Here is a 110307-nt window from a genome sequence, read left to right on the forward strand (position 1 = left end):
GCCCCAACGCGCGGCCGGGCCGGGCGGACGGTGACTGGGCACGAAGATCGGCAGACCTCCGTGATCACCGCCCCAGTGGTCCATGAGCTCTGCCGTGCGCCGCCCCACGAGCACGGCACCGGCCGCAGTCCATTCGTCCTGGAACTGGACGGCCACCGCTGCCAGGCCGCCCGACTCACCATCGGCGTCGGCCCACTTGTGCAGCCGCTCGCCGTCGTCTCCGCCGAGGAAGTCGTCGGGGTCGGCGATGTACCCGTCCAGTGACACCGACATGTCGAGCACTGATGTGGACACTCTGGCCTCCTGCGATCTCGATCCGGACTGTTGTCGATGTGCTGTAGACCCGGTCCGGCGGCACTACTCATCGGTCAGGCCGGCAACGGCCCGGCTCAGCCCCGATGAGCACACCCTCGATCCCGTCACCACTGTGGACGTCCGCCCGACGCTGCCCTAAGGTGCACGGCAAGCGCTTTCTAGCATGACCATGCCAGCCCACCTCGACATCCTTTGTCCGGCGGAAGGGAAGCGTCTCGTGCCCCACAGCGCCTCACACGAACCCGGCTCCTCGCCTCAGTGGTCCCGCAAGGCGTTCCTCCGGGGGCTGGCGGCCGTCGGGGTGGCCCCGCTGCTCCCCGTCGCGCTTCCCACGAAGGCCCACGCCGCCGGGCCCGGCCTACCTCTGGTGCAGGACGGCAGCGCAGCCTCCGTGTTCGTGGACCCGGCCGACGACCCCGCCGTCGTCCGCGCCGCCGGCGACCTGCAGGCCGACGTCGAACGAGTCAGCTCCGTACGGCCGTTACTCCTGCACGCGCTCCCCGACCGGGCCACCGCCCTGGTCCTGGTCGGCACCCTCGGCGCCAGCCCGGTCATCGACCGGCTCGTCGCGCAGGGGCGACTCGACGTCTCGCGGGTGCAGGGGCGCTGGGAGGCCTCGGTCACCCAGGTGGTGGACCGGCCGGTGCCAGGCGTCGACCGGGCACTGGTGATCGCGGGCAGCGACCGGCGGGGAACGGTCTACGGCATCTACGACACCTCGGAGCGCATCGGGGTGTCGCCCTGGCACTGGTGGGCCGACGTACCCGTCGAGCACCACGACGCCGTGACCGTGCCCGCGGGGCCGTTCAAGCGGTACGAGCCCTCCGTCCGCTACCGGGGCGTCTTCCTCAACGACGAGCAGAATCTGACCACTTGGTCGCACCGCACCCAGGAGCCGGACAAGAACATCGGCCCGGAGACCTACAAGCGCATCTTCGAGCTGCTGCTCCGCCTGAAGGCCAACTACCTCTGGCCGGCCATGCATCCGTACTCCGACTTCTTCAACAAGTACCGCGAGAACCCCGAACTGGCCGACCGCTACGGCATCGTCGTCGGCTCCAGCCACCCCGAGGCCCTGCTGCGCAACGGCGTGCACGAGTGGGACCCCTGGGCACAGGAGCACCGCAACGCCGACGGCAGCCTGCCCGTCTACGACTACACGGTGAACCCCATCGTCATCTCCGACTACTGGAGAGCCCGGGCCCGCGAGAACGCCGCGTACGAGAGCAGTTGGACGCTCGGCATGCGCGGGCTGCACGACAGCGCGCTGGAGACGAAGAACGCCACCACGATCCCGGAGAAGGTCGTGGTGATGAACAACATCATCGCCGACCAGCGCCGGATCCTCGCCGAAGAGGTCGGCGCCGTCGTCGAACCGCAGATCTTCATCCCGTACAAGGAGGTCCTGGACCTGTACAACGCGGGCGTGCAGGTCCCCGACGACGTCACGCTGATCTGGCCCGACGACAACCACGGCAACATGCGCCAGCTGCCGAACGACGACGAGCGCGCCCGCTCCGGCGGCAACGGGATCTACTACCACCTCTCCTACTGGGGCCGACCGAGGAGTTATCTGTGGCTGGACACCACCCAACTGGCCAAGGTCTGGCAGGAGTTGCGGCGGGTGTACGAGCACGGCGTCGACCGGATGTGGATCTTCAACGTCGGTGACCTCAAGTCGATGGAGAACGGGCTGTCCTTCTGTATGGACATGGCCTGGGCCGTGGACCGGTGGAGCGCCGACGACGCCGAGAGCGGCTTCATGGCCGAGTGGGCCGGGCGGCAGTTCGGGCAGCGCCACGGCCGGGAGATCGCCGCGATCCGCAGCGAGTACTACCGTCTCGCGGCGGAACGGCGCCCGGAGTTCATCGACCGCGACATCTTCTCCGTGATCCATCACGGGGACGAGGCGGGGCGCCGGATGGGTGCCTACGACCGGTTGTTGCAGCGAACGCAGGCCGTTGGGGCCCAGCTTCCCGACGCCTACCGGGATGCCTTCTACGAGCTGGTCGAATACCCGGTGCACGGCGCGTACTTGATGAACCTGAAGTACTACTGGGCGGACCGCAACGCGCTCGCGCTCCGCCAGGGCCGCGGCGCCGGAACCAACCGCTTCGCGGATCTCGCCGAGTCCGCCCACGCCGACGAGCAGGCACTCACCGCGCGGTACAACACCCAGGTGGCGGGCGGGAAATGGGACGGGTACATCAATCCCTATCCCTCCCAGATACCGAAGGCTCCCGGCCGCCCGAGCGTCACCAGGGTCACGCGGCAGGACACCTCCGGGCTGGGCGTGGCCGCCGAAGGGAACGAGACCGGAGCGGAACGGCCGCTGATCTTCTCCTCCTGCACGCGCGATCGCCGTTTCTTCGATGTCTTCAACACCGGTTTCCTGGCGGTGACTTGGGCTGCACAAGCCAGTCATCCGTGGGTGCGGCTGAGTTCGCCGGGCGGGTCGATCACCGAGCAGGTCCGTGTGTGGGTCGAGGTCGACTGGGAGCGCGTGCCCGAGGGGACGTACGACGCCACCGTTGTCGTCAGCGGTGCCGATCGGCGGGTCGAGGTGCCGTTGCGGGTGGTCAACGACGGGGAGCGGGCGAGTCGGCGGGCCCGTGGGTTCGTCGAGGCGGGCGGGTATGTCTCGATCGACGCCCGGCACGCCGACCGGCGGGTGGCGCGCGGCGGGGCGCGCTGGCGGACCGTGCGCGGGCTCGGTCGTCGTGGCGGAGCCATGGACGCCGTGCCCTCGACCGCGGCGCCGATCACCGAGGAAATCGCCGTCACTGCACCGGAGTTGAGCTATCGGGTGCGCTTCACCAGCACCGGCACCTTTCCCGTCACCGTCTTCCGGCTGCCCTCGCTCGACGAACGCGGGCGTCGTCGGCTGGCCGTCGCGCTGGACGATCAGTCGGTCACCGTCCTGACGGGGCAGGCCGTCGCCACCGGCAACCGCGGAGACACCTGGGCCCGCAACGTGGAGGAGGGGATCGAGAAGCTGACCGCCACGGTGACCGTCTCGACGCCCGGCGAGCATGTCCTGCGGCTGTTCATGGTCGACCCGGCGATCGCCGTCGACCAGATCGTCATCGACACCGGTGGCCTGCCTGCCACGTATCTTGCGCCGCCGGAGAGCTACCACCCGGTGTTCAACCCGGACCCCGCCCCCGCGGCGGTCCTGGACTCACCCGCCCGCTAGCCGAGTTCCGGCCAGATCGATCTTCTGTCAGCTTGCTGACCGGAAGTTGTCAGGTTCGTGGGCTTGCATGGCGACGGTTCCCTTCACCCGGTCTTGAAGGTCCCCCACCTTGAGACCCCCCACCGTGAAGGTCCCCCCACCATGAAGGAGTGACATGATCCACGCCCCTGCCGGCGTCACGGACGCGACGATTCCCGAGTTCCCGATGCCCCGGGCGGCCGGATGTCCGTTCGCCCCGCCCCCGGAGCTGATGCGGCTGCACGCCGAACAGCCCGTCTCCCAGGTGCGGTTGTGGGACGGCAGCACGCCCTGGATCGTCACCCGCTACGACGACCAGCGGGCGCTGTACGGCGACAAACGGCTCAGCGTCGACCCGAGGCGCACCGGCTTCCCCCACTTCAGTGCCGCCTTCCAGCAGGCCTACTCCCAGATGCCGCCGTCCTTCCTCAACATGGACGACCCCGACCACGCCCGCATTCGCCGGATGGTCACCGCGCCGTTCACCATCAAGCGCATCGAGGCCATGCGTCCGGCGGTCCAGCGGATGACCGACGAGTTCATCGACGCCATGCTGGCCGGTCCGAACCAGGCCGACCTGGTGGAGGCCCTCGCACTGCCGCTGCCGTCGCTGGTGATCTGCGAACTGCTCGGAGTCCCTTATGAGGACCATGAGTTCTTCCAGAGCAAGAGCAAGGTGGGCGTCCGCCGGGACGCCTCGCTCGAGGAGTCGCACGCCGCCTCGGGCGCCCTCCTCGCGTACCTGGACGAGCAACTCCAGGCCAAACTCGCCGACCCGGCCGACGACATGCTCTCCGACCTGGCCGCCCGGATGCAGGCCGGCGACCTCACCCGCCGAGAGGCCGCGATGCTGGGCCTGTTGCTGCTCGGCGCCGGGCACGAGACGACCGCCAACATGATCGCCCTGGGCGTGCTCGCCCTCATGGAACACCCCGACCAGCTCGCCGTCGTCCGCGACACCGACGACCCGCAGGTCCTCGCGGGCGCGGTGGAGGAGATGCTGCGCTTCCTCACCGTCGTCCACAACGGCCAGCGTCGCGTCGCGCTGGACGACATCGAAATCGGCGGCCGCCTCATCCGCGCCGGGGAGGGCGTCATCATCCCGGGCGCCACCGGCAACTGGGAGCCCGACCGCTTCCCCGACCCCGACCGCCTCGACCTCCGGCGCGACGCCCGCCGCCACATGGCCTTCGGCTTCGGCATCCACCAGTGCCTGGGCCAGCCGCTCGCCCGCCTCGAACTCCAGGTCGTCTACGGCACGTTGTTCCGCCGCGTCCCCACCCTGCGCCGGGCCACCGAGCTGGAGAAGATCCCGTTCAAGGACGACGGCGTCGTCTACGGCGTCTACGAGCTGCCGGTGACCTGGGAGTCGCACCCTCTTGAGAAAATCAATTCTCAGGCCTTGATGACTTAAGAAAATCAAGTTACAAATGAATGGAGGGTGCTTCGACGAGAGCTGGGGAGCCGAGGGTGGACTGGCAGGAGCTGACGGACCTGACGCAAGGACAGCCGTTCGTGGTCGAGCGGGTCCTCACCGGCAGCGGCATCGCGATCGAGGGGCAGTTCGAGCCGCCGCAGCTGGCTCAACTCGGCGTCGACGACCAGGTGTTCGTGGCGGCGTTCGTGCGGTCGCACGGTTCGATCAAGGAGATGGAGCGGATCTTCGGGGTGAGCTACCCGACGGTCAAGTCCCGGCTGAACCGGATCGCCGAGCAACTCGACTTCGTCGAGACCGACCCGGAACCCACCGGCGCCGCGGACGTCGTCGACCGGCTGCGGCGGGGGGAGATCAGCGCCCAGGAGGCGCTGGCCGAGCTGGAGGAGTCCGGATGATCCCGTACCTGGTGACAGTGCACTATCGACGCCCCGACGGGCGACGACGCCGGCTGTACATCCCGGTCCTGCTGATGCTGCTGCTCCTGTCACCACTGGTACTGCTCGCCGTGCTGGGCGGAGTCGTCGCATGCCTCGTCACCGGCGTGAGCCCCGTGGGCGCGCTGCGCGGTGCCGGGCAGCTGCTGTGGGCGCTGCCCGGCACCCGGTTCGAGCTCGAGTACGACCGTACGGCGGTAATGGTCAGCGTCAGATGAGTCAGAGCAGCGAGGAGGAGCAATGAACGAGCAGCGCCGCCAGATCCTGGAGATGCTGGCCGAAGGCAAGATCACCACGGACGAGGCCGAGCGGCTGATCGACGCCCTCGGACGAGAACGGCCCGGGTCGCCGCCAGGGGTCTCGTCCCGCTCCAAAACCCGGCCCAAGTACCTGCGCGTGGCGGTGAGTTGGGCGGACGACTCCGGCGGGGACGGGCCGGGACGGGTCAACGTCCGGGTCCCGTTGCAGCTGCTGCGCGCCGGGGTCCGTCTCACGAGCCTGATCCCTCCGCAGGCGCTCGCCAAGGTCAACGCGGAGCTGAACAAGTCAGGCGTACCGATCGACCTCGCCGAGCTCAAGCCGCAGCACGTCGAGGAGCTCGTCGAACAGCTCGACGAGCTCAACATCGACGTCGACGCCCCCGACGCCAAGGTGCTGGTCTTCTGCGAGTGACACCGCAGGACTCCCGGCCCCCCACCGGGTCATGTGCCGTGCCCGGACCGCCACTTGCAGTCCGGGCACGGCCACTGCGGATCCAGATGGGGCTCAACTCGCGGTGCAGGAACTGCCGTTGAGGGTGAACCCGGTCGGGGCCGTGTTCGTGCTGCCCTTGCCGGCGATGAAGCCGACGGTGACCGAACCGCCGGCCGGGATGGTGGAGGTGTACGCGGCAGGAGCCACGCTCACCGCGCCGCCGGACTGGGTGGCCGTACCGCCCCACATGTTGGAGACGGTCTGGCCGTCGGCGAAGGTGAAGGCGAGCTCCCAGCCGTTGATCGCGGCGGTTCCGGGATTGCCGATCTTGATCTCACCCTGGAAACCCCCGGGCCACTCCCCCACGACGCGATAGCCCACCGAGCACGGGGTGCTCGCCGCCTTGTCGGTGGTGACGTTCACCGTGGCCGAGCGGGCGGAGCGGTTGCCGGCCGCGTCATGGGCATAGACCGCGAAGGTGTACGCCGTCTCGGCGGTCAGGCCGGAGACGGTCGCCGTGTTGGTGGTGGAGGTGGCGACCCTGGTCTCGTCGCTGCCGCTGACGCGGACGATGTCGTAGCCGGTGACCCCGACGTTGTCGGTCGCGGCGGTCCAGCCGAGGGTGGCGGAGGTGGCCGTGACCGCCGAGGCGCTGGGGGTGCCGGGCGCGGTAGGGGCCTGGGTGTCGCCCGAGGCGCCGCCGCTGAAGACGGTGGCTTCCTTCGCCGTCTGAGCGATGCCGTTGGCGCCGTTGAAGACGCGCTGACCCCATGAACTGAGCTGCTCGGGATCGAAGTTGAGCGCCAGGTCGAGGATCGGGTCGGTGTTGCCGCTCCAGGACCAGGCCAGATAACCGAGTTTCAGCTGCTGGGCCACCATCATCATGGTGTCCTCGTCCGGGTCGCCGTACTGGTCGGCGGGGCCTCCGAACTCACCGATGAGGATGGGCAGTTCGGCGTTGACGAAGGCGTTCAGATAGTCGGTGATCTCCTGGGCGGTGTCGAAGACGCTGTACATGTGGATCGAGAAGATCAGGTTGCCGGTGGAGTCGGCGTCGTACACGGACTGGGCGTTGGCCCGCATGACGCCCTGCCAGTCCTGGCCCCAGTTGGGTGCGTCCACCATGATCGTGTGCTCGAGCCCGGCGGCGCGCAGCTTCTCGATCGCGGCGATGGTGGGGGCGGTCCAGCCGTCCGGATTGGTGTTGCCCCAGGGCTCGTTGCCGATGTTGATGACGATGTAGTTCTCTTCGCCGACGAGCACGCTCTTCAGACCGATCCAGTAGTCGGCCGCCTCGTCGAGCGTGCCGGCCGCGCTCTCCTCGCCGTAACCGGTGGTGTCGTGCACCTCCAGTACGCAGATGAGCCGGTTGGCCTTGCACTGGGCGATCACACTGGCCACGTCCGAGGCGCTGTTGGCGCTCCAGCGGTGGCCGTCGGCGAGGACGACGCGGACGGTGTTGGCGCCCAGCGCCTTGATGTCGGCCAGCGACTGCTGCGTCCTGCCCTGGTACCAGGTGTGGGCGTGGTTGACGCCGCGCATGACGAAGTCGTTGCCGTTGCCCTCCAGTAGACGGCCGTTGCTGATGTGCAGCCCGGTGGCGAGAGTGTCGGGCGACTGGGCGGCCTGGGCGACGGTCGGGCACAGGACGCCGTAGACGACGAGGCCGAGCAGACTCGCCAGGCCGGTCAGGAGCTTGGATAAGGAGCTCTTTCGTGTCGTGCTTCTTGTTCTTCTCACTGCGACTCCAGGGAGAGTGAGCGCCAAGAAACTCAGGCATGGGAAGCGAGCAAAGGTGTGGGAGCGCTCCCATAGAACCCACTCTGCCAAGTACACGTCAAGCCATCGGGCATGCTCCGGTCCGGATCGCGCGCTCCGGCCGGGCTCGCGTGCTCCGGTTCGGTCAGCGTCCGCCCGCCCGGTCCAGCACCTCCTCGGCCTGCCTGGCCAGGGCGGCGACGAGGCCGGCCGCGGCCGGCAGGTCGGTGATGAGGTCAATGGCCTCGCTCGCCCATACCGGCAACGGCGGTATGTGGCCACGTGCCACGTCCGCCCAATACGCCTGCTGGGCCTCCGGGGTGGCGGCGAGTTCCGCCTCCCGGCCCCGCCACTGCTCGAGATACGGATGGCCGAGCGTGCGCGCCGTGTACCTGGACGGCCAGTCGGACCCGCGGGCGATGTCGAGGGCGCTGTTGCGTTCCGTGTCCTGCCCGCGTCCCTCGACGATCGCCTTGGCGATCGAAGGGTCGACCAGGGCCTCGGCGGTGGCCTGGAAGCGGGTGCCGACGAGCGCCCCGGCCGCTCCCAGCACCAGGGCGGCGGCCACGCCCCTGCCGTCGGCGACCCCTCCGGCCGCCAGCACCGGCACCGGCGCCACCAGGTCCACCACGACGGGTACGAACGGCAGCGTGGACCGCCCGTGCCGGGCCCCGTGGCCGCCGCTCTCGGTGCCCTGCGCCACGATGACGTCGGCTCCGAGGTCGACCGCCTGTCGGGCTTCCTCCAGATCGGTGACCTGGATGATCAGCGCCGCGCCCGCCGCGCGGACCCGTGCCGCGAACGGGCTCGGATCGCCGAAGGACAGCATCACCGCCTTGGGCCCGTACTCCAGTGCCGTCTCGACCGCGCCGATGTCCGCCGCCCAGCTCAAGAACCCGACGCCCCAAGGCAGTTCGGCCTCCGCCACGATCGGCACCTCACGGGCGAGCCACTCCCGGTCCCCGCCCCCGGCCCCCAGGAACCCGAGTCCGCCGCCGCGTGAGACGGCCGCCGCGAGCGCACCGCCGGCCGAACCGCCCATCGGTGCGAGCGCGATCGGGTGCCGTACTCCGAACATCTCCGTGAACGCGGTAGACAACGCCATGACGGCCATCATCACATCGCGGTACCGTCCGCGGGTTGCTGCCCCTATGCAGTCAACGCCTCGACACGGCGCAGCACTTCGCGGCACCCCCGGGGCGGACGTCCGGCCGGTGGCGGCCATGGCGTCCTTGAGCGGGCAGTGCGGGCCTGCCCAGCGGATGGAACCCGTGGCCGTAGCGAACGAGTCGGCGCAGGACGGGAGCGTGCGCGCGCCGGCCGCCGAACCACAGGCTCGGGCCTTCGAGACGGTGGGCCTTGGGCTCGAAGTAGACGTCCTGTCGGTCCCGCTTGACGAAGGGGATGCCGGGGACGTCTACTTCGTGCGCCTCCCTGCTCCCGCTGACCGTGGGGTGCACCAGCAGCCGGCCCTCCCTGAGGAGGTTGAGGTTGCCCAACTCCCTTGCCATCAGCGGCGGATGACGCAGCGGGGCGGGGAGGGCCGCGGCGGCCGGCCGCAGGTACTCGGTGACGGAGACTATCGAGGCGAGCAGGAGCGAGTCACTTCCGCTCCAGCGCGGCCAGTCGCAGCTCAAGCTGGTCGAGCCGATGCCGTAGCAGGGTGACCTGGGCTTCCAGGCTGACTTCCCGTTCCGCACGGCGCTGAATGCGTGGTGACGCGGACGCGCGCTCGATCACCGCGTCCAGCTGGACCAGGCGCTGCGGTCCGTTCGGGCCGTCCACCAGGCGGGACTGGATCTCGCCATTGCGGTACCAGGCGCGCAGGGCCGAGCGAGAAACGCCGGTCTCTGCTTCCGCCTTGGCCAGCGTGACCCAGGGCGTCTCGTCCAGCTGCTCGAAGAGCTCCAGTTCGTTCTGCCAGCGCGCGAGCCGGTCGTCCCAGTTCGACGGTGTCTCCATCACACCCTCCCTTCATCATGGTGACCCTGTCAATAACAGAGTATTGACAGGGTTGAGAGCATGGAAGCATGCCATTCGATCGGTTCACGGTGGAAGCCCGCAAGGTGGTCGTCACGGCTCAGGAGGAGGCGAGGCTGCTCAAGCACAGCCACATCGGCACGGAGCACATCCTGTTGGGACTGCTCGACGCGCCGGACAGCACGGCGGCGAGGGTTCTGCACCAGCTCGGATACGACAAGGAGGCGGCGCAGGCCGATATCGCCGCGGTGGCCAAGCCCGGCACGGCCGAGCTGAGGGGCCATATCCCGTTCGCGCCGGGTGCGAAGAAGACGCTGGACCTCGCCCTGCGCGAGGCGCAGCAGCTGCGCCACACCTCCATCGGCACGGAACACATCCTGCTCGCCCTGGTCGCCGGGGAAGGTGAGGGCGTCGGCGCGAAGGTGCTTGCCGAGCGGATCAAGCCGGTCAGCAGGATCCGTGCCGCGGTGCTGGCGTCCCTGGAGGGACCGCAGGACGTCGCGGCGAGCCCGTGGCCGGCCGGCACACCTGCCACCGAGGACACCGTGGCCGCCGCGAGCGCGCTGGCCGGTGGCGCACCGGTCGGCAGCCATCATCTGCTCGAGGCGATGCTGCGGGCGGAGAACAGCATGGCGGCCAGGGTGCTGCGCGAACTCGGGATCGATCCGGACGCGGTCGCCGCCAAGATCGACGAACTGGATCCGGAGACGACGACGGACGCGAACCCGGAGGAGGCCGCAGCACGCAAGATGGAGATCCGGGTGGTCGACGACGAGGTGCACGTGATCCTGCGGGACTCGACAACGGTCACCGCCGCCAAGAAGGTCACCGAACTGTCCGACGGCCCGATCCAGGGCGTCGGGCCGGTCGCCGGAATGTTCGTCCCTCTCTGGCGGTCGGCCAACCAGCTGCTGGTGCAGATCCAGCACGTGCTGGAACCGGAACCCGAAGAAGAGGACGGATCCGCCGCGAGCAGCGTGACCAAGGTCGTGCGCACGGCGCTCGCGCCCCGGCTGCGCCGGTGAGCCGGCTGATCAGCGGGCCGGAAACGGTCGGTGGGGCAGGTACGGACGGTGGTGTGGCGAGCGAGGATGCGCCGGCGCCGTTCTCGCCGACCACCCGGGCGTGGTGCACAGACGCGTTGGCCGCGCCCATGGAGGCGCAGCACGGCGCCTGGCAGGTCGTCGCCGTAGGCCGGCACGCGCCGGTGGCCGCCATCACCGTCGGCATACGCCCCGGCCGCACTCCCGCCACCGAGCGCAGGGCATTGCTACCCACCCGGCCGGACCTCCTGGTCGGTGCACGCGGTGGCCGGCGCCAGGCGCGGTGCGCATCCGGCCCTGTCCGCACCGGCGATGGCCCGCGCGCTCCACGGGCCGATCTCCCGCGAGCAGTCAATACGGCGAATCGGAGGCACCCATGACCATCACCATCGTCGGAGCCGGACTGGGTGGCCTGGCCCTTGCCCGTGTGCTGCACGTGAACGGCATCGACGCCGTCGTGTACGAACGGGAAGCGTCGCGCGGCGCGCGCGGTCAGGGCGGGATGCTCGATCTGCACTCCGGGACCGGGCAGCGGGCGATGCGCGAGGCCGGTCTGATCGACCAGTTCCACGCGATTGCCCGTCGTGAAGGCCAGGACCTGCGGCTCCTCGAGCCGGACGGCACCCTGCTGCTGCAGGAGGACACGCCCGACGACGCCCCGCTCGAGCGACCCGAGGTCGACCGTGCCGATCTGCGCAACCTGCTGCTGGACTCTCTCCCTGGACACACGGTGCGCTGGGGGCACGCCTTCGAATCCGCCGACCGTGGCCTCCTGCACTTCGCCGACGGCAGCAGCGCGCCGTATGACCTGCTGGTCGGCGCAGACGGCGCGGACTCCCGGGTCCGCGCGCTGCTCACCGACGCCCGACCGGCACCCACCGGCCAGAACGTCGTCGAACTCGGTATTCCTGACATCGACCGCACCCACCCCGACCTCGCGGCGATGATCGGGCGCGGCAACTACTGGGTGCTCGGCAACGGTCAGTCCCTGTCGGCGCAGCGCAACGGCGACGGCCGCGTACGCATCTACCTCAGCTTCTACAACACCGCCCTGGGCTGGTTCGCGACCAGTGGGATCCCGTTCGGCGACCCAACCGCCGCCCGGGGGCGGCTGATCGACCTGTTCACCGGCTGGGACGCACGGTTCACCGCACTGATCGCGGCCTGCGACGACACGGTCCTTCCACGGTCGATCACCACTCTCCCGGTCGGCCTGACCTGGCCGTCGACGCCGGACATCACGCTGCTCGGCGATGCCGCGCACCTGATGCCGCCGGTGGGGCAGGGCGCCAACATGGCACTGCTCGACGGCGCACTGCTCGGCCTCGCGCTGGCCGCACATCCGGACGATTTCCCCACCGCCGTCAGAGAATACGAGCGCGAGATGTTCGAACGCACCAGCGGCGCCGGCCGGCAGTCCGCGCACGTCCAGGAAATCCTGACGTCGCCGGACGCCGGCCAGAAAATGCTCGCATTCTTCCGACCAGACTGAATGCAACCGCATACGGCCAGGCAACCGGCCGATCAGATCTCGCCCGCGTCGGGGTGGAGCACGACGGGTGCGCCGACCATGACCGCGTCGAAGCCGGCGCCCTCGCCCTCGCGGGTCGACCGTACGGCCGTGGGCGGATCGGCGTGGCGGCCGGTGAAGGTCCAGTCCGCGCTGAGGACGAGCAGCGTCCCGGACCGCCCGCTGCCCGCTCTCAACCTTCACGAGATCACGGACGCGGAGGTGGCCCTGACGGTCTTCGCCGGACGCATCGTCCACGAGCGCCCGCTCGCCTCGTACAATTTGAGCCCGAACGGTCGAAGAGAGTGAAAGAGCGAGGGAGCGCCCGTGCCCGGCCAGCGATCCATCACCGAAGCCGAGAAGCTCGCCGCGGCGAAACTCGGCGGCTTCCCGATCCGCCGGGACCAGATGGCGGCCGTGGCCAACATCTACCGGGCCGCCTCCGCGGTGCGCCAGCACGTGGAGAACTCGGTGCTGCGCGGGTCCGATCTGACCTGGACGGCGTTCGTCGTGCTGTGGGTCGTGTGGGTGTGGGGCGAGTCGGAGACCCGGCACGTGGCCGAGGAGGCGGGCATCTCCAAGGGGACGCTCACCGGCGTGTCGCGCACCCTGGAGTCACGCGGACTCATCCGGCGGGCCGGTCACCCCTCGGACGGCAGGCTGGTCCTGCTCAGCCTGACCGACGAGGGCGAGCAGCTGATGCAGCGCCTGTTCCCGGCGTTCAACGAGGAAGAGGCCTTCGTCACGGGCCAGTTGACGGACGACGAGTGCCGCACCCTGGCGGAGGGTCTGCGCCGCGTGGTCCTCCAGGTGGAGGAGCATGGCGAGGAACGCCGCCAGTCCCTGCTCAACGGGGCCGAGCCGGCACCTCGGCGGAGTGGGCGACGGGCCAAGGGCTGAGTCTCGGTGCCTTCCGTACTTGTTGTCGGTTACGACCCGCATGCCATACCCGGCGTCGACGGTCAGGCCCTCCTCGCGGCGCTCGACATGGAGCTGGCCCGGTTCGGTGAGCACGGCATCGCCGCGGCCATGGCACTGGTCGTGTTCGACGGGACGGCCGAGTCCACCCTCGTCGCATCCTTGACCGAGCGACCGTGGGACGTCGTGGTCGTCGGCGGCGGCATCCGCAAAGCAGAGCAACTGCTCCCGCTCTTCGAGCAGATCGTCAACTTGATCCGCCGCCATGCGCCCCAGGCCGCCATCGCGTTCAACACCAGTGGCGGGGACAGCGTGGAGGCGGCTCAGCGCTGGCTCTGACCATCATTTGATCTCAAACGGTATGCTCGAGGGGCCCCGCCGAACCCGCCGACCGCCGAGGAGCCCCGCCGTGCGCGCACTCGTCATCCAGCACGACCACCTGACCGAGCCCGGGCTGGTCGGCGCCCGGCTCGTGGAGCGCGGTTACGGCCTCAGCACCGTGACCGTCGTGCCCGAGCAGCGTCACCACGCGCCGGACGTGGTCTTCGACTTTCCCGATGCCGCCGAGTGGGATCTCGTCGTCTCGCTCGGTGCGCCCTGGTCGGTGTACGACGACGCGGCCCTCGGCAGCTGGATCGGCGGAGAGCTCGCGCTGCTCCGCAAGGCCCACCACCTCGGTATACCCGTGCTCGGCGTCTGCTTCGGCGCCCAGGCACTGACCACCGCCCTCGGCGGCTCGGTCGAGGCGTCGCCGCGTCCCGAGATCGGGTGGACCGAGATCGACACGTACGACGCCTCGCTCGTGGGCCGGGGCCCCTGGATGCAGTGGCATTACGACCGCTGCGTACTGCCGCCGGGCGCCGAGGAGTTGGCGCGGAACGAGGTGGGCGTGCAGGCGTTCCGGGTCGGGCGGAGCCTCGGGGTGCAGTTCCATCCGGAGATCACCATGTGGATGCTGCGGGGGTGGCTGGCGAACGGCGGTGAGCAGCAGGCACTGCGACACGGCGTCGACCCCGGCCAACTCCTCGTACGAAGCGGCGACTTGGAGGCGACCGCCCGGGTCAACGCCCGCCACCTGGTCGACGGGTTCCTCGATCGGGTGGCGGGCGCTGCGGACTGACGCTCGCACGCAACTGCGGGAACGCCTCAACCGCCGGCCGAGCTGTAGACGGCCACGTAGTCCACGAGCATCGGGACGCCGGATCGAGTGGACGAGCTCGGAGTGGCATGTCCGGCGAGCGGGTCAGGGAAGGCGCCGCCCATCGCCAGGTTGAGCAGGATGAAGTGGGCGTGGCCGGTCGCGGCGTTCCAGGTGGACGCGTCCGTCTGGGAGGCGTTGACCGAGTGGTACTGCACGCCGTCGACGTACCAGCGCAGTTCCTGCGGGGAGACGCTGCGGTCCCACTCGAAGGCGTAGGTGTGGAAGTTGCCCGTGCAGGCGGTGTCCGGGCAGGCCCGGTTGGCGCCCAGGCCGTTGGTCTCGTTGCAGGGGCCGCCGGGGTTGGTGCCGCAATGGAGGGTGCCGAAGACCTTGTTGGCGCCGTTGGCGTTCTCCATGATGTCGAACTCGCCGATGCCGGGCCAGTTCTGGTAGTTGCCGCGGAAGGGCGCGCCCAGGGTCCAGAAGGCGGGCCAGTAGCCGTCGGCCGCGTCGCCGGTGACGTCGGGGACCTGGATGCGGCTCTCGATGCGCAGCTTGCCTCCGGCCGGTGGTTCGAAGTCGCTGCGCCGGGTCTCGATCCGGGCGGACGTCCAGTTGCCTGCCGCGTCCTTGATCGGGGTGATCTTCAGGTGCCCGGCGCCGTCCTGCTGAAGGTTGGCCGGGTCCGAGGTGTAGGTCTGCACCTCGCCGGTGCCCCAGTGCGCGGCGCCGCCCGGGTAACCGGTCCCGGTGTCGGTGATCCAGTTGTCACTGGAGGGCAGGGTGCCCGCCGCGGCGGAGAAGTCGTCGCTCCAAACCGGGCTCCAGCCACTGGGAGTTGGCGGAACGTCGGCACTGGCGAGGCCGTACAGGCCGCCGCCGAGCAGGGCCAGTCCGCTCAGTGCGCCGATGGCCGCCTTGAGCGGCCAGTGCGTCTTCCTTGCATGCTTGTGGGGCAACACGGGGACCTCCACGAGGTGGGGGGAACAGGAGGTGGCGGCCGGAACGGAAAACCGCGTCCGTCACTGTGGTGTGCACCTTGTGGGGCGTCAACAGTTTCGACTGAGAGCGCTCTCAACTACACATATGTGCCCGGCTCGTGAAGAGATCACCGAACGCCGGGAGTTGGGACGCGGGCCACTCCCCCCGCCCCGTCCGACACTCCGTCATCTCCCCTACGCACGCACCACCTTGACCGCCCCTGCCCGCGCCAGCAGAATGTGCCGCGTTGAGAGCGCTCTCAGACTGTGCCAAGCCGCGTCACTGACCCCGAGGAGATCACTCATGGCCGGTAGCGTCACCCGTCGGACGCTCATCGGGGCCGGTACCGCCGCAGCCGCCCTGACCGTCTTCGGCAGCGGTGCGGCCCGCGCAGCCGGCTCCTCAACTCCCGCCGCCGGAGCGGGAGATGCCCCTACGCGCGGCTACGCCTTCCTCGACGCGGCCATGGACGGCTACCCGGATCACGGCAGCATCCGCCTGGCCCAGAGCTACAGCGATCAGGCAGGCCTCTTCAGCACGGCGTTCACCTACGACAACGCTCTGGCGATCCTGGCCCATCTCGCCCACCCCGGCGCCGACTCGCGGGCCAGAGCCGTGGCACTCGGTGACGCGCTGCTGTACGCGCAGGGCCATGACCCGCAGTACACGGACGGCCGGCTTCGGCAGGCGTACAACGTGGGGCCGTACGTCTTCTACGACGGCTCGGCGCAGCCGGACGGCTTCGTGCATGCGGACGGCACGGTGAACGTCGGTACCCAATTCGGCTTCACCGGTACCGCAGTCGGGGACATGGCGTGGGCGGGTATCGCGCTGGCCGCGCTGGCCGCCCGTACAAAGGCGCGCCGATTCCTCGCAGGTGCCGTACGGATCGGTGAATGGGTGGAGGCGCACGCGCGGACCGATGAGCCGCTCGGTGGCTACAAGTTCGGGGTCGACGGTGCCGACAAGAAGCTGCCGTTCACCTCCACCGAGCACAACATCGACCTGACGTGTCTGTTCGGGCGCCTGGCGCGGCTGACCGGGGACGGCGTCTGGCTGGAGCGGCGCGCTCGGGCCGAGACGTTCCTCGGCAGGATGTGGGACGAGTCCGGAGGGTTCTTCTACACCGGCACCAACGACGGCGTCACCGTCAACACCTCCCCGATCCCCGAGGACACCCAGACCTGGAGCTACCTTTCGCTCCACGACCGCCGGCGGGCCCGGTCGGTGGACTGGGCGGCGGAGAACCTCGCTGTGCTGGACAGCGCCGAGCGGCCCAACAGCACGGTTCCCGCCGGACAGTCGTACGAAGGCGTCACCTTCAGCTCGGCCTCCCTCGTGGCGGACGAGGACTCGCCGATCGCGCCCTCGCAGCCCAGGCCCGACCGCAACGGCGTGTGGTTCGAGGGCACCGCCCACCTCGCCCTGGCCCTGCGCGATCGCGGCGCACCCGGCGACGAACGGCGCGCCGCTCGCCTCATCGCCTCCCTCGAGCGGGCCCAGGACCGACTCGGCGCGGGCCAGACCGTGGGGAGCAGGGCCCTTCCGGAGCGGTCGGGTGTGGTGTCGGCGAGCAGTCCGCTGGACACCGGGTTCGGCTTCGGCTACTACCCGTACCGGCACACGGGCGCGACGGCGTGGTACCTGCTGGCGGCGGCGCGGGCCAATCCGCTGCGCGGCAACTGAGGCACGCCCCGGCCTCGCCAAGTTCCTTTCGAGGAGCGGAAGTTCAGCCCTTGACGGCCGAGCTGGCGACGCCCTGCACGAACCAGCGCTGGAAGAACGCGAAGACGATCAGAACGGGCAGGACCAGCAGGACGCCGAAGGCGAGGACCTGGCCCCAGTCCACGGGCTGCTGGCCCTGGAAGACGCTCATCTCCAGGGGCAGCGGGCGCACCGAGGGATCGGAGACCATCAGGACCGGCCACAGGAAGGCGCCCCACTGGATGAGGAAGGTCAGGATCGCGACCGAGGCGAACACCGGCTTCGACATCGGGACGATGATGGCGAAGAAGGTGCGCCAGGGTCCGGCGCCGTCGATCCGGGCCGCCTCCTCGATGCTGGGCGGGATCGCGCGGAAGAACGTCGCGAACTGGTAGATGGAGAAGGCGTTCGCGATGAACGGGACGGCCTGGATGTAGATGGTGTTGCGCTGCTCGTTGAACAGGTAGAACAGCGGGACGGCCACCGCTTCGAATGGCACCAGCATCAGCAGCAGTACGAGGGTGAAGACGGCGCCCTGGCCACGCCACCGCAGCCGGGAAAGGCCGTACGCAGCCATGGAGTTGACGATCAGTCCGCCGAGGACCACGACGGTGGACACCAGCAGCGAGACGCCCATGAAGCGCAAGAAGTAGCCGGTGGCGTCGGAGTTGAAGTTGTCCAGAACGGCTTCGTAGTTGTCGAAGGAGAGGTGGGTGGGCAGGAAGCCGGTCAGACCGCTGAGCACCTGGTCGGAGGGCTTGAAGCTGCCGAGGACCAGGTAGAGCACGGGCAGCACGAAGATGAAGGCCAGGACGCTCAGGACGGCGTAGTCGAGGAAGCTGCGCAGGGGTGTGCGGGTCATGGTCAGTCCTCGTTGCCGGCGCGGACGACGCGGCGCTGGATCAGGGTCAGGGCGACGACGATCAGGAAGAACACGACGGTGATCGCGGACGCCTGGCCGATGTTGTTCTGGTCGAAGGCCGTCGTGACGGCCTGGTACATCACCGTGCGGGTGGCGTCCTCGTCGAGACCGCCGCCCTTGACGAGGACGTAGACCTGGTCGAAGACGCGGAAGGACAGCACCGAGGTGAGCATGGCGACGAACACGAGCGTGCCGCGGATGCCGGGCAGGGTGACATGGCGGAACTGCTGCCAGCGCGAGGCCCGGTCGAGCTGGGCGGCCTCGTAGAGCTCGCCGGGGATCTGCTGCAGGCCGGCGAGCAGGATGACCATCTGGAAGCCGACGCCCTGCCATACCGACAGCACGATGATCGAGGCCATGGCGGTGGCGGTGTCGCCGAGCCAGTCGAAGGCGCCCCAGTTGCCGAAACTCACCGCGTGCAGCGCGGAGTTGAGCAGACCGTCGCCGCTGCGGGCCAGGATGAGCCGCCAGATCACGGCGACCAGCGCCATCGGGAAGACGACCGGCAGGAAGAACAATGACCGGAACAGGCCGATGGCCTTGAGCTTGCGGTTGAGGAGGATCGCCAGCGCCAGGGCCAGGCCGGTCTGCAGGGGGACCACGACCACGGCGAAGGTGAGGTTGTTCAGCAGGGCCCGCAGGAACGGGCCGGACATGTCGGGGTCGGTGAAGATGCGCCGGTACTGCTCGATGCCGAAGAAGCGGGGCGGCAGCGGCGAGCCGAGGCGCACGTTGTAGAAGGAGAGCACGACCGCGTAGACGAACGGCACACCGACGAAGGCGATGAGGCCGCCGAGGGCGGGCGCGGACATCAGCAGCCCGTGCACCCAGTCGCGGTTCCTGCGCCCGGCCCGTGGGGGCTTGGCGGATGTCGGTGGTGAGGTGGGTTTCCGGCCGGCGGGTGCGGCGGGTGCGGGGTTCAGGGTGGTCACGGTAGGGGTCCTCTTCCCGGCCGGGAGGAACGGGCGCTGTCGGAGTGCGCGCGTGTGCGCCCGGCCCTCCCGGCTGCTGGATTCCTGCTATGGCAGCTTGTAGCCGTCGTTGTCCGAGAAGTCCTGGTCGATGGCGCGGGCTGCCTTGGCCAGGGCGCCCTTCGGGTCGGCGCCGCCGTAGACGTCACTCAGGGCCTGGCTGAACTTGGCGGTGACCGTGGGGTATCCGGCGGTGACCGGGCGGGTCACCGCGACGCAGGACTTGGTGATGTCACTGTCGCCGCACGGCTTGGCGAGCTGGTCGGCGAAGAGCTGCAGCGGGCCGCCCTGCTTGTACAGCGAGCTCTTGGCCAGCACGGACTTGGTACCGGGAGGGGCACCGTTGGCCGTGGTCATCGCGGTGACGTTGGTGTCGTTCAGGAGCGAGTCGAGGAAGGCGCCGGCCGCCTTGCCGTTCTTGGTGTTGGCGCCGATGCCCCAGGCCCAGGAACCCTGGCCGGTCTTGGGGCCGTCGCCGAAGTCGGGCAGCGGCAGCACGACGAGGTCCTTGCCCAGGGCCTTGCTGTAGGCCGGGTACATCCAGTGGCCGACCCAGCTCAGCGCCACGCGGCCCTTGGCGAAGGCGTTGCCGTCGGTGTTGGGGTCGGTGTACTTCTTCCAGCCCTGGAAGGTCTTCAGCGCCGAGGCCACGGCGGAGGTGTCGAGGGCGCCTGCGGCCTTGCCGTCCTTCAGCAGCGAGCCGCCGGCCGACCAGACGATGGGGGCGAAGCCGTAGGTGCCCCATTCGTTGGCGTAGCCGCCGCTCTCCTGCAGGTCCAGGCTCTTGCCGTCGGAGTCCTTGGCGGCCAGCTTCTTGACGGCGGCGGTGAACTCGGCCGCGGTCCAGTCGTCGGACAGACCGGTGGGGTACTTGATCCCGGCCGCGTCCAGCAGCTTCTTGTTTCCGTAGATCCCGAGCCCGGAGTCGTACATGCCCAGGCCGTAGTGCTTGCCGTCGATCTCGCCCTCGGCCTTGATGGCGTCGGTGGCGTTGCCCAGCGTCTTGGCGGAGACGTAGTCGTCGATCGCGGCGAGCTTCTGGTTGTAGACGAAGCTCGCCATGGTCGGGCCGTCGAACTCCATCACGTCCGGCAGCTTCGCGGCGTCGGTGGCGGTGATGGTCTTGGTGTAGTCGGTGTCGGGGATCAGCGTCAGCTTGACCTTGACCTTCTTCTGCGCGGAGTTGAAGGTCTTCACCGCGTTCTGCAGGGCGGTTGCCTCGCTCGCCTGTCCCTGGTGGGCCCAGACGGTGATGGTGCCCGTGCCGCTGCCCGCGGCGGACTTGGCCGTGCTGCCGCCGCCTCCCCCGCAGGCGGCCAGGGCCGTCAGGGGCAGGACGAGGGCCAGGGCCGTACCGGCCGTCCGACGGGCTCTGCTGGTTGCGGCGATCATCGTTGGTGCCTCCAGGTGTGGTGCCGGGATGAGGGTGGTGGTGCGGAGATGCATCGGGGGGTTCGGGAGCGCCACGGGCCTTACGGCGCGTCGGCGCTCGGCTCCTTGATCACGAGGGGTTGCAGTTCCCAGGCGTCGACCGCGTAGCCGAGGCGTGCGTCCGGCGCGCTGCGGGCCTGCAGCCGCCACGGGCCGCCGCCCGTCGGATAGAAGCGCAGGGTGAGCACCTGGCCGGTGGCGGTCACGAAGACCTCGGCGACGGAGTGGTCGACGACCATGCGCAGCTCGACCGGTTGGCCGGCGGGGCAGGGCATGCGGTAGGTGCCGCCGTGGGCACGCGTGTCCAGCGAGGCGTGGTCGCGGTCGACGACCAGTTCGCCGGTGGCGGTGTCCACGCGGATGTCGAGGTACTCGGATCCGTCCGGGCCGGTCAGCAGCCGCAGTCCGGCCGAGACGGTGGGCTCCAGACGGGCCGTCAGGTCGAAGGCGCGGCCCACGCCGCCGAGTTCCACCGGCTCCGGGCCGTGGACCTCGCCCGCGGTGTGCACGGTGTGCTCGCCGCGCAGGGCCAGCAGTTCGGCGGCGGGCTGCTGGCGCAGCGTGCCGTCGGCGCCGACGGAGATCTCGCGGGGCAGGGTGAGCATGCCGGACCAGCCGTCCGCGAGCACCCAGGACTCCTCCCGGGCCTCCCAGGACCAGCCCCACAGCAGCCAGCGGCCGCCCGGTGCGCGCAACAGTGCGGGTGCATAGCAGTCGGGGCCGTGGTCGGCGAGGACGGGCGGACCGGCCTCGAAGACGTCCCCACGCTCGTCCCCGATCAGGGCCGCGACGCAGCGGGCTTCGTCGCTTTCGTTCCACGCGCTGAAGATGAGGGCGCCGGGGCTGTCGGAGCTCGCCGGGAGGTACTGCGGGCACTCCCAGCCCTCACCGGTGTGCAGGTCGGTGCCGCCGACCGGCTCCTGCTCGCGGGCGTCGAAGGGACCCAGGTAGGTCCAGGTCTCCAGGTCCGGCGACTCGTAGAGCAGGGCCGCGCCGCGGCCGTCCGCGAGGGCGGCGCCGACCAGCATCCGCCAGCCGTCACCGTGCCGCCAGACGTACGGGTCGCGGTACATGGTGCAGCCGTCGGGCGGTTCGGGGACGACCGGTGCTCCGCGCGGGGTGAAGGTCCGGCCGCCGTCGAGGGAGGTGGCAGTGGTGACCGGCTGGTGCCAACGCTCCCAGCGGTTCGCGGAGTAGAAGGCCACGAGCCGGTCGCCGTCGGAGACGGCGTTGCCGGAGAAGCAGCCGTCGGCGTCCTCGCCGCCCGGGGTCGGCGACAGGGCGATCGGCAGCGGCTCCCAGCTCAGCAGATCGGGGCTGCGGACGTGACCCCAGTGCATGTTCGCGTGGGTCGCACCGTACGGGTTGTACTGGTAGCAGACGTGGTAGTGGCCGTCATGGAAGACCAGACCGTTGGGGTCGTTGATCCAGTTGCGGGGCGGGCGCAGATGCGCGACGGGCCGGAACGGATCACAGGGCGCGGTGGACACACACGTGCCTTTCGGTATGTGCGGAGAGCAGCGGGAACGGTCACCGGGCAGCGCCGGCCGCCATCCCCTCGTAGAACTCGAAGAAGGTGGACTCCCCCGGTGCTCGCGGCAGGCTCCGGCGGCATGGCGACGGGAGCGCGGGCCGGCGCGAGGCCGGCGGCGAGCTGTGGGAGAGGTTCACTGGAACGCCGACGCCCGGTCGGCGGGGAGCGCGCGGCTCAGTGTCGTCGCGCGCGGGAGGCCTTGGGGCCGGAAATCAGCAGGCTGCGGCAGTTCGACGACTCATTGAAAGTCTCGGGGGACATGTGTGTACCCTCACTGTGTTCATGTACTGACGGGCATGACGACCGGTTGCGACGGTCGCCTGTCATGGTGCGAACTGCTTCGCCGTCCCGGGGTCAGAGTCGGGGCGGCGAAGCGACCGATGCCCGCGCCACCAGCGGGCAAAGCAGCATCTCCTGGGTGTCCGGGCCCGGTGGCCGGCCCGGCGTCTTGGTGAGTGCGAGCAGCTGGGCCACGGCCCGTGCCCCCATCTCGTAGTGCGGGAGCTGAACCGTGCTCAGCGCGGGGTGAACGGCCTCGCAGACCAGCTCCTGGTTGTCGAACCCGATGACCGACAGGTCGCCGGGGATGGACAGTCCCAACTCGGCGGCGGCCCGGTAAGCACCGGCGGCCATCCGGTCGTTGAAGCAGAACAGCGCCGTCGGCCGCTGTTCGAGTGTCAGCAGCCGCCGGGCGGCCCGGTAGCCCGACTCCACGTCGCCGGACGTCGTACCGAAGGGCACCGCCGTATCGGCGGCGACCAGCGACGGGTCGTACGGGATGCCGACCTCGGCCAGCGCCTTGCGGTAGCCCTCCAGGCGGCCCTGCCGGGCGGGCAGGTCGACGGTCTGCACGGTCACACCGATCCTGCGGTGCCCGTGGTCGGTCAGCTCGCGCACCGCCGTGTAGCCGCCCTGGACCTCGTCGGGTACGACGAAGGGGATCGCGGGGTCCTCGGCACGCGCGTCCAGCAGCACGGTGGGCGTCGAGCCCAGGCTCTCCGGCAGGCGCACGTTGCGGTGGTACATCGCCGCGTACAGCACGCCGTCGACCTGTCGCTGGAGCAGCATCTCGATGCTCGTGCGCTCCAGTTCGGCGTCGCCGCTGGTGTTGACCAGCAGCAGCACCAGGCCCTCGGCCGCGGCGGCCTCCTGGGCGCCCAGGATCATCCGGCCCGCGTGAGGGGTGGTGGCGATCTCGTCGCTGACGAAGCCGATGGTCTGCGAGCGCCTCAGCCTGAGGCCCCGGGCGAGGCCGTTCGGCGCGTACCCGAGCTCCTCGGCGACCTGCAGGACACGCTGCCGGGTCTCCGCGCTGGCCCGCTTGCCCTCGACGCCGTTCAGGATGTGCGACACGGTCGCGGTCGACACACCTGCCGCCGCGGCCACGTCCTTGATCCCGATCCGGCGCGCCATCAGCCCTGCCCAAAGTAGTGGATTTCGGGTTGGCTAATCGTTTAGCCAACTGCGTGCACATGAGAGTGCCCATGGGCAAAGCCGTTGTCAATGGCTTGTTACGAACTCCTGGCCGCCGTGTGTCCTCGCGCCCGCTCAGGGCTGTGCGGGGGGAGCGCTTTCCGTCCGCGCCCATTCGTGGGCCAGGAGCCCGAGGACGACCTCGTCCTCGAACGAGCCGTACACCCAGGCCGCCGCCCGCAACCTGCCCTCCACCGTGAACCCGGCGCCGGTCGCGGCGGCGATCATCGCGGTGTTGTCGGCGAGCGTCTCGACCTGCAGGCGTTGCAGGCCGCGTACGACGAAGCCGTAGTGGCACAGCAGCCGGACCACGTCTGCGCCGAGTCCGCGGCCGCGGAACGCGGGGCGGAGCGAGATGCCGAGGTGGGCGTTGCGGTTGTGGGCGTCGATGTTCCACAGGAGGGCCTCGCCGGCCAGCTCCTGTGACTCCAGGTCGACCACCGAGAAGCAGGCCAGTGTGTCGGACGGGCCGGACACCGCGTACGGGGACTCCGGCGAGCCCTCCGGGACGGGCCGCCAGGCGCGCGAGTCGGCGCGGGAGCGGGTGGGCACGTCCTCGTAGAGCTCGCGGTGGAGTACCGGAACGTCGTCCTCGTGACGGGCCCGCAGCCCGACTCTGTCGCCACGTAGCACTCGGTATGGATATCGCAGGCCCCAGCGCCGTACAACTGCGTTTCCGCGCACCGATGTTCAGCGGCGCAGCCGGTCGAAGCGGAACGGGTCCAGGACGGTGGGACGTCTGCCCGTGACGACGTACTCGGTGAGCCGGTGGCCGGTGACCGGGCCCAGGGTGACGCCGAGCATGCCGTGGCCGGTGGCCACGTAAGCGTTGGCGTGGCCGGGGACCTTGTCGATGACCGGGAGGCCGTCGGGGAGGAAGGGGCGGCCGCCGACCCAGGGGTCGCGGATCAGGCCGACGAGGTCGTCCGGGTCGTCGAACCAGCGGCCCAGGTAGTGGCGGCTGGCGAGGGCCACGGCGACGACTCGGCGCCAGTCCAGGCGGTTGTTGTTGCCGCTCAGTTCCATCGTGCCGCCGATGCGGGTGGTACCGGCGATCGGCGAGGCCACGGCCCGGCGTTCGCCGAAGTACAGGGTGTGCCGGGGGGCCGGGTCCAGGTCCACCGAGAAGCTGTAGCCCTTGCCGGCCTGGAGGGGCAGGGGGTGGCCCAGGGCGCCCAGCAGGCGCGAGGAGCGCATGCCCGCCGCGATGACGACGGACGAGCATGCAATCTCGCCCAAGTCCGTTCGTATCGCGGTGACTTGACCTCCCGTCGTCCGGAAGCCCAGCGCCTCCGCGTTCTCGTGGATCTTCACTCCGGCCGCCGCGAGCGCCTGACCGAGGCCTTGCGCGAACGCCTCCGGGTCGACCACTCCCTCGCCCTCGACCAGGTAGGCCGCGCGAACGGCGGACGACAGGGCGCCGTCCAGCAGACGGGCCTCGTCCCCGGTGGTCACGTCGTCGGGCAGGGGGTAGCGACCGTCCGCCATCTCCCTTTGTACGGCGAGGTGGTGGCGGGCCTCGGCCGGGGAGAGGAAGGCGTGGACCATGCCGGGGCGGGTCAGGGTGGTGTCGACGCCGGCCTCGCGCAGGCCGTCGAAGAGGTCGAAGGTGGTGCGGTTCAGCTCGGCTATCGCCGTGTAGCCGCGCCGGAAGGCGGCCGGTGTGCTGCTGCGCCAGAAGCGCCACAGCCAGCGGACGAACGCCGGGTCGGGCAGCGGGCGCAGATACAGGGGCGAGTCCGGTCGCCCGAGCGAGCGCATTGCGTACCGGACAACTCCCGGTGCCGGTACGGGCGTTGAGTGGCTGAGGCAGATCCAGCCCGCGTTGCCCCGGGAGACTCCCGAGCCCAGGCCGCGCCGTTCGACGACCTCCACCTCCAGGCCCGCCTCGGCCAGGTAGTACGCGGTGCACAGGCCCACGACGCCGCCGCCGAGCACCACCACGGGGGCGGTCATGACGCCGACTCGTAGGCGGCGAGGAACTCGCGGGTGCGGGCGTGGGCCGGGCGGTCGAGGACGTCCTGGGGCGCGCCCTCCTCGACAATCCGGCCGCCGTCGACGAAGACGACGTGGTCGGACACCTCGCGGGCGAAGGGCAGTTCATGGGTGACCAGCAGCATCGTCATGCCGTCGGCGGCCAGTTCGCGCATCGCGCCGAGCACCTCGCGGGTGGCCTCCGGGTCGAGGGAGGAGGTGGGCTCGTCGAAGAGCAGTACCTCGGGTCGCAGCGCCAACGCCCGGGCGATGGCGACGCGTTGCTGCTCCCCGCCGGAGAGCTGGTCCGGTTGGGCGAGGCCGCGGTGGGCCACACCGACCCGGCGCAGCAGCGCAACGGCACGCTCCAGGGCCTCCGGCTCCGGGATGCCTGCCTTGCGCTGTGCCAGGACGACATTTTCCACGGCGGTCAAGTGCGGGAAGAGGTTGAAGCGTTGGAAGACCATGCCGACGGTGCGGCGCAGCCTGGGCAGGTCGCGGCAGACCGTGCGGCCGCCGCTGTGCACCACCTCGCCGGCCACCTCCACCGTTCCCCGGTCGGGGCGTTCGAGGAGGTTGACGCAGCGCATCAGGGTCGTCTTGCCGCCGCCGCTCTGTCCGATGACGCTGACGATGCGGCCGCGGTCGACCTCGAGGTTCACGTCGTCGAGCACCAGGCGGCCGTCGAAGGACTTGCGCAGGCCCTCGATCCGTACGACCGCCTCGGTGCGGGGCGTTGGGGCGGTCTTCGCTGTCTTCGCCGTGATGGCGGGCTCGGTCATACGGTCGTCTCCTTCAGGTCGGCTGCCGCGCCGAGGTCGGCCGCGAGCAGCGCACGGGCCGCGCGCACCCGGCGCCGTCGCCAGGGCGACAGCGGGACGCCTGCGCGCACCTTGCGCTCCAGCAGCAGCAGGAGTTGGGAGAGCGGGTAGCACAGGGCGAAGTAGATGGCCGAGATGACCAGGTACACCTCCAGCGCCCGGAAGGTGGCCGAGGTGATCAGGCGGCCCTCCGACATCAGCTCGGCGGCGGAGACGGTGACCAGCAGCGAGGTGGACTTGAGCAGGTCGACCAGCATGGTGTTGGTGCCGGGCAGGGCCTGGCGTACGGCCTGCGGCAGCACGACATGGGCGAAGATGCCCGCGCGGCCCAGTCCCAGCGCCTCGCCCGCCTCGGTCTGTCCGGCGTGCACGCCGCTGATCGCGGAGCGGAAGATCTCGGACAGGTAGGCGGCGTAGAAGACGATCAGGCTGAGGCAGCCGGCGGTGAACACGTCGAGCCGGATGCCGGCCGAGGCCAGGCCGAAGTAGGTCAGGAAGATGATGGCCAGCAGCGGGACGTTCTTGAACACCTCGGTGTAGACGGCGGCGACGGCCCGCGCGGGCCAGGCCCTGCTCAGCCTGAGCAGGGCCACGCCCAGGCCGAGGAGGACCGCGCCGACGAAGCTGACCAGGGTGTAGGAGACGGTGCGCCACAGGGCGTCGAGGAGGTCGGACCGGTAGTCGGACCAGGGGACTTGGAAGAGACCGGACATGTTCGCTCCCCTCACTGGCCGATGGAGGGCGGCGTCCAGTTGCCCGGACGGTCCACACCGCGACGTGCGGTGGCGACGTCGGCGGCCGGCTTGAGGAACTGCTCGGGGTCGCCGCCGTACTTCTTCACGAGCTTGGTCATCTCGCCGTTGGTGTACATGGCGTCGATCTGCGCGGAGATCGCCTTCTCCAACTTGGTGGCCTGCTTGGGGAGATAGAAGCCCGTCTGGTACTGCTGGAAGTACTGGTAGGCGGGCTTGGCCTTGACCTCGGCGGCGCTCGGCGGCGTCAGGTACTCCGTCCTGATCTTCAGCTCGGGGCGCTGCTTCTGCGCCGCGATGATGATCAGCGGGTCGAGGAAGCCGACGTCGACGCGGCCCGCGCCGAGGTCGTCGAAGACGCCGGTGGCGTCCGGGTAGGCGTGCAGCTTGGCGCCCGGCACGGACTGGATGGACTTGACCCAGACGTAGCCCTCGACCGTGCCGAGGTTGAGGCCCTTGAGGTCGCCGACCGTCTTGTACGTCTTGCCGCTGCGGACGGCCATCGCCGGGGGCGAGTAGTACGGCGGGTCGGTGAACAGGCCCTGTTTCTGCCGGTCGGCGGACCAGGCGACCCCGCCGATGGTGATGTCCACCCGGCGGGACTGCACTCCGGCGAGCATGCCGGCGAAGTCCGTCACCTGCGGCTTGACCTGGAGGCCCAGCTTCTTGGCCACGTAGGCGAGGATGTCGCCGTCCAGACCGACGATCTTGCCGCCCTGGACGCTGGTGTAGGGGGCGTAGGGCTCGACAGCGACCTTGATGACGCCGGGGGTGAGCGTGCCCAGGGAGGCGGTCTTGGCGGACACGTTCTTCGGGGAGTCGTCGCCGTCCGAACTGCAGGCGGCGACCGTGGAAATCATCAGCATCGCGGACAAAGCGATGGCAAGTGAGCGCACACGGATCATCGGCGTGGGCCTTCCGTATCGGCACTGAGGGGGCCCGCCGTTCACCGCGCTGTGCCCTCGGCGGGAGGTTGATTGGGCCCATACGCTAGAGATCGACCCCGCGGTGCGTCACCGTTCACTTCGTACGAACTTGTGGCCTGAATCGTGCGCCGCCCTGTACGGTGCGTCCAACCCCGGCCCGCTCCCCCGCACGGGAGGAACCGTCGTGCTGAGCCCGTCACTCGCCCAGGAGATCGCCGGGGACACCTCCGCCGTCATCGGGTTCAACGTGCTGATCACCGATGCGGAGGGCATGGTCATCGGCAGCGGCGACAGCAGCCGGGTCGGCTCCTTCCACGAGGCGTCGGTCGAGGTCGTCCGTACACAGGAACCGGCCACGCACAACGCCTCGCAGGCCCAGCAACTGCGCGGGGTACGCCCTGGCGTCACCCTGCCGCTGGTCACCGACGGCCGGGCCGTGGGCACCGTCGGGATCACCGGCACGCCCGCGCAGGTGCGCCGCTTCGGGCTGCTGGTCAAGCGGCAGACGGAGATCCTGCTGCGGGAGTCCGTGATGCTGCGCTCCCGTCTGCTCTCGGAGCGGGCGGCGGAGAAGCTGCTCGCCGACATCGCCTCCTACGATCCCCAGGTCGTCGAGGGCGACTTCCTCGTGTTCCGTGCCGCCGAACTCGGCTTCGACCTACGGCTGCAACGGGTCGCGGTGGCCATCGAGGTGACCGTGCCCGGGGGTGCCGCACGCCGCCGGGGCGCCCCGACCCAGGACGTGTCGCTGGTCCGCACGGAACTGCTGCGCACCGTCCGTGAGGTCTTCGCCGACACGCAGGACATCGTGGCCGGTACGGCGCCCGGGCGGATCGGCGTCCTGCACCGCTGTCCGGCCCGGCGCGGGACGGCGGCCCTGGTCGCCGACTGCCGGCGCGTCGTCGACGTGGTCGCCGCACAGGACGGGCTCACGGCACGCGTGGGCATCGGCGAGCCTGCCGACTCCGTCGCCGGTCTGCACGACTCCTACCAGGACGCGTGCGACGCCCTGCGCCTGGGCGGCCGTTCGGCCGGGGACTCCCCCGTCCAACAGATCGCCGACCTGCGCGTCCACCAGGTCCTCGCCGCGGTGAACCAGTCCGCCCGCAACCGCCTGCTCGACCTCACCACCGCCGACCTGCGCGCCCAGCCGGACTGGCCGGCGCTCCGGGACACGGTCACCGCCTGGTGCGAGAGCGGGTTCAACCTCGTCCGGGCCTCCGCCGCCCTGCACATCCACCGCAACACCGTCGTCTACCGCATGAACAAGATCGAGCAGATCACCGGCCGCCCCCTGCGCGACCACCGCACGACGATGGCCCTCTATCTGGCTTGCCTCGCGGACCGGTTGGGCGGTGGGTGAACAGATGTGACTGTGCGGTCCACCGTGTGGCGTCGGGGACAAGCGTCACGAGATGATCATCCTATGGCGGATGTGGTCTTCTTCGATCTGGACGGCACCCTGGTCGATCATCGAAGCGCAGTGTGGGAAGCGATCGGCCAGATCGTCCGGGCCGCGCCGAACGCGACGGCCCCACCGGAAGAGCTGGTGACGCTGTGGTGGACGCTGGAGGCGCGCCACATGCGGGAATACCTGGCCGGTCAGTGCTCCTTCGCCGAGCACCACCGACGCAGGCTCCGTTCCTTCCTGCCCATGCTCGGCGAGCCGGTCCCGGAAAGTCCCGCCCTTCTGGACGCCTGGATCGCCGAGCGCTACCTCACCGCATTCGAGGAGTCCTGGCGGTGCTACCCCGATGTCCAGCCCTGCCTGGAGACCCTGAAACGGCTTCCCCGAAGACCGCGCCTGGCCGTTCTCACCAACGGCGACCCCGAGCAACAGCGCGCCAAACTCGCCCACTTCGGCCTCCTCGACTACTTCGAAGCCGTCCTGACTCCGACCGAGCTCGGTGCCGCCAAACCCGTCGCCTACGCCAACGCCTGCCGGTGGATGCGGACGGACCCCGCGCAGGCGGTCAACGTGGGCGACATGCTGGAAAGCGATGTGAACGCGGCCGCCCTCGCCGGGCTCACCGGCATCTGGCTGGACCGCGGCATCGACTTCGTCACCGGTGGACCAACGCCGACGGCGGACGAGACGGTGCTCCGCATCGAACGGCTCACCGACCTCCCCGACCACATGTCACGCACGAACGCCTGACCGGACCTCATGGCCGGGTTCCAAATGCGGAGGTCAACTCCCGGTGCACCAGGGGCCGTTGACACTCCCACCGATCCGCGAAACGGTGGGGTTCCGTCGTGCCTGCCCGGAGGTCCGCCATGGCTCCGTCGTCAGCGCCCCACTCCGACACCGGCATCGTCGAACGCGCGCGAGCACTACGTCCGTTCATCCGCGAGCACGCGCTGCGCACCGAGCAGGAGCGGCGGGTGCCGGACGAGGTCGTCGCGGCGCTGACGGAGGCCGGGATCTACCGGATGAACGTCCCACGGCGGTACGGCGGTTACCAGACCCGGCCGAGCCTCCAGGTGAGCGCGCTGGCAGAGGTCGCCGCCGCGTGCGGCTCGACCGCCTTCGCGACGCTGATCCAGGCCGGCTGCGCGTTCATCGCGGCGCTCTTCCCCGACGAGGCGCAGGACGAGATCTTCACCAGTCCCGACGTACGGGTCGGCGGCACCCTCATCCCGGACGCCACCGCGGTCGCCACGGACGACGGCTACGTCGTCAACGGCACGTCCGGCTTCGCGACCGGCTGCCGGCACGCGGACTGGCACCTGCTGACGGCCCGCGTCGAATCCGGTGACGGCCCGCCCGAGGCGCTGTGGACCGCCGTACCCATGGCCGAGTTGGAGATCCTCGACGACTGGCATGTCTCCGGGCTTGCGGGCAGCGGCAGCAACAGCGTGGTGGCCCGTGACGTCTTCGTGCCCGCACACCGTGTGCTGCCCGTCGGGCCTCTCCTGAACGGCGAGTTCCCCTCCAAGTCCAACGCCGACGACCCGTTCTACCGGATGCCCGTCCTGCTGCTGTTCTGCGCCTGGACGGCACCGAACGCCCTCGGTCTGGCACGCGGGGCGCTGGAGGAGTTCAGCGAGCGGATCCATCGGCGGGGCATCACGTACACCTTCCACAAGAGGCAGAGCGAGGCGACGGTCACCCATCTCCAGGCGGCCGAGGCGGCGATGAAGATCTCCTGCGCCGAACTGCTGACGCGCGATTTCGTCGCCCGTATCGAGGCCGGCGAGCCGTACTCGGAGGAGGAGCGGGCCAGGATCCGGGCGCAGAGCGGCTATGTGGCGCGGCTGTGCAAGGAGGCCGTGGACCTGATCGCCTCCGCGTCCGGGGCGTCGTCGCTGCACCGGGAGGTGCCCATTCAGCGGGCGGTGCGGGATGTGGCCGCCCTGAACCTGCACTCCTTCGTCAATCCCGCGACCAACCTGGAGTTGTACGGCCGGGTGCTGTCGGGACTGGATGCGGGCACGCCGTTCCTGTGACCAGCGGCTGCTACGGCCGGCCCGCTCCCGGCACCTCGACCGGAACGGTGAGCACCTGACCGCTTCCGGGCGCCACCATCTCGGACTCGGTCATGCCCTGCCATCGTGCGGCCGTGATGAACAGCGTCCTGCCCTCGGGGCCGCCGAGCGCGCAGGCGAAGGCTCCGCGGTCCAGCGGCACGGTGTCCAGGACGGTGCCGCCTTCGGCGACGCGTACGCACCGCCGGTTGGGTACGTCGGCGTACCACACGGCGTTCTCGGCGTCGGTGCAGATGCCGTCCGGTGTGCCCTCGCCCAGGTCGGCCCAGACGCGCCGCCGGGAGAGGCTGCCGTCCGCGTCGATGTCGAAGGCGACGAGTTGGTGGCGGTAGGAGTCAGCGACGATCAGCGTGGAGTTGTCCGCGGTGAGCGCCATGCCGTTGGGGAAGGCGATGTCGTCCGCCACCTCGTGCACCTTGCCGTCGGGGCCGGCCAGGTGCACGGCACCGGGCTTGACGTCCTGCCCGGCCGTCGGGTCGAAGCCCACGCGGTTGACATAGACGTTGCCGCGACCGTCCGCCACGATGTCGTTCCAGCCGGCCGCGCCGAGCTCGGCGTGGGTGACGAGGCTGCCGTCGGGCTCGCGGCGCAGCAGCCGCCCCTCGGCGGAGAAGACGATCAGCAGGCGGTCGTCGTCGGGGAGCCAGGCGGTGCACAACGGCAGGGACGCCACCCGGGCGACGACCTCGCTGCGGCCCGCCAGGTCTACGGCAACGACCTCGCCGGCGGTCCAGTCGGAGAAGTACAGCCGGTCGCCGTGCCACCGCGGTGACTCGACCAGACCCCGGCCGGTGAGCAGCGTGGACGCCTCGGCCATCGTCATCACAACCCTTCGCTCGGGCCGGCCCGGCGCCGGCCTCTCACCCTCTACACGAAGAGCGGCCCGCCGAATCGACAGACATGACCGTCTCGTCGACAAGCATCACCCTCAGGACGGCTCCACGCCCCGGACCCGGTCCAGCACGTCACGGATCATCTCGGCGCTGATCATGAAGTGCTGCCGGGCGATCTCCTCCGCCCGCTCGGGCTCGCCGGCCGCGATGGCCTCGTAGAGCGCCTTGTGGTCCTCGCCGCCGCGGTGGAAGTCGGTCCGTTCGCCCTTGCCCCAGGGCTCGACGGGGAAGCCGAGGCTGATCCGGGCGAGCAGGTCGCGGCTGAGCATGACGATCTGCGGGTTGCCCGTGGCGGTGCGCACGGCCTGGTGGAAGGCGCTGTCCGCGGTCTGTTCGTCGCGCGGTGTGCGGGCGGACAGGTAGGCGGTCAGGGCCTCCCGCATGGAGTCGACGTCCTCGGAGCAGCGGCGCCGGGCCGCCGTCGCGGCCACCATGCCCTCCACCAGCCCGCGCAGGTCGAAGAGCTGCTCGAACTCCTCCCAGCGGGGCACGAGTGTGTGGCGCACCGCGGCCGCGGTCGACTCGGTCCAGCTGTCGCGGACGTAGGCCCCGCCGTTGCGGCCCCGGCGGATCTCGACGACGCCGACGGCCTGCAGACGCGCGATCGCCTCACGCACGGTGGGCCGGCTGACTCGCAGCAGCTGGATCAACTCCCGTTCCACGGGCAGCCGTTCGCCGGGCAGGAAGTCTCCCACGGCGATCGCGGTGAGCAGCCGGTCGGAGACCTCGTCGACGGCGGACGCCACGCGCACCGGGCGCAGTCCGGGCGAGGGCGCGCCCCCGAGGAGGACACGGTCGAGCACCCGCGAGAACTCGCCCCCGGGTTCGGATGCCTCAGGTACGGATGTCAGCTGGTTCCCCCTTGCTCGCCGCTTCTGTTAACGCACACCGGCCACGTAAACACACCGTTACTTCTTGGCCCGGCCCCGCTAAAAGGTCTTGTGCGCTGACCATTTACCCAATCACTATCTCACCCATCCGTCACACCCACCCCGTTTCAGCAGGCGGCCGGTTCGTTCCGGCCTTCTGGGAGGCTTCCTCGTGGCGATCCCCGAACCGAACCACACCGGAACCGTCGACTTCAACGGCTGTTCCACCTGGTACCGGATCACGGGCGAACCGGGCCGGACACCCCTGGTGGTCCTGCACGGCGGACCCGGCGCCGGCCACAACTACACGCTCCGCATCGCAGGCATCGCCCACCAGGGCCGCCCCGTGGTGCACTACGACCAGCTCGGCACCGGACTGTCCACCCATCTGCCCGACAAGGGCGCCGACTTCTGGACCGTCCAGCTCTTCCTCGACGAACTCGACAACCTCCTCGAGGCATTGGGCATCGCCGACGGCTACCACCTGCTCGGCCAGTCCTGGGGCGGCATGCTCGCCGCCGAACACGCCGTACGGCGACCGCCGGGACTGCGGGGTCTGGTCATCGCCAACTCCCCCGCGTCCATGGAGCTGTGGCTCAAGGCGGCGGCCGAACTGCGCGCCGAGCTGCCACCGGAGGTCCAGCACACCCTGCTCGCCCACGAGACCGCCGGCACGACCGACGACCCCGACTACCGCGCGGCCGAGCAGGTCTTCAACGATCGCCACGTGTGCCGTGTGACGCCCAACCCGCCCGAAGTACAGGCCACTTGGGACAACATCGCGGCCGATCCGACCGTGTACCACACGATGAACGGGCCGAACGAGTTCCATGTCGTCGGCACGCTCAAGGACTGGTCCGTCATCGACCGGCTGCATCTGATCGACGTACCGACCCTGCTGGTGTCCGGCCGCTACGACGAGGCGACCCCGGAGACCCTGCGCCCCTTCGCCGACCACATCCCCGATGTGCGCTGGCACATGTTCGAGCGCTCCAGCCACATGCCGCACGTCGAGGAGGAGGAGCTCTACCTCCGGGTCGTGGGCTCCTTCCTCGACTCCACCGACTGACCCCAACGGCCGTTCCCCCGACGGGAGTTCATTGCGATGTCCCGCAGCACCAGACGGGGCGCGCTCGCCGCCGCCACCGTCGCCCTCGCCCTGACCGCCGCCGCCTGTTCGTCCTCCGACAGCGGCTCCTCCGACAATCCGAGCGCGTCCTCCTCCGGCTCCGGGTCCTCCGCCTTCCAGCCGCAGCACAAGGGCGGCACCCTCAAGCTGATCGCCCACGCGGCCGCGGGCACCCTCGACCCGCAGGTCAACTACACGCTCCAGTACTGGCAGCTGTACCAGTCCATGTACGACGGGCTGCTTTCGTTCAAGAAGGTCGGCGGGCAGGAGTCGTTCACCGTCGTCCCGGACCTGGCCGCGGCGATGCCGAAGGTGACCAACGGCGGCAAGACGTACACCTTCACCCTTCGCAAGGGCATCACGTTCTCCAACGGCAAGGCGCTGACCACCGATGACGTGGTGGCGTCCTTCCAGCGCATCTTCAAGGTCTCCAGCCCCACCGCCGGCACCTTCTACAACGGCATCGTCGGCGCCGACGCCTGCATCAAGAAGCCGGCCTCCTGCACTCTGTCCAAGGGCGTGATCGGCGACGCCAAGACCAACACGGTCACCATCAACCTCACCGCCGCGGATCCCGAGTTCCCGTACAAGCTGGCCGTCCCGCACGCCAGCGTCGTACCCAAGGACTCGCCCACGAAGGACGCCGGGACCAAGCCGCTGCCGTCGACCGGCCCGTACACGGCCGCCTCCTACGACCCGAACCGCGAGCTGAAGCTCGTACGCAACCCGCACTTCAAGGAGTGGTCGCGGCAGGCGTCGCCGCAGGGCTATCCGGACGTCATCGACTACACCTTCGGGCAGACCGTCGAGTCCGAGGTCACCGCCGTCGAGAACGGCCAGGCGGACTGGATGTTCGACGCGCCGCCCACCGACCGGCTGGGCGAGATGGGAACCAAGTACGCGTCGCAGACGCATGTGAACCCGCTGACCGCGTTCTGGTACGCAACGCTGAACGTCAACATGGCGCCGTTCAACAACAAGTTGGCGCGCCAGGCGATCAACTACGCGGTCGACCGGGCCGCCGTGGTGCGGCTGTACGGCGGCACCAACCTCGCCTCTCCCGCGTGCACCGTCCTGCCGCCGGGCTTCCCCGGGCACGTCGACTCGTGCGAATACACCAAGGGCGGCGGCACGACCTGGAAGGCCGCGGACCTCGCCAAGGCCAAGGAGCTGGTGAAGAAGTCCGGCACGGCCGGGCAGGAAGTCGGCATCGTCGTCCAGGACGACGACGTCAACAAGTCGATCGGGCAGTACCTGCAGAGCCTGCTCACCCAGCTCGGCTACAAGGCGAAGCTCAAGCCGCTGTCGCCGAACATCCAGTTCACCTACATCCAGAACACCAAGAACAAGGTCCAGTTGGCGCTGACGTCCTGGTACCAGGACTATCCGGCGGCCTCGGACTTCCTCAACGTGCTGCTGTCCTGCGCCTCGTTCCACCCCGGCAGCGACTCGAGCATCAACATCTCCGGCTTCTGCGACAAGGGCATCGACGCGAAGATGCACACGGCGCTGAAGACCGCGCAGACCGACCAGAAGAGCGCCGACCAGCAGTGGGGCGCAGTCGACCAGCAGATCATGGCCGAGTCGCCGGTCGTCCCGCTGATCAATCCCAAGCTCGTCGACTTCACCTCGAAGCGGGTCGGCAACTACCAGTTCAGCAAGCAGTTCTACATGCTCGTCGGGCAGCTGTGGGTCAAGTGACCAGCGCCCAGCCCCTGTTGACCGCTGACGCCCGGCGCTCGCCGGGCCCCTGGCGGACGGCCGCCGCCGACCTGGTGCGCAACAGGTCGGCGCTGGCCGCGGCCGTCGTCCTGCTGATCGTCGTCGTGGCCACCCTGTGCGCGCCGCTGTACGCGGCCCACATCGCCCACACCGACCCCTTCCAGTCCCATGTCTCCGGCAGCACGGTCGTCGACGGCAAGACCGTGCCGGTGCTCACCCCCAGCAGCACCGGCCTCGGCCTCGGCGTCACACCCATCGGCCCGACCTGGGATCCCGCCCACTACTTCCTCGGCGCCGACAACCAGGGCCGCGACGTCATGGCCCGCCTGCTCTACGGCGGCCGCACGAGCCTGTTCATCGGCGTCACCGCGGCCCTGCTCACCTGCGTCGTCGGTACGGCCGTCGGGGTCGTCGCCGGGTACGCGGGCGGCGTCGTGGACTCCGTCATCTCCCGGATCCTGGACGTCATTTGGGCGTTCCCGGTGTACCTGCTGGCCATCTGTCTGTCGGTGGTGCTGCTCACCAACGGGCTCAGGCTGGGCCCGCTCACCGTCGACGCGGGAAGCCTCTGGCTGCCCGTCGCGATCATCGCGGCGATCTATGTCCCGTACATCGCACGGCCGTTGCGCGGTCAGGTGCTGGTGCTGCGCAACAAGGAGTTCATCCACGCGGCCGTCGGCTCCGGCGCCCCCACCGCGCGCATCCTGCGCCGCGAGGTGCTGCCGAACGTACTGCCGACGGCGATCGTCTTCGTCCCGCTGATGACCGCGCTGGCCATGCTCACCGAGTCGGCGCTGTCCTTCCTGTCGGTCGGCGTGCAACCGCCCGACGCGAGCTGGGGCACGATCATCGAGGACGGTCTGGGCCTGCTCTACACCCGCCCGACGGTGACGATCGCCCCCGGTCTGCTGATCGCGCTGACCACGGCGGCCCTCAACGTCCTGGGCGACGGGGTGCGCGACGCGCTCGACCCGAGCGCCCGGCTGCGCGGAGGGGTGTGACGCGCATGCTCTCCTTCGCCCTCAAGCGGTTCGCCTCGGCCCTGCTGGTGATGTTCGCGATCAGCGTCCTGGTGTTCCTGATCTTCTTCGCCACCCCGGGAGTCGACCCCGCCGCACGCATCGCGGGCCGCAACGCCGACCCCGCCACCCTCGCCCAGGTGCGGCACTCCTTCGGCCTCGACCGCCCGATGCCGATCCGCTATCTGCTGATGATGCGTCACCTCCTGATCGACCGCGACCTGGAGTCCTTCGTCAACCGCGGCGCCCGCGTCATCCCGCAGATCGTGCAGGCCACCCCGGTGACCCTGTCGCTGGTAGTCGGCGCCGCGGTGATCTGGATGGTCGCCGGCATCCTCATGGGCACCGCCGCCGCGACCCTGCGCGGCAAGGCAGCCGACCCGCTGATCATGCTCGTGGGCGTGGTCGGCGTCTCGCTGCCCGCCTACTGGCTCGGTGAGGTCGTCAACCTCATCACCCAGAAACAGCTGCACAGTTCGGTCTTCTCCTGGGTGCCGCCGCCCGGCTACGTCGGCCTGAGCCAGGACCCCGGCCAGTGGGCGCTGCACATGCTCTTCCCCTGGCTGACCCTGGCCCTGCTGTACGCCGGGATCTACGCCCGCCTCCTGCGCGGCGAGGTCATCACCGCCCTCAACGAGGACTACGTCCGCACGGCCCGCGCCAAGGGCCTGTCCGAACGCCGAATCCTGCTGCGCCACGCCCTGCGCTGCTCACTCATCCCGATCGTGTCGCTGTTCGGCCTGGACTTCGGCGCCCTCGTGGGCGGCGCCGCGCTGCTCACCGAGGTGGTCTTCGGCCTGCCCGGCATCGGCAAGCTCACCTACGACGCCCTGCAGAACCTCGACCTGCCCGTGATCATGGGGACCGTCCTGTACGCGGCGTTCTTCGTGGTCCTCGCCAACGCCCTGGTGGACATCCTGTACGCGCGACTCGACCCGAGGGCCCGCCATGCCTGAACCCCTGCTGGACGTACGCGACCTGCGGATCAGCTTCCGCACCCGCACCGGCCCGGTCACGGCCGTCGACGGCCTCTCCTTCACCGTCGCACCCGGCGAAGTCCTGGGCGTGGTGGGCGAGTCGGGCTCCGGCAAGAGCGTGTCGATGCTGGCCGTACTGCGCCTGCTGACCAACCCCAACGTCACCGTGTCGGGCGAAGTCCACTTCCGCGGACGCGACTTGCTCACTCTTGCGGACAAGGAGATGCGGGCGATACGGGGCCGGGAGATCGCCATGGTCTTCCAGGACCCGATGACCGCGCTGACCCCGGTGTACACGGTCGGCTGGCAGATCGCCGAGCAGATACGGGCACACGAGCAGGTCTCCCGCAAGGCGGCGCAGGCCCGCGCGGTCCAGTTGCTCTCCGACGTCGGCATCCCCGACGCGGCCTCCCGGGTGAACGCCTACCCGCACGAGTTCTCCGGCGGCATGCGCCAGCGGGCGGTCATCGCGATGGCCCTCTCCTGCAGCCCCGCGCTGCTGATCGCCGACGAGCCGACGACCGCGCTGGACGTCACCGTCCAGGCCCAAATCCTGGACCTGATGCGGGAGTTGAACGCGGGCGGTGCGGCCGTCGTGCTCATCACGCACGACATGGGGGTGGTCTCCCAGATCGCCGACCGGGTCCTGGTGATGTACGGCGGCCGGGCGGCCGAGGAGGGCCCGCGCCGGGCGGTGTTCCACGGCCCGCGGCACCCCTACACCTGGGGTCTGCTGGACTCGGTGCCCCGCGTCGGCGGCCCCCGGCTGCGGCGGCTGCCCACCATCGCGGGCATGCCGGTATCGCCCGGCAGCCTGCCGGAGGGGTGCGCGTTCGCACCGCGCTGCCGGCTGCGTCACGAGCGGTGCGAGGAGCGCCCCGCGCTCTCCGGCGACACCCATCGCGACGCCTGCTGGCTGCCGCCGGACGACCGCGCGGCACTGCGCCTGACGGCACGGGCGGCGGCGACCGGCCCGGCGGACATCAACACGGAGGCGGCGACGTGACGGCACAGGACATCGTGGCAGTGGACGAGGATGCGCCTCCCGCGGGCGACGTCCTGCTGCGCGCCACGGACGTCACCAAGCACTACCCGCTCGCCCGGCGCCGCAAGGTCCTGCGCGCCGTGGACGGAGTGTCCCTCGACGTCCGCACCGGGGAGACCCTCGGTATCGTCGGCGAGTCGGGCTGCGGCAAGTCCACCCTGGGCCGCTGCCTGGTCCGGCTCACCGAACTCACCGGCGGGCGGGTCGAGTTCGACGGGCAGGACATCAGCACCCTGTCCACGCGCCGACTGCGGCCCGTGCGCCCGGGCATGCAGCTGGTCTTCCAGGACCCGCAGGCCTCGCTCAACCCCCGCCGCCGCGCCGGGGACATCGTGGCCGAGCCCCTGCTGGTGCACCGCTACGGCGACGCAGCCGCGGTCCGTCGCCGGGTCGCCGAGCTCTTCGACGTCGTAGGACTGGCAGCGGCGCATCTGGACCGCTATCCGCACGAGTTCTCCGGCGGTCAGCGCCAACGCATCGGAATCGCCCGGGCATTGGCCACGAACCCGAAGCTGATCGTCGCCGACGAGCCGGTGTCCGCGCTCGACGTGTCGATCCAGGCCCAGGTGCTGAACCTCTTCGCCGACCTCCAGGAGGAGTTCGCGCTCACCTATGTCTTCATCGCGCACGACCTCGGCGTGGTCCGCCACGTGTCGGACCGCATCGCCGTCATGTACCTCGGCGAGATCGTCGAACTCGCCGATGCCGAGGCCCTGTTCGAGGCCCCGGCCCACCCCTACACCCAGGCACTGCTGTCCGCGGTGCCGGACATCGACGACGGCAGCGCGGCGGACGCACCGCCCCGGGAACGCATCGTCCTCACCGGCGAGGTGCCCAACCCGGTGGACAAGCCGACGGGCTGCCCCTTCCGCACCCGCTGCCCGTACGCACGCGAGCCCTGCGCCGTGGAGCGCCCCCGGATCACTCCGACGCCCGCCGGCCGCCACGTCGCCTGCCACTACCCACTGACCGGCTGACCGGCTGACCGGCCGCGCCTACGGACCCTTGCGGCCGACTCCCACGTACACCCAGTACTCCTTCGGGTTGTCCGGGATCAGGTCGTCCGGGTCCGGGCGCCACAGGGGGAGGTGGACCAGGCCTGGTTCCACGAGGTCGAAGCCGGTGAAGAGTTCGAGGATCTCGTCGTGGGAGCGGGTGGTGACCGGCGAGGTGGCCCTGGACTTGTACAGCTTGCTCACCGCGTCGGCCGTGTCCGGGCGGTCCTCGTGCGTGCCGTGCGACATGGCCAGGAAGCTGCCCTCCGGCAGGACGTCCCGGAAAGCGGCCACCAGGCCGACGGGGTCCTCCTCCGGTGTGACGAAGTGCAGGATCGCGTTCATGAGTACGGCGACCGGCTGGTCGAAGTCGATCAGCTTGCGCACCTGCGGGGAGGCCAGGACGTCGGCCGGCCGCCGGATGTCGGCGTCGACGATGTCCGCGTCGGGGTTGTCGGCGAGCAGGGACGCGCTGTGCGCCACGGCCACGGGGTCGTTGTCGACGTAGACCACCCGCGTCCCGGGGCTGGCCGCCTGCGCCACCTCGTGCACGTTGCCCTGGGTGGGGATGCCCGAGCCGAGGTCGATGAACTGCCGTATCCCGGACTCGACCAGGAAGCGCACGGCCCGGCCGAGGAAGGCGCGGTTGGCCCGGGCCAGGGTGCGTGCCTGGGGCTCGATGGCCGTGATGGCGGCCACCGCCTCCCGGTCGATGGCGAAGTGGTGCTCGCCGCCCAGCAGGGCGTCGTACACCCGGGCGACGCTCGCCTTGTCCGGATCGGTCCCCGACGGGAGACCTTCGCTGTCGGGCACCGCAACTCCCTCTTTCACCAGGGGCCTTGACACGTCATCATATAGTTACCGACGACGCACGGCGAGCCGCCCGTCCCGCCGTACCGCCGGACCCCCACCCGGAAAGGCACGACCCTGCGCAACGAATCGCGCAGCCGCACCGACGCGATCCCTGCCGCCCTGCCTTCACCCCGTCGGTCGGCCTTCTCCCCGGCGGCCGACGCCATCGGCTCGGAACTCGACCTGCGGCTGACCGGCAGCCATGTCGTCCACGCGCTGACCCCCGGATTCTGCGACGCCGCATCCGTCCATCTGCTGGAGCGCTGGCTGCGCGACGAGAACGCGTACGCCGTCGCGGACCCGCCCAAGGTGGAGGCGCGCCGCCTGGCCGTGCGCGTCGGCACGGACGCCCTGGAGGACTGGGCGGGCGTGCTGCCGGTCGGCGAGGTGCTCGTCTTCCCACGCGAGACGCCGTATGCCCGTGCTCTCGCCACCGGGCACACACAGCTGCTCGACTCGGTCGACACGTACACGTCCGAGCGGCTGGTCGCCTCCGGGGGCGGGGACGCGCGGATCGAGGAGCTTCTGCGCGTGGCTTCGTTCGCCGTCGTCCCGATTCAACTGCGCGGCACCGCCGTCGGTTTCGTCGTCTGCTCGCGCGGCAAGGACAGGGGCCCCTTCAGCCCGGGAGACATCGCGGCCGTGGAGTGGCTGGCCGCCCGGGCCGCCATAGCGCTGGACAACGCGCGCCGTTACGAGCGCGAGCGCCGCACCGCCCTGGCCATCCGGGGCAGCCTGCTGCCCGGCACGGTCCGGGAGGCCGAGGGGTGCCGCATCGCCCACGGCTGTCTGCCGGCCGGGCAGGGCAACATCATCGGCGGTGACTGGTTCGACGTGCTCAGGCGTCCGGGCGACCGGGTCAGTCTGGTCGTCGGGGACGCCATGGGGCACGGTCCGGAGTCGGCGGTCGCGATGATCCAACTGCGCACCGCGGTCCGTACGTTGGCGGGCCTGGACATCCCGCCGGCCGATCTCGTACGGCGCCTGGACGCACTCGCCAGCGACACCCCGGGCGCCTCCTTCGCGACCTGCATCTACGCCGAGTGGGACCCCCGGCAGCACACCTGCACCCTGGTCGGAGCCGGCCACCCTCCCCCATTGCTGCGCGGCCCCGACGGCCGGACCGCGCCGGTCGCGCTGGCCAGCCCGGGCCTGCCCCTCGGCCTCGGCACGGGCAGCTACGAGGCGACCGTGCTGACCGTGCCCGAACCGGCCCTGCTCGTGCTCTACAGCGACGGCCTGGTCGAGTCCCGCGACGCCGACATCGACCACGAGATCACCCGCCTCGCCCGCGCCCTGGACACGGCAGCCGCCGAGCCCGTCACCGACGGCCAGGACCCCCTCCAGTCCCTGTGCGGACGGCTGCTGGACACCCCCTCCGCCACGACCGGCGCCGACGACCGCACCCTGCTGCTTGCCGAGTTGACGCCCGCGAAGGACTAGCGGGCCTCTGCTCAGGCCTTCAGGTTCGCCCACACCGCGTTGCCGCCGGTGAGTCTGGATCGGTCCACCCCCCAGGTGTCCGCGAGTTCCTCGACGAGGAGCAGGCCGCGGCCGCCCTCGTCGTCGGGGCCGGGCTCGCAGCGGGGCAGGCCGCGGCCCGTGTGGTCGTGGTCGTGCACCTCGAGGCGGAGCAGGCCGTCCGTGACCATCCCGATGCCGCACAGGATGCGCGCGCTGAATGTGTGCCGTACGGCGTTGGTGGCCAGTTCGGACACGAGCAGGACGGCGTCCGCGCACAGTTCGCCCGGCAGGCTCCAGGCGCTCAGCCGTGCGCCCAGGGAGCGGCGGGCGATCCTGACACTGGAGCGGCGGGCCGGGATTTCCAGCCAGTGGGTGCGGTCCGGGCTCGAGACGTCTAAGAGCTGTGGGGAGGAAGTCGTGTGGGGGGACACGGCAGTTGGCCTTCCGTGGGGGACGGGCGCGCTGTGACCGTCGAAACGATTCACACAAGTAACTATGCTCGCAGGCGAGTTCAAGCTGCAACCGGCTGCCTGATAATTTCATAGAGCCGGTATCCGTCTGGCGACATCATCAAGTCGACGTCATTGTGGTATCGGTGACGGTCCCTCAGGAGGTAGGGCGTGAGCGAAGGTCGTCCGGGCACGGGCAGCGGATCCAGCGCGCCCACCGTGCTGCGCATGATCCTCGGCCGGCGGCTGCAGGAGCGCCGCCAGGACGCGGGCGTGTCACTGGAGGAGGCGGCCAGGGCGCTGCGGGTGAAGTCCCTGACCATCCGCCGCCTGGAGAAGGCGGAGGTCGCCCTCAAGCCCCTCTACGTGGAGAAGCTGCTCGAGACCTACGGCGCCGACCGGCAGGAGATAGACGAGTTCGTCGCCCTCGCCGAGCGGGCCAACGAGCCCGGCTGGTGGCACATGTACCGCGATGTGCTGCCCGGCTGGTTCAGCGGCTACGTGAGCCTGGAGACCGGGGCCAGGACGCTGCGCACGTACGAGCCCCACTATGTGACGGGCCTGCTGCAGACCCCCCGGTACGCGCGCGCGGTACTGCGCGGGGGTTTACCCAACGGCAGCGAGGAGGACCTCGAGCGGCGGGTGGACGTGCGGCTGCGCCGCCAGAGCCTGCTCGAGAGACCGGACGCCCCCACGCTGTGGGTGGTGCTGGAGGAGGCCGTGCTGCACCGGGTGGTGGGCGGCCCCGAGGTGATGCGGGAGCAGATCGAGCGGCTCCTGGAGGTCTCGGAGCTGGCGCACGTCAGCGTGGACGTCGTGCCGTTCACCGCGGGCGCCCACGTCGGCGCGTGCGCCCCCTTCACCTACTTCCGGTTCGAGGAGCCGGAGCTGCCCGACATCGTCTACAGCGAGATCCTCTCCGGCGCGATGTACCTGGACCAGCGCTCGGACGTCGCGGCCCATCTCGAGGCCCACAACCGCATGTCCCTGCTGACCTCGGACGCGGACAGCAGGGCGCTCCTTCACCGCATGCGCAAGGAGTACGCATGACCACCACCGACGTCATGACCACCCCCGACGGCACGGTCCGCCACGTCTACAACGGGATGCCCGCGACGGAACTGGGCGAGCACGGCTGGGAGTCTCCCTGGAGCGGCCCCAACGGCGGCCAGTGCGTACAGACGAAACAGCTCGCCGACGGCCGCGTGGCACTGCGGCAGTCGACCGACCCCGCCGGACCCGCGCTGATCTACACCCCGGAGGAGATCACCGCGTTCGTCGCGGGGGTCAAGCGGGGTCTCGCCGACCATCTGACGGCCGGCTGAACCACCAGAACGCCGGCACGACCGGGACGGACCCCAACCCGCCGCCCGGAGACGACCTGCCCGCCCCACCCCCACGCCCAGCACCGAAAGGGACAGGATGACCAACTCGCACGCTGCGCGGGACATTGACACCAGCAGGCCCCACTCTGCCCGGATGTACGACTACTACCTCGGCGGCAAGGACCACTTCGACGTCGACAAGCAGGCCGCAGAGACCGTCGCCTCGGCCTACCCGGCCATCTTCGTGTGCGCCCGCGAGAACCGGGCGTTCATGCACCGCGCCACCCGCGTCCTCGCCCGGGAGCACGGCATCCGTCAGTGGCTGGACATCGGCACCGGCATTCCCACCGAGCCGAACCTGCACCAGGTGGCCCAGTCCGTGGTCCCCGAGGCCAGGGTGGTCTACGCCGACAACGACCCGCTCGTCCTCAAGTACGCCGAGCGCCTGATGCGCAGCACGGCCCAGGGCCGCACGACGTACATCGAGGCGGACGTCAACGACCCGGCCGCGCTGCTGGACTCCCCCGCACTGGCCGAGGTCCTGGACCTCGACAGGCCCGTGGCCCTGTCCCTCAACGCCCTGATGCACTTCGTGACGGACGCCCAGGACCCGTACGGCATCGTGGAGCGTCTGCTGGCCGTTCTCCCCTCGGGCAGCGCGCTGGCCCTGAGCCACTGCACGCCCGACTTCGACCCGGCCACCTGGCAGAAGGTCACCGACATCTACACCAATGCCGGGACGCCGGTGCAGTTCCGCTCGCAGGAGGACGTCGCCCGTTTCTTCAGCGGGCTCGACCTGCTCGAGCCCGGTATCGCGGTCGGCCACCGCTGGCGCCCGGACGGCGACTCCGATGCCACGGACGCCGAGGTCAGCCTGTGGACCGGGGTGGGCATCAAGCCGTAGCCACAGGCTCCGCATGGAGCCGGACGGCCCCGGGTGTGAGCGGGGCCGGGGCCGTCCGGTGGTCCAACAGGGAGCCGGTCAGGGCTGGACGGCCTTGCCGCGTCCCCAGGCCCAGGCGAGGCGGTCGGCGCCGGACTGGTTGGTGGTGGCCAGCCAGGGCTTGGCGGCGTCGCCGATCAGCTTCTGGATCGAGTACGTGTCGTCGGTGCGCAGGCCCGGCCAGTAGACGGACCCCATGCCGAGCTTGCGGAACGTGTCCGTGTCGGCCTGGATGAAGTTGATCGAGTTGTTCGTCGCGTCGGGCTTGTTGTAGTTCAGGCCCGTGGTCATCGGGGCACCGAACTCGTCCGCGACGGTGCGGCTCGCGCAGTCGCCGATGCGCTCCTTGAGGTCGGCCACCCACTGGTCGTAGGTCGCGTAGTCCTTCCAGAAGCCGTAGTGGTGCAGCGAGAGGTACGTGCCCTTCAGGCGCGGGTCGGCGCAGACCGAGGTGACGTGGTCGTTGTAGCCGGCGCCGCTGACGAACACGCGGTTGCGCGGGACCGAGGGATAGGTCGACAGCCACTTCACGGCCAGGTCGGCCCACTGCGTGTCGGTGTAGCCGTGCGGCTCGTTCATCGGCTCGAAGTAGACCCTCGAGTTGCCCTTGTACGCCTTGACGACGTTGTTCCACATGGGCCAGTAGGTGGCCTCGTCGTCGATGAAGCCGTCCTTCTGGGTGCCGGTGCCCTCCCAGTAGGACACGATCACCTTGAAGCCCTTGTCCGTCGCCGCGTCGATGACGCCGCGGTACGACTTCCAGTAGGAGCCGTTGACCGTGTACGGGTTGATGGGCAGGCGGACGGTGTTGGCCCCGAGGTTCGCACGGAACGCCGAGATGACCCGGCTGGCCTTGGCATAGGTCTGGGCGTAGGTGTCGGAGGTCGACAGGCCGGACAGCTGGAGCAGGTCGTCGGCGTAATTGTCGCGCGGGTCGGCCCAGTTGACGCCCTTGAACTGGGTGGTGTCCGTCTTCGGCGCGGCGGCGGAGGCGGGGCTGCCGGCCAGGGTGGTGCCGCTGACCGCGGCGATCGCGACCGCCACGGAGGCGGCGCGCAGCCGGGGGGTGAAGCGGTTTCTGGTGGGGGTCTTGCGCATCAACGTGCCCTTTCAGGAGATGGCGGCTCGGCGCGTGGGGGCCTGCGCGTGCAGGAGCTGCCGTGGGGGGTGTGCCGGTCCTTCCGCCCTCCCTGCATCACCGACCACCACGGCGTGTTTACGTAAACATCCTGTGTGCGACAAGGGCTGCCGGGGTCTCCGGCGGGCTGGTCACGCGGCGATGTTTACGTAAACTCGAAGGCGTCGGAATCGTGGCATCCGCCCCAGCGGCCGTCAAGGTGTCCCACGCGTAACATCCGGTGGGTCCAGGGAGGCGGGAGTGATGCGGCGATGGGGCTGAACGAGCCGGAGCAGCGGGTTTCCGCGCCCGTGGGCGGTGCACAGCGGGGTGGGTCCGGGGTGCCCGGCGGGCGGCGTAAGCAGCGAGTGTCGATGGCGGACGTCGCGAAGCTGGCGGGGGTCTCGTCGCAGACGGTGTCCCGGGTCTCCAACGGGCATCCCGGGGTGATCGCCGCGACCCGGGAGCAGGTCCTCGCGGCGATGCGGGAGCTGGGCTACCGGCCCAACAGCGCGGCGCGCGCGCTGCGTTACGGCCAGTTCAACACCATCGGCGTGATCCTGTTCAGCCTGTCCTCGACGGGCAACAGCCGTACCGTGGAGGCGATCGCCACGCATGCCGCGGCCGAGGGCTACGCGATCACCCTGATCCCCATCGACGTCCCGACCCAGGACAACGTGCTGGGCGCCTTCACGCGCATGGGCGAGCTGGCGGTGGACGCCGTCATCGTCATCATGGAGATCCATCTGCTGGACACCGGCACCGTGCAGCTGCCGCCCGGCGTGCACGTCGTCGTCGTGGACTCCGACGCCGGCGACCGCTACGGCGTGGTCGACACCGACCAGGCCGACGGCGCCCGCAAGGCGGTGAGCCATCTGCTCGGCCTGGGCCACCGCACCGTATGGCATGTGACCGGCCCGGAGACGTCGTTCGCCGGCCAGCGCCGAACTCAGGCCTGGCGCACGGTCCTTGAAGACGCCGGGTGCCCGGTGCCGCCGCCCCTGCACGGCGACTGGTCGGCCGAGTCCGGCTACGCGGCCGGTCTCGCGCTCGCCGAACGGCCCGACTGCACCGCCGTGTTCGCCTCCAACGACCAGATGGCCCTCGGTCTGCTGCGCGCCTTCCACGAGCGCGGCCGCCGCGTCCCCCAGGACATCAGCGTCGTCGGCTTCGACGACATCCCCGACGCGGCCTTCTTCGTGCCGCCCCTGACCACCGTCCACCAGGACTTCGCCGAGGTGGGCCGCCGCTGCGTCCAGGGCGCCCTCGAGCAGATCCGCGCCCGCGGCGGCCCCCGCCCCGGCACCGACCTCGTCCCGACCACGCTGGTGGTCAGAGACAGCACCGCACCACCGCCCGACCACCGCGCCTGACTGTGCCGTTGCGCACACAGCCGCACGACACGGCCTTCTTCGAACGGGCGGCCGACGCTCCCGTGCTACAAGGCTGGGCATGAAGATCGAGCCGGTCACCCTGTCCACCCCACGGCCCGTGCGGCGGCCGACACTGGTGCAGGGCTGGCACCGACTCACCTTCCTGCACTGGCCGGTGGAGCCGGAGCGGGTGGCCGGCCTGCTGCCGTCCGGAACCCGCCCGGACACCCTCGACGGGCTCACCTACGTCGGCCTGGTCCCCTTCCTGATGCGCGGCGTGGGCCTGGGACCGGGTCCCGGTCTGCCGTACCTGGGCACGTTCTGCGAGACGAACGTACGGCTGTACTCCGTGGACGACCAGGGCAGACGCGCTGTCGTGTTCCGCTCCCTGGACGCGACCCGGCTGCTGCCCGTGCTGATGGGCCGGTTCGGCGTACGACTGCCCTACACCTGGTCGTCGATGCGCCTGCACCACGCCAACAACAGGATCACCTACACCTGCCGACGCGGAAGCCCGGCAGGCCGCGGACCCACCAGCCGGGTCGTGGTGCGAACCGGCGCCCCCATAGCCGAACCCACCGCCCTGGAACGCTTCCTCACCGCCCGGTGGGGCCTGCACGTCACCTGGCACGGCCGCACGGTGCACCTGCCGAACGAACACGCACCCTGGCCACTGCACCGGGCCGAACTCCTCGACCTGGACGACGACTTGATCCCCGCGGCCGGGCTGCCCCGCATGGCGGACCCGCCGGTCAGCGTCCTGTACTCGCCGGGAGTCTCGGTCCGATTCGGAACACCGTCCGCCCTGACGCCGCGCAGGCGGTGACGGCCCGGGAGGCGTCGCTACGACGTACTCGGCCCCGGCGTCGGGCCCATGCTCCCGAGCTGCCTGATGGTCCCGCCGATCTTGGGCCGGAATCCCTCCAGCATCTTCGGCTGCGCGCTGACGACCCAGCGGGAGCCGACGAGGTACTTGCCCCCGTACATGGCGGCGCTTTCGAGCCAGACCTCCTGGTACTCGCCCCGCGGGAAGGTGGTGATGAGGTAGTCGGCGGCCTTCGTGTGGCACACGCCCTGGCGCAGTTCCTCCGCCTCGATACGGATCTTGGCCTTGCAGCCGGTCAGGCCGGCGATGACCTCGACCTTCGCCGGCGCCACAACTCCGGCCGCGGGAGCGTTGGTCACGGCCGTCCTGGTCCCCTTCGACCTGGCGGCACCGTCGTCCTCTCCCCCGCTGCAGGCCGCGGCCAGCGGAAGCAGGGCCAGACTGCCGGCCAGCGTCGCACCACGCATCAGCCGGGCCGTGGGCGGGATACGTCCGGTACGTCCTCGTAATGACTGCCGCAACACGTGCCTCTTTCGTATCCGCGCCGTTCCGCCCGCCGTCACGGGCCTGGGTACAACAGGGGTTACGGGTGGGCGGCGTGGGCCGTTCACGGCACCTGGCAGTCGTACTGTTTGCCGACAGGTTTCGCCCCGGAAGGGAACCTACGAATGATCATTTTTGGCACCAAGGGCTACCTCTACCAGCTCGCCATACTCACGCTCGTCTGTGGCCAGTGCGGAAACCCCGCCGCGCACACGCTCCGCAAGCGCGTCACGAAGTTCACCCTGTTCTTCGTGCCGCTGTTCCCGTTCTCGACGAAGTACGCGACGCAGTGCACGTTCTGCGGCGCGGAGCAGAAGGTGACCAAGGAGCAGGCGGAGCAGCTGCAGGCGCAGGCCGCCGCCGGGCAGTCGGGGCCGGCGTACGGGCAGCCGCAGCAGCAGCCGTACCAGCACTGAGGACTCGAGCCCGCCCGCTCCATGACCGGCAGAACCCGGAGTCCCGATACCGGGGTGCGGGATCTCCGGGAGACGGGTGCCGGCGGCTGGCGCCGGAGCCGCGGACCGCCCTGCGGCGCGAGCCCGAACTGCTGGTCCGGATGGCCGGGTTGCTGCTCGACCTGCACTTCCCGCCCTCGCTCCACGGCGAGTTGTATGAAGCCGTCGGCCTGGAACCGGAGCCGGCGGGGACCAAGCGGCTCGCGACCGTACGGCGGCACTGGGACCGGCGTATGCGCGAACTGGTGCTCACCGCTTAGGAGTTCCGGTGCGCCTTCGGTGACGACCACCGCATCCTGGTCCCCCAGCGCTTCGTCGGCCACAGCCCCGCCGCCCGCGAGCACGTCGTCGCACTCGCGGGCCGTCCGCGCCTGGGCCCCCAGCGCCACCGCGGCCTGACGAACATGCCGGTCAGGCCGCCGTCTTCACCGCCGCGCCCACCTCGGCCGGCTGCCGCACCGCGCGGCGGCGCCTCGCCGGTACTCCGAGCGTCGGGTTGGCGACGCCCCAGGCCGCGCCCTTGCAGATCAGTTCCTTGTAGACGGCGGCGAACCGTCCCGTCAGGGCCGCACGCACGGCGCGGTCGTCCGCGGTGACGTACTGGATGAGGCCTTCCCTGCGCCCCAGCGAGATGCACTGGTTGAAGTAGCGGAGCGGCGCGTTCGGGAGCTTGCCGCCGGTCAGGCGTGCCGCGATGGAGTCGGCGGCCTGCCAGGCGGTGGGCGTGCCCGAGGCGCAGGACATCCGCAGGGGCTTGTCGCCGGGGCCCATCGCCAGGGCCGCGTCGCCGACGGCGTACACGTCCGGGTGCGAGACCGAGCGCATGGTCCCGTCGACGACGATCTGACCGGTGTCGGTCACCTCGAGGGTGGTGGCCTTCGCGATCGGGTGGACGGCGAAGCCGGTGGTCCACACGGTGACCGCGGCCGGGACGGACGTGCCGTCGGCGGTGGTGACGCGGTCGGCTTCGACGGCGGCGACGGCGGTGTGCTCGTGCACGGTGACGCCGAGCCTGTCGAGGACCTTGCGCAGGTGGGCGCGGCCCTTGTCGGAGAGCCAGTCGCCGAGGCCGCCGCGCGCGGCGAGGGCGATGTCGAGGTCCGGACGGGCCTCGGCGATCTCGGTCGCGGCCTCCAGCCCGGTGAGGCCGCCGCCGACCACGACCACGGGCTGTCCGGCGTCCAGGCGGGCCAGGCGTTCACGCAGCCGCAGCGCTCCCGGGCGGCTCGCGATCTGGTGGGCGTGCTCGGCGGTCCCGGGGACGCCCTGGTCGTTCCAGCCGCTGCCGAGGGCGTACACGAGGGTGTCGTACGACAGTTCCTCCTCGCGCTCCTCGGTGCCGCTCACGTCGACGACGGCGACGGTCCTGCGGTCGACGTCGACGCCGGTGACCTTCGCGAGCTTCAGGTTCACGCCGGTGTCCGCGAACATCTCGCTGAAGGGCCGGTGCTTGAGCTCCTGGCCGACCGCCAGCTGGTGCATCCGTACGCGTTCGACGAAGTCGGGCTCGGCGTTGACGAGGGTGATGGCGACGTCTTCGCGGCGCAGTCGCCTGGCGAGGCGCCCTGCGGCGGTGGCTCCGGTGTAGCCGGCTCCGAGGACGACGATGCGGTGCTGCATGTCCGTGCTCCTGTCTGGTCCTGTCTTCAGCGGATTCGCCTCTTGAACCGGGCGGCCCGCCGTTTCCTGACAGGAACCGGATGTGAAGCACCTCACATCGGAGTCGAAAGGGTCAGAAGAGGCTGACCACGGGTTCGCCGTGGTCGGCGGCAGCCCACTGCTGGGTCGCGCGTTCGAGCTTGTCGGGGTTGACCTGGTTGCGGAACGCGGCGATGCCATCGGCGGTGATCTCCAGGGACATGACGCCGAAGACCCGTCCGTCGACGACCGCCACCAGGGCCGGGCCGCCGTTGGCGGTCGTGGCGTGGAGCTCGACCGAGCCGCCGGCCAGAGCGCGCTGGGCCTTGCCCGGCTTGAACAGGCCCCGCATGAACTTCGCGACCGCGAGAGCCCCCTCGAACGCCTTGGCGCGGGCCGGGATCTTTCCGCCGCCGTCGCCGATCGCGACGGCGTCCTCGGTGAGCAGCCGTACGAGCGGCTCGGTCCGGCCGCTGGTGGCGGCGGCGAGGAACTCGTCGATGACCCGACGCGCGGTGGCCTCGTCGACCTCGGTACGGGCCTTGCCCTGCGCGACGTGCTTCTTTGCGCGGTGGAAGATCTGCTGGCAGGAGGCCTCGGTGATGTCGAGGATCTCGGCGATCTCCCGGTGCGAGTAGTCGAAGGCCTCCCGCAGCACGTACACCGCGCGCTCGTTGGGGGTCAGGCGCTCCAGCAGGGCGAGGACCGCGTAGGAGACCGACTCGCGCTGTTCGGCGGTGTCGGCCGGGCCGAGCATCGGGTCCCCGGCGAGCAGTGGTTCGGGCAGCCACTGGCCCACATAGGTCTCGCGCCGCGCGCGGGCCGAGGTGAGCTGGTTGAGGCACAGGTTGGTGAGCACCTTCGTCAGCCAGGCCTCGGGGACCTCGATGCGGTCGACATCGGCGGCCTGCCAGCGCAGGAACGTCTCCTGCGCGGCGTCCTCGGCCTCGCTCGCTGAGCCGAGGAGGCGGTAGGCGATGGCCTCCAGGCGGGGCCTGGAGGCCTCGAACCGGTCCACGTCGTCCATGGTCAGAGCCATGGTCGGGATCCTAGCCCGCGGGCCGCGCCACGATCACCTGTGCCCCCGGTCCGTCTCTCCGGCCACGAGCAGGCGGTAGCCGTAGTCCATGGAGTCCCGGCCCAGCAGGTCCGCGTGCCGGCGCTGCCAGACGCCCGAGGCCAGGTCGGCCCGCAGTCGCGCGATCGCGGGTTCGACCACGGAGGGCGGGAGCGCGGCGAAGGAGGAGCTGGCCTGCCGGATGACGGGGTCGAGGTAGAGCTCCGGGCGCCGCCAGTGCGCGACCTGGAAGCCGTCGGTGAAGTCGTGCGGGATCGGGAAGGGCAGGACGGTGTGTGCGTCGAGGGCCTCCGCCACCTCCGACACGGATGTGAAGCGGGCGTGGTCGAGCTGCCGGATCTCCGGGAGGTACTCCTCGATCAGCCACAGTTCGGGCAGGTGCTGCGGGTCCCAGGTGAAGACGACCTGCCGACGGGAGACGCGCCGCAACTCGCTCAGACCACGGTGCAGGTCGGGCCAGTGGTGCACCGTCAGCACCGCCATCGCGGCCTCGAACGAGTCGTCCCCGAAAGGCAGTTCCTCCGCACCGGCGAGGGTCTTACGGTGGCCGGGATGCTGGTCGAGCATGACCTGTGAGGGGTCCACCGCGATGACCTCCGCGTCCGCCGGCTCATAGGAACCGGCGCCCGCCCCGACGTTCACGACGGTGCGCGCCCCCGCCAGCGCTTCGTGGATCATCGCGGCCAGCCGCGGGTCGGGTTGCCGCACCCGCCGGTATCCGACACCGATCACGTCGTACGTCGCCGGGCTTCCCCCGGCAGCAGAAGCAGTCATGCTCCGGATCCCACCAGGCCGGTCACCGGCGGAGCGAGACATTTGCTCTGGGCCGAATGCTGCTGCTCCGGCTCGACTTGGACGACCTCGCCTGCGGCCTCATCTGCTGGTGGCGACGGAAGAAGCACCGATCATGGTCCGGTCACGAGCTCCTAGCTACAACTCACACCACTCACCCAGCCGGTCGGCCGCCCGCGTCTGCGTGAAGTCCTGCACCAGGTCCCAGGCCCGATCGGTATTCAGGACAAAGTCCCCCGTGAACACGGCGAGGTCATCCATGATCGGGACTTCGACCTCGGCGCCGGAGGGTACGGTGCCGTCTCCTACGAGCAGCGACATCCGCTCGGTGTCACTCAGCAGATGGACGACCGCGTGATCATCTCGGAAGGCAAGGATCAGCACCGGGAACTCCCTGTCCGGCGACCGAACCTCGACATACCCCTGACCACAGGAGCGCAGGTCGTTGAAGCGATCGGACAGATCCTTGGCCTCTGAACGTCGCTCAACCGGATGGAACAGTCCCGATTCCGGCGACGTCGCCGCCCACAACACGCTCATCCAGCCTCTCCCCCACACAGGCCATCGCCCAGGGCCAACGCTCCCACGCGTCACCACGACACAGCTACTGAGACTGGGGCGCGTGATCGTGTTACGAACTGAAGGGGCCGAATTGCCACCGGTGCGAGACCGCGAGACGCAGGTGAGCCAGCCGCCGGAGTTTTCCTGCTGCCGGACGGACCCTCCGACGTCTTCAAGCGGGTCATGAGCGATGTCCCCGATCCGCCGCCCGACGCCAAGGCCTCGGTTGGGTTCAGGCTGAACACCTCAGGGGCCAGGTGCGGGTGGTGCAGCCGTGTTCTGACCTGCATCGGCGCTTTGGTTCTGTCCCTGGGCGGAGCCACCACCGTTTCCGGCATCGGGGGGTGCGGCCGTCTGAGAGTCCTGCGTCTGCCGCGTGAGGATGCTGAGAACCTCGCGTGCGTCTTTTCGCTTCGCTGGATCGGAGGCGAAGAGGGCGCGCAAGGTCGCCGTGGCGATGAGAGTCATGAAGATGCCCATGAGCACTCCGACAGCCCAGGCGAGCCCTGGAGCAGCGGACAGCAGTGCTGCGATGGCCCCTGCGCCGATCGCTCCACCTACGGCTAAAGAAGTGGTAGGGCTCTCGATTGCCGCGAACATGGTGCGAAGCACGGCGTAGATCACGGCGATCAGGCAGAGGAGCGGCAGGGCTACCTGCCAAGCGCGATGCCCGAACGAGCCACGCAAGTGGGTCCAGCAGATGTAGATTCCCCATGCTACGAAGGCCTGCACGGCAGCCCAGGCGGCAACCAGGCCGACTTGGCGGCGAGTGAGCGTAGCCAACATTTCGTCCCCCTCCTGTACTACTTGTAGCGGCATCAGGAGGAGAAAGCGCCCCACTTGAGCAATCTGGGATCTTTCGTCGCCAGATGACCTCGCCACGGTCTGGCACTCCGCCGCCGCCCCCTCCCCGACAACCCTGTCCGACCTTGCTCGGCCGCACGCCGCGCCCGCATCCTCACCGCGCTTGCAGAGCCCGCGGGTACGACCGAGCCGGCGCACCGCCTGGACGTCAGCCCCGGCACGGTGAGCCAACACCTCGGCGCGCTCCACTGCGCCGGTCTGGTCAGCCGAGCACGCGACGGCCACGCCGTGCTGTACCTGTGCAGCCCGCTCGGTGACCGGCTGTGCCTGTGAACACCCCACGGGGGAAAAGGGTTTGACGCCCATCGGCGCCGGAGGATCGGATGGCGCTCCATGAGCACTGGGCAGATGCATCCCGGACTGTTGCCCGTCGACGACGATCTCGTACGGCGGCTGGTCGCCGGGCAGTTCCCGCAGTGGGCGGGGCGGGCAGTAGTGCGGTTTCCGTCCGGCGGGACGGTCAACGCGATGTACCGGCTCGGCGACGACATGGTCGTACGGCTGCCGCTGGTGGAAGGCGGAGCCAAGGATGTGGCGCTGGAGCAGGAGTGGCTGCCCCGCCTCGCGCCCCTGCTGCCCACGGCGATTCCCGAGGTGCTCGGGGCCGGGCAGCCCGCCGAGGGGTATCCGTGGCAGTGGTCGGTGTACCGGTGGCTGTCCGGGCGCAACCCCGAGGAGGGAGCCCTGGCCGAGCCCGTTCAACTGGCCGAGGAGCTGGCCGCGTTCGTGGCGGCGATGCGCGGCCTCGACCTGCCGGGGGCGCCGGCGGCCTACCGTGGCGGGCCGCTCGCCTCGCTCGACGTCTCGACCCGGGCGGCGATCGAGGAACTGCGCGGCATCCCGCAGGAGGGCGTCGACTGCGACGCGCTGACCGCCGTATGGGAGGACGCACTGCGGGCACCGGACTGGGACGGGCCGCCGGTGTGGCTGCACGCCGATCTGATGCCGGGGAATCTGCTGGTACGCGACGGCCGACTGACCTCGGTGATCGACTTCGGGTGCATGGGGGTGGGTGATCCGGCGTGCGACCTTTTCCCGGCGTGGAATCTACTGCCGGTCGAGGCAAGAGCCGCCTTTCGCAAGGCACTTGACGTGGACGACGCGACCTGGCGCCGCGGCCGGGGGCGCACGCTCTCCCAGGCGGTGATCGCGCTGCCGTACTACCGGACGACGAACCCGGCGATGGCGAACAACGCGCGGCATGTCATCCGGGCGGTGACTGACTGACGTTGCGGATCAGGCCTGTGCTCTGCCCGTGTGGGCCATGCCGGCCTCGGCGTCGGGAATGAGGTGTCGGCGGCGCGTGAGGACGGGACCCGGGTGACGGAACAGCCTCTTGGCACCGTTGAGGGTGGCGTTCTTGTACGCGATGGCCTTGCGCCCGGTCAGGACGGCGGGTGAGCCCCGTCCGGACATCCCTGGAGGTGGACATGCATCCGTTCGGTCTCGCCATGGCAGGTCACGACGTCGACACGGCCCCCGTCTGTGACATCCGGCAGGTCTGAACGGTCAGGAATCGAGAAGCCCCGGCGTGTGGGCCGCGCCTAGCGTGAAGGGCATGGACATCACCATTCACGCGAGCTTCCTTCCGCATGAGGACCCGGACGCCTCCGTGGCCTTCTACCGCGACATCCTCGGCTTCGAGGTCCGCAGCGACGTCGGCTCCGGCACGATGCGCTGGATCACGGTCGGTCCCGTCGGGCAGCCGGGCACCTCCATCGTTCTGGAGCCGCCGGCCGTGGACCCCGGCGTGACCGACGACGAGCGCCGCACCGTCGCCGCGATGATGGCCAACGGCACCTACGCGCGCGTCCTGCTGGCCACCGCCGACCTCGACGCCGCCTTCGAGCGGATGGAGGCCGGCGGTGCCGAGGTCGTCCAGGAACCGATCGAGCAGCCGTACGGCGTGCGCGACTGCGCCTTCCGGGATCCCGCGGGCAACCTGATCCGCATCAGCGAGCGGCGGTGAGTGCTCCGGAGGTCGCCGATCCCGCCGAGACACCCCGGGTGGTGCAGCGCCTTGTGCCGACCGCCTACCGGCCGGTGCTCGCCAACCGGGTCTTCCGGCGGCTGATCCTCGGGTTCGCGGTCTCATATCTCGGCGACGGGATGAGCTTCGTGGCGGTGGCCTGGCTCGCCATCGAGCTGGCACCGCACGCGAGTGCGGGGCTGTGGGTCGGCGGCGCGGTGGCCGCGTACACCCTGCCGGGTGTGGTCGGCGCGCTGGCGTTCGGCCGCTGGCTGCGCCGGGTGCCGGCCAGGCGGCTGCTGCTCGCCGACAGTGTGCTGCGCGGCGTGGTCCTCGGCGCCGTACCGCTGGCCTGGCTGGCCGGGCTGCTCACGCCGGCGCTGTACGTCGTGCTGCTCGCGGTCTCGTCGCTGCTGCACGCGTGGGGCAGCGCGGGCAAGTACACGCTGCTGGCCGAGCTGCTGCCGGACGAGCAGCGGCTCGCCGCGAACACCCTCGTCAGCACGCTCAACTTCGCCGCCACGATCGCCGGGCCCGCGATCGCCGGCGTGCTGGTGACGTACACCGGCTCGGCGCTCGTGCTCGGCCTGGACGCGCTCACGTACGTGTTCCTCGCCGTGGTCGTCGTGCGCACCGGACTGCCCGAGTCGGGGCCCGACTCCGCCGTCTCCCCGGTCGACCAGAAGGCCGCCCGCGGCGGCTTCGCGTTGCTGCGCTCCCGGGCCGAGCTGCTCGGGCTGCTGACGCTCACCTGGTTCTTCAACCTGCTGTACGGCCCCCTCGAGGTCGCCCTGCCGCTCCACGTGACCGACGACCTGCACGCATCGGGCGCGCTGCTCGGCCTGTACTGGATGCTGTTCGGCGTAGGCGCGGTGCTCGGCGGGCTCGCGGTCGGTGCGCTGCGGCGGCTGCCGCTGTGGCCGGTGACCGTCGGCATCGTGATCGCCTGGGGGCTGTCGCTGCTGCCGTTCGGTTTCGGCGTGCCGACGGGTGTCACCGTCGTGTGCTTCATGCTCGGGGGCGCGATCTACGGGCCGTTCGTACCGCTGTCGGTGACGCTGATGCAGGCGAAGTCGCCGCCGCAGCACCTGGCGGCGATGCTCGCGGCCCGCAGCGCGGCGCTACTCACCGCCTCCCCGCTGGGCACGGCGCTCGGCGGGCCGCTCACCGCAGCGCTGGGCCCACGGGCGACGCTGGGCGGCTCGGGGCTCGCCACGGTGGCGCTCGGCGCGGTCGCGTGCGTGCTGCTGGCGGCCCGGCGCGGGAAACCGTCGGCCGGGTGACCGACCGATCAGGAATCGAGCAGCGCCGACCCACGGGCCGCACCTAGCCTGACCGTCATGGACACCACGCGAAGGCGGCCCCGCCCGACGGATGGAGACACGATGAGGACGGACGCGCACTCGCCCGAGCCGCACCTGGCCGACAGCCACGATCTGATCCGCGTGCACGGCGCGCGCGAGAACAACCTCAAGGACGTCAGCGTCGAGATCCCCAAGCGCCGGCTGACGGTGTTCACCGGCGTCTCCGGCTCGGGCAAGAGCTCCCTGGTGTTCGACACGATCGCCGCCGAGTCGCAGCGGCTGATCAACGAGACATACAGCGCCTTCGTCCAGGGCTTCATGCCCACGCTGGCGCGGCCCGAGGTCGACGTCCTCGACGGGCTGACCACCGCGATCAGCGTCGACCAGCAGCGGATGGGCGGCGACCCCCGCTCCACGGTCGGCACCGCCACCGATGCCCACGCCATGCTGCGGATCCTCTTCAGTCGGCTCGGCGAGCCGCACATCGGCCCGCCCGGCGCGTTCTCCTTCAACACCCCCTCGGTCAAGGCGGCCGGTGCGATCACCGTGGAGCGCGGCGCGCAGAAGGCGCAGAAGGTGACCTTCTCCCGTACGGGCGGCATGTGCCCCCGCTGCGAGGGCCGGGGCACGGTCACCGATCTCGACCTCGCCCAGCTCTACGACGAGTCCCTGTCGATCGCCGAGGGCGCGATCACCGTCCCCGGCTACAAGGGCGGCGGCTGGAACTCGCGGCTCTACGCCGAGTCGGGCTTCTTCGACCCGGGCAAGCCGATCAGCAGGTTCACCAAGAAGGAACTGCACGACTTCCTGCACCGCGAGCCGACCAGGATGAAGATCGCGGGCATCAACATGACCTACGAGGGCCTGATCCCGCGGATCCAGAAGTCGATGCTCTCCAAGGACAAGGAGGGAATGCAGCCGCACATCCGGGAGTTCGTGGAGCGCGCGGTCACCTTCACCACCTGCCCCGAGTGCGACGGCACCCGGCTCAATGAGGGCGCCCGGTCGTCGAAGATCAAGAAGATCAGCATCGCCGACGCCTGCCAGATGGAGATCAGGGACCTGGCCGAGTGGGTCCGCGGTCTGGCGGAGCCGTCGGTGGCGCCGCTGCTCACCGCGCTGCAGCACAGCCTCGACTCCTTCGTGGAGATCGGCCTCGGCTACCTCTCGCTCGACCGTCCGGCGGCCACGCTGTCCGGCGGCGAGGCACAGCGCGTCAAGATGATCCGCCACCTCGGCTCCTCGCTCACCGACGTCACCTACGTATTCGACGAACCGACGATCGGGCTGCACCCGCACGACATCCAGCGGATGAACGACCTGCTGCTGCAGCTGCGGGACAAGGGCAACACGGTGCTCGTCGTGGAGCACAAGCCGGAGGCGATCGCGATCGCCGACCACGTCGTCGACCTCGGCCCGGGCGCCGGCACGGCGGGCGGCACCGTCTGCTTCGAGGGCACCGTCGAGGGACTGCGGGCCAGCGACACCACCACCGGCCGCCACCTCGACGACCGTGCCGCGATCAAGGAGACGGTGCGGGAGGCCGCCGGTGCGCTGGAGATCCGCGGCGCGAGGGCGAACAACCTGCAGGGCGTCGACGTCGACATCCCGCTGGGCGTGCTCGTCGTCGTCACCGGCGTGGCCGGTTCCGGCAAGAGCTCGCTCGTCCACGGCTCGATCCCCACTGCCGAGGGTGTGGTGTACGTCGACCAGGCCCCGATCCGCGGCTCGCGGCGCAGCAATCCGGCGACGTACACCGGACTCCTCGAACCGATCCGCAAGGCGTTCGCGAAGGCCAACGGCGTCAAGCCGGCACTGTTCAGCGCCAACTCCGAGGGCGCCTGCCCCACCTGCAACGGCGCCGGGGTCGTCTACACCGACCTGGGGATGATGGCGGGCGTCTCCACCACCTGCGAGGACTGCGAGGGCAAGCGGTTCCAGGCGGCGGTGCTGGAGTACCACCTGGGCGGGCAGGACATCAGCGAGGTGCTCGCGATGTCGGTGACCGAGGCCGAGGAGTTCTTCGGCTCCGGCGAGGCGCACACACCGGCCGCGCACAAGATCCTCGAGCGGCTCGTCGACGTCGGGCTCGGTTACCTCAGCATCGGCCAGCCGCTCACCACGCTCTCCGGCGGCGAGCGGCAACGGCTCAAGCTCGCCACGCACATGGGCGACAAGGGCGGCGTCTACGTCCTCGACGAGCCGACCACCGGCCTGCACCTCGCCGATGTCGAGCAACTCCTCGGCCTGCTCGACCGGTTGGTCGACTCCGGCAAGTCCGTGATCGTCATCGAGCACCACCAGGCGGTCATGGCGCACGCCGACTGGATCATCGACCTCGGCCCCGGCGCCGGCCACGACGGCGGCCGCATCGTCTTCGAGGGCACCCCCGCGGACCTCGTCGACGCCCGCTCCACCCTCACCGGCGAGCACCTCGCGGAGTACGTGGGCGCCTGACCGCAGGCCTGCCCTGCACCGCAGGGCAGGCACCCCGGTCCTCCCTAGACCGCGCAGGCCCGCACGAACGCCTCGGCCAGTTCGGCGGGGCGGGTGAAGCAGCCCTCGTGGCTGCCCGGGGTCTCGACGATCAGCGGGTTCTTGAGCCGCTGCGGGAAGCGTTCGGCCCAGGCCCACTCGCCGGGCAGGGAGAGGTCCTCGGTGGACAGGACGTAGGCGGTGGGGATGTCGAGCGCGGCGAAGGCCGTCGTGTCCGGCTTCTCGGTGAAGGTGCCCAGCGGCTGCGGTACGAGCAGGGAGTGCACCGTGCGCTGGGTTTCCTCACCGGCGTCCTGCATGAACGCCTGCTGCCACACCTCCAGCGGCAGTGTCACCGTGTCGTTGCCGGAGGCGGCCGCCAGGGCGTGGAACATCTCGCCGTAGTGCGGCGGGCACGCCTCGATCAGGGACTCGCCGTCGTTCGGCACGAAGGCGCTCCAGAACACCAGGCGCCGTATGCGGGCCGCGAGCTTCGGTGCCGCGCCGGTCAGGACGTAGCCGCCCCAGCTGTGGCCGACCAGGGTGACGTCGGTCAGCCCGGCGCGTTCGACGTACTCCACGAGGCTGTTCACACAGTCCGTGAGGGTCACCCCGCGCGGGTCGTCGTCGCCGCCCAGCCCGGCCAGGGTGGGGGTGTGCACCTCGTGCCCGCCGGCTCTGAGTTCGGTGGCGACCGGACGCCAGGCCCAGCCGCCGTGCCAGGCCCCGGTCACCAGGACGAAGGTCTCGCTCATGTCGATCTCCTTTGATCGAGTGGTGATGATCAAGTGGTGAAAAGTGAGTTCACAACCAGCGGGGAATGGTCCGCAGTTCACCCACGACCTGCATTCCTTCAGCGCCGCCGCGGCCCGTGAGCCAGGCCGCGAGGGCATACGGCGGCCCGCTGACCGTGACGCCTGCGGGCAGCGACCCGAGCACCACCGTGCTGTGGCCCTCCGCGCTCAACTCGGCTCCGGTACCCGCCTCGACGCGGGACGACATCCATCCGGCCACATCGCGTACGAGGGCCCAGGCGAGGTCGGACGGCAGCGCGTCCATGCCGACGCCGACGTCCAGGTCGACCAGGTGGATCCACACCTCGCGGGCCCGTAGCCACGGCACCTCCGCCGCAGGGATCTCACGGCCCTGCCCGCTGACGACGGTGGCCGACCAGGCGTCGTCGGACAGCGCCTCGGCGGCTTTACGGAAGCGCGCGGCGGACTCCCGTACGTCCGCCCGCTGTTCGGCCAGGGGCCGCCGCGCACCGGCCTCGATGTCGGCGCCGCGCTGCTCCGGTGAGGCGTACATCGGCGTACGGATGCCGGTCCGGGCCCAGTTCAGCAGGTTGACCAGGGCGTCGGCGTTGCGGGCGAGGTGGGTGAGGAGATGGCCGCGGGTCCAGCCGGGGAGGGCGGACGGTTCGGCCACCGCGTCCAACGGCAGCGCGTCGACCGCCTGTTGCAGCCGCCGCTGCCCCTCCTCGACCCATTCGAGGACCCTCACGGCTTGTCCTCGACCACCGTGTTCACGCACTCCCCGACACCCTCGACGACGGTGCGTACGACCTGGCCGGGCTTCAGGAACACCTTCGGATCGCGCGCCGCACCGACCCCGCCCGGGGTGCCGGTGAGGACCAGATCGCCCGGCTCCAGCGTCGTGAACGTGCTGAGGTAGGCGGCGATGTCCGCCGGCGTGAAGAGCAGGTCGGAGGTGCGCGAGCGTTGCATGACCTCGCCGTCCACCTCGCAGCGGATCTCCAGATCGGCCGCGTCGTCGATCTCGTCGCCGGTCACCAGCCAGGGCCCGGCCGGGGTGCTGGCCTCCCAGGCCTTGCCCTGCAGCCACTGCGGGGTACGCCACTGCCAGTCCCGCATGGAGATGTCGTTGACGACGGTGTAGCCGGCGATCGCGGCCGCCGCCTCCTCCTTGGTGGCCCGGCGGCGCAGGCGCGAGCCGACGACGAAGCCGAGTTCGGCCTCCCAGTCCAGCTGCTCCGTCTCCCCCGGGTGGACGATGTCGTCGCGGGCGCCGAGCAGGACGTTGGCGAACTTGCCGAACAGGGCGGGGTGTTTCGGCATCTCGCGGCCCATCTCGGCGATGTGGGCGCGGTAGTTGTGGCCCACGCAGAAGATCTTGGCGGGGGTGGTGACGACCGGTGCGAGGTCGAGGGCGGCCACGTCGTGCGCCGGGCCGTCGGCGGCAGCGGCCGTGCGCCAGTCGGGGCGGCGCAGCAGGGCGGCGACGTCGGGAGCGCCGGTCTCCACGGCCTTGCCGCCGTCGAGGCGGACGGCCGCCGTGCCCTCGGCGGTGCGGATGGTGGCGAGCTTCATGCGGGGGTGCTCCCGGTGGTTTCGGTGCGGGCGAGGTCGAGCGCCTCGTAGACGGGCGCGTCGTTGAAGGTGAAGAGGTCCAGCTGCGTGTCGGCGGCGACGGTCAGCGCGCACCAGGAGGGGACGGCGATCAGGTCGCCGGCGCTGACGTCGATGACGCGGTCGTCGAGGGTGACGGTGCCGCTGCCGCGGAAGACCTGCCAGACGGAGGAGCCGACGGTGCGGCGGGTGGCGGTGGTGGTGCCCGGGCGCAGGCGGTGCATCTCGGTACGCAGACTGGCGAGGGCGTCGCGGCCGGTGGCCGGGTTGGTGAAGCGGATGCCGGCGTGCCCGGGCTCGATGACGCCGGGATGGCCCTCGTCCTCCAGCTCCAGCTGGGCGGTGAGGGCGTCGTCGGTGTCGGCCCAACGGTAGGCCATGAGTGGGGAGTTGGGGCTGGCGGGCGCGGCGACGGGGCGCAGTCCCGGGTGGCCCCACAGCCGTTCGTTCCGCGACCGGGACGGGGTCGAGCGGTCCGAGACCCCGTCCTCGCCGAACTCGAAGAACCCGGCGTCGAGGCGGTGCACGAGCGGAATGTCGAGGCCGTCCAGCCAGACCATCGGGGCGTCGCCGACGTGGTGGTGGCCGTGCCAGTGCATGGAGGGGGTGAGCAGCAGATCGCCGGGCCGCATCTCGACGGCGTCGCCGTTGACGACCGTCCACACGCCCTCGCCCTCCAGAATGAACCGGAACGCGCCCTGCGAGTGCCGGTGGGCGGGGGCGACCTCGCGCGGTCCCAGGTACTGAATCGCCGCCCACAGATTGGGAGTTGCGTACGGCCGTCCGGGCAGGCCCGGGTTGGCGAGCGCGATCGCCCGGCGTTCGCCTCCCCGTCCGACCGGCACCAGGTCGCCGGCCCGGCGGGCGAGCGGCAGCAGGGTGTCCCACTGCCAGACGTGCGGCACGGCCTCGGGCTGCGGGGTGAGCGGCATCAGGTTGCCGATCTCGGTCCACAGCGGGATGAGCCCGCCGGCCGCGAACCCGTCGTAGAGCCCCCGCAGTTCGGGGTCCGTCTCGTCCGGAGCTATGACCGGCACGGTGGTTTCACTGGCCATGGAGGATTCCTTCGGCGTCGAGGCGGCGCACGATGTCGGCGCGCAGGGCCTTCTTGTCGATCTTTCCGACCTTGGTGGCGATGAGTTCGGGGACGGTGACCAGCCGGTCGGGGAACTTGAAGCCCGCGACTCCGGCGCGCTCCATGACGTGGTGGACGTCGTCGAGGGTCACCGTGCGGCCCGCTTCCGCTACGACGTAGAGGCAGACCCGCTCGCCGAGTTGAGCGTCGGGCATCGCCACCGCGGCGGCGCGGGCGACGCCCGGCGTCTGGTACGCGAAGTTCTCGATCTCCTCCGCGGAGATGTTCTCCCCGCCCCGGATGATCATGTCCTTGTCGCGGCCCTCGACGACGAGGTTGCCGTCGGGCAGCAGCCGCACGATGTCGCCGGTGCGGTACCAGCCGTCCGCGGTGAACGCGCGGGCGTTCTGCTCCTCGGCGCGGTAGTAGCCGCGCGGGGTGTAGGGGCCGCGGGTGAGCAGCACGCCGGGGCTGCCGTCGGGGACCGGGTCGCCGAGTTCGTCGACGACGAGGAGTTCGTCGTCCTCGCACATGGGGCGCCCCTGCGTCGTACAGATGACGTCCTCGGAGTCGTCCAGGCGCGTGTAGTTGAGCAGGCCCTCGGCCATGCCGAACACCTGCTGGAGGGTACAGCCCAGTTCGGGGCGGACCCGCCGGGCGACATGGTCGGCGAGCCGGGAGCCGCCGACCTGCAGCACGCGCAGGGAGCTCAGGTCGGCCCCGGGGTGTTCCCGGTGGTGGTCCAGCCAGCGCTGGGCGACGGCCGGGACCAGGGCGCTTGCGGTGACGCCCTCGCGCTCGACGAGCGGGAACGCCTTCTCCGGGTTGGGCGAGCCGAGGACGACCCGACCGCCGTGCAGCAGCGTGCCGAGGAGGCCGGGGCAGGCGAGCGGGAAGTTGTGGCCGAGGGGCAGCGCGGCGAAGTAGACGGTGTCGGAGCCGAATCCGCAGACCTCGGCGCTGCGGCGGGCGTTGTAGAGGTAGTCGTCGTGGGTGCGGGCGATGAGCTTGGGTAGTCCGGTGGTGCCGCCGGAGAGCAGGAACACGGCGATCGAGCGGCTGCCGGGCCGATGGGCGTCGATGGCGGCTCGGTCGGCCGGTGTGCCGGGCCCACGGCACAACTCCCCCAGGTCCACGGCGTCGTCGTCGACCTTGTCGCCAAGTACCAGGATGTGCCGCAGAGTTGGCGAGGCCTCGGCGATCTCGAAGGCCATCGCCTGGTGGTCGTGGTCCTTGAGGGAGTCGGGGACGGCGATGGCGACCGCCTCGCTGTGCTCGACCAGGTGCCCGATCTCATGTCGACGGTGTCCGGGCAGCGCCATCACCGGGATCACACCGAGGCGCAGACAGGCGTATGTGAGGATCACGAACTCGGCGGTGTTGGGCAGCTGCACCACGAGCCGGTCGTCCGGCCGCAGCCCCAGCGCGGCCAGCCGCAGCGCCACCGCGTCCGCCCGCTCGGCGAGTTGACGGTATGTCAGGCGGCGGTCGCCGTCGACGAGTGCGACCGCGTCGGGAACGGCGTCGGCCACGGCGTGCAGCCGGTCGCCGATCGCATCGCCCTCCCAGTACCCCTTGCCGGCATAGCGCCGGGCGTACTCCTCGGGCCAGGGGACAGCACCCTTGCTGCTCGGCCTGGGCATGGTCGTTCTCCTTAGCGGTCCTGTGCGGGTGCAGCGGTGGGGACGATCACGGCGTCCAGGGCGATCAGCCCGACGGCGGTCAGCCGCAGCGGGTTGATCTCGATCTCGGCGGTGTCCGGGCTCGCGGCGAGCGCTGCCGCGAGGGCGGAGACGACCTGCCCGAACTCGTCCCGGTCGAGCACCGGCCCGCCGCGCCAGCCGTCGAGGAGGGCACGGGCGGCCAGGTCGTCGGGCATCGAGGCGGCCTCGGCCGCGGTCAGCGGGGCGAGCCGGATGGCGACATCGGCGAGCGCCTCGGCCGCCGTGCCGCCCAGTCCCGCGAGCACGACCGGCCCGAACACGGGATCGCGCCGCACACCGAGCACGAGGTCGACGCCGGGCGGGGCCATCGCCTCCACCAGGTAGCGGCGGACGGGCCCGATGGCGTCCAGCGCCGCATCGAGCTCCTCGGGGGTCCGCACGCCCAGGTGGACCCCGCCGATCTCCGTCTTGTGCAGGATCGCGGCGTCCAGCACCTTGACCGCGACGGGCCCCTCCAGCAGCCGCAGGGCGTAGTGGGCATCGGCGCCGTTCTCGCAGGCGACGCGGACGGGGGTACGGATGCCCAGCTCGGCGAGGAAGGACTTGGCGGCGTTCTCGTCGAGGGGGCCGGGCGGCACCGGGGCGGCAGCTGTCGGAGCGGACACGTCCGTCCCGCAGGCGCGCTGTCGGGCATGGGTCACCAGGGCGCGTACGGCGTTGGCGGCCGAGGCCGGTCCGGTCAGCGCCGGGATCCCCGCCTTGTGCAGCCGCGCCCGCTGCTCGGCGACGTCCTCGGGCAGGCCGCCGACGACCACCACGGCCGGCGCGTCCGCACCCAGGCCCGCGGCCTGCGCGGCCGAGGCGAGGTCGACGCTGTCGGGCTCGGTCAGGGCGTAGACGGCGAGCAGGTCCACGTCCGGGTCCGCGGCGGTGGCCTCGAGCACGCGGGCGAAGGTCTCGGCGGGCCGGCCGGTGTCGACCGGGTTGCGCTGGTAGGTGAGCGGGGGCAGCAGCCCGGCGAGGGTCTGCTGCGTGGCCTCCGCCAGCTGCGGCATCCGGATGCCGTCGGTGCCGGCCCGGTCGGCCAGCAGCAGCCCGGGGCCGGCCTGGGCGGTCACGATGGCCAGCCCCGGCTCCTTGTGAGGCCGCAGCTGGATGCGGGAGAGCGCGGTGAGCGCGTCCACCATCTCCCGCTCGTCGTCCACGACGACCGCCCCGGCCTGGCGCAGCGCCGCCCGCGTCGTACGCCAGGAGGTGGCCAGCGCCCCGGTGTGCGACCGGGCGAAGTCCCCGACGTCCGTGCGCCCGACGACCAGCGCGACGACCGGCTTCACGGCGGCCACCCGGCGCACGGCCGCCACCAGCCGCGGTCCGTCCGGAACCGTCTCCAGATGCAGCGCGACGGCGCTCGTACGACCGTCTTCGGCGAGGTGTTCCAGGACGTCCGCGGCGGTGACGTCGAGGCCCGCGCCGATGCCGGCACCGATGCTGATGCCGTTGCCGGCGGCGGCCAGGTCGAAGGAGAGGGCGTGGTTGACGCCGCCGCTGGCCGCGACCACGGCGATGTCACCGGCCGGCAGCTGCCCGGCCGCGGGCACGAAGCTGGCGGTCAGGCCCAGGTGCGGCGCGAAGAAGCCGGAGGTGTTCGGGCCGAGGAGCCGGATGCCGGTCTCCCGGGCGACGCGGCGCAGTGCGTCCGCGTGTGCCTCGCCCTCCGGTCCTGCCTCACCGAAGCCGCCGGCGCAGACCAGCGCGGCACGGCAGCCGGCGGCGGCCGCCTCGGCCAGCGCGTCCGCGCTGCCGGCCGCGGGCACGCAGAGCACGGCCAGGTCGAGCCGTCCGTCGGTGTGCGCGGCGGCTTGGGCGACCGAGGCGTACACGCCCGCGGCGGGGTCGGGGCGGTGGGCGTTGACCAGGGCGCGGGCGCCGGGGAAGGCGGCCAGCGAACGGGCCATGGCGGCACCCAGCTTGCCGCTCTGCCGCGAGGCGCCGATCACCACGACGCCCGCGGGCGCGAACAGCGGGGTGAGGTCCGTGCTCATGCCCGCTCCCCCGACACCAGGTCGGCGCGTCCGGACAGCAGCAGCGTCTCGGCGCGGTCGTCGTCCATCCCGGGCTCCACGATCAGCACGGGTACGCCGTGCACCAGTCGGGCCTGCTCGGCCAGCAGCGAGCGGGTGAGCGGGGTTCCGCCCTGTACGGCGACGACTTCCACCGCGGCTTGGCCCAACCGGTCGTAGATCTGCGGCAGTTGGTCCTCGCTCTCGGGTGCGGTGAGCCACCGGCAGCCCTCTCCGTGCAGGGCGGTGAGGTCGGCCTCGGTCAGGCGGCGTCCGGTGAACTCCCGCTCCCCCAGCCGGATCGGCGTGTCCAAGGGGGCATGGCCGCCGTGCACGGACTGCCAGTCGCGTACGACCTGTTCGACGAAGTCCGGGTCGCGGCGGGCGATGCGTTCCTTGCCGATGCTGCGGGAGATGAAGTGGAAGGCGAACTGGGTCGGCCCGAACGCGTCGTGGTAGCGCCCGAAGTGCTCCCACCAGGACAGGCTCGGCCGGGCGGAGTTCTGGATCTTCTCCACCGAGGGGCGCCGGGCCGCCTCGTACGCCTCCAGGGCGCCCGTCAGGTCGTCGCGGTGGGCGAGGAGGCTGTCGGCCAGGGCGATGGCGTCCTCCATGGCCATCTTGGTGCCGGAGCCGACCGAGAAGTGCGCGGTGTGGGCGGAATCGCCGAGGAGGACGACGTTGCCGGAGTGCCAGCGCCGGGCGCGGCGGGTGCGGAAGTTGCCCCAGCGGGAGTTGTTGACCAGCAGTTCGTGCCCGTCGATCTGCTCGGCGAAGAGCTTCTCCAGGTAGGCCTTGGTCTTCTCGTCGCTCGCGCCGGGCGGCTGCGCGGTGTCGAACTCGTCGAGGCCCGCCCGCCGCCAGGACTGCTCGTCCGTCTCCACGATGAAGGTGCTGACGCTGTCGCTGATCGGGTAGCCGTGCACGGCGAAGGTGCCGTGCGGACCGTGCTCGTGCACGAAGGTCAGGCCGTCGAAGAGGTAGTCGGTGCCGAACCAGATGAACTTCGCGGTGGCGACCTCCACCTCCGGCACGAGTACGTCGGCGAGCCGGTCGCGGAAGCGCGAGTTCGCCCCGTCGGCGGCGACGATCAGGTCGTAGCCGGCCGGCTGCCCGGGGTCGGCGGGGACCTCGTGGCTGAAGCGGAGCTCGACGCCGACCTCCTCGGCCCGCTCGTGGAGCAGCTGCAGGAGGGTCTTGCGGGTGATGGCGGCCATGCCGTTGCCGCCGACGCGGATCCTCTGCCCCTTCAGCCGGACCTCGATGTCGTCCCAGTGGCGGCCGTGCTCGGCGAGGGCGGTGCGCAGCACGGGGTCCGCCGCGTGGATGGCGGCCAGCGTCGCGTCCGAGAACACCACGCCGAAGCCGAAGGTGTCCTCCGCGCGGTTCCGCTCGAAGACCGTCACCTCGACCGACGGATCGGCCTGCTTGATGAGCGCCGCGAAGAACAGCCCGCCGGGGCCGCCTCCCACGCAAGCGATCCGAGAAACCATGATCTGCGCCTCCACGTCCAGTATCCGCACGGGCTGGGCCCGCACACCGGCATTGTGTGTCACTCATTCCACGGACGTCAATCATTTGTTACGCATTTACAGGCCCGTGGAGCACGCGGTTACCTGGAACGCGACGCATCTCTGCAACGGCCGTCCGTGTGACATAGTCGTTTCTGTGAAGCCTCGATCGATCGTCTTCGACCTGTTCGGCGACTACGTCCGTTACCGCGGCGGCGCCGCCCGGCTGCGCACCCTGAGCACCCTCATGGACTGCTTCGGCGTCGGCGAGAGCACGGTGCGGGTGGTCCTCGCGCGCATGCGCAAGGAGGGCTGGTTCGACGTGCGGCGGGAGGGCAGGGAGACGCTCTACGCGCTCAACAAGCGCAGCCTGCAGCTCCTCGACGAGGGCCGCTCACGCATCTTCGACCGGGCTCCGTCCGACTGGGACCGGCACTGGTACATGGTCATCTACTCGGTCCCGGAGTCCGAGCGAGGTGTCCGCGACCGCATCCGCAAGGAGCTGGCCTGGCTGGGCTTCGGCCCGCTGGCCCCGTCTACCTACGTCTCCCCGCACGACCGCCTCCAGGAGGTCCGGGAGAGGTTCGCCGACGAGCCCTCCGTACGCCTGGACACTCTGCGCTGCCAGTCCGGCGGGCTGCCCGTCGACCGCGAGATGGCGGCCCGCAGCTGGGATCTCGCCGCACTCAACGAGGACTACCGGGAGCTGCTGCGCACCTACCGGGTGCGCATGCCGTCGTACCGGGCGGGGGCGCTGAGCCCCCAGGAGGCGCTGGTCGAGCGCATGCGGCTGACGTACGACTACCGCAAGTTCCCCTTCCGCGACCCCGACCTGCCGACCGATCTCCTCCCGGCGGGCTGGGTGGGCCACGAGGCGCACGAGATGTTCCTGGAGGCACACGAGATCCTCGGCCCGGCGGCCGAGTCCTACTACGACGAGGTGGCCGGCGTCCGGGGCGCGCCACCCAACTCGGAATCGGCGTAGGACCATTCCACGGCCGCTGCAGCCTGACCGAAACGTCGCGCCCGTTGGGTCCTCGACCGAGGTGGGTCTATCGTCTGAATCGTGGGCCAGAACATAGGAGAGCGGCCATGATGCCGCAGGACGAAGCCGTGATCGGCTGCATGGGCGAAGTGCTCATCGGAACCCGCGGATCCGCGGGCCCCGGCGAGATCCTGGTGCGTGTCAGAGGCGGTTCCGAGACCTTCCTCGCCTGGTCCGAAGATCCCCTGCCCACGGGGGCGACGGTGCTCGTGATCGAGTCGCGTGGATGCCGTGAGGTCGGCGTCGTCGAGTGGGTGGATCCATTGGACGCGCTCGGCGGGGACACCGCCGGCGCAGACTGAGGAGTAAAACAGCATGTTCGGATACCGCGTTCCCGCTCCCGACGAGGCGATGTTGATCTCGGGGGGCCGGCGGGGACTGGGGGGCGCGCCGTTCCGAGTGGTGACGGGTCACGGCAAGTTCGTGCTCCCGTTCTTCCGAAAGACCCGCTTCCTGACCCTGTCGATGAACGAGGCCGAGGTCACGGAGACCTGTGTCACCCGGCAGGGCATCTCGCTGAGCGTCCGCGCGGTGATCGCGTTCAAGGTCGGCAACGACACCGAGAGCATCATCAACGCGGGCCAGCGCTTCCTGTCCGACCAGGAGCAGATGGCGGTCCTGACCGGCCGTATCTTCGCGGGCCACCTGCGCGCCATCATCGGCTCGATGACGGTCGAGGAGATCGTCACCGAGCGGCAGAAGCTCGCCGCGGAGGTGCTGGACACCTCCAAGACCGAGATGGCCAAGATCGGCCTGATCGTGGACTCGCTGCAGATCCAGTCCATCGACGACGGCGACGCCGGCTACATCGATGCGATGTCCGCACCCCACAAGGCAGCCATCCAGCGGCAGGCCCAGATCGCCCAGGCACAGGCCACCCAGACCGCCGCCGAGGCGCAGCAGGAGGCGGCCCGCAAGCAGGCCGAGTACGCCCGGCAGACGGCCGTCGTCAAGGCCGAGTACTCCGCCGAGGTGGACCGCGCGCAGGCCCACGCCTCCCAGGCCGGACCGCTGGCGCAGGCCCACGCCCAGCAGGAGGTGCTCGCCGCCCAGACCGAGCTGGCCCAGCGCCAGGCCAAGCTGCGCCAGCAGCAGCTGGTGGCCGAGATCGTGAAGCCCGCCGAGGCCGAGGCCGAGCGGATCCGGGTGCTCGCCGCCGCCGACGCACAGCGCATGAAGATCCAGGCCGAGGCGGCCGCCTCGTACGACCGGGTCGCGCTCGACCGGATGCTGATCGACCAGCTCCCGCAGATCGTGAAGGAGGCGGCCGGCGGCCTGGCCGGCGCCAACGTCAACGTCCTCAACGGCGCGGACGGCCTCGGCGAGATCGCCGCCGGCCTGGTGTCGCAGGGCCTGACGATCCTCGACTCGGTCCGCCAGAACCTGGGCAACCAGGACTCCGCCGAGAACCGCCGCCCCGACGAGGACAACAACTCCGGCCTGCTGCAGCTGCGTTCGGGCCGGGAGAAGAAGACCGACGACGGTCCGGTGGACGTCGACTAGCCCACGGCCAGGGGCTGTTCGGAAAATCCCGACAGCGGTATCGGCGCCCGGCCGGTTGCCGGGCGCCGATACGCGTCAGGTCAGTCGGCCGACCCTACGGTCCTGCCAAGATGCCGGGCGAAGAACAGGACCGCGCTGTCGGCCTGGAACCTGGGCAGCTCCTTGTGGCTGCCCGCGTTCGCGTACAACGTCTTCTCCTTCGAGGCGAAGGCGTCGTACAGCGCGAGGCCGGCCTCGCGGGGGATGTGCTCGTCGTCCCACTGGAGCGCGAACTCGACCGGGATGGTGATCCGCTGCGCCGTCTCGGCCAGGAGGTCGGGCCAGAAGAGGCCGAAGACGGCGGCGGTGATCCTGGGATCGGCCGCCGCCAGCGGCACGCCGATCGCGGTGCCCATGTTCAGGCCGTAGTAGCCGACCGGCCCGTCCGCGCCGATCTCCGGCAACTGCTGAAGTGCGTCCAGGGTCGCCTGCCACTCCGGTACGGCGCGCTCCGCGAGGTGGGCGTTGTAGCGGACGACGATCGGGCCGACCGGCTCGCCCGCCTTCATCGCCTGCTGCATGACGGCGATCTCCTGCTCGTCGTGCGCCGTGCGCGGCCGGTCGCCGTGACCGGGCGCGTCGATGACGGCGACGTGGAACCCGCAGCCGTGCACGAGGCGTTGGGCACGGCCCGACATGGCTGGTGCCTTCTTGTGGGTGCCGCCGCCGTGGCCCATCAGCACGAGGGGTGCGCGAACCAGGCCGGATGCAGGTGCGGATGACGGTGCGGGCGACCAGAGGACGCCGGGGATCTCTCCCACGGTGAAGTCGCGTTCGAGGACGCCGTCCGACGTCGTCTCCGCAGTGAACTGCACAGAATGCATAGGTTGTTGCCTTTCGAGAGTGCCTTGTCGAGGCGCTCCCGGCGGACACCTATGTCAATCGCCCGACCGTGAAGGAGAGGGGGAGCACCCATACAGCTACAGCGTTCATGGGTCTCACCTCCTCGCACGACGTCACGGCTGCGGGCAGGCTACAACGGGGCGCGATCCTGCCCAACGGGTTTTCCTACGGCGGGTCATGGCCCGTCGAAGAGGGCGAGCCCGTCGTCGGGGGGCTGGAGCTTCACGTACTCCTCGAGCAGCTCTCGGCCGACCGGGGCGGTCCCCGGTCCGCCTTCGCGGCTGCGGGCTTCGAGCTGGCGGCACAACTCGTCGACAGGTGCGGCAAGGTGGTGGAGTTCGACCGGAACCCCGAGTGCCCGCGCCGCCGACCGCTTCTCGTCCCGTTCGGTTCGCGCCCAGAACCCGAACTCCAGGATCACGACCTGTCCGAGCCGCAACAGGTCCTGGGCATGGGCCCAGAACCGCCTCTCGAGCCGGTCGCGCGCTCGCTCGTCGAACAGGTCGATGCCGAGATCCGCCATCCATTCGTCCGGACACAACCGCCCAGCCGGATCTCTCTCACCAGGCGCCTGGCCAGCGTCGTCTTCCCGGAGCCGGGAAGCCCGCACAGCAGGATCAGCCGGGGCGCCGGGCTCCCGTCCATCAGGCGCCTCCACGGCATCGCAGCAGGGTCACGCCGCCATCCTCGCTCAGCCGCCCCGACCGACCGGCGTGCGTGTGCAGCCCGGCCGGATGCGAGCCGGGCTGCTTGGACTAGTCGCGTACGTGGTCGACGTGCTCGCGGTTGTTGCAGGCGTCGTCCAACGCGGTACCGGTCCACGGTGCGGCCCATGGGACCAGCGCGAGCGCTCCCCTGCAGAGGTCGGCGCCGAAGGGGTTCTGGTGGGTGGTGAGGACGACGGGGCCGCTGAAGTTGTTGTTGTCGTCGGCGTGGGCCGGGGTGGCGAGGGCGAGTCCGGCAATGGCGAGCGCGGCGAGGGCGCTGATCTTCTTCATAGCCGGGTCAACGACATCAGATTGTCCCAGTTACGCCGCTTTTATTTCGTCCCGTGAGCGCGGCGATCCGCGCTCAGGGACACTCACAGGCCACATCTCCCGGCGGCAAGCGCAGTGATCGCACACTCGGCGGCGTGCCGTGCCGCGAGCACGGCGGGGAAGGGCCCGCACCCGTGGGCGGCACGGTCGGCCGGTCCGCTCGTGATCCGCCACTGCCAGGCGATGTGTGCTGCAGGGAGCGAGGGGCGCTGCCAGACGGGCTCGGCGGCCGCGGGCACAGTCTCCGCCACCTGGACCACTACGCCGTACGCCACCCCGTCGACCACTGCAGCGGCACACCTCCCGCCGTCGGCGTCCACAGCCCAGTCCAGGCGTGGCGGAGTCGACTCCGACAGCCGCATCGTCCACGCCCAGGCCAAGGACCTGCAGATCCTGCCCGGCACCGTCGACCGCTACGGCTTCTTCGGCAAGGCGGTCCAGCGCAACGATCCCTGGGACACCGGCTGGTGGCGTTACCGGGTCCCGGGGCGCGGCCAGATCGACTGGAACGCCGTCGTGGACGCCCTGTACGAGAACGGCTTCACCGGCACCCTTTCGGTCGAACACGAGGACCCGGTCTGGAGCGGCACCGAGGAGAAGGTCAAGACCGGCCTGGAGATCGCCCACCGCACACTGAGATCACTGATGGCTTAGCGAGTACATCGGATCAATCTTCGCTCCGCTGAGAGTGTTGACGCCTCTCGCGACCCAGTTCTACGCTGCGCCAGCAGATAGATCCGATGAATCCGTTACGGCTGAATCTGTTACGGCATTGCCTGCGATCCCTCTCGCGCACCCCTGCAACGTTCAGGAACCGTCGCATCTTGGAGGCACCCGCAATGACCTCTAGACGAGTCGTGCTCGGCTCGGTGCTGGGCGGCACAACTGCCGCCGCTCTCCCCGGAGTTGCCCAGGCCGCGCCCGCCCGTGACTTATCTGTCGCCGCCCCGCGCAGCGGTCGGTGGCAGTTGCGCAACCGTATGGAATCCGACGGCGCCTGGGCCGCATTCCTGCACGGGCAGGACCTGGTGTGGCAGCGGCTGCCCACGCTCTGGTACGAGGGGCCGTTCCTGGGGGACGGGCGGCTGGGCAGCATGGTGTACCGGGAGCCGGACGCGAACAGCGTCCGTTTCACGGTCCAGCACGGCGAAGTGCAGGACCACCGCCCAGAGTTCGGCAGCGGCTGGGGCACCGCCCGGCTGCCCGTGGGGCATCTGACCCTCGATCCGGTCGGCACCATCGCGGGCGTCGACTGGCGGCTGAGTCTGTGGAACGCCGAGCTCAGCGGGGTCATTACGACCGACAAGGGGACGCTGACCCTCGCCGCCTTCATCCATGACGGGGTCTTCGCGGCCCGGGTGACCGCCGGCGGTGACGAGGAGGTCCGCTGGACCTTCCATCCCGAAGAGGCCATCAGTCCGCGGAAGATCCAGGAGGCGCCGCCGGCCGGGTACGTCGCCAACCCGCCCTGGACGACGCAGACCACCGGCGTTGTCGAGCAGGTCCTCCAGCCGCTCGTCAGCGGCGGGCAGACCGCGACCGCCTACCGCCGCTCGGGCGACACGCTGGTGCTCAGCGTGGCCCACAGCCACCCCTCGAACACCCGGGCCGGGGAGGTCTCGCTCAAGAAGGTCCAGCGGGCGGGGTCGTACGGAACTCTCCGTTCACAGCACACCCGTTGGTGGCACGCCTTCTACCGCAAGAGTTTCGTCTCGATCCCCGACCAGCGGCTGCAGAGCTTCCACTGGATCCAGCTGTACAAGGTCGCCTCCGCCAGCCGTGCGGGCGGTCCGGTCATGGCCACCTCCGGACCGTGGCTGGAGCCGACCCCCTGGCCCGCCGTCTGGTGGAACCTCAACGTGCAGTTGGAGTACTGGCTCATCCACGGCTCCAACCACCTGGAACTCGACTCGCTGGCCAGCACCCTCCGGCAGAGCCAGGAGCAGCTGGTCGCCAACGTGCCCGCCGCGTACCGGTCGGACAGTGCCGGGATCGGCCGTAGCTCCGACATGTTCGCCAACCGCGGCGTCGGCATGCCCGGCACCGGCGCCGAAGTGGGCGATCTGACCTGGGCGTTGCACAACGCGTGGCTGAGCTATCGGCACACCATGGACGAGGCGCTGCTGCGCGACACGATCTACCCGCTCTTGCGCCGCGCGATCAACTACTACTGGCACTTCCTCCAGCCGGGCGACGACGGCAGACTCCACCTGCCGTCGACGCTGTCCCCGGAGTATCCGGTGGTCCCGCCGAAGGACACCAACTACGACCTGGCGCTGATCCGTTGGGGCTGCACCACGCTCCTGGAGGTCGCCGAACACCTCGGCGTCGACGATGCGCTGAAGCCGCGCTGGCAGGAGATCCTGGCGAAGCTCACGCCGTATCCGGTCGACGGGAACGGCTTCATGATCGGCGCGGACACGCCCTACGCCCAGTCCCACCGCCACTACTCCCACCTGCTGATGGTGTATCCGCTGTACCTGGTCAACTGGGACCAGCCGGAGCAGCGGGAGTTGATCGAGAAGACGGTGGTGCGGTGGCATGCGCTGACGGGTGCGCACCGCGGCTACAGCTATACGGGCGCCGCGTCGATGTACGCGATGATGGGCCGCGGGGACACGGCACTGTCGTATCTGAAGAAGTTCTTCGATCCCACCACCCGCTACCCGTGCCGGGCCAACACCCACTACACCGAGGCCGGTCCGGTGATCGAGACGCCGCTGTCGGCCTCGCAGTCCCTGCACGACATGCTCTGCCAGAGCTGGGGCGGGGTCGTCCGGGTCTTTCCCGCCGTACCGGAGTCGTGGGCCGATGTCACCCTCCACGACTTCCGTACGCAGGGGGCCTTCCTGGTCAGCGCGGTGCGCTCCGGAGGGGTCACGCGTTTCGTGCGTGTACGCAGCCTGGCGGGCGAGCCGCTGGTGCTCCGGCACGGTCTGCCCGACGGGCGGCTGACCGCCGTTCTGGACGACGGCCGTCCGGCGCGCACCCGTACGACCTCCGACGGCGACCTCGCCGTCGACCTGCCCAAGGGACGGGAGGTCCTGCTTCACGTCGGTGAGCGGCCCGACCTCGTCATCTCCCCGGTCGGCGTGAGCGAGCCGGGCGCGCCGTGGGGGCTGCCGTAGGTCAGGGCCGTGCGTGATCCTGCTCAACTGCTGCGTGGTCCGGGTCGGCGCAGGAGAATGGCCGTATGGGCGGTGGGTTCGTGGACGAGGCGGTGCGGGCGGTGCCCGCGCCGCCGCTGCGGGGGCTGGTGGGCTGGTACTCCGGCTACCGTCAGCGCGGCATCCCGCAAGGCCGGCACCGCGGGCTGCCCTCGCCGTGGCTGACGCTGATCCTCACCCTCGACGAGCCGCTGAGCATGGCCGCCCACCCCGACCCCTTCGCCACCCCCGGCGACTACCTCACCCTGCTGGGCGGCCTGCATCTCACCCCCGCTCTCATCAACGTCCCCGGCCGGCAGTCCGGCATCCAGGTCGCGATCAGCCCGCTGGGCGCCCGCGTCCTGCTCGGACTGCCGGCCGGGGAGCTGGCCGGGATCGACGCCCACGCCGACGACGTCCTGGGCGCCGACGTGCGCGAGGTGCACGACCGGCTGCGCGAGGCACCCGACTGGGCCGCCCGTTTCCACGTCGTCGACACCTGGCTGCTCGGTCGTATGTCCCGCCTCGACGGCGTGCCGACGGCCTCCGCCGATCCGGTCGCGGGCTCCTGGCAGCGGCTGCTGTCCAGCGGCGGCCGGCTGCGCGTCGACCGGCTGGCCGCCGAGACCGGGTTCAGCGACCGGCATCTGCGCAACCGCTTCCGCGCGGAGATCGGCCTGACCCCCAAGGCGGCCGCCAGGGTCATCCGCTTCGACCTGGCCCGCCGCCGCCTGGCCCGCCGGCCCGGCCGCCCCGACCTCGCGGGCCTGGCCGCCGACTGCGGCTACGCGGACCAGTCGCACCTCGACCGCGAGTTCGCCGCCCTGGCCTCCTGCACGCCGAGCGCCTGGCTGGCACAGGAGTTCCGAAACATCCAATCCGGGCACCACCCCTCCAGCTGACCCTGGTGGTGACCGCCGGCCGATCCGGCCGGCTCCCGCGAGAGGAAGGCTCACGATCATGACCAGTACGTCCGACACCGCCCAGCGGCCGCCCGCCCCGCAGGTCTGGCCCACCCTGCGCGCGAACGACGCCCGCGCCCTGATCCGCTTCCTCGTCGACGCCTTCGGCTTCGAGGAGACCGTGGTCTACGGCGAGGCCGACCGGGTCGAGCACGCCCAGCTGAGCTGGCCCGAGGGCGGCGGCGTCATGCTGGGCTCGGTGCGCGAGGACCAGGACCCCGCCACCGGCCCGACGCCACCGGGCGCCTTCAGTGCGTACGTCGTCACGGCCGACCCGGACGCCGTCCACGCCCGTGCGAAGGCCGCCGGCGCCGAGATCACCATGGACCTGCACGTCACCGACTACGGCTCCCGTGACTTCGCCGCCCGTGACCCCGAAGGAAACCGGTGGTATTTCGGCACATACCGCGGCGAACCGCGCTGATCATGACGAGGTGAGCATTCTCACCCCGGCCGGTCCAAGGCGGACCCACCTGGGATTTGTTCCTCTCCGTACCCTGTCGCGCCCTCGAGAGCACTGCGGTCGTTCACTGCGGGCGGGCACACTTGGGCATGCGCTGCTGCCTGTCCGCTCCCCTTGCCGCCCTGTCGGCGCTCCCCGATCCCTGCCAGATCATGCGATCCGGTGCCCTCCTCACGCCCGCGCTGCTGCGGGCCGCCGCCGATGCACTGCGCGGCCCGGCGAGGCACCGTCACCGCGGCGGTGTGGCGGCCGTCCATCTGGAACTGGTCACGCTGACCGAGGACCGCGCCGTCATCACCTGGTACACCGGGGTGCCCGGCACCGGCGACGGCCTGGGCCACATGCTCCCCGCGGTCACCGAGGGCGAGGTCGTGTACGGCACCCACCCCGGCCGCCTCAACCGCGTCGCGGCGGAGGACGGGCCGGTGGCGCACCACTACGTGGAGCTCACGGACCTGGAGCCCGGGCAGACGTACTACTACCAGGCCCGCTCGCGGGGCGTGGCCGCGACGCCGACCCCGCTGCATCTCGTGCGCGGCAACGCCGTCGGCACCAATCGCCACGGCCTCGGCTCGAGCGGTGGTCCGTACTCCTTCACCACGCCGCAGCCGCCGCCGGGGCGGCATCTGCTGTCGATCGCGCTCTGCAACGACCTGCACCTGGGCGAGACCACCGCCGGCCTGGTGACCGGCGTGCCGCTGATGCGCGGGGTGCGGCAGGCGCAGGGCGGCGCGCCCTATCCGGAGATCATGAGCCGGGCGGTGGTCGAGGAGGCCCGGCGGCGCGGGGCGGACGTGCTGCTGGCCGCGGGAGACATCTCGGCCGGGGGCCAGGCGCAGGACCTGGCGGAGGCCAGGCGGATCCTGGACGGCTTCGGCGCCCGCGGGCGGGACTACTTCGTCGTACGCGGCAACCACGACCGGCCCGGGCACGACAACTGCCGTTCCTGTGACGGCGGGTGCGGGGACTCCTTCCGCGACGGGTTCCTCGACGGCGACGGGCCGTCGTACTTCGCGCGCGACCTCGGCGGGCTGCGGATCGTCGGGCTCGACACCTACGAGAAGGACGGCAACGGCGCCGACTCGGGCGGGCTCGGCGCAGAGCAACTGTCCTGGTTCCGGGCCCGGTTGAAGGAGAACAAGGACCAGCCCACCGTCGTGTTCGGGCACCATCCGCTCGCCGTGCGGGACTCCGTCTTCCCGGTGACCGGCGGGCAGCGCCTCGGCCGGCGTCAGGCCCGCTCCATCCTCGACGCCTACGCGAACGCCCCCGGCGTCTTCCTCCACCACGCCGGCCACACCCACCGCAACAAGCGCACCGTGCTGCCGCAGGCCCCGCACGTCACGATGCAGGAGGTCAGCGCGGTCAAGGAGTATCCCGGCGGCTTCTGTCTGGTGCGGATCCACTCGGGCGGTTTCGCCGTGAACCACTACAAGTCCAGCGGCCTGGCGGCCCGCGAATGGGGCGAGCGCAGCCGCCGCGTGGCCGCCGGCCTCTGGCCGCACCACGCCCTCGGCCGCTCGGTCGCCGACCGCAACAGCATGACCCCCCGCGACCTGTCCGGCATCACCCGCCCGACCCCGAAGCTCCCCGCCCAACGCCGGCCGCAGGCCGTACGTCCACTGCCGTAGGGCCGGTACGGCGGATCAGGTCGCCCTCGGGCGACGGTTCCTCTCGACCGCCTCGCGCGAGGTCTGCGCGTGCCCGGCCCCGCAACGCCGGCATGATCCGCCGGGTGGGACCTGAGCGCCAACGGCCCCGGCGCCAGGAACGCGAGGGACAGCAGCATCCAGCGGCGAACCGCGCAAGAGCCGGTGCGGCGGATCAGCTCGGCGAACGGAACAGCGCAGCGCGGGAACACATGCCCCACGCGTCAAGCTGATCCGCCCAACAGGCCCTGCACCCCCGCGGCACATCACACCGCCTCCTTACGGACTTCTCGGTGTGTTCCGGGCGGCATCGGGGCAGGCGTCCTAGCGTCGGTGGCATCCGCCCCATGAATCCCACGCCCAGGGTGCCACCGGCGCGAGACTTCACCCAGGGGCGGCGGAACGCCGTACGTCGACGGCCGTGAGGGCCAGCGCCAGCGGCCCCGGCGCCAAGAACGCCAGCGGTATCAGCATCCACGCGCACAGCACGGCCGTCGCCACGGCGAGCAGGACCAACGCACTGCCGCCCGCGTCCCGTACCGCATCCCGCGCAGCCTCCCGCACCGCCACCCGCCAGTCCGTGAGCGACTCGGGACGGGCACAGGCCCGCAGTCCCACCACCGCGGCGCACGCTCCGATCACGGCGGCCACCACCGCGAAGAGCGGCGCCCCCGGCAACCCTGCCCCCGCCAGCGCCAGATCCGCGGCGAACAGCAGCAGCCCCGTCAGCGCCACGGCCCCTGCGCCCAGGTCGCCCGCCCGCAGGCGGCGTCGCAGCAAGCCGAAGTACCGCCCGGCGGTGGCCGGTTGGTCCTCCCCCGCGCCCCGCAGCACCGCGCAGGCCGTCGACAGCGCGGCCGGCGCGGTCAGCAGCGGCACGCACGCGACGGCGGTGGCGAGGCCGACGCTGAGCACGTCGGCGAACAGCGTCATGCGCGGCCCGAAGACCTCGCCCGGCTCACGCATCCGCGTCCCGCTCGTCCCCGTATCGCTCCTCCCGCTCATCACGCTCATCCCTTCAGCCCGGAGCTGGCCATGCCCTCCACCAGGAACCGCTGGAAGGCGAGGAAGAACAGCACGATCGGCAGCAGCGCGATCACCGACATCGCGAACATCGGCCCGAACGCCGACTGACTCGACGCGTCCACGAACGACCGCAGCGCGAGCGTGAGCGTGAACTTGTCCGGGTCGAAGAGGTAGATCAGCTGGGTGAAGAAGTCGTTCCAGGTCCAGATGAACGTGAAGATGGCCGTGGTGATCAACGCGGGGCGGGTGAGCGGCAGGATCACCCTGAAGAAGCTGCGGAACGGCCCGCAGCCGTCGATCCGGGCCGCCTCCTCCAACTCCCTCGGCAGACCGCGCATGAACTGCACGATCAGGAAGACGAAGAAGGCCTCCGTGGCGAGGAACTTCGGCAGGATCAGTGGCCAGTAGGTGTTCACCAGGCCGAGCTTGTTGAAGATGATGTACTGCGGGATCAGCACCGCGTGGTGCGGCAGCATGATCGTCGCGATCATGAATGCGAACAGTGGTCCACGGAAGCGGAATCGCAGCCTTGCGAAGGCGTAGGCGGCGAGCGAGCAGCTGATGACATTGCCCAGCACCGCGCCGCCCGCGATGAGCAGCGAGTTGCCGAGCAGCCGCCAGATGGACACGTCGTTCACGCCGTCCAGGGCGGTCTTGTAGTTCGACCACTCGAGGTGGCTGGGCAGCAGGTCGAGGCTCGCGATGACCTCGTCGGCCGGTTTGAGCGAGGTGGCGAGCAGCCAGGCCAGCGGGTAGAGCATGACCAGCAGTGCGGCCAGGCAGCCGAGGTGCACGGCGATCCGGCCCCGGCGAACGGGCTTGCGGGGTACGGCAGTTGAGGCTGTCGTGGTCATCGGTCCCCCTCGGAGGCGTAGAAGACCCAGGAGCGGGAGGTGCGGAACAGCACCGCGGTGACGGCACCGATCACCAGCAGCAGCACCCAGGCCATGGCGGAGGCGTAACCCATGTGGGAGGCGACGAAGCCGCGGTCGTAGAGGTAGAGGGTGTAGACGAGGGTGGAGTCGGCGGGGCCGCCCTTGCCGCCGCTGACCGCGAAGGCGGGTGTGAACACCTGGAAGGCCTGGATGGTCTGCAGGACGAGGTTGAAGAACAGGACCGGGGACAGCATCGGCACGGTGACGGACAGGAACTGCCGCCATTTCCCTGCCCCGTCGACGGCGGCCGCCTCGTACAGCTCCGCCGGGATCTGCTGCAGCCCGGCGAGAAAGATGACCATCGGCGCCCCGAACTGCCACACCGTCAGCAGCGCCACGGCGACCAGCGCCCAGCCGGGCTTGTTGACCCAGCCGCCGGTTCCGAAGAGGTTGTCCACCGTGCCGCCGTCGTTGAAGACGGCCCGCCACACCAGGGCGATGGACATCGACGCGCCGAGCAGCGAGGGGGCGTAGAAGGCGGATCGGTAGAAGCCCTTGCCGCGCTTCATGGACTTCAGGGCGAGTGCGACGACCATCGCCAGCGCCAGTTGCAGGGGCACCGCGACGACGACGTACGTCAGGGTCGTCACGACCGACCGCCAGTACCGCGGGTCCTCGGTGAACATCTGCGTGTAGTTGCGCAGGCCCACCCAGTGCGGAGGGTTGAACAAGTCGTAGTCGGTGAACGACAGATACAGCGAGACGGCCATCGGCAGCAGCGTCAGCACGGTCGCGCCGAGCACCCATGGGGACAGGAACACCCAGGCGGCGCCCTGGCGTTCGCGCTTGGGACGGCGTTCGGCAGCAGGCACGGACCGGGGCGGGCGTGCGGTGGGTGCGGGGACGTCGGTGGTGGTCATGACCTCAGCTCCGCCTTCGCCTCGGTGACGTAGTTCTCGGCCGCCTCGCGGGGCGACATGCGCTCGTACGACACCTGGTCGTAGTCGCGCTGGAAGGTGGTCTGCAGGGCGTTGTCGCCGGACGGCGGGGCCTGCGGCGGGTCCTTCAACGTGCCTTCCAGCAAGGCCTGGTAGTCGGCGACGGTCCTGTCGAAGTCCTTCAGCTGCGAGGCGGTCTGCTCGCGGATGGTCTCGTTGACGGGGATGCCGCGGGTCGCGCCGAGGATCTTCGCCGCCTGGTCGTCGTTGAGGAGGAAGTCGATCAGCTCGGCGGCCTCCTTGCGGTGGCCCGTGTGGGCGCCGATGCCGAGGAACATCGACGGCTTGAAGTACTGGCCGGGCGTGCCGTCCTCGCCCGACGGCATCGGCGCCAGCGCGATGCCGCCTTCGACCAGCGCGAGGTAACCGCTGGACGGGGCGTCCCAGTTGAAGTCGGCGGTCGCCTTGCCGCGGCCGAGCGGGGTGTTCTCGACGGAGCCGTCGAGCTGCGTGGTCTGCTCGGCAGGGGACACGGCGCCCTCCCGGCGGAGTCTGTCGGTGAAGGTCCACCACCGGGCGAGGTCGTCGGCGGTGAAGCCGAGGCCACCGGTCTTGGTGTAGAGGGACTTGCCCTGGCCGCGCAGCCACACCTCGAAGGCGTCTTCGCTCTGGCCCGGGTCGGTGCCGCCGGGCTTCCCGGTCTTCTTGGCCAACTCCCGCATGGCGTCGGCCCATTGGGTCCACGTCCAGCCCTTGCCCGGGAGCGGCACTCCGGAGCCCTTCCAGGCCTTCACGTCGTAGACGACGGTCTCGGTGCCGCGGCCCTGCGGGATCGCGAACTGGGCTCCGTTCACCCGGCCGGCGGCCAGCAGGCCCGCGTCGATCTCGCCGGTGCGCAGGGTGTCCTTCACCTGGCCGAGGTCGAGCAGGACGTGTCCGGAGGCGTACTGGTCGATCTGGCGGTAGTCGAGCTGCATCACATCGGGTGCGTCGCCGCCCGTGGCCTGGATGGCGAGCTTCTGCTTATAGGCGTCATAGCCCGAGAACGACGTCTGCACCTGCACGTTCGGGTGCTGCTTCTCGAACAGGGCGACCGCCTGCTCGGTGCGTGCCGCGCGGTCGGGGTTGCCCCACCACGTGTATCTCAGCACGACCTTGCCGCCGCCGACCGACGCCCCGGATCCCCCGCAGCCGGCCAGCACCGCACCGAGCGCGAGTGCGGCGGCCGCTGCGCAGAACCCCTTTGTCCTGTGTCCGGGCATGCAGAGGTCACCTCTTCCTCCGCGCACCCTGCCGAGCACAAAGCGCGCAGAAAGCGCTTGCAATCGCAAGCGACCCTAGGTGCGGGGCATTGTCAGGACAACCCCCGTGCACCCAAGTCCCGCCACTCACAGCCCGATTGAGATTGGACTGGACCTCTTCCGCTATTGGCATGGACCTGTTCATGATCCCCGACTATGCTCTGCCGCGCATGAAGTGAGAGCGCTCTCAACGTTCTGCTGTTCCACCCCCACCCTGCTGGAACAACGAAGGGCTACTCCCTTGAGACGCACAACAGCCATGCGCACCGGACTGTCCGCACTCCTCCTGCTCGGCACCTGGGCCACCGCGAGCACCCTGCCGGCCTCCGCCGCGGACACCCACGAGGGCTCCGCCGAGGCACCCGCCTCCGCCGGGCTCCTCACCGCGATGCAGCACGACTTCGGACTGACCAGGAGCCAGGCCGAGGCACGCCTGGCCGCGGAGAAGACGGCAACCGCCGTGGAACGCAAGGCGAAGCGCGCCGCCGGATCGTCGTACGGCGGCTCCTGGTTCGACGCGGGAAGCGGCAGGCTGACCGTCGCCGTCACCCGGTCCGCGAGCACCCAGACCGTACGGGCGACCGGCGCGGACGTACGCCTCGTGAAGCACAGCGCGAAGCAGCTCGACGCGGCGAAGGTCCGCCTCGACAAGCTCAACGCCCCTGCGGGAGTGAGCAGTTGGCACGTCGACCCCAAGGCCAACAAGGTCGTCGTGAACGTGGTCTCCGCGCGCAAGAGTGACAACGATGTCCGACGCTTCCTGGCACAGGCCCGCCAGGCGGGTCCCGTCACCGTGCAGCAGACGTCCGCCGCACCGGAGACCTTTGCCGCCGGGACCGTCGGCGGCGACCCGTTCTACACCGGCAACGTCCGCTGCTCCATAGGCTTTTCGGTGTACGGCGGCTTCGTCACCGCCGGGCACTGCGACCAGCACACCGGCGCGGTGTACGGCTGGGACCGCTCGTACGTCGGCAACTTCCAGGGCTCCTCGTTCCCGGACAACGACTACGCCTGGGTGAACGTCGGCAGCGGCTGGTGGACGGTACCGGTGGTGCTGGGCTGGGGCACGGTCTCCGACCAGCTGGTGCGCGGCTCCGCCGAGGCCCCCGTGGGCGCGTCCATCTGCCGCTCCGGCTCCACCACGCACTGGCACTGCGGCACCGTCCTCGCGAAGAACGAGACGGTCAACTACAGCCAGGGCTCGGTGTATCAGCTCACCAAGACGAGTGTGTGCGCCGAGCCCGGTGACTCCGGCGGCTCGTTCATCAGCGGCGACCAGGCACAGGGCGTCACCTCCGGCGGCTGGGGCAACTGCAGCTCCGGCGGCGAGACCTGGTACCAGCCCGTCAACGAGATCCTCAACCGGTACGGGCTGACCCTGCACACCGCCTGAGCTGGACCCCGGGTGCACGACCCGCAAGTGCGGTGGATTCACCGGCAGTTCACCGAACCTGCCGTCCACGTCGGTTCATGTCGTGCACCAACGGCCTACGCTCGACGGCGCCTTGGCGGCGGACGCACTCGTGGCGTCCGCCGCCCCCCACTGTCCGACCGACGGAAGGTCCCGCCTCATGGTCCGCAGATCCGCGGCCGCCGCACGGCGGTTCGGGGTGAGAGCCGCCGCTCTCACTCTTACCACCGCGCTCGCCGCAGCACTGCCCGCGCCGGGTTCGTCGGCCGCCGACGGGGCCGATGCGGTGGCAAGTCCCACCGCATACGTGGATCCCCTCATCGGCACGACGAACGGCGGCAACACCTACCCCGGCGCCACCCTGCCGTACGGCATGATCGCCTGGTCCCCGACCAGCACCACCGGCGACCAGACCAGCACGGGTGCCGCGAACGGCTACGAGTACAACGTGCGGCGGATCCGCGGTCTGAGCCTCACCCATGTCAACGGCGCCGGCTGCAACCCGGGGGCCGCGGGCGACGTACCGATCATGCCGTTCGTCGGGGACGTCACCTCGTCGCCGTCGGCCGACACCAAGGACGCCGTGTACGCGTCCAACTTCTCGCACGGCAACGAGCGTGCGGTGCCCGGCCGTTACTCGCTCGGCCTCGACTCCGGTGCGCGGGCCGATCTCGCGGTGACCCGGCGCGCGGGCGTCGCCGACTTCACCTTCCCGGCGGACAAGCCCGCGAGCCTGCTCTTCCGCGTCTCCAACTCCCTCAACGGCAGCGAGGACGCGCACATCGACATCGACCGGGCCCACCGCAAGGTGACCGGCTGGGTGCTCACCGGCGCGTTCTGCGGGCGGCGCGCCAACGGCGGGACCAACAACCGCAAGAGCTACTACCGTCTGTACTTCAGCGCCTCCTTCGACCGCGACTTCGCCACCACGGGCACATGGAGGGACGGCACCCTCTCCCCCGGCGCCACCTCGGGCGGAGGCGGCGAGGGGTACGCCACCGGCGCGGACCGGGCGGGGCGCGGTTCCGGTGGCTGGGTCGGCTTCGACACCGGCTCCGACAACGATGTCCGGATGCGGCTGGGCATCTCCTACGTCAGCGTCGCGGGCGCCGAGTCCAACCTCCGCCGCGAGATCGCCCCGGACTCGACCGTCGACGACATCGCGGCGGACGCCACCCGCGCCTGGGACCGCGAACTGCGCTCCGTCCGTATCGACGGCGGCACCACGGCGCAGCGCACCACCTTCTACACGGCGCTCTACCACGCCCTGATGCAGCCCAACCTGATCAGCGACACCGACGGCCGCTACCCGGGGATGGACGGCGTGCCGCACCGCCTGGCACGCGGGCAGGGCGCGCAGTACAGCAACTTCTCCGGGTGGGACCAATACCGGGCGCAGGTGCAGCTGCTGGCCCTCCTCAAGCCGCGTATCGCAGGGGACTTCGCCCAGTCGCTCTACAACTTCGCGAAGCAGCACGGCGGGGTGTGGGACCGCTGGGTGCACATCAACGGGGCGACGCATGTGATGACGGGCGACCCCTCGGCGGCCACCCTGGCGACCTTCTACGCCATGGGTGTGCGCAACTTCGACTACCGGGGCGCCTTCGACTCCCTGCTCCACCAGGCCACCGTGCCGAACCCGGACGGGCTGTCGGATGCGGGCTGTCCGGGCCAGTGCACCGGTCAACGGCCCAATCTCGCCCAGTACTTGAGCTCTCACTACGCGGCGCAGGACGTCTGTCACTGCTGGGGCGGGGCCGCCGAGACGCTGGAGGACTCGGTCGCGGACGCGGCGCTGGGCAAGTGGGCCGAGCTGCTCGGCCGTGACGAGCCGGCCGCCGAGTTCACCGAGCGCGGCGGCTGGTGGCGCAACGTCTTCAACTCCGAGGCCACGGACGGCGCGGGCACCACGGGCTACATCCAGGCCCGCAACCTCGACGGCTCCTGGGTCTCGCCGTTCAGCCCGGGCAGCGACCGCGGCTTCGCGCAGGGGACGAGTGCGACGTACACCTGGATGGTGCCGCAGGACGTCCAGGGCCTGGCCGAGGCGATGGGCGGACGGGAGAAGGCCGCCCAGCGGCTCGACGGCTTCTTCCACAAGCCGGACGGCTCCTGGTCCGTCAAGGGCGGCGACGCGCTGCGCTACGACCCGACCAACGAGCCCGGAATCCACGCCCCTTGGCTCTACAACGCGCTGGGCCGGCCCTGGAAGACGCAGGCGACCGTCCGCCAGATCCTCGACACGGTCTACGGCACCGGACCGGCGGGCCTGCCCGGCAACGACGACCTCGGCACGATGTCCGCCTGGTACGTCTTCTCCGCGCTCGGCCTGTATCCGCAGACCCCGGGCAGCGCCTCAATGCTGCTGGGCACACCGTTGTTCCCGCACGCCGTGGTCGACCGGCCCGGCCGGACCGACATCGTCATCGACGCGCCGGAGGCCGATGCCGACCATCCGTACGTGAGTGCCGTACGCCTCAACGGCCGTCTGCATGACCGCTCCTGGACCGACGCGGACCTGCTCCGGCAGGGCGGCACGCTCACTTACCGCCTTGCCACCGAACCGGACACCGGGTGGGCGACCTCGACGGCGGGGCTGCCCAAGTGAGCCGACAAGTGACGCGTCTACTGCTCGCCGACTGGCTCGGCTGCCAGTTCCCGTTGATACCAGGTGCCCGGCTTTCCGCCGACGGAGGCGGGGTCGGCCGGGCCGACCGGGACGAACCCTGCCTTGGTCAGCACCTTCTGGGACGCGACATTGACCGTGGCGGTGGCCGCCCTCAGCGTGTGCAGTCCGTGGCGTGCCACCGCCAGCCGGCACAACTCCCGTACGGCCGCGGTCGCCACGCCGCGGCCGGTGACGTGCTGGGCGACGCGGTAGCCGAGTTCGGCGGTGCCGTCCTCCAAGTCGTACAGATTGAACCGGCCCACCACCGAGCCGTCCTCGGCGACGAGCAGGTAGAAGGCACAGACACCGGCCTCCTGTTCGGCCAGCAAGGCGTCGTACCGCTCGGCGTACCGCTCGAAGAACTCGTCCCCGCGGTCGGAGACCGAAGCGGCGAAGTAGGCACGGTTCGCCAGCTCGAAGGCGAGAACCGCCGGGGCGTGGCCGGCCTGCAGCTGTTTCAGCTCGGGCATTGAAGCACCTTACTGGGATGACGCGTCGAGTCCACGCGAGTTCCCGCCGATGGCCGCGCAGGCTCGTCCTCAGGCCGGGGTCTCACCCGTGACGGTCAGGACCGCGCGGCCGAGGATGTGGCCGGCGATGTTGAAGCCGAGGAAGGCGGGTGTGGCCTCGGCCGGGACGCCGATCTGCTCGACGTCGAGGGCGTGCACCACGACGACGTAACGGTGCGGGCCGTGACCGGCCGGTGGGGCGGCGCCGATGAAGCGGGCGGCTCGGGCGTCGTTGGGCAGCTGGTAGGCGCCCTCGGGCAGACCCGAGCCGGCGTCGTCGCCCGCGCCCTCGTCCAGTGCGGTGACGTCGGCCGGGATGTCGGCGACCGCCCAGTGCCAGAAGCCGGAGCCGGTCGGGGCGTCCGGGTCGTACACGGTGACGGCATAGCTCTTGGTGCCCTCGGGGGCGCCGCTCCAGGACAGCTGCGGCGAGGCGTCCTTGCCACCCGGGACGCCGAAGATCCCGGAGTACTGCTCGGCGGGGACCTGGCCGCCGTCGGTGAGGGTGGTGGAAGTGACGGTGAAGCCCGGGACCTCGGGGAGGCGGGCGAAGGGGTTGTTGGCGGTCATGGGGCGATGCCGTTCCTTTCGGAGATGTCAGGGGTCGGGCAAGGCTGAGGCAGGGGGCGATCGGCCTGTCTCAGATCGACGATAACACTGATAATCGATTATTGAAGGGATCGTCTATGCTGAGCCCATGACTCAGACGGCTGACAGCTCGGCGGCCCCCGACGGCAAGCAGATGCTCTCGGAGCGGGTGTACGTCCTGCTGCGGGACGCGATCATGCGGGGCGCCTACGCGCCCGGTACGCCCCTGAAACCGCAGGAGCTGGCCAAGGAGCACCAGGTCAGCCTGGCCGTCGTGCGGGAGGCGCTGGTGCGGGTGGTGGGCGAGGGACTCGCCGACCGGCTGCCCAACCGCGGCTTCGCGGTGCCGGACTTCTCCGACCTGCGCTGGCAGGAGATCGCCGAGGCCCGCCGCACCGTCGAACCGCTCGTGCTGCGCATGGCGATCGAGCGCGGCGACGTCGACTGGGAGGCGAGGGTCCGTGCGGCGCACCACCGCCTCGCCCGCACGCCGGCCTTTGCGCCGGAGGAGGGCGAGTACTTCAGCGCCGCCTGGGCGGAGGCCCACCGGGTCTTCCACCGCACGCTCCTGGAGGGCTGCGGCAACACCGTCCTGCTGGGCACCTTCGACCGGCTGTGGACAGCGAGCGAGCTGGCCCGCCGGTGGTCCGCGCACCGGACCCCCGAGCGCGACTTCCTCGCCGAACACCGCGCCCTGGAGGAGGCCACCGTGGCCCGCGACGCCGACACCGCCGCCGACCTCCTGATCCGCCACCTCACGCTCACCGCCGCGGGTCTGACCTCCTGCACTCACGAGGGCACACCAGAAGGACCATGACGCGGCCGGCCGGCCCGGCCGTTGATCTCAGGCCGCTTGCCAACGGCGCTTCTTGCGGCGCTCCTGTCGGTGAGCACCGATCACGCCCCCGACAAGGCCCAGCGCCAGCGCGACCATGACCAGCCACTTGCCCGCGCCGGCACCGAACAGAGCGCCGTCGACGAGGAACACCACAGGAACCGTCAGGAAGACCCAGCCCAGGCTCCAGGCCTGCACCAGGGCGTCCAGCAGGCCGCTCAGCCCGGCCCACAGGGCCAGACCGAGCAGCAGCCAGAGGGCCGAGGTCCGCGTCCACATCGAGTCCTCGGACGGCGGCGGGAAGGTCTGGGTGTGGCCGCGGACGGTGATGCCCACGACGGCGCCCTGCCAAGTCCGCAGCTCCGCCCGGCTGCCCCGGACGGCGGCGTCGTACGGCCCGTTCCCGACCTCCAGCCACTCGGTGCCCCGTACCCCGTTGATGCGGAGCTTGTACTTGGTCGTGCAGCTCCGATTGCTGCCGGTGCCGGAACAGCCCTGGATCTCCGTCTTGTCCACGACGCGGGTCTCTTCGCGGCCGATGCAACTGCCGGTTGCGGCGGGACAGTCGGCCGCCTGCCGGTAGACAACGGTCTCCCGGTACGCCTCGACCGTCCACTGTGCGCTTACGACGATCCCGGCACCCGCCGCGACCACGACGAGCACCCGCAGCCAGACCGGCAGACGCCGCGCGAGCCACCCCTTCGGGCCGCTGTTCCGCTTCCCCTGAAGGTCCTCACGCGCCCGTGCCTCCATCTCCCGGATGCCCATCGTGCCCCCGTGCCGTGCCTCTGCGAACTGGACGGTAGAGGGTACGACGTGACAGGTGAACGGGGGTCAACGAGGGTGAAGGGGCGCCGTGTTGCCCGCGCCTTGCACCTCAGCCCTCGATCACCGGAACGTCGGCGGCGCGAGTGAAGCGCGGCAGCGCAGCAGTGCCGATCGCGAGTGCGGCGACGATGCCCATCTGCGCGTACTCGACGGCGGCGAAGGCGTGCGGGATGCCGTGCGGCGCGAGGGCGAGGTAGAGGGTGCCGAGAGTGGCGACGCCCAGGGCGAGGCCGCTCTGCTGCAGGGTGATCAGTACGCCGCTGCCGATGCCGCCCAGGTGGGCGGGGACGTCGGCCAGCACGCTGCGGAACAGGCCGGCGAACAGCATCGACTGTCCGGCGCCGGCGAGCGCGAGCGGTGCGGCCATGGCCCACAGGCCGGCCTGCGGACGGCTCGTCACGAGTACGGCGACCAGCCAGGCCAGACCGGCCAGTTGGACCACCGCGCCCGCGGCCATCGCGGCGCGTCCGAAGCGGCTGATCAGGCGCGGGGCGAGCACCGAGCCCGCGAAGAACAGCAGGGCCATCGGGAGGATCGCAAGGCCGCCGTGGAGGGCGTCGGCGTGCAGCCCGTTCTGGACGGTCAGGGCGAAGACGAACATGAACGCGCCGAAGCCGATGCTGAACGCCAGCACCATGGCCAGTCCGCGTGACATCGACGGCAGCCGGAGCAGCGACGGCGGCAGCAGCGGCACCTCACCGCGCCGCTCAGCACGCTTCTCCACGCCGTACGTGGCGGCCCCCAGGACCACAGCGACGGCGAGCAGCAGCCAGACCCACCAAGGCCAGCCCAGCGCGTGCCCCTCGGTCAGCGGCACGAGCAGGGCGACCAGCGTCGCGGCGAACAGGACGGTGCCGGGCAGGTCGATGCCGACGGGGTGCTCGGAACGTGTGGCCGGCACGATGCGGGCCGCGACCAGCAGGACCACCAGTCCGATGGGTACGTTGACCAGGAAGATCGGCCGCCAGGAGGTGCCGGCGATGTCCGCGCCGACCAGGAGGCCGCCGACCAGCTGCCCCACGACGGCGGCGATGCCCGAGGTCGCGCCGTACAGGGCGAGGGCGCGTGCCTTGCGCTCGCCGTCCAGGGCGTGGTGGAAGGTCGCCAGCACCTGCGGCACGAGCAGCGCGGCGGTGGCCCCTTGGACGATCCGCGCCGTGATCAACACCCCGACGCCGGGTGCGAGTCCGCAGGCCAGCGAGGCCAGCACGAAGCCGACGAGTGCGACGAGGAAGAGCCGGTGGCGGCCGTAGCGGTCCCCGAGCCGGCCGCCCAGGACCAGCAGGGCCGCGTACGCGACGCCGTAACCGGCGATCACCAGCTGCAGCGAGGACGGCGAGGCGTGCAGGGAGGTGTCGATGCTGGGCAGGGCGACGTTGGTGATGAAGAAGTCCATGATCGGCAGGAAGGCGCCTGCCAGGAGTATGAGGACGCCGGTCGCATGCAGGTCCGGGGCGGTGTGATGGGTGCGGTGCCGGGCGGCGGTGCCGCCCGTGTGTGTGGTGGCCATGGCCAGCCTCTCGCATGGGCAATTACTTGCGTGCGCCAGCAACTATAGAAGTTGCGTGCGCAAGTAAGCAAGAAGTAGGCTGGGCGCATGCCCGACAGCGACGAGACCGCCCCGCTCTCCGAAGAGGAAAAGGCCCTGATCAGGGCACTGCGGCCGGCGATGGCCGCCTTGATGCGGTCCTTCGACGAGGACCTGCGCCGGGCTCAGGGGCTGAGCCACACGGAATACATCACGCTGATGTTCCTGGCCGAGGCCACGGACCGCACGATGCGCCTGAGTGATCTGGCCGAGCTGGTGCAGCAGTCGCCTTCGGCCCTCGGCCGCACGGTTCGGCGGCTGGAGGCCGAGGGGCTGGTAGCGCGCGAGCAGTCCGCGGAGGACGCCCGCTCGTTCCACGCGATCCTCACCGACGCCGGGCTCGCCCGCCTGGACGAGGCCCACCCCACCCACATCGCCAGCGTCCGCCGCCACCTGTTCGACCGGCTCGAGGGCGTCGATCTGGGCCGACTGGCCACGGCCTTCCACGACATCACGGGCACCGTCTGAGCCGGGTCGACTCGAAGCCACCGGCTGCGCGAACTGGCGTACGCATCATGGGTGTTGGGACGTACCTTGTGCCGTGGACAGTCCACGCCCCGGCCGAAGAGGGACGGTAGCCATGACCGACTCCGCGACGACGCCCGAACCGGCGGCGCAGCACAACATCGACACATCGGTGCCGCACTCGGCCCGGATCTGGAACTACTGGCTGGGCGGGCAGGACAACTACCCCGTCGACAAGGAGGCCGGCGACGCGTACACCGCCGTCTTCCCCGGCATCGTCACCATCGCCCGCAGCAGCCGCGCCTTCCTGCGCCGCAACATCACCTACCTGGTCGCCGAGGCGGGCATCCGGCAGTTCCTGGACGTCGGCACCGGCCTGCCGACCGCCGACAACACCCACGAGGTCGCCCAGCGCATCGCACCCGAGAGCCGGATCGTCTACGTCGACAACGACCCGATGGTCCTGGCACACGCCCGCACCCTGCTCCGCTCCACCCCGGAGGGAGCCACCGCCTACGTCGACGCCGACGCGCTGGACCCGGACCGCGTCCTGGCGGCCGCCGCCGGGACGCTGGACCTCACCCGCCCCACGGCCCTCATCCTCAGCAACATCCTGGGCCACGTCGCGGACCACGACCAGGCGCGCTCCCTGGTCACCCGCCTGATGGACGCCCTGCCGTCCGGCAGCCATCTGTCCATCAACGACGGTTCACGGGGCATCGACCCGGTCTTCGAACGGGCCCAGGACGCCTACAACGAGAGCGGCGCCGTCCCGTACATCCTGCGCACCGTCGACCAGATCACGGCGTACTTCGACGGCCTGGACCTGATAGCCCCCGGAGTCGTCCCGGTCCCCTTCTGGCGCCCGGACACCACCTCGCCCGCCCCGGAACCGATCGGCGAACACGGAGGCCTCGCCCGCAAGCCGTGACGCGCTCGGCAAGAGGTTCACGATGATCTCGGCGCGCGCCCCTTCGGTCCTGCGACGGGCCCGGACGCCGCCGCCTTCAGGAGGCGGCGGAAGGTCGGGCATTCCATGTGGCTCGGGGCGGGGCAGGCCGCGGCGTGGCGCAACGAGTCGCGCAGGACGGTGAGTTCGCGGATCTTTCCGTCCAGCTCGTCCGCCTTGTCCGCAAGCACCCGACGGTCGATGCGCGGCTGCCCGTCCGGCGCGAACATGCGGGCGATCGCGTCCAGCGAGAACCCGGCGGTGCGCCCCAGCGCGATCAGCGCCAGGCGGTCCAGTACGCCGGGGTCGTACTGGCGGCGCAGGCCCCGTCTGCCGACCGAGGCGATCAGCCCCTTCTCCTCGTAGAACCGCAGTGTCGAGGCGGGCACCCCGGCACGGCGCGTCACCTCGGCGATGTCCAGGTCTGTCATGCTCTTTACCTCAAGTCGACTTGAAGTGGCACGGTGTCATCCCGGCCCCTGAGAAGGCAAGCAAGGGGCAACAGAGGAGGCGATCATGGACGGCGCGCGCAGGACGGACGACGAGCAGGCGGCCCGGTGGAACGGGCCCGCCGGTCACGCCTGGGTCGCAGGGCAGGCGGTGCTGGAGGAGATGTTCCGGCCCTTCGAAGAGATGCTCGTAGAGGCCGTGTCGCCGCTGCGCGGAGGCCGAGTGCTCGATGTCGGCTGCGGCACCGGCGGCACCACGCTGGCCGTTGCGCGCAAGCTCGGTCCGGAGGCCCGTTGCGTCGGCGTCGACATCGCCGAACCGGTGATCGCCGCGGCCCGGGCGCGCGCCGAGCGGGAGGGGGCGCCGGTGTCCTTCATCCTCGACGACGCGCAGGAGCACGCGTTCGAGCCCGCCGGCTTCGACGCTCTCATCTCGCGCTTCGGCGTGATGTTCTTCGGCGACTTCGTGCGGGCCTTCACGAATCTGCGGCGGGCCGTGCGGGACGGGGCCGTGCTTCGGTTCATCGTCTGGCGCAGCCCGGCCGAGAATCCGTTCATGACCACGGCCGAACGGGCCGCGGCACCGCTGCTGCCCGACCTGCCCGTCCGCCGGCCGGACGAGCCCGGGCAGTTCGCCTTCGCGGACCCGGACAGGGTTCGCGACCTCCTGGCGGACAGCGGCTGGGACGGGATCGACATCCGGCCGGTCGACGTCGAATGCGCCTTTCCCGAGCGGGACTTGATTCCGTACTTCACCCGGCTCGGTCCGGTCGGCCTGGCCCTGCCCGGGACGGACGAGCGGACCCGGGCGCGGGTCGTCGAGACGGTCCGGGCCGCGTTCGAACCCTTTGTGCACGGCACGGAAGTCCGCTTCACGGCCGCCTGTTGGACGGTCGATGCGCGGGCGTCGACCGCGCCGTAGTCAGTGCCGGGCGAACTGGACCCGGGTCGGCTGCGCCACGTTCGGCCGGATCGCGATCCCGTCGACGGTGAGTCGTTCGCCGTAGATGTCGGTGATTCTGATCGCTCCGCCGCAGCCGCTGCCGTCCTCGGAGAGGAAGTAGTTGTAGTCGGTGCGCGCCAGTTGGCGCCAGCCGCTGCCGGTGCGGACCTCCAGCCGGGCCAACGGGTTGCGGTGGCCGATCACCTGCAGCCCGCACCAATAGCGGCTGGAGCCCGTCTTGTAGCGGACGGAGAGCGTGCCGACGCTGCTGGGGCTCGCCAGCTTCCATGTGATCGGGATCCGGCCGGCCGAGGGGGCCGCGAGCTTGGCGAAGGCCTCGGCGCTGAGGTCGATCTGGCCGGGGGCGCAGTCCCCCGGGCATTCGTTGGTGATGCGGACCGTGATGGAGGCGCCGTTGGCCGCGCGGACCTGTACGTACGCCCCGCACGCCTTGGCCGTCTCGTAGTCGGTGTGGTTCATCGCCCCGGTCAGGACGTCGCTGCTCGCGTCGTACAGGCAGGCGCCGGTGCCGTCGGAGTCGTAGAAGGTGGCGACTCCTCGGTAGGTCACGCCGGGGCGGATGCGGCCCGCCAACGGGGCGGTGCCGGACGCCGGTTGAGCGGCGTCCCTGGCCGACGGTTTCGCGGATGTGGCGCGGGCGGACGGCTTCCGCGAGGTGGCTTTGGCCGAGGGCTTCGGTGACACGGCGGTTGCGCCGGCGGACGCGCTCGGGGACTCCGACGCGGACGGGACGTTCGCCCGGGCACCGGCGGCGGGCGTGGCCGCGGCGGGGTCGGCGTCGGACTTGTGGCCGGGCAGGAGGACCAGGGTCAGAGAGGCGACGATGAGGGCCGCGGCCGCCGATATGAACAGCCAGCGTCTGTGCACCGGACCTCCTTGACGACCGTGGGCCGTTGCCGTGAGCGACGGGCAGCGATCGTGCCAGACCCGGGAGCGCGGCGACAAGCGCGACTTGAGGGCGGCAGCCGCACCTCACCGCCCGGCCGCGAAACTTTCGGATTTCCGGCAACCCTTTCCCGAGCAGCGGCGACTGTCGCATGCTGAGGACTCTGCCCACGGGCCGGTCTCCCGCGCCCGGCGCCCGCCGAAGGGACGAGATGACGCACAAGAAGGCCCTGGTGGTCCGAGGCGGCTGGGAGGGACATCAGCCGGTCAGGGCAACAGAGTCGTTCCTGCCCTTCCTCGAAGGCAACGGATACACCGTGCGGATCGAGGAGTCGACCGACGTCTACGCCGACGCCGCCGAGATGGCCGCCACGGACCTCGTTGTGCAATGTGTCACGATGTCGTCGATCACCACCGAACAGCTGTCCGGGCTGAGCGCGGCGGTCGTGGCGGGCACCGGGTTCACCGGGTGGCACGGCGGCATCGCCGACTCGTTCCGCGCCTCCTCCGACTATCTCCACCTGGTGGGCGGCCAGTTCGCGACCCATCCGGGCAAGGAGCCGTGCGAGCGGCAGGGGGACGAGACCGACAACTTCCTGCCGTACACCGTCAACATCACCGAGCTCGGCCGCGAGCACCCCGTCACCGCCGGCATCGAGGACTTCGACCTGCACACCGAGCAGTACTGGGTACTGCACGACGACCTGATCGACGTGCTGGCCACCACCACCCATCCCGCCCGGCCGTGGCAGCCCTGGGACCGGCCGGTCACCTCGCCGGCGGTCTGGACCCGGCGATGGGGCGCCGGGCGCGTCGTGGTGACGACACCGGGGCACAGCCTCGACGTGCTGGAGAACCCGAACGTCCGCACCGTCATCGAGAGGGGCATGCTGTGGGCGACGCGCACCGCATCGGCGTCGTAGGTCTCGGGGTCATCTCCCGCGCGTACCTGGACACGCTCGTCGGCCATCCCGCCGTACGCATCACCGCGGTCGCCGACCTGGACGCCTCCCGGTCGGCCGCCGTCGCCGCCGAGCTGCCAGGCGTCGCGGCACTGACCGTCGAGGAGCTGCTGAGCAGCCCGGACGTGGACACCGTGCTGAACCTGACCGTCCCCGCGGCGCACGCCGAGATCGCCCTCGGCGCCATCGGCCACGGCAAGCACGTCTACGGGGAGAAGCCGCTGGCCGCCACCCTCGACGACGCCCAGGCCGTGGTGGAGGCCGCCGCGAAGGCGGGCGTCGGTGTGGGGTGCGCGCCGGACACCGTCCTGGGCACCGGGATCCAGACGGCGCGGGCGGCCGTGGAGACGGGAGAGATCGGCCGTCCCCTGTTCGCCACTGCCGTGATGATCACCCCGGGGCACGAGCGCTGGCATCCCCACCCCGACTTCTACTACACCGCCGGCGGCGGCCCGCTGCTGGACATGGGGCCGTACTACCTCGCGTCCCTGGTCCACCTGCTGGGTCCGGTGCGGGCCGTGACCGGGGCTGCCGGCCGGCTGCGCGGCGAGCGCGTCATCGGCTCCGGCCCGCGCGCGGGCGAGCGGATTCCGGTCGAGGTGGACAGTCATGTCTCCGGTGTCCTGGAGCATGCGGGCGGGGCTCTTACGACGATCACGACGAGCTTCGACGGTGTGGCCACCACGGCGGCGCCGATCGAGGTCCACGGCGAGTCGGGCACGCTCGCGGTTCCGGATCCCAACGGCTTCGACGGCGAGGTGCGGCTCTTCGCCCTCGGCGACACACAGTGGCGCACGCTGCCGCCGTCGGCGGGCTATGCCGCGGGTGCGCGGGGCGTGGGCCTGCTCGACTTCATCGCGGCCGACGGAGAGCGGGCGCCGCGCGCGAGCGGCGCTCTCGCACTGCACGTGCTGGAGACGATGACCGCTCTTCTACGGTCGTCTGCGGAGGGTCGGCGGATCGAGCTGACGACGTCGGCGGAACCGCCGGTGTCCGTTCCGCTGACGGCCGCCGGGGAGTGGTGAACGACCGCACCGGAATCAGCCGCAACAGGAGTCACACGGCCTCGGCGGCCAGGTCCCGGTCGCCCTTGCCAGCGCTCCGGCCCTCGCAGGCCGCTTCGACAACGTCCGGTTTGCGGATCAGGAGCAGCGCCGCGTCGTCGTGGAGACGGCCGCCCACGTGGGCCAGCAGTTCATCGTGGAGCGCGCTCAGGGTATGGGCCGGGTCGTCGGAGACGTGCCGGGCCAGGCCCTCGTGAAGCGGGTAGAACTCGCGGCCCCCGTCACGGGCCTCGGTGACCCCGTCCGTGTAGAGCAGGAGTTGATCTCCGTCGGCGAAGGGCAGCACCTGCAGGCCGGGGGTGTGGTCGGTGAGCGTGCGCAGCCCGAGGGGCGGGGCCGGGTGCGTGGGCTCGACCGCGGCGACGCTCCCGTCGGCTTGGACCAGTAGCGGCGGTGCGTGGCCGCAGTTGACCACCTCCAGCTGCCCCGGCTGCGGGTATCCGGCGACCACGGCGGTGACGAAGTCGTCGGAGCCGAGGTTGCGCGCCAGGCTCCGCTCGATCCGGTCGACGACGGCGAGGAGGTCGGGCTCGTCGTAGGCGGCCTCGCGGAAGACACCCAGCACCAGCGCGGCGGTTCCGACGGCGGGCAGACCCTTGCCGCGCACATCGCCGACGATCAGCCGCACGCCGTACGGGGTGGGTATCAGCGCGTACAGGTCCCCGCCGATGCGGGCCTCGGCCGCGGCGGCGCTGTAGCGGACGGCCACCTGGAACGGGCCGACCGTCGCCGGTACCGGCTTGAGCAGCGCGTGCTGGGCGGTCTCGGCGACCGAGCGGACGGCCGCGAGCACACGTTCCCGGCGGCTGCGCAGCGCGCTGGCCAGGCCGCTCGCCAGGGTGACGGCCACGAGGGCGGACAGTACGGCCGCCAGTTCGCCGCCCGGCACACCGTCCCGGGCGCCTAGCGTGGCGCCGAGCACGGCGGCGAGGAGGCCGACGCACAGGACTCCGCGCGGCCCGTTGGTGGTGGCGGCCAGGGCGGGCCCGGCCGCGAGCATGGGCAGCCAGATCATGCCGGCTCCGCCGAAGACGTCGGCGAGCACGATGACGGCGACGATCAGCACCGGCAGGCAGGCTGCCCCGGCTGCCAGCTGTGCCACGACCCGCCTGCGGAGCGATGCCCGGGTACCGGCCACTCGGTTCCAGAACGGCCGTATCGGCCAGTGGGCGCCATCGTGGTCTGGGGCCTGACTCATGTTCTGTCTGCAGTCCTTACCTGTGTAGGGCACATCGGTCCGGGGGCCCACTGCTGAAATGCCTGTTTCATCCAGGAAACGTGGTCGGGCGCGGGTGTCACAAGGAGAGGGATTTCAGATAGTGAGCGACAGGCTCCGGGTGACCCGGCTCGCGGTCGGCAGCAGCCGCGCCCGGATCTCCGGCAGCCGGGCGAGCCGGTCGGCCGGCAGGGAGACGCCGAGCGACCCGAGCGTGTCCCCGCAGTAGACGGGTACGGCGACGCAGACCGTGCCGAGCGAGTACTCCTCGAGGTCCGTGACGGCCGGGGCGACGGGTGAGGAGTCCAGGCGCCGCAGCAGTTCCGGCCGGCTGGTGATCGTCCGCGGGGTGAGGTCGGCGAGATGGTGGCGGGAGAGGTAGTCCTTGCGGGACTCCTCGTCCAGCTCGCGCAGCACGGACTTGCCCAGGGCGGTGGCGTGCCCCGCGTCCTCGAACCCCACCCACAGGTCGACGCGGGGCGCCCGCGGGCTGTCGACGATCTCGGCGACGCGGATCTCGCCGTCCTCGTAGAAGGTGAGGTACGTGGCGGTCGCGAGCTCGTCGCGCAGCGCGGCGAGGGTGGGCCGCACCCGGTTGAGCAGCGCCTGCCCGCGGCCCGTGCTCTGCAGCGTGTCCAGCTTGTCGCCCAGCACGAATCGGCCGTCGCCGAGCTTGCGCAGATATCCGTCGTGGACCAGCGTGCGCAGCAGGTGGTAGGCGGTGGCCAGGGGCAGACCCGTCTCACGTGCCAGCTGCTTCGCCGGCGCGCCGTTCTCGTACGCGCTCGCCGCCTCCAGCAGCCGGAAGGCCCGCTGGACAGACGTGATCAACGTAGGGCCGTCTTGCGCACCCATGGGACCAGCGTGCGCCAGGCGCCCGGCGCGGGCAAGGTGAGCGGCGCGGGCAAGGTGAGCGGCGAACCGCAACTTCGCGGTCCTCGCCGTCGAGGTGGCGGAAACTCACTGGCCCGGCCGGTTCCCGAGGCGTGATACTCGCTGTTCATGACGCGTGACGACGCCACCGGAGACATCCCGGTCACCCCGGCGCTGCGTCGGGTGCTGGCGCGCGCCGACGCTCCGGAACTGTTGGACCTGCTGGCCGACGGGATGCCGGGCGCGGATCTGACCACGCTGCTGCTGGAGGTGTTCCGGCGCCGGGCGGACCGGCTCTCGCCGGCCGAGGTGATGCGGCGCTATCGCAGCGACCGCTTCGTGGCCCCGGCACCGGTCGACTTCGCCGCACTGCGCCGCACCGAGGACGCGTTGCTGGCGGCGCTGCCCGACGCCTTCGAGGTCCTGGTACTCGCCCCCGTCGTGCCGCTGGCCGCGCATTCGGCGGTGGCGACCGTCGATCCGCGCAAGGTGATCGCGACGGTTCGGGGCAGCGAGGTGGCCGCCGATCCCACGAACGCACTGGCGCTGGAGGCAGCGCACCGGCGCTCGCTGGCTCTGACCGACGATCCGCGCTCCGACGTGCCGGTGAGGCTGGCGGCCGGCCAGCGCGTGACGCGCGCCCAGAACTTCAACGCTCCGGGGATGCTCGCCCACTTCCAGCTGTTCGGCCTGGTGACCGCCGGCCGGGACACCGGCAACCGGCGCTTCGAACACCGGCACCTGGCCGACCACCTTCGCTTCGCCGCCCGGGCCATGGCCGACGTCGGGATACAGGACACACAGATCAGACTGACCGTCCTGGACGACGCGGCTGCTCCGCTCCTCGAGGGGATGCGCCACGAGCTCGCCGGGCTGTCGGGAGTGGAGGTGCGCGAGGACCCCGACCGGGCCACGGGACGCGGCTACTACACCGGCCTCTGCTTCAAGATCCACGCGAGCATCGGAGGCCGGCAGCTGGAGGTCGGCGACGGCGGCTTCGTCCAATGGAGCCAACTGCTCACCGGGAACCGCAAAGAACGCCTACTGATCAGCGGATACGGCGTCGACCGCCTCGCCGAGGCCCTGCCGTAACCGAACCCGGCCGTCCCGCCACGCCCGTTGACTCCACCGACGCCACCTGCCCCACGCCCGGTTCGCAAGCTCCGCTTCGGACGACCGGCGGACGGCTCTTGTGCGCGATGGAGCGTGAGCGCATTCCAGGCTGCGCCCTAGCCTTCCCTCATCGAGTGCCGGTCGTCCCCAACCGACGGAGGTTGTCGCGCGTGAAGGCGAAGTCGACTGTTCAGATCGATTCGGATCGAGTCCTGGTCACGGAGTGGTGCTTCGCCCCGGGCGCCGAGACGGGCCCTCACGTTCATGCACACGACTACGTGGTGGTTCCCCTGATCACCGGAACAGTGCGTGTGGAGGACTCGGCAGGGGAACGCGAGGTGGAGATGCATGCGGGTGTTTCCTACGCACGGTCTGCCGGTGTCGCGCACAACCTGGTCAACGTGAACGGGTACGAATTCCGCTTTGTCGAAGTCGAGCTCAAGTAGAGGACGGCCCGCCGAACACGGCGGGCCGTCAAGAGTCGTCGAGGCCGGAAGCCCCCTTGATCACGCAGCGGACTCCGCGTCCGTGGCGTCCGTCGTTTCGCCGTGGTTCCGGCTGTTCTCCTCGCGCTGCCCTTCGAGGAGCTTTTTCAGGGCGAGTTGCCTGGCCGTCTTTTCCGAGTGCAGCCTCATCTCTGCCTCTGTCCGGAGATCGAACACCATTGCCTCCTTTGAGCTGTACCTTGCCGAGAGCGTGCAGGTGAATGGGTTGCGCGTCCGCCGTCAGGGCGGGTTGCGCGCAGCCGCGCATGCGAAAGAACGGGTGGGTCAGGCTTTCCGGATGTGCGCGTCAGAAGCGCGACCGGTCGGGATCCGGGAGCGACCATGCCGACCGGTACCCGGGTTCATGGGGAATCCGCCGCCGCTGCATCGTCACACCTCCCGAACCTACCTCGACCTCTTTGCCAACACATTACCCCACGACGAAGGCCCAAGTCACGGTCAAATGACCTTCGTACACAGGTAATTGGCGAATTGTTCACCAGGCCACGGGCAACTCCCGCACCCCGTGTATCGCGCGCCCCTCGAACGCGTACTGCTCCACGGCCGGGTCGGTCAGCCGCAGGCCGGGCAGCCGGTGGAAGAGCATGGGCAGCGCGACCTGGAGTTCGGCCCGGGCGAGGGACTGGCCGAGGCAGTGGTGCAGGCCGTGTCCGAAGGCGAGGTGCTGTCCGGCGTCCCGGGTGAGGTCGAGCGTGTCCGGGTCGGCGAAGACCGCCGGATCCCGGTTGGCCGCCTGCAGGGCGACCACCACGCCCTCGCCGGCCCGGATGGTGACTGCGCCGATTTCGACGTCCTCGGTGGCGATGCGGCGCAGGCCGATGTGGACGACGGTCAGGTAGCGCAGGAGTTCCTCGACCGCGCCCGGCACGAGGTCCTCGTCGGCGCGCAGCGCGGCCAGTTGGTCGGGGTGGCGCAGCAGTGCGACGACGCCGAGGGAGAGCATGCTCGCGGTCGTCTCGTGCCCGGCGATGAGGAGTTGGACGAGCAGCCCGGCCGCCTCCGCCGGGGTGGCCTCGCCGGAGGCGACCCGTTCCGTGGCGAGCTTGCTCATCAAGTCGTCGCCGGGCTCACGCGACTTGGCCGCCAGCAGCTCCTGCAGATAGCCGAAGAGCGCCGCCCAGCCGGCCCGCATCGCCTCCGGTCCGGCCGTGACGGTGGCGAAGGCGGCGGCCTGCCGGTGGATGAAGTCCCGGTCCGTGTACGGCACTCCGAGTAGTTCGCAGATGACCAGGAGGGGCAGCGGCAGGGTGAGGTGCGCGACGAGATCGGCGGGTTGCTGCTGCTTGACCAGGCCGTCGAGGAGCTCGCCGGTGATGTTCCGGATGGCCGGCCGCAGCTGCTCGACCCGGCGGAAGGTGAACTCGGGGATGAGCATGCGGCGCAGCCGGGTGTGGCCGGGCGGATCCATGGCGAACAGCTGACCGGGCGTGCGCGGCGGCGGGGTCGGCTGCAGGCCGGGGAAGCCCGGCCGGACGTTCTCGGAGCTGAACCGCGGGTCGCTGAGGACGGCGCGCGCGTCCTCGTGCCTTGTGACGAGCCAGGGATGGGTGTCACCCCACAGGCTGATCCTGGCGAGGGGCCGCTCCGTGGTCCAACGCCCGTACTCGGCGGCCGGATCGAGGAGGGGGCGGTGGCTGGGCAGGGGCGGAGGCGAGGGGTCGGTGGCGTGCATGTGGGGGGCTCCAGTAGTGCGAGTTACGGGTTCGGACGGTCAGGGGGCGGTGATGCCGGCCAGGTCGAGGAGGAGGTCCTTGACGTCGGTCGCGTCGATCTCGTCGCGTGCGGGGCCGGGGCGCGAGCAGAGCAGTACGGGGCTGTCCTGCGGGTCGCTCGGCAGCCGGCCGTGGCTGCCACGGACGCCGGAGGGGTCCAGCGGGACGGTCTGGATGCGGTAGCGCAGGCCGAGCTTCTTGCGGGCGACCTGGGCGGCGGCGCGTCCCTTCACGCCGGGCACGGTGGGGTCGTAGAGGAGCTCGGCGGGGTCGTAGCCGGGCTTGCGGTGGATCTCGACCTGGCGGGCGAAGTCGGGGGCGCGGTCGTCGTCCAGCCAGTAGTAGTACGTGAACCAGGCGTCGGAGTCGGCCACGGCGACCAGCTCTCCGGAGCGTTCATGGTCCAGCCCGTGGGCCGCCTTGCCCTCGGCGTCCAACACCTTGTCCACGCCCGGGAGTTCGGCGACGATCTTGGCGACGGCGTCCGTGTCGGCGGGGTCGCGGACGTAGACGTGGGCGATCTGGTGGTCGGCGACGGCGAAGGCGCGGGAGGTCCACGGGTCGAGGTACTCCATGCCGTCCTGTGTGTGGACCTCGAGCAGTCCGGCGCGGCGCAGGGCGCGGTTGATGTCGACCGGGCGGGAGGCGGGTGCGATGCCGTACTCGCTGAGGATCACGACCGTGGCGTCCTCGCGCCGGAAGTGATCGAGGAGGGGGCGCAGGGCGTCGTCGAGCCGGCGTGCCTCGCGCGCCGACTGCGCGGAGTCCGGGCCGGAGCGCTGGGGCTCGTAGTCGAGGTGCGGCACGTAGACCAGGGTCAGGTCGGGCTGGTGCTCGTCGAAGATCTGGCGGGCGGCCGCGAGGATCCACTGGCTCGAGGGCATGCCCGCGTTGGGGCCCCAGTAGGTGAACAGGGGGAACGGGCCGAGCCGGTCGGTGAGTTCGTCGTGCAGGGACGGCGGCCAGGTGTAGCAGTCGGGTTCCTTGCGGCCGTCGGAGTAGTAGATCGGGCGCGGGGTGACGGTCAGGTCGACGTCGGCGCCCATGGCGTACCACCAGCAGACGTTGGCGACCTTGAAGCCGGGCCTGCTCCTGCGCGCGGTGTGCCACATCTTCTCGCCGCCGACCAGGGCGTTGTGCTGGCGCCACAGGAGGACCTCGCCCAGGTCGCGGAAGTACCAGCCGTTTCCTACGATGCCGTGCTCGGAGGGCGGTGCACCGGTCAGGAGGGTGGACTGCACGGAGCAGGTCACGGCGGGCAGCACGGTGTTCAGGCGGGCCTGGAAGCCCTGTTCGGTGACCGCCGAGACGGCGGGCATGTGGCGCAGCATGCGGGGAGTGAGGCCGACAATGTCGAGGACGACCAGTCTTGTCATGAGACGGGTTCCGTTCGTGAATGGGGCTTGAGGCCGAGTTCCTCGAACCGGTCCCGGGTCCAGGCCAGTTCGGCGGCCAGGCCCGCGACGAGGCCCTCGCGGTCGCGTGGTCGCAGGTGTTCGGGTAGGACGGACCAGGTGTAGGTCTCGACCTCGATGTGGTCGCAGAGTGCCTGCGGGCCGCCGAGCAACTCGCCCAGTGCGGTGGTCAGTTCGGGTGCGGTGGTGCGCAGGGGCGGTTCGGGCTCGGCGTGCAGCGGTGCGTGGAAGTGCACCCGCCAGGGGGAGCCGGCGTCCAGGCCTCCGGCCAGGGCGTCCGGGAGGTCGTCCACGCCGGTGACCGTGCCGCCCGGGGCCGTCCTGGTCTGGTGCAGGAAGCGGGGTTCGGCGAACCGGGCGAGCGCGCGGCGCGCCTCCGGCTCGGCGGGGTCGTCGGCCTGGAGTGCGCTGGAGGCCTGCATCTTGACGACCGGAAGCCCTGCGTCGGCGAGGCGGCGCAGTGCCGTGGCCGGTTCCTCGAACTGCACGGCGAGATGGCAGGTGTCCAGGCAGATCCCGAGCCGCTCGGGGTCCACTCCCCCGAGTTCCCGGACCGCCTGGACGGTGTTCTCGACCACGCATCCGGGTTCGGGTTCGAATCCGACTCGGATCGTACGGTCTGTCTCGCGCTCCAACTCGCCAAGTTCTACGGCGAGTTGCTCCAGGGCCCGGCGGGCGACGTCATGTTGGGCGGTGTGCCACGGGGTGCGCCAGGCCAGTGGCAGGGTGGAGACGCTGCCGTGCCGTGCGTCGTCCGGCAGCAGTCCCGCCAGCACGCGGGCGCAGTCGAGCGTGTAGCGCAGGCGGGCGGGGTCGGTCCAGTCGGGCAGGTAGACGTCCTTCTTGACCACCTCGCGGTGGAATCCGCCGTAGGGGAAGGCGTTGAGGGTGACGGTCTCCAGGCCGCGTGCGGTCAGCTCGGTGCGCAGGCGGTGGACGGCGTCGGGTCGGGCGGAGAGTTCGGTGACCACGTCGCGGGCCAGCCACAGGCCGATGCCGAGCAGGTCGGCGCCGAGGGATTCGCGTACGGGCTCGGCGTAGGCGGCGAGTTGGTCGACCACTCCGTCGAGGTTCTCGGCCTGGTGCACGTTGCTGCAGTAGGCGAGGTGGACGGTCGTACCGTCGGGGTGTCGGAAGCGCACGACGGGTTCACTCTCCGCCGCGTTTGATGGAATTGCCCTCGTAGAGCGCGGTGTCGTCCGGCTTGATGTCCTCGAGGTCGAGCCGGCCGCTCTGGCCGTAGAAGTCCACCGGGTTGCGCCACATGACCTGGTCGACGGTGTCGTCGTCGAAGCCGGCGGCGAGCATGGCGTCCGCGGTCTTTCGCGTCTTCAGGGGGTCGCTACGGCCCCAGTCGGCGGCCGAGTTGACGAGTTTCCGCTCGGTGCCGTGCTCCTGGAGGATGCGCACCATGCGGTCCTCGCTCATCTTGGTGTCGGGGTAGATGGAGAAGCCCATCCAGCAGCCGCTGTCGGCGACCATGGCGACGGTGAGTTCGGTGAGGTGGTCGACGAGGACGCGCTCGGGCGGGATGCCGGACTCGCGGACCACGTCGAGGGTGCGGCGGGTGCCGACGGCCTTGTCGCGGTGCGGGGTGTGGACCAGCACCGGCAGCTCGTGCTCGACGGCGAGTTCGAGCTGGCGGGCCAGCGCCTCGTCCTCCTCCGGGGTCATGGAGTCGTAGCCGATCTCACCGACGGCCACCACCCGGTCCTTGTCGAGGTAGCGCGGCAGCACGTCCAACACTCCTGTGCAGCGAGGGTCGTTGGCCTCCTTGGGGTTGAGGGCGATGGTGCAGCGGTGCTGGATGCCGAACTGGGCGGCGCGGTGGGGCTCCCAGCCGAGCAGCGCGTCGAAGTAGTCGGTGAAGCTGTCCACCGAGGTACGCGGCTGCCCGAGCCAGAACGACGGCTCCACCACGGCCCGGACGCCGGCCGCGTACATCGCCTCGTAGTCGTCGGTGGTGCGGGAGGTCATGTGGATGTGGGGGTCGAAGATGCGCATCATGCGGCTCCTGCGGGCGCGGTGGAGATGAAGACGGCGAGGGCCCGGACGGCCGCGGCGCGGCGGTCGGGCACGGGTGAGTGGGCTTCGGCGGGCAGCCCGGAGGCTTCCAGCGTGCCGGGGTGGGCGCGCACGACGGGCCAGACGTCGGCGGGTACGTCACGTCCGGCGGCGACCCGCTCATGGGCGAAGTCGGCCAGCATGCGGGCGAGTTCGCGGTCAGCGCGCTCCTCGAGGCCCGCGACCCGGTCCAGCGGGATGCCGCTGAAGACGCACTTCAGTACGGCGTGCCGGTAGCCGTCGTAGTCCAGGTGGCGTGCGGCGTACGGGCCGAGGGCCGCCTCGATCAGGTCGGTGTCGTTGCCCCGCAGCGCGGCGCGTACCAGCGGTAGTCCGAGGTCGCCGAAGGAGGTGTCGGCGTCGTCCAGCAGGGCCAACGAGCGCAGCACTGCCCGCTGTTCGCCGGCGTCGCCGTACCGGTGGAGGGCGGTGACCTCCTCGGCGAGTGCGGCTCCGCGCAGCGGCAGAGCGGTCAGCAGCCGGGCGCGGGCGGCGTCCGCCACCGTCCAGCCGTCGGCGAGCGGTTCGCGCCCGCAGCGTCGGCCGACGGCGGGAAAGTGGGCGCGCACGGCTGCCGGGTCCTGTTCGACGCGGGTGACGGCGTCCGTCAGCCAGCGCTGTGCGTCGGCGGTGAGGTGTCGGTCGAGGGCGGTGGAGATGTGCGGATCCACGGCACATGCCTCCTGTTGGGATGGGAGTACGACAACAGCCGTACGGAAGAGGGAAGGTGACGGTGCGGTGAAGGGCCGAGGGCTCAGAACGGCTCGGCGGTCTTGAGGAACTCCAGGGAGCGGTGGGCGACTTCGGGGGCGTTCAGGGACGCACCCTGGATCTCCACCGACACGGGCCCCTGATAGCCGGAGGCCTTCAGCGCGGCCAGGACGGGCGGGAAGTCGATCTCGCCCATGCCGAGTTCGAGGTGTTCGTGCACACCGCGCCGCATGTCCTCGATCTGCACGTTCACCAGGTGCGGTGCCGTCAGGGCGATGCAGTCGAGCAGGGGCAGGTCATCGACGCAGTGGGCGTGGCCGATGTCGAGTGTGATGCCGAACAGATCGGGGTCGCCGAGCCGGTGGCGCAGCTCCAGCACTCGTTGCACGGTGTCGACGAACATGTACGGTTCCGGCTCGAATCCCAGGGCCACACTGTGCTGTTGGGCGACGGCGAGGACCTCTTCGCAGCCCGCGGCCAATCGCTTCCACGCCTCCTCCTCGGGCACGCCCTCGGGCGCCGGGCCGCTGCACAGGTGGACGGCCGGGGCGCCCAGGTCGGCCGCGATGCGCACGGCGCGTGCCAGCAGGTCGACGCGCCGCTCGGCGCCTGGGGCGGACATCAGGGTGGGCAGGTGCTTGTGCCACGGGTCCAACAGATACGGCGCCCCGGTCTCCACCATGACTGCAAGGCCGAGCCGCTCCAACCGCCGTGCCAGGTGGGCGACTTGGCGAGGCAGGTCGGCGGCGAAGGGGTCGAGGTGGCCGTGGTCGAGGGTGAGGCCGACCGAGTCGTAGCCGAGGTCGGCGAGCACGGACAGCACGTCGTCGAGTCGGTGGTGGGCGAAGCCGTTGGTGCCGAAGCCGTAGCGAAGTCGGCCTGTGGGCGGGGGTATCGGGGTCATGTGGGCGACACTTTTCGGGCGAGTCTGCGCGCCAGCGGGTGCGCCACGGCCAGGGCTCCGGCCAGGCCGGCCGCTCCGCCGCCCGCGGTGAGCGCCGCCTGCAGGGGCATCAGCGACAGGATGCCGGTGCCGACGGCGGTGCGGACGTTCGCCGCGGACGGCTCCCGGGCCGCGCGTGCCTGGGCCGTGCCGTAGGAGGCGAGATAGCCGAGCGCGCCGGCCGCCGCGCCGATCCGGGCCGTTCTGCTGCGGCGTCGTAGGCCCGGAAGTGCCGCTGCGGCCAGGGCGGTTGCGGTGCTGCCTGCGAGCGTGGCGGCGGGCAGTGTGCGGGGTGCCCCGGAGATCTCGTGGCGGCTGAGTGCTGTGACGGTGTAGGTGTGCGCGCCGGTCAGCAGGGCGGCCGGCAGTGCGGGGGCCCTGCGTCCGGGCTCCGCTCCGGCCAGTACGTTCAGCGCGCGTGCGCCCGCCATGGCGGCGGGACCGGCGGGGGTGGATTTCAGTCGGAGGTCGTACGCCCAGACCAGTCCGGTCAGCGGAAGCGCCACGCCCAGTGCCCGGCGCCCGCCTGCCAGGGCGGAGAGGCCGAGACCCGCGGCGGTGAGTCCGCAGGCGGTGGCCAGTGCGGTGCGGCGGGCAACTCGCCCGGAGGGTATGGGTCGTTCGGGCCGCTCCACCGCGTCCACGGTCGCGTCCCCGTAGTCGTTGAGTGCCATGCCCGCCCAGTAGAGGGCGACCGACGAGGCCATTGTGGCGAGGATGCGGGGCCGTGGCGTGCCGGCGCTCGCGACGGCTCCGGCGAGGACGTCGCCGGGGACGCTGAGGGCTGCGGGCAGGCGGAGCAGGTTCGCCAGATCGGCGAGGCGGGGGGAAGAACTGAAGTCGTTCGGGCCGTGCATGATCGGACCCTACGTCCAACTGCTTGAATCTTGAGACATCTTCTGGCCTTCATTTGTGTGAAGAAGCTGTGCGTGCGACCAGTCGAACAAGACCGCTGCGTGTACGCACCGCCACCCCCGCTTCACCCGCGTGGTCCTTCAACTCCTCGCTCACGCAGCGATCTACGGCCTCGTGGCGCATGGCGAGCCCGAAGACCAGTTGCGCGGAAACGGCACCCTCAGGGCCTCAGCCGCTACCGGTGCGTGCTCGGCGGCCGCGTGCAGGCGGCCGTAGCGCTGGGCGATGGCGCCGGTGCGCAGCATCGCGTCGATCAGTTCGGTGGCGAAGGTTTCGGGGGTTCGGCCCAGGAGGCGGGCGGCGTCCGTCAGCCAGGCCCGGGCGTGGAGGTAGGGCTCGGCCTCGGTGGTGGGGATGCCGTCGCGGATCATCAGGGCGTAGGCGAAGATGCGGCGGGCGCCGTACCAGACGGCGCCGGACGGGTCGTCGACGAGGCGCTGGGCGCGGCGCAGTGCGGTGGCGAACGCGGCGCCCGGATCGGCTGGGATCGGACCGTGCCCGGGCAGCAGGACGCGGGGGGCGAGGTCGGCCAGGCGGTGCAGGGAGGCCAGGGCCGTGCCGGCCGCTTCCGGGCCGTCGAGGGCGAGGTTGACCCAGCCGACGTCGTAGTCGGACAGGGCGTCCCCGACCGCCAGCAGTCGCTGCTCCGGCTGCCACAGTGCCAGGTGGCCGGGGGTGTGGCCGGGCGTGCGCACGATCTGCCAATCGGCGTCGCCGAGTTGGAGGATCTGGCCGTCGTCGAGGGGTTCGTCGACGGTGTAGGGGGCGACCGGTTGGTCGAGGTATTCGGCCTGGCAGCATCCGGGGTCGCGGCGCGCGATGGCCCGGGCCTCCGGGGTGCCGGCCGCGATGCGGGCGCCGGCCGCCTGCAGGAGCGCGTTGCCGCCGACGTGGTCGGAGTGCCAGTGGGTGTTGACGACGAGCGCGACCCTCGTCCCGGCGCGGGCGCGGGCCCAGGCGGCCGTCTCCTGCGCGTGGCCGACAAACCCGCTGTCGACCAGGGCCGGCCCGCGGCCGTGCAGCAGAAGCAGGTTGGCGTCGGGAAACGGTCTGCGCCGCCAGGTCACCC

Annotated in this window: 108 protein-coding genes and 3 pseudogenes (2 of these 111 only partly in view); 51 read left to right on the top strand and 60 right to left on the bottom strand. The window is 70.7% G+C overall.

Going from position 1 to position 110307, the window contains the following annotated elements; translation table 11 throughout:
* Positions 1-294, bottom strand: partial view of a dihydrofolate reductase family protein gene (locus ABZ880_RS02465; RefSeq protein WP_361255497.1) — the 5' portion only. The gene continues 279 nt to the left of window position 1, outside the view; the window shows 294 of its 573 coding nt (coding positions 1-294); its start codon is at positions 292-294; its stop codon lies beyond the left edge, outside the window.
* Between the two features lie 307 nt (positions 295-601).
* On the opposite strand from ABZ880_RS02465, the gene ABZ880_RS02470 reads away from it, so the two are divergent.
* The 5 genes from ABZ880_RS02470 to ABZ880_RS02490 all read left to right on the top strand — a co-directional run bounded on the left by ABZ880_RS02470 (position 602) and on the right by ABZ880_RS02490 (position 6073).
* Positions 602-3511, top strand: a complete 2910-nt coding sequence (locus ABZ880_RS02470) for a glycosyl hydrolase 115 family protein (protein WP_361255868.1) — start codon at positions 602-604, stop codon at positions 3509-3511.
* A 154-nt stretch (positions 3512-3665) separates the two neighbouring features.
* Entirely contained in the window at positions 3666-4943 is a 1278-nt protein-coding gene (locus ABZ880_RS02475; RefSeq protein ID WP_361255500.1) for a cytochrome P450, read from the top strand.
* Between the two features lie 56 nt (positions 4944-4999).
* A complete protein-coding gene (locus ABZ880_RS02480) occupies positions 5000-5362 on the top strand; it encodes a DUF2089 domain-containing protein (RefSeq protein WP_361255503.1) in 363 nt (120 codons plus the stop codon).
* A complete protein-coding gene (locus ABZ880_RS02485) occupies positions 5359-5619 on the top strand; it encodes a hypothetical protein (protein WP_361255506.1) in 261 nt (86 codons plus the stop codon). Before ABZ880_RS02480 ends, ABZ880_RS02485 begins: the two co-directional genes overlap by 4 nt.
* 22 nt (positions 5620-5641) lie before the next feature.
* A complete protein-coding gene (locus ABZ880_RS02490; protein ID WP_361255508.1) occupies positions 5642-6073 on the top strand; it encodes a hypothetical protein in 432 nt (143 codons plus the stop codon).
* A gap of 93 nt (positions 6074-6166) precedes the next feature.
* Here ABZ880_RS02490 and ABZ880_RS02495 read toward each other — a convergent pair whose 3' ends face one another.
* From ABZ880_RS02495 to ABZ880_RS02510, 4 genes are all read right to left on the bottom strand, one after another.
* Positions 6167-7834 carry a cellulase family glycosylhydrolase gene (locus ABZ880_RS02495; protein ID WP_361255510.1) on the bottom strand — a complete coding sequence of 556 codons (1668 nt, stop codon included), beginning with the start codon at positions 7832-7834 and terminating at the stop codon, positions 6167-6169.
* A gap of 163 nt (positions 7835-7997) precedes the next feature.
* A complete protein-coding gene (locus ABZ880_RS02500) occupies positions 7998-8957 on the bottom strand; it encodes a nitronate monooxygenase (protein ID WP_361255513.1) in 960 nt (319 codons plus the stop codon).
* A 52-nt stretch (positions 8958-9009) separates the two neighbouring features.
* Complete coding sequence (locus tag ABZ880_RS02505) at positions 9010-9489, bottom strand: hypothetical protein (RefSeq protein WP_361255516.1); 480 nt, start codon at positions 9487-9489, stop codon at positions 9010-9012.
* The gene (locus tag ABZ880_RS02510) at positions 9455-9814 is read right to left on the bottom strand and encodes an excisionase (protein WP_361255519.1); all 360 of its coding nucleotides are present in this window, start codon (positions 9812-9814) and stop codon (positions 9455-9457) included. The genes ABZ880_RS02505 and ABZ880_RS02510 overlap by 35 nt, the downstream gene beginning before the upstream one ends.
* A 68-nt stretch (positions 9815-9882) precedes the next feature.
* On the opposite strand from ABZ880_RS02510, the gene ABZ880_RS02515 reads away from it, so the two are divergent.
* Entirely contained in the window at positions 9883-10857 is a 975-nt protein-coding gene (locus tag ABZ880_RS02515; protein WP_361255522.1) for a Clp protease N-terminal domain-containing protein, read from the top strand.
* Between the two features lie 394 nt (positions 10858-11251).
* Complete coding sequence (locus ABZ880_RS02520) at positions 11252-12367, top strand: FAD-dependent monooxygenase (protein ID WP_361255524.1); 1116 nt, start codon at positions 11252-11254, stop codon at positions 12365-12367.
* Between the two features lie 32 nt (positions 12368-12399).
* Here the strand turns inward: ABZ880_RS02520 and ABZ880_RS02525 are convergent, their stop codons facing one another.
* On the bottom strand, positions 12400-12582 hold the full coding sequence (locus ABZ880_RS02525; protein ID WP_361255527.1) for a hypothetical protein: 183 nt from the start codon (positions 12580-12582) through the stop codon (positions 12400-12402).
* A gap of 130 nt (positions 12583-12712) precedes the next feature.
* On the opposite strand from ABZ880_RS02525, the gene ABZ880_RS02530 reads away from it, so the two are divergent.
* From ABZ880_RS02530 to ABZ880_RS02540, 3 genes are all read left to right on the top strand, one after another.
* A complete protein-coding gene (locus ABZ880_RS02530) occupies positions 12713-13285 on the top strand; it encodes a MarR family transcriptional regulator (RefSeq protein ID WP_361255530.1) in 573 nt (190 codons plus the stop codon).
* 6 nt (positions 13286-13291) lie between these two features.
* The gene (locus tag ABZ880_RS02535) at positions 13292-13642 is read left to right on the top strand and encodes a hypothetical protein (RefSeq protein WP_361255533.1); all 351 of its coding nucleotides are present in this window, start codon (positions 13292-13294) and stop codon (positions 13640-13642) included.
* Positions 13643-13712: 70 nt separating this feature from the next.
* Positions 13713-14423 (top strand): type 1 glutamine amidotransferase, encoded by a 711-nt coding sequence (locus tag ABZ880_RS02540; RefSeq protein WP_361255536.1) that lies wholly within the window; start codon positions 13713-13715, stop codon positions 14421-14423.
* A 29-nt stretch (positions 14424-14452) separates the two neighbouring features.
* Here ABZ880_RS02540 and ABZ880_RS02545 read toward each other — a convergent pair.
* Positions 14453-15298: pseudogene (locus tag ABZ880_RS02545) on the bottom strand (glycoside hydrolase family 16 protein); the annotation flags it as partial.
* A gap of 430 nt (positions 15299-15728) precedes the next feature.
* Between ABZ880_RS02545 and ABZ880_RS02550 the strand changes: the two are divergent.
* Positions 15729-17111, top strand: coding sequence for a Tat pathway signal sequence domain protein (locus ABZ880_RS02550; RefSeq protein WP_361255539.1), 1383 nt, complete (start codon positions 15729-15731; stop codon positions 17109-17111).
* Between the two features lie 43 nt (positions 17112-17154).
* On the opposite strand, the gene ABZ880_RS02555 is transcribed toward ABZ880_RS02550, so the two are convergent.
* The 10 genes from ABZ880_RS02555 to ABZ880_RS02600 form a co-directional block, all read right to left on the bottom strand.
* The gene (locus ABZ880_RS02555; RefSeq protein WP_361255541.1) at positions 17155-17991 is read right to left on the bottom strand and encodes a carbohydrate ABC transporter permease; all 837 of its coding nucleotides are present in this window, start codon (positions 17989-17991) and stop codon (positions 17155-17157) included.
* A 2-nt stretch (positions 17992-17993) separates the two neighbouring features.
* Positions 17994-18983 carry a sugar ABC transporter permease gene (locus ABZ880_RS02560; protein WP_361255544.1) on the bottom strand — a complete coding sequence of 330 codons (990 nt, stop codon included), beginning with the start codon at positions 18981-18983 and terminating at the stop codon, positions 17994-17996.
* An 87-nt stretch (positions 18984-19070) separates the two neighbouring features.
* Positions 19071-20414, bottom strand: a complete 1344-nt coding sequence (locus ABZ880_RS02565) for a sugar ABC transporter substrate-binding protein (protein ID WP_361255547.1) — start codon at positions 20412-20414, stop codon at positions 19071-19073.
* A gap of 80 nt (positions 20415-20494) precedes the next feature.
* Positions 20495-21943 (bottom strand): glycoside hydrolase family 32 protein, encoded by a 1449-nt coding sequence (locus ABZ880_RS02570; protein ID WP_361255550.1) that lies wholly within the window; start codon positions 21941-21943, stop codon positions 20495-20497.
* 398 nt (positions 21944-22341) lie between these two features.
* Positions 22342-23400: a LacI family DNA-binding transcriptional regulator gene (locus ABZ880_RS02575; protein WP_361255553.1), complete on the bottom strand. Its 1059-nt coding sequence runs from the start codon at positions 23398-23400 to the stop codon at positions 22342-22344.
* 135 nt (positions 23401-23535) lie between these two features.
* Positions 23536-24093, bottom strand: coding sequence for a GNAT family protein (locus tag ABZ880_RS02580; protein ID WP_361255556.1), 558 nt, complete (start codon positions 24091-24093; stop codon positions 23536-23538).
* Positions 24094-24150: 57 nt separating this feature from the next.
* A complete protein-coding gene (locus ABZ880_RS02585; protein WP_361255559.1) occupies positions 24151-25416 on the bottom strand; it encodes an FAD-dependent oxidoreductase in 1266 nt (421 codons plus the stop codon).
* A complete protein-coding gene (locus ABZ880_RS02590; RefSeq protein WP_361255562.1) occupies positions 25413-26216 on the bottom strand; it encodes an amino acid ABC transporter ATP-binding protein in 804 nt (267 codons plus the stop codon). Before ABZ880_RS02590 ends, ABZ880_RS02585 begins: the two co-directional genes overlap by 4 nt.
* Complete coding sequence (locus ABZ880_RS02595) at positions 26213-26968, bottom strand: amino acid ABC transporter permease (RefSeq protein WP_361255565.1); 756 nt, start codon at positions 26966-26968, stop codon at positions 26213-26215. The genes ABZ880_RS02590 and ABZ880_RS02595 overlap by 4 nt, the downstream gene beginning before the upstream one ends.
* Positions 26969-26979: 11 nt before the next feature.
* Positions 26980-27873, bottom strand: coding sequence for a transporter substrate-binding domain-containing protein (locus ABZ880_RS02600; protein ID WP_361255568.1), 894 nt, complete (start codon positions 27871-27873; stop codon positions 26980-26982).
* Positions 27874-28117: 244 nt separating this feature from the next.
* On the opposite strand from ABZ880_RS02600, the gene ABZ880_RS02605 reads away from it, so the two are divergent.
* The 3 genes from ABZ880_RS02605 to ABZ880_RS02615 all read left to right on the top strand — a co-directional run bounded on the left by ABZ880_RS02605 (position 28118) and on the right by ABZ880_RS02615 (position 31383).
* Complete coding sequence (locus ABZ880_RS02605) at positions 28118-29296, top strand: sugar diacid recognition domain-containing protein (protein ID WP_361255571.1); 1179 nt, start codon at positions 28118-28120, stop codon at positions 29294-29296.
* A gap of 63 nt (positions 29297-29359) precedes the next feature.
* The gene (locus ABZ880_RS02610) at positions 29360-30091 is read left to right on the top strand and encodes an HAD family hydrolase (RefSeq protein WP_361255574.1); all 732 of its coding nucleotides are present in this window, start codon (positions 29360-29362) and stop codon (positions 30089-30091) included.
* A gap of 119 nt (positions 30092-30210) precedes the next feature.
* Positions 30211-31383 (top strand): flavin-dependent monooxygenase, encoded by a 1173-nt coding sequence (locus tag ABZ880_RS02615; RefSeq protein WP_361255577.1) that lies wholly within the window; start codon positions 30211-30213, stop codon positions 31381-31383.
* Positions 31384-31393: 10 nt separating this feature from the next.
* On the opposite strand, the gene ABZ880_RS02620 is transcribed toward ABZ880_RS02615, so the two are convergent.
* Both ABZ880_RS02620 and ABZ880_RS02625 read right to left on the bottom strand, forming a co-directional pair.
* On the bottom strand, positions 31394-32245 hold the full coding sequence (locus tag ABZ880_RS02620) for an SMP-30/gluconolactonase/LRE family protein (RefSeq protein ID WP_361255580.1): 852 nt from the start codon (positions 32243-32245) through the stop codon (positions 31394-31396).
* A 105-nt stretch (positions 32246-32350) separates the two neighbouring features.
* Positions 32351-33118 carry an FCD domain-containing protein gene (locus tag ABZ880_RS02625; RefSeq protein WP_361255583.1) on the bottom strand — a complete coding sequence of 256 codons (768 nt, stop codon included), beginning with the start codon at positions 33116-33118 and terminating at the stop codon, positions 32351-32353.
* A 238-nt stretch (positions 33119-33356) separates the two neighbouring features.
* Between ABZ880_RS02625 and ABZ880_RS02630 the strand changes: the two genes are divergently transcribed.
* Genes ABZ880_RS02630 through ABZ880_RS02655 form a run of 6 tightly spaced genes read left to right on the top strand, consistent with a single transcriptional unit; the run spans position 33357 to position 40053 of the window.
* On the top strand, positions 33357-34253 hold the full coding sequence (locus tag ABZ880_RS02630; RefSeq protein ID WP_361255586.1) for a proline iminopeptidase-family hydrolase: 897 nt from the start codon (positions 33357-33359) through the stop codon (positions 34251-34253).
* Between the two features lie 36 nt (positions 34254-34289).
* Positions 34290-36014, top strand: coding sequence for an ABC transporter substrate-binding protein (locus ABZ880_RS02635; protein WP_361255589.1), 1725 nt, complete (start codon positions 34290-34292; stop codon positions 36012-36014).
* Entirely contained in the window at positions 36011-37036 is a 1026-nt protein-coding gene (locus tag ABZ880_RS02640) for an ABC transporter permease (RefSeq protein ID WP_361255592.1), read from the top strand. The genes ABZ880_RS02635 and ABZ880_RS02640 overlap by 4 nt, the downstream gene beginning before the upstream one ends.
* Positions 37037-37041: 5 nt before the next feature.
* Positions 37042-38010: an ABC transporter permease gene (locus ABZ880_RS02645; protein WP_361255872.1), complete on the top strand. Its 969-nt coding sequence runs from the start codon at positions 37042-37044 to the stop codon at positions 38008-38010.
* Entirely contained in the window at positions 38003-39037 is a 1035-nt protein-coding gene (locus ABZ880_RS02650) for an ABC transporter ATP-binding protein (RefSeq protein WP_361255595.1), read from the top strand. The genes ABZ880_RS02645 and ABZ880_RS02650 overlap by 8 nt, the downstream gene beginning before the upstream one ends.
* Complete coding sequence (locus ABZ880_RS02655; protein WP_361255598.1) at positions 39034-40053, top strand: oligopeptide/dipeptide ABC transporter ATP-binding protein; 1020 nt, start codon at positions 39034-39036, stop codon at positions 40051-40053. The genes ABZ880_RS02650 and ABZ880_RS02655 overlap by 4 nt, the downstream gene beginning before the upstream one ends.
* 18 nt (positions 40054-40071) lie before the next feature.
* Here ABZ880_RS02655 and ABZ880_RS02660 read toward each other — a convergent pair whose 3' ends face one another.
* A complete protein-coding gene (locus tag ABZ880_RS02660; protein ID WP_361255601.1) occupies positions 40072-40884 on the bottom strand; it encodes an SAM-dependent methyltransferase in 813 nt (270 codons plus the stop codon).
* Positions 40885-41232: 348 nt separating this feature from the next.
* Between ABZ880_RS02660 and ABZ880_RS02665 the strand changes: the two genes are divergently transcribed.
* Positions 41233-42366: a GAF domain-containing SpoIIE family protein phosphatase gene (locus ABZ880_RS02665; RefSeq protein ID WP_361255604.1), complete on the top strand. Its 1134-nt coding sequence runs from the start codon at positions 41233-41235 to the stop codon at positions 42364-42366.
* Positions 42367-42377: 11 nt separating this feature from the next.
* On the opposite strand, the gene ABZ880_RS02670 is transcribed toward ABZ880_RS02665, so the two are convergent.
* Positions 42378-42818 (bottom strand): ATP-binding protein, encoded by a 441-nt coding sequence (locus ABZ880_RS02670; protein WP_361255607.1) that lies wholly within the window; start codon positions 42816-42818, stop codon positions 42378-42380.
* Between the two features lie 189 nt (positions 42819-43007).
* On the opposite strand from ABZ880_RS02670, the gene ABZ880_RS02675 reads away from it, so the two are divergent.
* The 3 genes from ABZ880_RS02675 to ABZ880_RS02685 all read left to right on the top strand — a co-directional run bounded on the left by ABZ880_RS02675 (position 43008) and on the right by ABZ880_RS02685 (position 45065).
* A complete protein-coding gene (locus ABZ880_RS02675; RefSeq protein ID WP_361255610.1) occupies positions 43008-43886 on the top strand; it encodes a helix-turn-helix transcriptional regulator in 879 nt (292 codons plus the stop codon).
* Between the two features lie 14 nt (positions 43887-43900).
* A complete protein-coding gene (locus tag ABZ880_RS02680) occupies positions 43901-44161 on the top strand; it encodes a DUF397 domain-containing protein (protein WP_361255875.1) in 261 nt (86 codons plus the stop codon).
* Positions 44162-44258: 97 nt separating this feature from the next.
* Positions 44259-45065 (top strand): SAM-dependent methyltransferase, encoded by an 807-nt coding sequence (locus ABZ880_RS02685; protein WP_361255613.1) that lies wholly within the window; start codon positions 44259-44261, stop codon positions 45063-45065.
* Between the two features lie 78 nt (positions 45066-45143).
* Here the strand turns inward: ABZ880_RS02685 and ABZ880_RS02690 are convergent, their stop codons facing one another.
* On the bottom strand, positions 45144-46202 hold the full coding sequence (locus ABZ880_RS02690; protein ID WP_361255616.1) for a cellulase family glycosylhydrolase: 1059 nt from the start codon (positions 46200-46202) through the stop codon (positions 45144-45146).
* Between the two features lie 393 nt (positions 46203-46595).
* Between ABZ880_RS02690 and ABZ880_RS02695 the strand changes: the two genes are divergently transcribed.
* Together ABZ880_RS02695 and ABZ880_RS02700 are read left to right on the top strand one after the other, a co-directional pair.
* On the top strand, positions 46596-47594 hold the full coding sequence (locus ABZ880_RS02695; protein WP_361255619.1) for a LacI family DNA-binding transcriptional regulator: 999 nt from the start codon (positions 46596-46598) through the stop codon (positions 47592-47594).
* Between the two features lie 79 nt (positions 47595-47673).
* Positions 47674-48420, top strand: a complete 747-nt coding sequence (locus ABZ880_RS02700; protein WP_361255622.1) for a DUF2071 domain-containing protein — start codon at positions 47674-47676, stop codon at positions 48418-48420.
* A gap of 17 nt (positions 48421-48437) precedes the next feature.
* On the opposite strand, the gene ABZ880_RS02705 is transcribed toward ABZ880_RS02700, so the two are convergent.
* Positions 48438-48887 (bottom strand): hypothetical protein, encoded by a 450-nt coding sequence (locus tag ABZ880_RS02705; RefSeq protein WP_361255625.1) that lies wholly within the window; start codon positions 48885-48887, stop codon positions 48438-48440.
* A gap of 201 nt (positions 48888-49088) precedes the next feature.
* Here ABZ880_RS02705 and ABZ880_RS02710 point away from each other — a divergent pair, with 201 nt between their 5' ends.
* Together ABZ880_RS02710 and ABZ880_RS02715 are read left to right on the top strand one after the other, a co-directional pair.
* A complete protein-coding gene (locus ABZ880_RS02710) occupies positions 49089-49379 on the top strand; it encodes a zinc-ribbon domain-containing protein (protein ID WP_361255628.1) in 291 nt (96 codons plus the stop codon).
* Positions 49380-49418: 39 nt separating this feature from the next.
* A pseudogene (locus ABZ880_RS02715) lies at positions 49419-49801 on the top strand (restriction endonuclease); the annotation flags it as partial.
* Positions 49802-49829: 28 nt separating this feature from the next.
* On the opposite strand, the gene ABZ880_RS02720 reads toward ABZ880_RS02715, so the two are convergent.
* The 5 genes from ABZ880_RS02720 to ABZ880_RS02740 all read right to left on the bottom strand — a co-directional run bounded on the left by ABZ880_RS02720 (position 49830) and on the right by ABZ880_RS02740 (position 54273).
* Entirely contained in the window at positions 49830-51038 is a 1209-nt protein-coding gene (locus ABZ880_RS02720) for an FAD-dependent oxidoreductase (protein ID WP_361255631.1), read from the bottom strand.
* 112 nt (positions 51039-51150) lie between these two features.
* Positions 51151-52095: an RNA polymerase sigma-70 factor gene (locus tag ABZ880_RS02725; protein ID WP_361255634.1), complete on the bottom strand. Its 945-nt coding sequence runs from the start codon at positions 52093-52095 to the stop codon at positions 51151-51153.
* A 33-nt stretch (positions 52096-52128) separates the two neighbouring features.
* A complete protein-coding gene (locus tag ABZ880_RS02730; protein ID WP_361255636.1) occupies positions 52129-52908 on the bottom strand; it encodes a class I SAM-dependent methyltransferase in 780 nt (259 codons plus the stop codon).
* 156 nt (positions 52909-53064) lie between these two features.
* Positions 53065-53466: a hypothetical protein gene (locus ABZ880_RS02735; protein ID WP_361255639.1), complete on the bottom strand. Its 402-nt coding sequence runs from the start codon at positions 53464-53466 to the stop codon at positions 53065-53067.
* Between the two features lie 267 nt (positions 53467-53733).
* On the bottom strand, positions 53734-54273 hold the full coding sequence (locus ABZ880_RS02740) for a hypothetical protein (protein WP_361255642.1): 540 nt from the start codon (positions 54271-54273) through the stop codon (positions 53734-53736).
* Positions 54274-54441: 168 nt separating this feature from the next.
* On the opposite strand from ABZ880_RS02740, the gene ABZ880_RS02745 reads away from it, so the two are divergent.
* On the top strand, positions 54442-54624 hold the full coding sequence (locus ABZ880_RS02745; protein ID WP_361255878.1) for a winged helix-turn-helix domain-containing protein: 183 nt from the start codon (positions 54442-54444) through the stop codon (positions 54622-54624).
* 60 nt (positions 54625-54684) lie between these two features.
* Complete coding sequence (locus ABZ880_RS02750; RefSeq protein WP_361255645.1) at positions 54685-55578, top strand: aminoglycoside phosphotransferase family protein; 894 nt, start codon at positions 54685-54687, stop codon at positions 55576-55578.
* Between the two features lie 9 nt (positions 55579-55587).
* Here the strand turns inward: ABZ880_RS02750 and ABZ880_RS02755 are convergent, their stop codons facing one another.
* Positions 55588-55767 carry a hypothetical protein gene (locus ABZ880_RS02755; protein WP_361255648.1) on the bottom strand — a complete coding sequence of 60 codons (180 nt, stop codon included), beginning with the start codon at positions 55765-55767 and terminating at the stop codon, positions 55588-55590.
* Positions 55768-55909: 142 nt separating this feature from the next.
* Between ABZ880_RS02755 and ABZ880_RS02760 the strand changes: the two genes are divergently transcribed.
* The 3 genes from ABZ880_RS02760 to ABZ880_RS02770 all read left to right on the top strand — a co-directional run bounded on the left by ABZ880_RS02760 (position 55910) and on the right by ABZ880_RS02770 (position 60081).
* Positions 55910-56320, top strand: coding sequence for a VOC family protein (locus ABZ880_RS02760; protein ID WP_361255651.1), 411 nt, complete (start codon positions 55910-55912; stop codon positions 56318-56320).
* Positions 56317-57603, top strand: coding sequence for an MFS transporter (locus ABZ880_RS02765; RefSeq protein ID WP_361255654.1), 1287 nt, complete (start codon positions 56317-56319; stop codon positions 57601-57603). Before ABZ880_RS02760 ends, ABZ880_RS02765 begins: the two co-directional genes overlap by 4 nt.
* A gap of 102 nt (positions 57604-57705) precedes the next feature.
* On the top strand, positions 57706-60081 hold the full coding sequence (locus tag ABZ880_RS02770; RefSeq protein WP_361255657.1) for an excinuclease ABC subunit UvrA: 2376 nt from the start codon (positions 57706-57708) through the stop codon (positions 60079-60081).
* A 44-nt stretch (positions 60082-60125) separates the two neighbouring features.
* Here ABZ880_RS02770 and ABZ880_RS02775 read toward each other — a convergent pair whose 3' ends face one another.
* From ABZ880_RS02775 to ABZ880_RS02805, 7 genes are read right to left on the bottom strand one after another with little or no spacing between them, the layout of a single operon-like run.
* Positions 60126-60854, bottom strand: coding sequence for an alpha/beta hydrolase (locus ABZ880_RS02775; protein ID WP_361255660.1), 729 nt, complete (start codon positions 60852-60854; stop codon positions 60126-60128).
* A gap of 49 nt (positions 60855-60903) precedes the next feature.
* Entirely contained in the window at positions 60904-61602 is a 699-nt protein-coding gene (locus tag ABZ880_RS02780) for a maleylpyruvate isomerase family mycothiol-dependent enzyme (protein ID WP_361255663.1), read from the bottom strand.
* The gene (locus tag ABZ880_RS02785) at positions 61599-62429 is read right to left on the bottom strand and encodes a fumarylacetoacetate hydrolase family protein (protein ID WP_361255665.1); all 831 of its coding nucleotides are present in this window, start codon (positions 62427-62429) and stop codon (positions 61599-61601) included. Before ABZ880_RS02785 ends, ABZ880_RS02780 begins: the two co-directional genes overlap by 4 nt.
* Positions 62426-63523 carry a cupin domain-containing protein gene (locus tag ABZ880_RS02790; RefSeq protein ID WP_361255668.1) on the bottom strand — a complete coding sequence of 366 codons (1098 nt, stop codon included), beginning with the start codon at positions 63521-63523 and terminating at the stop codon, positions 62426-62428. Before ABZ880_RS02790 ends, ABZ880_RS02785 begins: the two co-directional genes overlap by 4 nt.
* Positions 63513-65186, bottom strand: coding sequence for an AMP-binding protein (locus tag ABZ880_RS02795; RefSeq protein ID WP_361255671.1), 1674 nt, complete (start codon positions 65184-65186; stop codon positions 63513-63515). The genes ABZ880_RS02790 and ABZ880_RS02795 overlap by 11 nt, the downstream gene beginning before the upstream one ends.
* A gap of 11 nt (positions 65187-65197) precedes the next feature.
* On the bottom strand, positions 65198-67249 hold the full coding sequence (locus tag ABZ880_RS02800) for an acetate--CoA ligase family protein (RefSeq protein WP_361255673.1): 2052 nt from the start codon (positions 67247-67249) through the stop codon (positions 65198-65200).
* On the bottom strand, positions 67246-68805 hold the full coding sequence (locus ABZ880_RS02805) for an FAD-dependent monooxygenase (protein WP_361255676.1): 1560 nt from the start codon (positions 68803-68805) through the stop codon (positions 67246-67248). Before ABZ880_RS02805 ends, ABZ880_RS02800 begins: the two co-directional genes overlap by 4 nt.
* A gap of 130 nt (positions 68806-68935) precedes the next feature.
* Between ABZ880_RS02805 and ABZ880_RS02810 the strand changes: the two genes are divergently transcribed.
* The 3 genes from ABZ880_RS02810 (at position 68936) to ABZ880_RS02820 (ending at position 71326) form a co-directional block, all read left to right on the top strand.
* Positions 68936-69763, top strand: a complete 828-nt coding sequence (locus ABZ880_RS02810) for a PaaX family transcriptional regulator C-terminal domain-containing protein (RefSeq protein WP_361255679.1) — start codon at positions 68936-68938, stop codon at positions 69761-69763.
* A 110-nt stretch (positions 69764-69873) separates the two neighbouring features.
* Positions 69874-70125 (top strand): hypothetical protein, encoded by a 252-nt coding sequence (locus ABZ880_RS02815; protein ID WP_361255880.1) that lies wholly within the window; start codon positions 69874-69876, stop codon positions 70123-70125.
* Between the two features lie 13 nt (positions 70126-70138).
* Positions 70139-71326, top strand: coding sequence for an SPFH domain-containing protein (locus tag ABZ880_RS02820; protein WP_361255682.1), 1188 nt, complete (start codon positions 70139-70141; stop codon positions 71324-71326).
* Between the two features lie 80 nt (positions 71327-71406).
* On the opposite strand, the gene ABZ880_RS02825 is transcribed toward ABZ880_RS02820, so the two are convergent.
* The 3 genes and pseudogenes from ABZ880_RS02825 to ABZ880_RS02835 form a co-directional block, all read right to left on the bottom strand.
* On the bottom strand, positions 71407-72189 hold the full coding sequence (locus ABZ880_RS02825; RefSeq protein WP_361255685.1) for an alpha/beta hydrolase: 783 nt from the start codon (positions 72187-72189) through the stop codon (positions 71407-71409).
* A gap of 194 nt (positions 72190-72383) precedes the next feature.
* Positions 72384-73042, bottom strand: a pseudogene (locus ABZ880_RS02830) (AAA family ATPase).
* Positions 72964-73206 carry a hypothetical protein gene (locus tag ABZ880_RS02835; protein ID WP_361255688.1) on the bottom strand — a complete coding sequence of 81 codons (243 nt, stop codon included), beginning with the start codon at positions 73204-73206 and terminating at the stop codon, positions 72964-72966. Before ABZ880_RS02835 ends, ABZ880_RS02830 begins: the two are co-directional and overlap by 79 nt.
* Before the next feature lie 222 nt (positions 73207-73428).
* Here ABZ880_RS02835 and ABZ880_RS02840 point away from each other — a divergent pair, with 222 nt between their 5' ends.
* The 5 genes from ABZ880_RS02840 (at position 73429) to ABZ880_RS02860 (ending at position 79447) form a co-directional block, all read left to right on the top strand.
* Entirely contained in the window at positions 73429-73899 is a 471-nt protein-coding gene (locus ABZ880_RS02840; protein WP_361255691.1) for a hypothetical protein, read from the top strand.
* A 185-nt stretch (positions 73900-74084) separates the two neighbouring features.
* Positions 74085-76373, top strand: coding sequence for a Tat pathway signal sequence domain protein (locus ABZ880_RS02845; RefSeq protein ID WP_361255694.1), 2289 nt, complete (start codon positions 74085-74087; stop codon positions 76371-76373).
* A 65-nt stretch (positions 76374-76438) separates the two neighbouring features.
* The gene (locus ABZ880_RS02850; RefSeq protein WP_361255697.1) at positions 76439-77293 is read left to right on the top strand and encodes a helix-turn-helix domain-containing protein; all 855 of its coding nucleotides are present in this window, start codon (positions 76439-76441) and stop codon (positions 77291-77293) included.
* Positions 77294-77351: 58 nt separating this feature from the next.
* On the top strand, positions 77352-77777 hold the full coding sequence (locus ABZ880_RS02855) for a VOC family protein (protein WP_361255700.1): 426 nt from the start codon (positions 77352-77354) through the stop codon (positions 77775-77777).
* A gap of 128 nt (positions 77778-77905) precedes the next feature.
* Positions 77906-79447 (top strand): metallophosphoesterase family protein, encoded by a 1542-nt coding sequence (locus tag ABZ880_RS02860; protein WP_361255702.1) that lies wholly within the window; start codon positions 77906-77908, stop codon positions 79445-79447.
* Between the two features lie 402 nt (positions 79448-79849).
* Here the strand turns inward: ABZ880_RS02860 and ABZ880_RS02865 are convergent, their stop codons facing one another.
* From ABZ880_RS02865 to ABZ880_RS02880, 4 genes are read right to left on the bottom strand one after another with little or no spacing between them, the layout of a single operon-like run.
* Positions 79850-80470 (bottom strand): hypothetical protein, encoded by a 621-nt coding sequence (locus ABZ880_RS02865; RefSeq protein ID WP_361255705.1) that lies wholly within the window; start codon positions 80468-80470, stop codon positions 79850-79852.
* Positions 80471-80475: 5 nt separating this feature from the next.
* The gene (locus ABZ880_RS02870; protein WP_361255708.1) at positions 80476-81345 is read right to left on the bottom strand and encodes a carbohydrate ABC transporter permease; all 870 of its coding nucleotides are present in this window, start codon (positions 81343-81345) and stop codon (positions 80476-80478) included.
* Complete coding sequence (locus ABZ880_RS02875) at positions 81342-82286, bottom strand: sugar ABC transporter permease (protein WP_361255711.1); 945 nt, start codon at positions 82284-82286, stop codon at positions 81342-81344. Before ABZ880_RS02875 ends, ABZ880_RS02870 begins: the two co-directional genes overlap by 4 nt.
* The gene (locus tag ABZ880_RS02880) at positions 82283-83566 is read right to left on the bottom strand and encodes an ABC transporter substrate-binding protein (protein WP_361255714.1); all 1284 of its coding nucleotides are present in this window, start codon (positions 83564-83566) and stop codon (positions 82283-82285) included. Before ABZ880_RS02880 ends, ABZ880_RS02875 begins: the two co-directional genes overlap by 4 nt.
* A 298-nt stretch (positions 83567-83864) precedes the next feature.
* Between ABZ880_RS02880 and ABZ880_RS02885 the strand changes: the two genes are divergently transcribed.
* Together ABZ880_RS02885 and ABZ880_RS02890 are read left to right on the top strand one after the other, a co-directional pair.
* Positions 83865-84998, top strand: coding sequence for a S1 family peptidase (locus tag ABZ880_RS02885; RefSeq protein ID WP_361255883.1), 1134 nt, complete (start codon positions 83865-83867; stop codon positions 84996-84998).
* A gap of 178 nt (positions 84999-85176) precedes the next feature.
* Positions 85177-87624 carry a GH92 family glycosyl hydrolase gene (locus tag ABZ880_RS02890; protein WP_361255717.1) on the top strand — a complete coding sequence of 816 codons (2448 nt, stop codon included), beginning with the start codon at positions 85177-85179 and terminating at the stop codon, positions 87622-87624.
* A gap of 17 nt (positions 87625-87641) precedes the next feature.
* Here the strand turns inward: ABZ880_RS02890 and ABZ880_RS02895 are convergent, their stop codons facing one another.
* Positions 87642-88154 (bottom strand): GNAT family N-acetyltransferase, encoded by a 513-nt coding sequence (locus ABZ880_RS02895; RefSeq protein ID WP_361255719.1) that lies wholly within the window; start codon positions 88152-88154, stop codon positions 87642-87644.
* 69 nt (positions 88155-88223) lie between these two features.
* Positions 88224-88763, bottom strand: coding sequence for a YbhB/YbcL family Raf kinase inhibitor-like protein (locus ABZ880_RS02900; RefSeq protein WP_361255722.1), 540 nt, complete (start codon positions 88761-88763; stop codon positions 88224-88226).
* A gap of 127 nt (positions 88764-88890) precedes the next feature.
* Between ABZ880_RS02900 and ABZ880_RS02905 the strand changes: the two genes are divergently transcribed.
* A complete protein-coding gene (locus tag ABZ880_RS02905; protein ID WP_361255725.1) occupies positions 88891-89598 on the top strand; it encodes a GntR family transcriptional regulator in 708 nt (235 codons plus the stop codon).
* Between the two features lie 27 nt (positions 89599-89625).
* Here the strand turns inward: ABZ880_RS02905 and ABZ880_RS02910 are convergent, their stop codons facing one another.
* Both ABZ880_RS02910 and ABZ880_RS02915 read right to left on the bottom strand, forming a co-directional pair.
* Complete coding sequence (locus ABZ880_RS02910) at positions 89626-90384, bottom strand: hypothetical protein (RefSeq protein ID WP_361255728.1); 759 nt, start codon at positions 90382-90384, stop codon at positions 89626-89628.
* Positions 90385-90493: 109 nt separating this feature from the next.
* Positions 90494-91954: an MFS transporter gene (locus tag ABZ880_RS02915; RefSeq protein ID WP_361255731.1), complete on the bottom strand. Its 1461-nt coding sequence runs from the start codon at positions 91952-91954 to the stop codon at positions 90494-90496.
* A gap of 87 nt (positions 91955-92041) precedes the next feature.
* Here ABZ880_RS02915 and ABZ880_RS02920 point away from each other — a divergent pair, with 87 nt between their 5' ends.
* Both ABZ880_RS02920 and ABZ880_RS02925 read left to right on the top strand, forming a co-directional pair.
* The gene (locus ABZ880_RS02920; RefSeq protein ID WP_361255734.1) at positions 92042-92500 is read left to right on the top strand and encodes a MarR family transcriptional regulator; all 459 of its coding nucleotides are present in this window, start codon (positions 92042-92044) and stop codon (positions 92498-92500) included.
* A 112-nt stretch (positions 92501-92612) separates the two neighbouring features.
* Positions 92613-93428 (top strand): SAM-dependent methyltransferase, encoded by an 816-nt coding sequence (locus tag ABZ880_RS02925; protein ID WP_361255737.1) that lies wholly within the window; start codon positions 92613-92615, stop codon positions 93426-93428.
* Between the two features lie 17 nt (positions 93429-93445).
* Here the strand turns inward: ABZ880_RS02925 and ABZ880_RS02930 are convergent, their stop codons facing one another.
* Positions 93446-93877: a helix-turn-helix domain-containing protein gene (locus tag ABZ880_RS02930; RefSeq protein WP_361255740.1), complete on the bottom strand. Its 432-nt coding sequence runs from the start codon at positions 93875-93877 to the stop codon at positions 93446-93448.
* An 85-nt stretch (positions 93878-93962) separates the two neighbouring features.
* Here ABZ880_RS02930 and ABZ880_RS02935 point away from each other — a divergent pair, with 85 nt between their 5' ends.
* A complete protein-coding gene (locus tag ABZ880_RS02935; protein ID WP_361255743.1) occupies positions 93963-94817 on the top strand; it encodes a class I SAM-dependent methyltransferase in 855 nt (284 codons plus the stop codon).
* Here the strand turns inward: ABZ880_RS02935 and ABZ880_RS02940 are convergent, their stop codons facing one another.
* Positions 94818-95726 carry an expansin EXLX1 family cellulose-binding protein gene (locus tag ABZ880_RS02940; protein ID WP_361255746.1) on the bottom strand — a complete coding sequence of 303 codons (909 nt, stop codon included), beginning with the start codon at positions 95724-95726 and terminating at the stop codon, positions 94818-94820. It lies immediately after the preceding gene.
* A gap of 230 nt (positions 95727-95956) precedes the next feature.
* Here ABZ880_RS02940 and ABZ880_RS02945 point away from each other — a divergent pair, with 230 nt between their 5' ends.
* Both ABZ880_RS02945 and ABZ880_RS02950 read left to right on the top strand, forming a co-directional pair.
* Positions 95957-96667 (top strand): ThuA domain-containing protein, encoded by a 711-nt coding sequence (locus ABZ880_RS02945; protein ID WP_361255749.1) that lies wholly within the window; start codon positions 95957-95959, stop codon positions 96665-96667.
* Positions 96637-97731: a Gfo/Idh/MocA family oxidoreductase gene (locus ABZ880_RS02950; protein ID WP_361255752.1), complete on the top strand. Its 1095-nt coding sequence runs from the start codon at positions 96637-96639 to the stop codon at positions 97729-97731. The genes ABZ880_RS02945 and ABZ880_RS02950 overlap by 31 nt, the downstream gene beginning before the upstream one ends.
* A 31-nt stretch (positions 97732-97762) precedes the next feature.
* Here ABZ880_RS02950 and ABZ880_RS02955 read toward each other — a convergent pair whose 3' ends face one another.
* Positions 97763-98785 (bottom strand): PP2C family protein-serine/threonine phosphatase, encoded by a 1023-nt coding sequence (locus tag ABZ880_RS02955; protein WP_361255885.1) that lies wholly within the window; start codon positions 98783-98785, stop codon positions 97763-97765.
* A 297-nt stretch (positions 98786-99082) separates the two neighbouring features.
* Positions 99083-99841, bottom strand: a complete 759-nt coding sequence (locus ABZ880_RS02960; protein ID WP_361255755.1) for an IclR family transcriptional regulator C-terminal domain-containing protein — start codon at positions 99839-99841, stop codon at positions 99083-99085.
* A 147-nt stretch (positions 99842-99988) separates the two neighbouring features.
* Between ABZ880_RS02960 and ABZ880_RS02965 the strand changes: the two genes are divergently transcribed.
* The gene (locus ABZ880_RS02965) at positions 99989-100951 is read left to right on the top strand and encodes a hypothetical protein (protein ID WP_361255757.1); all 963 of its coding nucleotides are present in this window, start codon (positions 99989-99991) and stop codon (positions 100949-100951) included.
* A gap of 191 nt (positions 100952-101142) precedes the next feature.
* On the top strand, positions 101143-101418 hold the full coding sequence (locus ABZ880_RS02970; protein ID WP_361255760.1) for a cupin domain-containing protein: 276 nt from the start codon (positions 101143-101145) through the stop codon (positions 101416-101418).
* A gap of 60 nt (positions 101419-101478) precedes the next feature.
* Here ABZ880_RS02970 and ABZ880_RS02975 read toward each other — a convergent pair whose 3' ends face one another.
* The 9 genes from ABZ880_RS02975 to ABZ880_RS03015 form a co-directional block, all read right to left on the bottom strand.
* On the bottom strand, positions 101479-101637 hold the full coding sequence (locus tag ABZ880_RS02975) for a hypothetical protein (RefSeq protein WP_361255763.1): 159 nt from the start codon (positions 101635-101637) through the stop codon (positions 101479-101481).
* A 316-nt stretch (positions 101638-101953) separates the two neighbouring features.
* Positions 101954-103150: a cytochrome P450 gene (locus tag ABZ880_RS02980; RefSeq protein WP_361255766.1), complete on the bottom strand. Its 1197-nt coding sequence runs from the start codon at positions 103148-103150 to the stop codon at positions 101954-101956.
* 39 nt (positions 103151-103189) lie between these two features.
* On the bottom strand, positions 103190-104566 hold the full coding sequence (locus ABZ880_RS02985; protein WP_361255769.1) for a nucleotide pyrophosphatase/phosphodiesterase family protein: 1377 nt from the start codon (positions 104564-104566) through the stop codon (positions 103190-103192).
* Positions 104563-105747 (bottom strand): metabolite traffic protein EboE, encoded by a 1185-nt coding sequence (gene eboE / locus ABZ880_RS02990; RefSeq protein WP_361255771.1) that lies wholly within the window; start codon positions 105745-105747, stop codon positions 104563-104565. Before eboE ends, ABZ880_RS02985 begins: the two co-directional genes overlap by 4 nt.
* Before the next feature lie 7 nt (positions 105748-105754).
* Complete coding sequence (locus tag ABZ880_RS02995; RefSeq protein ID WP_361255888.1) at positions 105755-106609, bottom strand: TatD family hydrolase; 855 nt, start codon at positions 106607-106609, stop codon at positions 105755-105757.
* On the bottom strand, positions 106609-107340 hold the full coding sequence (locus tag ABZ880_RS03000) for an EboA domain-containing protein (protein ID WP_361255774.1): 732 nt from the start codon (positions 107338-107340) through the stop codon (positions 106609-106611). The genes ABZ880_RS02995 and ABZ880_RS03000 overlap by 1 nt, the downstream gene beginning before the upstream one ends.
* A gap of 83 nt (positions 107341-107423) precedes the next feature.
* On the bottom strand, positions 107424-108284 hold the full coding sequence (locus ABZ880_RS03005; protein WP_361255777.1) for a sugar phosphate isomerase/epimerase family protein: 861 nt from the start codon (positions 108282-108284) through the stop codon (positions 107424-107426).
* Positions 108281-109180 carry an SCO3242 family prenyltransferase gene (locus ABZ880_RS03010; protein ID WP_361255780.1) on the bottom strand — a complete coding sequence of 300 codons (900 nt, stop codon included), beginning with the start codon at positions 109178-109180 and terminating at the stop codon, positions 108281-108283. Before ABZ880_RS03010 ends, ABZ880_RS03005 begins: the two co-directional genes overlap by 4 nt.
* 162 nt (positions 109181-109342) lie before the next feature.
* Positions 109343-110307: the 3' portion of an MBL fold metallo-hydrolase gene (locus ABZ880_RS03015; protein WP_361255783.1), read on the bottom strand. The gene runs 31 nt beyond the window's last position; only the last 965 of its 996 coding nucleotides appear in the window; its start codon lies off the right edge, out of view — the gene reads right to left on this strand; it ends in the stop codon at positions 109343-109345.

Origin of the sequence: Streptomyces sp. NPDC047043, assembly GCF_040644055.1 — a bacterium.
Lineage (GTDB): Bacteria > Actinomycetota > Actinomycetes > Streptomycetales > Streptomycetaceae > Streptomyces.

Excerpts from the sequence above, each read along its gene's own strand:
- ABZ880_RS02475 (WP_361255500.1), top strand. The coding sequence starts at position 3,666 with ATGATCCACGCCCCTGCCGGCGTCACGGACGCGACGATTCCCGAGTTC.
- ABZ880_RS02485 (WP_361255506.1), top strand. The coding sequence starts at position 5,359 with ATGATCCCGTACCTGGTGACAGTGCACTATCGACGCCCCGACGGGCGA.
- ABZ880_RS02490 (WP_361255508.1), top strand. The coding sequence starts at position 5,642 with ATGAACGAGCAGCGCCGCCAGATCCTGGAGATGCTGGCCGAAGGCAAG.
- ABZ880_RS02500 (WP_361255513.1), bottom strand. The coding sequence starts at position 8,957 with ATGGCGTTGTCTACCGCGTTCACGGAGATGTTCGGAGTACGGCACCCG.
- ABZ880_RS02510 (WP_361255519.1), bottom strand. The coding sequence starts at position 9,814 with ATGGAGACACCGTCGAACTGGGACGACCGGCTCGCGCGCTGGCAGAAC.
- ABZ880_RS02515 (WP_361255522.1), top strand. The coding sequence starts at position 9,883 with ATGCCATTCGATCGGTTCACGGTGGAAGCCCGCAAGGTGGTCGTCACG.
- ABZ880_RS02520 (WP_361255524.1), top strand. The coding sequence starts at position 11,252 with ATGACCATCACCATCGTCGGAGCCGGACTGGGTGGCCTGGCCCTTGCC.
- ABZ880_RS02550 (WP_361255539.1), top strand. The coding sequence starts at position 15,729 with ATGGCCGGTAGCGTCACCCGTCGGACGCTCATCGGGGCCGGTACCGCC.
- ABZ880_RS02555 (WP_361255541.1), bottom strand. The coding sequence starts at position 17,991 with ATGACCCGCACACCCCTGCGCAGCTTCCTCGACTACGCCGTCCTGAGC.
- ABZ880_RS02565 (WP_361255547.1), bottom strand. The coding sequence starts at position 20,414 with ATGATCGCCGCAACCAGCAGAGCCCGTCGGACGGCCGGTACGGCCCTG.
- ABZ880_RS02575 (WP_361255553.1), bottom strand. The coding sequence starts at position 23,400 with ATGGCGCGCCGGATCGGGATCAAGGACGTGGCCGCGGCGGCAGGTGTG.
- ABZ880_RS02585 (WP_361255559.1), bottom strand. The coding sequence starts at position 25,416 with ATGACCGCCCCCGTGGTGGTGCTCGGCGGCGGCGTCGTGGGCCTGTGC.
- ABZ880_RS02590 (WP_361255562.1), bottom strand. The coding sequence starts at position 26,216 with ATGACCGAGCCCGCCATCACGGCGAAGACAGCGAAGACCGCCCCAACG.
- ABZ880_RS02595 (WP_361255565.1), bottom strand. The coding sequence starts at position 26,968 with ATGTCCGGTCTCTTCCAAGTCCCCTGGTCCGACTACCGGTCCGACCTC.
- ABZ880_RS02600 (WP_361255568.1), bottom strand. The coding sequence starts at position 27,873 with ATGCTGATGATTTCCACGGTCGCCGCCTGCAGTTCGGACGGCGACGAC.
- ABZ880_RS02610 (WP_361255574.1), top strand. The coding sequence starts at position 29,360 with ATGGCGGATGTGGTCTTCTTCGATCTGGACGGCACCCTGGTCGATCAT.
- ABZ880_RS02615 (WP_361255577.1), top strand. The coding sequence starts at position 30,211 with ATGGCTCCGTCGTCAGCGCCCCACTCCGACACCGGCATCGTCGAACGC.
- ABZ880_RS02620 (WP_361255580.1), bottom strand. The coding sequence starts at position 32,245 with ATGACGATGGCCGAGGCGTCCACGCTGCTCACCGGCCGGGGTCTGGTC.
- ABZ880_RS02635 (WP_361255589.1), top strand. The coding sequence starts at position 34,290 with ATGTCCCGCAGCACCAGACGGGGCGCGCTCGCCGCCGCCACCGTCGCC.
- ABZ880_RS02645 (WP_361255872.1), top strand. The coding sequence starts at position 37,042 with ATGCTCTCCTTCGCCCTCAAGCGGTTCGCCTCGGCCCTGCTGGTGATG.
- ABZ880_RS02650 (WP_361255595.1), top strand. The coding sequence starts at position 38,003 with ATGCCTGAACCCCTGCTGGACGTACGCGACCTGCGGATCAGCTTCCGC.
- ABZ880_RS02680 (WP_361255875.1), top strand. The coding sequence starts at position 43,901 with ATGACCACCCCCGACGGCACGGTCCGCCACGTCTACAACGGGATGCCC.
- ABZ880_RS02685 (WP_361255613.1), top strand. The coding sequence starts at position 44,259 with ATGACCAACTCGCACGCTGCGCGGGACATTGACACCAGCAGGCCCCAC.
- ABZ880_RS02690 (WP_361255616.1), bottom strand. The coding sequence starts at position 46,202 with ATGCGCAAGACCCCCACCAGAAACCGCTTCACCCCCCGGCTGCGCGCC.
- ABZ880_RS02695 (WP_361255619.1), top strand. The coding sequence starts at position 46,596 with ATGGCGGACGTCGCGAAGCTGGCGGGGGTCTCGTCGCAGACGGTGTCC.
- ABZ880_RS02700 (WP_361255622.1), top strand. The coding sequence starts at position 47,674 with ATGAAGATCGAGCCGGTCACCCTGTCCACCCCACGGCCCGTGCGGCGG.
- ABZ880_RS02705 (WP_361255625.1), bottom strand. The coding sequence starts at position 48,887 with ATGCGTGGTGCGACGCTGGCCGGCAGTCTGGCCCTGCTTCCGCTGGCC.
- ABZ880_RS02710 (WP_361255628.1), top strand. The coding sequence starts at position 49,089 with ATGATCATTTTTGGCACCAAGGGCTACCTCTACCAGCTCGCCATACTC.
- ABZ880_RS02720 (WP_361255631.1), bottom strand. The coding sequence starts at position 51,038 with ATGCAGCACCGCATCGTCGTCCTCGGAGCCGGCTACACCGGAGCCACC.
- ABZ880_RS02725 (WP_361255634.1), bottom strand. The coding sequence starts at position 52,095 with ATGGCTCTGACCATGGACGACGTGGACCGGTTCGAGGCCTCCAGGCCC.
- ABZ880_RS02730 (WP_361255636.1), bottom strand. The coding sequence starts at position 52,908 with ATGACTGCTTCTGCTGCCGGGGGAAGCCCGGCGACGTACGACGTGATC.
- ABZ880_RS02735 (WP_361255639.1), bottom strand. The coding sequence starts at position 53,466 with ATGAGCGTGTTGTGGGCGGCGACGTCGCCGGAATCGGGACTGTTCCAT.
- ABZ880_RS02740 (WP_361255642.1), bottom strand. The coding sequence starts at position 54,273 with ATGTTGGCTACGCTCACTCGCCGCCAAGTCGGCCTGGTTGCCGCCTGG.
- ABZ880_RS02750 (WP_361255645.1), top strand. The coding sequence starts at position 54,685 with ATGAGCACTGGGCAGATGCATCCCGGACTGTTGCCCGTCGACGACGAT.
- ABZ880_RS02755 (WP_361255648.1), bottom strand. The coding sequence starts at position 55,767 with ATGTCCGGACGGGGCTCACCCGCCGTCCTGACCGGGCGCAAGGCCATC.
- ABZ880_RS02760 (WP_361255651.1), top strand. The coding sequence starts at position 55,910 with ATGGACATCACCATTCACGCGAGCTTCCTTCCGCATGAGGACCCGGAC.
- ABZ880_RS02770 (WP_361255657.1), top strand. The coding sequence starts at position 57,706 with ATGAGGACGGACGCGCACTCGCCCGAGCCGCACCTGGCCGACAGCCAC.
- ABZ880_RS02775 (WP_361255660.1), bottom strand. The coding sequence starts at position 60,854 with ATGAGCGAGACCTTCGTCCTGGTGACCGGGGCCTGGCACGGCGGCTGG.
- ABZ880_RS02785 (WP_361255665.1), bottom strand. The coding sequence starts at position 62,429 with ATGAAGCTCGCCACCATCCGCACCGCCGAGGGCACGGCGGCCGTCCGC.
- ABZ880_RS02790 (WP_361255668.1), bottom strand. The coding sequence starts at position 63,523 with ATGGCCAGTGAAACCACCGTGCCGGTCATAGCTCCGGACGAGACGGAC.
- ABZ880_RS02795 (WP_361255671.1), bottom strand. The coding sequence starts at position 65,186 with ATGCCCAGGCCGAGCAGCAAGGGTGCTGTCCCCTGGCCCGAGGAGTAC.
- ABZ880_RS02800 (WP_361255673.1), bottom strand. The coding sequence starts at position 67,249 with ATGAGCACGGACCTCACCCCGCTGTTCGCGCCCGCGGGCGTCGTGGTG.
- ABZ880_RS02815 (WP_361255880.1), top strand. The coding sequence starts at position 69,874 with ATGCCGCAGGACGAAGCCGTGATCGGCTGCATGGGCGAAGTGCTCATC.
- ABZ880_RS02820 (WP_361255682.1), top strand. The coding sequence starts at position 70,139 with ATGTTCGGATACCGCGTTCCCGCTCCCGACGAGGCGATGTTGATCTCG.
- ABZ880_RS02825 (WP_361255685.1), bottom strand. The coding sequence starts at position 72,189 with ATGCATTCTGTGCAGTTCACTGCGGAGACGACGTCGGACGGCGTCCTC.
- ABZ880_RS02835 (WP_361255688.1), bottom strand. The coding sequence starts at position 73,206 with ATGAAGAAGATCAGCGCCCTCGCCGCGCTCGCCATTGCCGGACTCGCC.
- ABZ880_RS02840 (WP_361255691.1), top strand. The coding sequence starts at position 73,429 with ATGTGTGCTGCAGGGAGCGAGGGGCGCTGCCAGACGGGCTCGGCGGCC.
- ABZ880_RS02845 (WP_361255694.1), top strand. The coding sequence starts at position 74,085 with ATGACCTCTAGACGAGTCGTGCTCGGCTCGGTGCTGGGCGGCACAACT.
- ABZ880_RS02850 (WP_361255697.1), top strand. The coding sequence starts at position 76,439 with ATGGGCGGTGGGTTCGTGGACGAGGCGGTGCGGGCGGTGCCCGCGCCG.
- ABZ880_RS02855 (WP_361255700.1), top strand. The coding sequence starts at position 77,352 with ATGACCAGTACGTCCGACACCGCCCAGCGGCCGCCCGCCCCGCAGGTC.
- ABZ880_RS02860 (WP_361255702.1), top strand. The coding sequence starts at position 77,906 with ATGCGCTGCTGCCTGTCCGCTCCCCTTGCCGCCCTGTCGGCGCTCCCC.
- ABZ880_RS02865 (WP_361255705.1), bottom strand. The coding sequence starts at position 80,470 with ATGAGCGGGAGGAGCGATACGGGGACGAGCGGGACGCGGATGCGTGAG.
- ABZ880_RS02870 (WP_361255708.1), bottom strand. The coding sequence starts at position 81,345 with ATGACCACGACAGCCTCAACTGCCGTACCCCGCAAGCCCGTTCGCCGG.
- ABZ880_RS02875 (WP_361255711.1), bottom strand. The coding sequence starts at position 82,286 with ATGACCACCACCGACGTCCCCGCACCCACCGCACGCCCGCCCCGGTCC.
- ABZ880_RS02880 (WP_361255714.1), bottom strand. The coding sequence starts at position 83,566 with ATGCCCGGACACAGGACAAAGGGGTTCTGCGCAGCGGCCGCCGCACTC.
- ABZ880_RS02885 (WP_361255883.1), top strand. The coding sequence starts at position 83,865 with ATGCGCACCGGACTGTCCGCACTCCTCCTGCTCGGCACCTGGGCCACC.
- ABZ880_RS02890 (WP_361255717.1), top strand. The coding sequence starts at position 85,177 with ATGGTCCGCAGATCCGCGGCCGCCGCACGGCGGTTCGGGGTGAGAGCC.
- ABZ880_RS02895 (WP_361255719.1), bottom strand. The coding sequence starts at position 88,154 with ATGCCCGAGCTGAAACAGCTGCAGGCCGGCCACGCCCCGGCGGTTCTC.
- ABZ880_RS02900 (WP_361255722.1), bottom strand. The coding sequence starts at position 88,763 with ATGACCGCCAACAACCCCTTCGCCCGCCTCCCCGAGGTCCCGGGCTTC.
- ABZ880_RS02905 (WP_361255725.1), top strand. The coding sequence starts at position 88,891 with ATGACTCAGACGGCTGACAGCTCGGCGGCCCCCGACGGCAAGCAGATG.
- ABZ880_RS02910 (WP_361255728.1), bottom strand. The coding sequence starts at position 90,384 with ATGGGCATCCGGGAGATGGAGGCACGGGCGCGTGAGGACCTTCAGGGG.
- ABZ880_RS02915 (WP_361255731.1), bottom strand. The coding sequence starts at position 91,954 with ATGGCCACCACACACACGGGCGGCACCGCCGCCCGGCACCGCACCCAT.
- ABZ880_RS02920 (WP_361255734.1), top strand. The coding sequence starts at position 92,042 with ATGCCCGACAGCGACGAGACCGCCCCGCTCTCCGAAGAGGAAAAGGCC.
- ABZ880_RS02925 (WP_361255737.1), top strand. The coding sequence starts at position 92,613 with ATGACCGACTCCGCGACGACGCCCGAACCGGCGGCGCAGCACAACATC.
- ABZ880_RS02930 (WP_361255740.1), bottom strand. The coding sequence starts at position 93,877 with ATGACAGACCTGGACATCGCCGAGGTGACGCGCCGTGCCGGGGTGCCC.
- ABZ880_RS02935 (WP_361255743.1), top strand. The coding sequence starts at position 93,963 with ATGGACGGCGCGCGCAGGACGGACGACGAGCAGGCGGCCCGGTGGAAC.
- ABZ880_RS02945 (WP_361255749.1), top strand. The coding sequence starts at position 95,957 with ATGACGCACAAGAAGGCCCTGGTGGTCCGAGGCGGCTGGGAGGGACAT.
- ABZ880_RS02955 (WP_361255885.1), bottom strand. The coding sequence starts at position 98,785 with ATGATCTGGCTGCCCATGCTCGCGGCCGGGCCCGCCCTGGCCGCCACC.
- ABZ880_RS02960 (WP_361255755.1), bottom strand. The coding sequence starts at position 99,841 with ATGGGTGCGCAAGACGGCCCTACGTTGATCACGTCTGTCCAGCGGGCC.
- ABZ880_RS02965 (WP_361255757.1), top strand. The coding sequence starts at position 99,989 with ATGACGCGTGACGACGCCACCGGAGACATCCCGGTCACCCCGGCGCTG.
- ABZ880_RS02975 (WP_361255763.1), bottom strand. The coding sequence starts at position 101,637 with ATGGTGTTCGATCTCCGGACAGAGGCAGAGATGAGGCTGCACTCGGAA.
- ABZ880_RS02980 (WP_361255766.1), bottom strand. The coding sequence starts at position 103,150 with ATGCACGCCACCGACCCCTCGCCTCCGCCCCTGCCCAGCCACCGCCCC.
- ABZ880_RS02985 (WP_361255769.1), bottom strand. The coding sequence starts at position 104,566 with ATGACAAGACTGGTCGTCCTCGACATTGTCGGCCTCACTCCCCGCATG.
- ABZ880_RS02995 (WP_361255888.1), bottom strand. The coding sequence starts at position 106,609 with ATGCGCATCTTCGACCCCCACATCCACATGACCTCCCGCACCACCGAC.
- ABZ880_RS03005 (WP_361255777.1), bottom strand. The coding sequence starts at position 108,284 with ATGACCCCGATACCCCCGCCCACAGGCCGACTTCGCTACGGCTTCGGC.
- ABZ880_RS03010 (WP_361255780.1), bottom strand. The coding sequence starts at position 109,180 with ATGCACGGCCCGAACGACTTCAGTTCTTCCCCCCGCCTCGCCGATCTG.